Raw genomic sequence first — 103,639 nt, 5'->3', positions numbered from 1 at the left:
CTCTAACCATATCTGTTTTCGCCTTTAGTGTGGGGGTTTTTTTTTTCCCTCCCCCCACACCCCGGTCGGCTCTACCGGTTACACCGCCGACGATGACCGGTTATACCGCCGACGATGACCGGTTATACCGCCGACGATGATCGGTTACACCGCCGACGTTAGCCGGTTACACCGCGGCCGATCACCGGTGATACCACGGCCAACGAGACCCGGTGCCATGAAGAAGCGCCGCCCCTGGGGGCGGCGCTTCAAACCGGCTTATTCGCCGATGTGCTGCTTCAACCAGCCGTTGACAGTGTCGTGCCACTGCACGCTGTTCTGCGGCTTGAGCACCCAGTGGTTCTCATCCGGGAAGTACAGGAACTTGGATTCGATACCCTGGCGCTGCGCAGCGGTGAACGCGGCCAGGCCCTGCTCCACCGGAATGCGGTAGTCGAGCTGGCCGTGCACGATCAGGATCGGCTTCTTCCAGTCGGCCACATGGTTGACCGGGTTGAACTTCTCATAGTTGGCCGCCTTCTCGTATGGCGTGCCACCCTGCTCCCACTCGGTGAACCACAGCTCTTCGGTGGCGTAGCCCATCATGCGCTGGTCGAACACGCCGTCATGATTGACCAGGCACTTCCACGGCTCGTTCCAGTTGCCGGCGATCCAGTTGACCATGAAGCCGCCGTAGCTGGCGCCCAGGGCACACGCCTTGTCACCGTTGAGGAACGGGTACTGCTTCTGTGCCGCGGCCCAGCCCTTCTGCAGGTCTTCCAGCGGGCGGTCGCCCCAGTGCTGGCTGATCGCATCGGTGAAGGCCTGGCCGTAGCCGGTGGAGCCGTGGAAGTCGATCATGACTACCGCGTAGCCCTGGCCGGCGTAGGTCTGCGGATTCCAGCGGTAGCTCCAGCCGTTGCCGAAGCTGCCCTGCGGGCCACCGTGGATCAGGAACGCGACCGGGTAACTCTTGCCTTCCTGGTAGTTGTACGGCTTGACCACGTAACCGTGCACGGTCTCGTTGTTCCAGCCCTTGAACTGGAACTGCTCGTAATCGCCGAAGGCGACGTCGGGCAGCATCTCACCGGCGCTCGGGGTGATCTCGCGCGGGTTGGCACCATCGAAGGCGGCCACGATGATCTGATCACCGCTCTTCAGACTGTTCTTCGTATACGCCAGCGTGGTGCCGGCGATCACCGGCGAGCCGATGCTGCCGCCGTCGGCCACCACTTCAGCGGTGCCGGTGGCGATATCGACGCCGAACAGGCGGTGCTCGCCCATGTCGTCGGCGCTGGTGTAGATCAGCGTGCCGTCACCGGACAGCACGATCTCGCCGGCCGAACGATCCCACTTGGGTGCGATCTCGCGGGTCTTGCCGGTGGCCACGTCCATGGCCATCAGGCCGAAGCGGTCCGCTTCGAAGCCCGGGCGCTTCATGGCGCGGTAGTACAGGGTCTTGCCGTCGGCGCTGAACACCGGGCCGGCATCCCAGGCCGGGTTAGCCGCGGTCAGGTTGACCGGGGCCTGCTTGCCCTCGGCATCCAGACGGTACAGATCGAAATTGGTCGACCACGGCTCCTGCTTGCCGGCCACGCGGATCGCGGCGACCACGCTCTTGCCATCCGGCGACCAGGTGAAGTCGTCATTGCCGCCGAACGGCTTGGACGGCGCATCGCCGGCCAGCGTCGCGCTGATCGCCGAAGCACCCTTCACCGCGGCGGCCTTGCCTGCCGGCAGCGGCGCCACGAACAGCGTATTGCGGCGGCCATCGGCCCAGGTATCCCAATGGCGCACGAACAGGTTATCGAACACCTCACCGGTGTTCTTGCGCGCCTTGTGCGCGTCCAGCTTCTTGCTGGTGCACGCCAGGTCCGAACCGCAGTCCTGGAACACGCCGCTGCTGAAGGCCACGCGGTCGCCCTGCGGGGAGACGTGGAAGCTGTCCACATCGACGGGGAAGTCGGTCAGCTGGCGCGGCGTGCCGCCGGTGGTCGGCTGCGCGTAGAGCTGCTGGCTGCCGTTCCTGGCGCTCAGGAAGTACACCGTCTGGCCATCGGCCGACAGCGCTGCGGAATTGACGTTCCAACCGGCCGGAGTCAGCGGCTTGGGCGGGGCCAGGTCACGCGTGCGCAGGTTGCGGATGTACAGGCCGGTGCTGGCCTTGCTGTCGGTACCGACCACGCGCTTGGCGAAGATCACGTTGCCGCCATCGGCGGTGAGCAGCGGGCTGGAGACCCGATCCAGCGCGATCATGTCGCGCACATCCAGGCCACGCGTGGCCGCCAGCGAGGGCATCGCGGTCAGCAGGCACAACGGCAGCAGGGCGTAACGAAGTTTCATCGGGGTCTCCGCGGAACGGCAAAACGCCGATGGTAGGGCCGAGGGGTGGCCCATGCAAAGGCCATCGGTCATGCCGTGCCCTGGGCGCTCCAGAAACGACAAACCCCGCCGGAGCGGGGTTTGTCGTGACGCACACCGGGGTCGCTGGTTAGACCGAACCCACCGCGCGTTTGCCGGTGCGATAGATCAACCAGCCGACCAGGAACAGTACGGCCAGACCGATCCACTGCGCGCCCGGCAGGTGGAACGGCAGCGCCAGCACGTCGGCGCGGCTGCTGATGACGATCGGTACTGCGATCGCGATACCCATCAGGGCTTCACCGGTGATCAGGCCGGCGGCGAACAGCACGCCCGGCTTGTGCACGCGGTCGCGGCCTTCTTCATCGTCGCCGCGGATCTTGTGGAAACGCTCCACCAGGTAGGCGATCAGGCCGCCCAGGAAGATCGGCACCATCAGCTCCAGCGGCAGGTAGATACCGATCGCCGCGGCCAGCACTGGCACGCGGAAACGGGCGTTGCGCGACTTCAGCCAGCTGTCAAAGGCGATGATCGCCGCGCCGACCACGGCACCGATGCCGATGAAGGTCCACGGCAGCTCGCCGCCGAACAGGCCCTTGGCCACCGAGGCCATCAGGTTCGCCTGCGGTGCGGCCAGCGCGTTGGGATGCAGCTCGGACTTCACGCCGATGCCGTAGGCGGTGGCCAGCAGGTTCAGTACCGGCGCCATGATCAGCGCGCACGAGAACGCGCCGATGCCCAGCATCAGCTGCTGCTTCCACGGGGTGGCACCGATGATGTAACCGGCCTTGAGATCCTGCAGGTTGTCGCCACCGACCGCGGCCGCACAGCACACCACCGCACCGATCATGATCGCGGCCACCGCACCCAGCGGGGCGCCGCCCACGCCGACCGGGGTCAGGCCGTCCTTGCCGAGCAGCAGCACCAGCACCGCCGAGGCGAACAGGATGGTGGAGATGGTGATGCCCGAGACCGGGTTGTTGGAGGAGCCGATCAGGCCGGCCAGGTAGGCCGAGACCGAGACGAACAGGAAGCCGGCCACGATCATGATGAGCGTCATCGGGATCGAGACGTGCCACTGGCCCACGATGGCCTGGTACAGCGCCAACAGCGGCAGGGTGAACACCACCAGGGCCACCAGCATCCACTTCATCGGCAGGTCGCGCTCGGTGTGCGCCAGCGCCGGGCCACCGCTCTTGCGGGCCGCGGCAAAGCCACTCTTGACGCCATTGAGCAGCGACTTGCGCAGCGAGATCAGGGTCCACACGCCACCGATCAGCATCGCGCCCACGCCCAGGTAACGCATCTTCGCGCCCCAGATGGCGAACGCCGCCTCGGTGGAGCTGGCCGTGGCGATCGAGGCGGCCAGGGCCGGATCGGTGTTCATGAAGAACGACTGGTACAGCGGAATGGCGATATGCCAGGTCAGGATCGAGCCGGACACCACCACGATGCCGACATTCAGGCCGACGATGTAGCCCACACCCAGCAGCGCCGGGGACAGGTTGGTGCCGATGAAGGCGGTGATCTTCGAGCTGCCCACGTAGGCCGAGGTGGCCCAGGCATCCGGAATCAGGCGCAGGCCGCTTTCGGCGGCCAGCTTCACGAAGGCGCCGATCACCGCCGACACAGCCAGGATCTTCAGGCCCGGGCCGGGGTTTTCACCGGCCTTGAGCACTTCGGCGGCCGCCTTGCCTTCCGGGAACGGCAGCGGATCTTCGACGATCATCGAACGGCGCAGCGGCACCGAGAACAGCACGCCCAGCAGGCCACCCAGACCGGCGATGCCCAGCACCCACCAGTACTTGAAGTCCGGCCAGTAGCCCATGATCACCAGCGCGGGGATGGTGAAGATGACGCCGGCGGCGATCGACGAGCCGGCCGAAGCACCGGTCTGGACGATGTTGTTTTCAAGGATGGTGCCACCGCCGAGCAGGCGCAGCACGCCCATGGAGATGACGGCCGCGGGAATCGCGGTGGCGATGGTCAGGCCTGCGAACAGACCGAGGTAGGCGTTGGCGGCCGACAGAATCACCGCCAGCACGATGGCAAGCACCACCGCGCGGAAAGTGAGCTGGCGTGGCGCAGCGTCGTTGTTCATGGAAGCCCCTGCTGGCAAAAAATCCCTGCCACGCTAGCGTTCATGTACGGGCAAGTCCAGTAGTGCCGGCCGCCGGCCGGCAACCCCGCACCACCTGATCGAGGCCCCTGTTGACCTACGCGGGCCGCCGCCGCTGCGACACGCCGGACTCGGCAACGTCCAAGGCCGGGCCCACCCACTTTAGTTATGTTATATCCTATCGCACCGAGCAACCGGCGCTGCTGTGACGCATTCCCCCACCTCCCGCCTGACCTCCATCGACCAGCTGCGCGGCACCGTCATTGTGCTGATGCTGCTCGACCACGTGCGCGAAACCTTCTACATGCACCAGCAGGTCGGCGACCCCATGGTGGTGGACCAGGTCGAGCCGGCGCTGTTCGTCAGCCGGCTGCTGGCGCATCTGTGTGCCCCGGTGTTCGTGCTGCTGACCGGCCTGTCGGCCTGGTTGTACGCCAGTGGCAAGCCGGATGGGCGCCGGGCCGCGTCGGCTTTCCTGCTCAAGCGCGGCCTGTTCCTGGTGGTGCTGGAGCTGCTGGTGGTCAACTTCGCGTGGACGCTGCAGTTCCCGCCCAGCGTGATGTACCTGCAGGTGATCTGGGCGATCGGCATCAGCATGATCGCGCTGGCCGGGCTGTTGTGGCTGCCACGCGGCGCACTGGCGGTGCTGGCGCTGGCCGTGATCGCCGGGCACAACCTGCTCGATGGCGTCCGCGTGCAGGGCGACGGGGTGCTGGCCGTGCTGTGGAAGGTGCTGCACCAGCGCGACTGGATCACCGTGACCGACGGGCTGCGCCTGCGGACCTCGTATCCGGTGCTGCCGTGGATCGGCGTGATTGCACTGGGCTGGGTGATCGGCCCGTGGTTCGCACGCGGCGGCGATGCCCTCCTGCGCCAGCGTCGCCTGTGGCTGGCCGGTGCCGGTGCGCTGCTGGCGTTCGTCATCCTGCGGGCGGTGAACCGCTACGGCGACAGCCCGTGGCAGTCCTTCGCCACACTGGGCAGCACGCTGATGAGCGTCTTCAACGTCACCAAGTACCCGCCCTCGCTCCTGTTCCTGCTGCTGACCCTGGGCATCGGCCTGCTGTTGCTGCGCCTGTACGAGCAGCCGCGCGTGGCACGGGCGCTGGCGCCACTGGCCGACATCGGCGCAGCACCGATGTTCTTCTACCTGCTGCACCTGTACGTGCTGAAGCTGCTGTACGTGCTGGCCGAAGCACGCTGGGGGCACACCCACGGCGCGTATGTCGCCGTGGACCACGTGGCGAGCCTGTGGGTGATCACCGTGGTGCTGGCACTGGCGCTGTACTGGCCCACGCGGGCGTTCGCGCGGTTCAAGGCGCGGCGGCGGGATCTGGCCTGGCTTCGCTATCTGTAAGCGCGCGATGCCGGGATGGTGAGGCTGCCGGCCAGCGGCCGGCACTACTAGAGCGTAGCGGCCGGCACTACGACAGCGGCGCGGCCGATACCACGACGGCGGAGCGGCCAGACACGGCACGGCTGACCCTTCGCCCCGGGCCTATACTCGCCCCCTTGTCCGCCCTGCCCGATCCCTCGATGACCGCAGCCGCCCTGCCCGCCGCCGCAACCTCCACCCCCACCGACGACTTCCTCGGCCATCCCAAGGGCGTCTACATCTGCTTCTTCACCGAGATGTGGGAGCGGTTCTCGTTCTACGGGATGAAGGCGCTGCTGCTGCTGTATCTCACCAAGTACCACCTGTTCGGCGACAAGGCCGGCCTGGATCTGCTCGGCGCGTACGGTGGCCTGGTCTACTGCATCCCGGTCTTCGGCGGCCTGCTCGCCGACCGCTGGCTGGGCATGCGCAAGGCGGTGGTGTTCGGCGGCGTGCTGCTGGTGCTCGGGCATCTGGGCATGGCCTTCGAAGGTCATGCAGCGGTCCGCGTCGATGGCGCGATCGTGCGCGATGACGCGGCCCTGGGCATCACCTACCTGTCGCTGGCCCTGATCATCATGGGCGTGGGCTTCCTCAAGCCGAACATCTCCACCATCGTCGGCAAGCTGTACCCGGAAAACGATCCGCGCCGCGACTCGGGCTTTTCGCTGTTCTACGCCGGCATCAACCTGGGCGCGCTGTTCGCCTCGCTGGTGTGCGGCTTCCTCGGCGAAGCCTATGGCTGGAAGTACGGCTTCGGTGCGGCCGGCATCGGCATGGTGATCGGACTGGGCATGTTCCTGTGGGGCCAGAAGTATCTGCAGGGCCACGCCGAACCGTCCGATCTGCCCGCGCTGCGCCAACGCGTGCTCGGCATCCGCCGCGAATGGCTGATCTATGCCGTGGCCGTGCTGGGCGTGATTCCGGTGGCCGCGCTGATGTGGGCCGCCGCCAATGGTGCGTTCGCGCTCGGTGGTGAACTCAGCTTGGCGCTGATGTTGATGATCGTGGTGCTCGGTGGCGTGCTGGTCTGGTTCGCCTGGTTCACCGGCACCCGCTGCACGCCGGTGCAGCGCCAGCAGATGATCGCGCTGATGGCGCTGATCTTCATGGCGCTGGTGTTCTTCACCCTGTACGAGCAGACCTATGGCTCCTGGGTGACCTTCACCGACCGCCTGCTCACCAAGGACCTGGTACCGTCGCTGGTGATCCAGGGTGGCACCCCGCTGCCGTGGTCGATCGCCTCGCTGCTGCTGGCGCCGCTGGGCTTCGTGGTGGCCGCGCGTCTGTCCGAGCGCCGCCCGGGCTCGTCCGCGCCACGCACATTGTTCATCGTGATCGTCGCGGCGATGCTGGTCATGCTGATCCGCGACTGCCTGGTGATTCCGCAGACCGCCGGCTCGCTGACTTACCTGGGCGGCCTGTTCCTGGTGGTGCTCGCGCCGCTGTTCGCCATGCTGTGGGCGTGGCTGGACCGTCGCCGCATGGACCCGTCCAAGCCGGTCAAATCCTCGATCGGGCTGATCTTCGCCGCACTGTCGTTCGTGCCGCTGGCATTGGCGGCGCAGCAGGTGGGCGCGACCGGGCAGATGGCCAGCGTGTGGTGGCTGGTACTGGCCTACCTGATCCTGGAGATCGGCGAAATGTGCCTGTCACCGGTCGGTCTGTCCGCCGTTACTCAGCTGGCCGCGCCGCGGGTGGTCAGCCTGATGATGGGCACGTGGTTCCTGGCCACCGCGTTTTCGGAAACGCTGGCCGCGCTGTTCGGCAAGCTCGCCGCGATCGAGGTACCGGAAGGCGAAACCATGAACATCGCCAGCGCCGCCGCCAGCTACGAACACCTGTTCTGGCTGCTGATGTGGATCGGCCTGGGGTGCGCGGCGGTGGCCCTGGCCTGTTCGCCGCTGCTGAAGAAGATGATGCACGGGGTGAAGTAGCCGAACCGCGGCAATCAGCGCTCGGGCAGCGTCACCTCATTCCGCGTGTTGGCCGCGCGCAGTTCCTGCAGGAAGCGGCGCACAAGCACGCGTCCAAACTCGTCCAGATTGCGCCCGTCAAGATGCTCGAAACGCATATCCGGATGGAGCGCATCTGCGTTCAGGGCCAGGCCGCCGAGTTCTTTCACCAACGGTGCGGGCAGGATGCCCTCCAGCAGTAGCTTGGGCAAAGCACCTGACTCGGCGTGCCATGCGTCGCCATTCGGTCCGGACACCTGCTGAAAATCCACTGCGGTTGCGGCCGCATGAGCAGGTGACGTGGCGATCGTTTCCGTCGCGCGCTGAAGGAACTGGCGATAGCGTGCCGCCAAGGCGGTCGCATCACGATCATGGGCGTCGAGAGGTGCAAGCGTCCACTCGAGCGCGGGCAACGTGCATTCCAAGTCAGCCTGCGCCAGGCGAACGGTGTGCGCTTCATACTGGTCTTCCCCCTGCTGCACCTCCTGCACCCGGCATTCCGCCGTCGCTGCGCGGCGGGCAGCTGCGCGCGCGAACGAGGTGACGTCCTCGCGCACGGCACCCCACAACACTTCCGGAAAGCGCAGCAGGAGGTGCGCGGCGATCGCATCCTGCAGGTCTGCCGACGCTTCTCCGGCAACCTGCATGCGCTGCATCAGTTCCTGCACCGCCACGCGCACCGATTCAGCCTGCGACACCGGCGCCGGCATCCACACAGTGGGCGGCACCTCTGTTTCCGCCAGCAGTTGTTCGCCCACAATGGCACCGCTGCTCGTCCAGTTACGGCCGTGTGCATCGCTGGACAAGTGGAGGCTGCCGCCCATCGACCAGGGCCGAGCCTCGTCGCGGCGCTCGCCGGCCAACATCGACTGCTCCAGTGCATCTACCGACGGTGCGGCCTGTCCCTGCACGGCAGCCGTCATCAGCTGTGCCAGCGCACGACTCTTGTGCATATGTGGTGCGATGCAAACGTACTGGACGCGATAGCCCACCCTATCGGTGGATGCGGGGTCGAGAAGTGCGCCATCAACAGGCTCGCGCCGGACGTCCTGTGCCAGGCAACGAGCGCCGTCGCCGGCAAATCCCCATGCTGGCGATGCCGCCAGTAGACGACCCGCCGCTGTGCCCTCAAGCCGGTTGCCGTACGCCAATGCGACAACATTTTCGGTCACCAGCTTGCCCATTGTCAGCAACTGGACGGTGTCATGAAGTACCGCAGTGTCGGGCTTGCTCAATGGCGCCGCGGGCTCGCCCCCGCGCATCAATTTGTGCAACCGGATCGTCCTCTCGTCCACCTCGCCGCTGAGCACTGCGATCTTGAGCGCCTGCTCCACCGTCAATTGCAGACCGTCATCGATGTCTGCCGCACGGGAGGGACTGGAGAACAGCACAAGCAGCAAAGGCGCTGAAAGGCACGGGAAAGACCGTAGGCGGGACGGCGAGGAGAGGTTGCGCCACATGCTGGAGAACACCGAAGGGGAGAGCTGCCCAGCATCCCGCGGGGTCGCGCCGGGGACCATGCAACAACTTGCATTCTGTCGTGCCCAGCACCCCCCTCACAAACAACGACGGCACCTCACGGTGCCGTCGTTGTTTTTCCGCCGAATGAAGCGATCAAGGCTGCGCGGACGCCGAAGCAGTCTCCCCGCCCAGGCTGTTGGACAGGAACGCCAGCAGCTTGGTGTAGTACTCGCGGCGGTGCGGATCGGTGTAGAAACCGTGGCCTTCGGTCGGGTAGTACAACGCCTCCACGGGCACGCCGGCCTTTCTCAGCGCCGCTTCCATCCGCCTGGTGTGCTGGATCGGGGCGCGCTCGTCTTCGCCACCGGCGGCAAGGAACACCGGCACCTTGATGCGGTCGGCCAGGTTCACCGGCGATACCGCCGCCAACTGGGCGCGCTCGCCGATCCATTCCTTGAGGTAGGTCTCGCCCGAGCCGCGGCGCTGGATATCGCCACTGGTGAACATGATCGGCAGGTCGTAGACACCTACATACCCGGCGGCGCACCGGTACAGCGCCGGCTCCTTCGCCGCCCCCATCATCGCCGCATAACCGCCATAGCTGGCGCCATAGATGCAGATCCGCGAGGCGTCGGCAATGCCCTCCCGGATTGCCCAGCGGGTTGCATCGGTCAGATCGTCCTGCATGGTGCCGCCCCACTGGCGGGCACCCGCGGACCGATGGGCGCGCCCGTAATTGCCCGAGCCGCGGAAGTTGACCTGCAGGACAGCGTACCCGGCATCGGCAAGCATCTGGCTTTCCGCGTCGTACCCGCCGGTATCGAACGGACCGTAAGGCCCGCCGTGCGGTATCACCACCATCGGAAGCGACTTGGCAGCGGCCTTGGCGGGCACGGTCAGGTAGCCGTGCAGCGGCAGCCCGTCACGTGCCTTCAGGGCCACCGGGCGTACCTCTGCGGTGGCGGCCGGGTCGATCCAGTTGCTGCGGCTGATGACGTGGTCCGCTTTCTTGGCCACGTTGTCGAAGATGTAGAAATCGCCCGGGTTGCGCCCGGACCACGCCTCCACCATCAGCTGCCGGCCGTCGCGGGTACTGGACGTGACGAAGACCGCATCGCCCCCGAACGCCGCTTCCAGGCTGCGATACAACCGCGCATCGGGGCCCTGTTCGTCGAAGAAGCGGGTGCGTGGCGTGTCACCCAGGTACAGCGCGCCCACCGGGATCGAGGTGCCGGGCCGGTAGATGTATTTGTGCACGTCCACCACGGGATCACGCAGCACGAGCCTGCGCTCTTCGGTCACCGGATCCCAGGACACGATGGCGTCGGGGCCCTGCGGCATCTCGGTGTTGAAATACGCCAGCCGACCGTCTTCGGAGAACCCGATCGCCGTTTCGATCCGCCCGTTCAGGGCTTCATCGTTGACGAGCTTCCAGGTCGTGCCCGACCCTTCCCGGTAGTACAGCTTGTTGACGTTGTCGGTTCCCGCGCCATGGGCGAAACGCACCTGGCCCTGGTTGTCGGTGACGAAATCGGCGCGGCGTACGGGCGAGCGCGCCACGGTCTGGCGACGGCCGGTGGTGACATCCATCCGGTCTGCACGGGTGAACGGGTCATCGTTGAATGGCCAGATCGTGACCAGCACGTTGCGCTCGTCCGCCGGCAGGTCATCGGCGAGGAACGCGGCCACGGCCTCCACTTTTTTCTGCTGGATGCGGGTACCCGGGCCGTTGTCCTGCGCGCGGTAGCCGACCAGCAGCTCGCCGCGCCCGCCGTTGGCGTTCATGGCATACAGCTCGCCAGTCATGCGCGGCTGGTCCAGCGAGCCCTGCTTCTCGGCCAGGCCGATCAGCACACGTTCTGCGCTGACCCAGTCGAAATGATTGGCGTGATTGTTCCTGGGCGGCACGAACGAGCCCACCACCTCGCCCCCGTTCCTGCGCAGAATCGCCAGGGCGGTACGATCTTCCATCGGCACGGTGGCCGCGTAATAGTCGCCGTTCGGCGAAATCTTGATATCGGTGAAGGCATCCCGGCGCAGGTAGCGCTCCAGATCCACCGCGCCGGCCTGGCCCGTAATGGCCAGCAATACCAGCAATCCCAACCTTTGTACGTGCTTCATCCTTTCCCCCTGCTGCATCGGACCTCATGTCCGGGATCGCGATTCTAGGCGGAAGATCGAGCTGCCAACCAGAGGGATGTTCCTGTTGGTGCAAAAAAAAATGGCACCGCGAACTGTGCCATTTCCAGGACCTGCATCGAGGAGAGAGTTCAATGCATGCCGCGGAACGCGAGGCTGAGCGCCAGGATCGACAGAACCACCGCGATGGTGCCGTCGAGGATGCGCCAGGTCTTGGGCTTGGTGAACAGTGGCGCCAGCAGGCGTGCCCCCAGGCCCTGGGCGGTCAGCCACAGGCAGCTGGCGGTGAACACGCCGGCGGCGAAGGCCATGCGCGCATTGCCGAAGTTCTCGGCGATACCGCCGATCACCATCATGTCCAGCCAGAAATGCGGATTGATCAGCGAGAAACCGACCGCCGAGATCAGCACCGCGCGGCGCGAGGTGCTGTCGCCCTCGTCCACGTGCATGCCGCCACCGCCGGCCAGCGCGCGCCGCGCCGACTGCCAGGCGTACCAGGCCAGGAAGGCGACGCCGCCCCACAGCACCACGGTGGTGAGCCACGGCAGCGCCTGGGTCAGCGTGCGCAGGCCGGCCACGCTGGCGAAGATGAAGATGCCATCGATGGCGGCACACGTCGCCACCACCGGAATGATGTGCTTGCGCAGGATGCCCTGGCGCAGGATGAACGCGCTCTGCGCGCCGACCACCGCAAACAGGCCGATGCCGGTTGCGGCACCACTGAGCCACGCGCTCAGCCCGGCGCCGCCGGAAATGATCGAAAACATGGGATACCACCTGTGTCGTGCTGGGGGGCGGTGCCTCGCCAAGGCGTACAGCACCGGATGGCGCGTATTGTCGCGCCGCAACATGAAAAAGTAGAGCTAAACTTACTTAACCATCTTTAGCGGAACTTAAGATCATGCGCATCGACCATGCCCAGCTCCGTGCCCTGGCGGCGGTGATCCGGGAAGGCAGCTTCGAACGGGCCGCGCAGTCGCTCAATGTCACCGCCTCGGCCGTCTCCCAGCGGGTCAAGGCGCTGGAGGACCGGGTCGGCCGCCTGCTGGTCAAACGCTCCTCCCCGGCGGTCGCCACCACCGAGGGCCAGGTGCTGGTGCAGCTGGCCGAACAGACCGCCCTGCTCGAGCACGATGCGCTGCACCGCATGGGCATCGCCGATGAGGACCTGCCGCACGCCAGCATCCCCGTGGCAGTGAACCATGACAGCCTGGAGACCTGGTTCCCCGAGGCCGCCCTGCAGTTCGCGCGGCAGACCGGCACCACCCTGGACCTGCGCTCGGAAGACCAGGACCACACCGTGGCCCTGCTGCGCCAGGGGGCCGTGCTGGGCGCGGTGACCACCCTGGACGAGCCGGTGCAGGGCTGCCAGATCCACGCGCTGGGCAGCATCCGCTACGCCGCCACCTGCACCCCGGCCTTCCATGAGCAGTACTTCGCCAAGGGGGTCAATGCGCAGTCGCTGGCCCAGGCGCCGGTGCTGGTGTTCAACCGCAAGGACGACATGCAGGCCCGCTTCGCCCGGCGCCTGGCGGGCAACGACCTGCCGCTGACCGCACCGACCTGGTGGATTCCTTCCACCCGCGCGTTCGTGCAGGCGAACCTGGGCGGGCTGGGCTGGACCATGAACCCGCTGCCGCTGGTCAAACGCCACCTGGATGCCGGGCGCCTGGTGCACATGAAGCAGCGCGCGTGGGAAGACGTGCCGCTGTACTGGCAGCACTGGAAGGGCGATGTGCAGACGATGGCGCTGCTGACCCGGGCGGTGCTGGCCGCCTCGGCGACGCTGGTGCGCAAGAAGCGATAGCCCCGGACCGGTAGCGCCGACCGGTGGTCGGCTGTCGTACCGGGGGCGCATGCAGCCCTACACGACCTGACGACCCGCCCCGTTGCAGCATCGGCGCATTCCCGCCGCGGGCACGTCGATGGACACCGATCCGGTCTACCTGCACATCCGCGTGGTGCTCAGCATCATCCTCGGCCTGAGCATCACCACCCTGCTGCGGGGTCTGGCGGGGATCATCGAGCACCCCCAGCGCCGCGGCTGGTCGTGGATCCACCTGTGCTGGGTGGTCTGGGCGCTGATCTCGGTGGTGACCTTCTGGTGGTGGGAGTTCCGCCTGGGCGAGGTCCGGCAGTGGACGTTCGAGCTGTATCTGTTCGTGATCGCCTACTGCGCCGCGTGGTACCTGCTCTGCGTCCTGCTGTTTCCGGACGATGTGCGCGAGTTCGGCAGCTATGAAAACTACCTGCTGCAGCGGCGCGGTGGCTTCTTCGGGATGCTGGCGCTGGTCACGCTGCTGGATCTGGTCGATACCGCCATCAAGGGGCACAGCCGCTGGCAGATGCTCGGCGATGCCTACTGGGTCCACACGGTGGTGATGCTGGCCATTGCCGGGCTGGGCATGGCCCTGCGCCAGCGTCGCGCCCATCTGGCCCTGGCCCTGATAGCACTGGTCTATCAAGCCAGCTATTTCCTCGTTGAATACTTCACCTTGGCCAGCGACTGACCCGGTCTGGCACACCCACCGGATGCTGCGTTGCACCAAATCCGTACCGGAAAGGGCTAAAATTGCCTCCAAGGTACCGCTGTGACGCCCGTCTTCACGGGCGTTCCCGGCAGCGGCGGCATCCTTCCCATGTCTCCCTACCTGAGATCCCCATGAAAAAACTAGCGAAGGTCGTCCTCGGCCTGTTCGTGGTGTTGCTGTTGGCAGCGGCACTGTTCCTGTACTGGCCGCTGCATCAGCGTTCGGTCCCGGCTGCCGGCAACGACAAGCCGGTCGACGTCGTCCTGGTCGGCGGCGGCATCATGAGCATCACGCTCGCCACCTTCCTGCAGGAGCTGCAGCCCGACTGGAACATCCAGGTCTATGAACGCCTGGACGGGGTTGCGCTGGAAAGCTCGGACGGTTGGAACAATGCCGGCACCGGCCATTCCGCGTTCGCCGAGTTGAACTACACCCCCGAGCTGCCGGACGGCAGCATCGAGACCAAGCGTGCGGTCGGCATCGCCGAGCAGTTCGAGATCTCGCGCCAGTTCTGGTCGCACCAGATCCGCGAAGGCCGCCTGAGCCAGCCCAGCGATTTCATCAACCCGACCCCGCACATGAGCTTCGTCTGGGGGGATGAGAACATCGCTTACCTGCACAAGCGTCAGCAGGCGCTGGTCAAGAACCCGCTGTTCTACGGGATGAAGTACTCCGAGGATCCCGCACAGATCACGCAGTGGGCGCCGCTGTTGATGGAAGGCCGCGATCCGAAGCAGAAAGTCGCCGCCACCTGGATGCCGCTGGGCACCGACGTGAACTTCGGCGTGATCACCCGCCAGCTGACCGCGGGCCTGGAACGCAGCCCGAACTTCAAGCTGCACCTCAACCATGAAGTGCGCGCCCTGCGCCAGAACGATGACAAGAGCTGGAACGTGACCGTCAAGGACCTGAAGTCCGACAACGAGACCACGGTCAAGTCGCGCTTCGTGTTCATCGGGGCCGGCGGCGCCGCGCTCAAGCTGCTGCAGCTGTCGGGCATTCCGGAATCGAAGAACTACGCCGGCTTCCCGGTCGGTGGCCAGTTCCTGGCCTTCCAGGACCCGGTGATCGCCAACCGGCATTCGGTGAAGGCCTACGGCATGGCCGAAACCGGCTCGCCGCCGATGTCGGTGCCGCACCTGGATGCGCGCAAGCTGGATGGCAAGCCGGTGGTGCTGTTCGGGCCGTTCGCGCTGTACAGCACCAAGTTCCTCAAGCATGGCTCGTGGTTCGACCTGTACTCCTCGGTCAACCACAACAACGTGGCCGGCATGATGGGCGTGGGCCTGGAGAATCTGGACCTGGTGAAGTACCTGATGGGCCAGGCACGTCTGAACGATGACGACCGCCAGGCCGAACTGGTCAAGTATTTTCCCCACGCCAAGCGCGAGGACTGGAAACTGGTGACCGCCGGCCAGCGCGTGCAGATCATCAAGAAGGACCCGGAAAAGGGCTCGATCCTGCAGTTCGGTACCGAGATCGTGACCGACCAGGACCACACCCTGGCCGCCCTGCTCGGCGCCTCGCCGGGTGCCTCGACCTCCCCGCCGATCATGCTGGACCTGCTCAAGAAAGCCTTCCCGGAGCAGATGGCGGCGGGCTGGGAAGCGCGCCTGAAGCAGATCGTCCCGTCGTATGGCCGCAAGCTCAACGACAGCCCGGCGCTGACCAATGAGATCCGCCGCCTGACCAGCGAGACCCTGAAGCTGCCGTACCTGGAGGTGCCGGTCGAGACCAGCCCCGCGGTGATGCTGACCCCGCCGCCGGCCGCCAAGCCGGCCGAAGCCAAGCGCAACGCCAACGAAGAACTGCAGGCGCTGTAAGCCTGCACCGGCAAGGGCCTGAGAGCCCCCGCCACGGTTTCCCTCCGGCCACCCTCGCGGTGGCCGGTTGCGTTTTGGGGCCAGCGCCGCCGCGCGACCGCTCTACGCCGACGCGGCCGATTGTTCAAGAATTGTAAAGCGACTGAGAACGATTTACATTTGCGCATCGCAGGGGTGTCGCTACGGAAACGGGACGGTCTCAACGGACTGCCGTCTCCCCGCAGCTGCCCGACAGCCTGCTTTCCCAGGATGGACCTACCGTGCCTGGCGCCTGCGCGCCGGCGTTGCCTGCCTGTTGCCTTCCTTCCCTACTGCCGTCCAGAGACCCCCATGTCGCTCCGCGCCCACCCGCTCCGCTCCCGCCGTGCCCCGCTGGCCCTGGCCCTGCTCTCCGCCCTCTCGCTGACCGCCCCGCAGGCCTTCGCCGATGCGCTGGCAGACGCCAGCAGCGCTGCCGATGCCAAGACGTTGGACAAGGTCAGCGTGGTGGGTGCACGGGCCGCGCCCTCGAGCACCACCCGCCTGCCGATCAGCCTGCAGGAAACCCCGCAGTCGGCGACGTCGATCGGCCTTCAGCGCCTGCAGGACGAATCGCTGTTCAGCATCAACGACGTCATGCGCAACGTCACCGGCGTGAGCGTCTCGTTCTACGACACCCAGCGCCCGCTGTATTACGCACGCGGTTTTCCCATCACCGATTTCCAGGTCGATGGCATCCCCACCTACAGCGGCTCGACCAACCAGGAATATGACACCGCGTTCTACGATCGGGTCGAAGTGATCCGCGGCGCCAACGGCCTGCTGAGCGGCGCAGGCGTGCCATCGGCGACGGTCAACCTGCTGCGCAAGCGCCCGGGCAAGGAGTTCGATGCCTCCTTCTCGGTCAGCGCCGGCAGCTGGGACTACCAGCGCATGGAAGCCGACGTGACCGCGCCGTTGACCGCTGACGGCCGTTTCCGCAGCCGAGTGGTTGCCGCCTACACCGACCGCGATCTGTATTACGACCGCTACCACGAGAACAAGATGGCCGGCATGGCCGTGCTGGAAGGTGACCTGACCGACAGCACCACGCTGACCGTCGGCTACCAGACCCAGGACAACAATCCGGTTGGCTCGACCTGGGGCACGGTGCCGTTCTTCAACAGCCAGGGCGACTTCGCCCATCTGCCGCGTTCGACCAACGTCGCGCCGAAGTGGAGCTACTGGCAGCGCGAGACCAGCACCGCCTTCGCCAACCTGGAGCAGCGCTTCGGCGAGAACTGGCTGCTGAAGATCAACACCGCCTACACCCAGGGCAACGTGCAGAACGTGCGCGTGTACGGCAGCGGCTACCCGGATCCGGCCACCGGTGCGGGCATCTTCCTACGCACCGCCGCCGGCGATTCCGAAGACACCCGCCGCAACGTGGATGCCTACCTGAGCGGCACGTTCTCCTTGTTCGGCCGCGAGCACGACCTGACCGTGGGGGGGCAGTGGGCGGATCTGGACGGCACCACCAACACCATCGCGCTGCGCTATCCCACCGATTGGGCACGTTGCGGGACCGAGCGCTGCTACTACATCCCGGATATCCGCACGTGGGATGGCGACATCTCCGAGGTGACCTACGCGCGTACCGGCGCACGCCGCGTCGCCAAGACCACGCAGAGTGGCGTCTACGTGGCCACCCGCCTGCGCCTGGCCGATCCGCTGGCCTTGATTGCCGGTGCGCGCCTGAGCCGTTGGGAAACGCTTTCCCGTTCCTACAACGCGGCCGGCGCGTACACCGGCACCAGCGGCGCTTACAAAGTGACGGATGAAGTCACGCCTTATGTGGGACTGGTGTACGACATCACCCCGCAGGTGGCGGCGTATGCCAGCTACACCGAAATCTTCAACCCGCAGAATTTCAAGGACCGCAACGAAAACCTGCTGGCACCGGTGGAAGGCTCCAATCTGGAAGCGGGCATCAAGTCGCAGTGGTTCGATGGTCGCCTGACCGCCAACGCCGCGGTGTTCGAGGCCAAGCAGGACAACTACGCGGTGCTCGACACGAGCGTGCCGGAGCGCTCGCTCAGCGATGGCAGTTCTGCCTATATCGGCATCAACGGGACCAAGGCACGCGGCTGGGAAGTGGACGTCAACGGCGAGATCCTGCCGGGCTGGACGGTCAATGCCGGCTTCACCCACGTCAAGGTCACCCGTGCCGCCACCGATCTGCTGTACGCCAACCCGGCCGAAGATCTGCTGCAGCTCAACACCCAGGTGCGGCTGCGCGGTGCCCTGGAGCGCCTGAGCGTGGGTGCCGGCGTGCAGTGGCAGAGCAAGGTGCAGGGCTACAACGTCCCCTATCCGCTCGGCGGCACGGTCACGGTGAACCAGCCGGCGTACGCGCTGGTGCAGTTCAACGCCAACTACCGCCTCAGCGACAGCTGGACGGCGACGTTGAGCGTGCGCAATGCGCTGGACAAGACCTACTGGGCCAACCTGGATTACAACAACTACGGCGAGCCGCGTTTTGTCGCGTTGAGCCTGCGCTGGAAATACTGAGGCCTGACGACATCGCTGTGTTGAACGAACGGGTCGCCTTCGGGCGGCCCGTTTTTTTGTGGCGACCCACCGTACACAGGTAGTGCCGGCCGCTGGCCGGCTCCTCGAAGACCCGACATTGCGTGGAGCCGGCCAGCGGCCGGCCCTACCGGGGCCGCGTCTCGCGCAGCGTCCACATCACCGGCAGTACCAGTATCGCGACCACCGCGATCATCGCCCCGGGGGCCGACGACCAGCCGGTATGCCGCACCAGCAGTTCGGCCAGCAAGGGCGTAGCACCGCCAAAGAACGCCGTGGCCATGGTGACGCCCAGGGCCAGCCCGCTGAGCCGCCCTTCGCCGGGGAACTGCTCGGCCGTGGCAGGGGCCGCCACCGCACTCACCCCACCGGCCAGACACGCCAGCACCACCGCCGCCAGACCGATCGCCACGGTGCTGCCGCCGGCCATCACCGAGAACATCGTCAACGGCAGCAGCGCCGACAGCGCAGCCAGCGCGATCAACACGGGGCGGCGCCCGACCCGGTCGGACAACGCGCCTGCCAGCGGCGTCACCACGATCACCGCCACCGCCGCGACCGTGGACAGCCACAACGCCTCCGATTCACTCACCTGCCCCACGGAACCGAGGAATGCGGGCACATAGGTGATGCCGACGTAATAGGTGATCGAGCCCAGTGCGGAGATCGCAAACGTGCGCGCAATCGCGGGCTTGTGGTGCCGCCAGCTATCGCGGATCGGCGACGTCGGCACGGTGCCGTCGGCCTGTTGCCGCTCGAACTCCGGCGATTCGTGCATGGTCGAGCGCGCCAGCAGGATCGCCCCCGCCAGCGCCGCGCCGACGAAGAACGGAATCCGCCAGCCCCAGCCATCCAGCTGCGCGGTGCTCAGCAGCGCGACGGTCAGCGCCGACAACGCCACCGCCAGCAGGGCCCCCACTTCGCTCGCGGCCGAGGCCAGTGAGGTGACCAGCCCGCGCCTGCGCACGGGTGCGGTTTCCAGCAGATACGCCACCACGCCGGTGTATTCGCCACCGACCGAAAAGGCCATCAGGCAGCGCAGCAGCAACAGCAGCACACCGGCGGTCGCGCCAATGCTCTCGAAGGTGGGCAGCAGCGCGGTGGCCAGCATCGCAACCGTCATCAGCAACATCGAGGCCAGCAGCATGTAGCGCCGCCCGAAACGGTCGCCGAGATGGCCGAAGACCAGTGCCCCCAAGGGACGCATCAGATACGACACGGCAAACCCGGCCAAGGTGGCCAGCAACGCATTCTCGCCGCCACCGAAAAACACGCGCGACAACACCGTGGCCAGATACAGGTAAAGGGTGAAGTCGTACCACTCCACCACGGTGGAGAGGCCGGCGATGACCATCGAGCGCGTCTGCGGGCGCGCCGTGGGCGCGGTAGCGGCCGTGCTCAAGCCTGCATCCTGGAAACACGCAGGCCTTCGCGGCGCGGCAGTGGGCGAGATTGCATCGAGGGACTCCCGGCCGCCTGGGCCGCATCTGGACGGCGACAGCCTACGCCAGTCGATCTGCAGGCCGCGTCACAGGAGAGCGGTCGTGTCGCAACACGCCCTGCCTGTGCTCAGGCCACGGCCGCCGGCCGCACCGCACCCCGCCGATAGCTCAGCAGGCGGCCGTTGCCTGGCGCATTGCCTTCATCTTCGAACAGCCCCAGTTCCTCGGTCACATCGAAGCCCTGCAGGGCCATGCCACGCGAGAACGAGCCCACGTTGCCGCGGCCGGGATCGGTGATCAGCAGCTCGGCATCGGGCTTGGCGTGCCGTAGCATCATCGCCGCGATCTGATGGGCATGCCCTCGTTCGTAGAGGATGTCGCTGCCGATGATCAGGTCGAAGCGCCCCAGCGAACCGTCAGGGACCTCCCAGGGCAGGTCACGGTAGGTCACCGCCGGCAGGTCGTTGAGGCCGGCGTTGTAGGCCAGGAAGGATTCGGCCAGTGGATGGTGGTCGGTCGCCACGACATCCGCGCCGCGATGGGCCAGCACCAGGCTGGACAGGCCCAGCCCGCAGCCCAGCTCCAGGATCCGCTTACCGGTCACGTCGAAGTGGCTCATGGTATCGGCCAGCGCGCGGCCGGCCGGCCAGATCTGACCGAACAGGCTCCACAACGAAGAGTGGATGCCGGCCCGCTGGGCACGTCCGGTGGGATCGGAAAACTGCTGCAGATCGCTGAGCGCGCGGATACGGAAGTCGTGCCCGCCGACCGGGATGGTGAGAATGCGGGTGGTATAGCCCGGCATGTGCGCTCCGTGGGACACGGGAGTCTTCATTCCGCGGGCGGCATGAACGACTCTGAGAAAGGAGCGAAGGCGATCAGGTGTCGATCGCGCAGGACGCGCGTACGTGCGTGTTGCCCCCATCCTACGCCATGGGCGAGGACCTGGCTGAACGCCTCGGGGCGGCCTTGCGTGCGTTCGGCGCGGCGTTGCGCCCGGCAGGCGCGGCGCCGTAGCGCACCTGGCACACCGGGCAGAAGAACGCCCGCCGCCGGGTCGTGCCCGGGTAGGTCTTGCTGATCGGCCCGCCGCAGTGGGGACAGGTGCGCTTGGTATGCACGAGCCAATGCTGGCGCAATACGAACTGCCGCTTCCAGTCCAGGAAATCGAAACTGTACTGCCGCGCCTGTTTGATGATCTCGCCCAACTTGCGTGGCGGAAGCGCACCCACCGTGGATTCGGGATGCACACGCGTGCGGAACAGCACTTCGTTCTTGATGATGTTGCCGACGCCGGCAAAGATCTCCTGGTCCAGCAGCGCGTCGCAGATCAACGTTTCCGGCTGCTGCTTGAGCTTCCTGCGCGCCAGCCTGGGATCCCAGGCCAGGTCCATCACATCCCCGCGCCAGTCGTAGGTGTCCTCCAGCGCGCCGTCGATGTACTTCACCGACGAGGCATAGATGTTGAGCTCGCCGTTGTCGAACTGCAGCGACACCCGCGGTGGCGATGGCTTGCGCTCATCGATGCGATAGCTGCCGAACATCAGCATGTGCACGCGCAGGCTGAAGCCGCGGAACTCGATCAGGAAGTGTTTGCCCCAGCTGCGCAGGGCCACCACCCGCCGCCCCTCCATGCGGGTCAGGTCCAACGTACTGTTGCCGGTGGCCAGGCGCACGGTCTTGCCGCGGAACTTGGCGGCGGCCTCACGCAGGATGACGATGGAGGGACCTTCAGGCATGGGCGGGGTCCTGGAGGGTGGCGGCGCCGAGCAGGTCCTGCAGCCGCGCCGCATTGGCGATGGCGAACCCATGGGCAGTGTTGTCGAAGATTACCCAGCGCGCACCTGCTGTCCGCGCAGCAACCGTCGTGGCCAAATCCCGCAGTGCTGCGTCGTCATAGTCGCTGTAATACATGCGTGGCGCCCCATGCCATCGCCAGTAGCGCCATCTGGCGTCACCGCCCGGCTGGGCAGCCTCGGGAACCCGCGCAGGGTCCGCGCCGACACGCCCGATCGCATGCCGCTGCAGCAGCGCGTCGGCCTGCGGCGTGAACCAGCTGGCATGGCGCGGCTCGCAGACCACGCGCACAGCGGTGCGACGGCGCAGCATGCCGAAGAAGCCGGCCGCCACCCGCGCATCGAAGGCATGACTCGGCGGCAGCTGCAGCAGCAGCCCGCCGAGCGTGCGGCCCAGGCCGGCGGTTTCCTCAAGGAAGCGGTCCAGCGCCGGACCGCAACCGCGCAGGGCCGCCTCATGCGAGATGGCCTTGGGCAGCTTCACCGAGAACCGGAACGTGGCCGGCACGCTCGCCGCCCAGCGTTCATACGTGCGCTGCTGGTGCGTCCGATAAAAAGAGGAGTTGATCTCCACCACCGGGAACCGCGTTGCGTAGCGCGCGAGCGTGCTCTCGCCCGCGCCGGTCAATGCGGCGTAACGGCTGGGAATCGACCAGCCTGCGCATCCGATCTTGATCGACGGGGCAGGCATCGCTTACAGGCGGATCTCGCCGTCGTCCTCGCCCGACCAGTAGTGGATGCGGGTCGCCTTGACCTGGATCAGCACGATGCCAGGCGTATCCACGCCCTGCTTGAACCACCGCTCCAGGTCCGGGACCCAATGCGCCTGCAGGGTCGCACGGTCGCGGCTGAGCGTGGCATGGCCTTCCACGGCCACGAACAGCGGCGGCTTGCCCAGCAGCGACTTGCTGCCGGTGAAGGACAGCGCCACTTTCGGGTCGCGCTCGATCTCGGCCACCATGTCGGCGCTGTCGAAGGCGAAAAAGTAGCTGTCGCCATCGTAGTCGACGTCGCCGTTGTTGCTCATCGGCCGGCCGGCGATCTCGCCGCTGGCGGTGTGGGTCTGCAGCATCGCGAAATCGATGCCGGCCATCTTCTTGGCCAGTTCGGGCAGGGTCAGGGTGGTCATGGCATCTCCGCAGGTCAGGGCTCGTGCGCCCAGCCTCCGCGCAGCCCGGTGACCGAGGCGTGCACACCCACTGGCGGAAATTTCACACGGTCCGGAACGTGCTCCCATTGGGGAACAACGCCAACAGAGCACGGGTGAGCATCGCCGGATATACCGTCAGGTGATCCTCATCCGGCACCACGCGTGTCTCCAGCTGCAGGCCGGGATACCCGCGCCCGCGCAGGCGGTCGGCAAAGGCCTGGGTATGCGCGACCATGTCGTTGCGGGCGGCGAACGGCGCATCGGAGGCCGGGGTTTCGTGCGCGCCGATCGACAGCAGCACGCGGGCGTCAAGATCCGCATGCGCACTGGCGTAGTCCGCCTCGATCCGCTCGATCACATGCTGATCGAACCACAGCGAAGGACTGGACAGGATGTAGCGCTGGAACATCGCCGGACGCGTCAGCAACACGAAGGCGCCGAACAGACCGCCGTAGGAATGGCCGGCGAACGCCCGCTGCGCTGGATCGGTCCGGTAGCGCGCCTCGACCTGCGGCAGCACGTGCTGCGCCAGGAAATCCCGGTAGTGCGCGGCGCCGCCGTAGGTGATGCCATCGGTGTACTCGTCCCCGGGACTGCGGGTGGGCCGGGTCGGGGTGTAATCACGCGAGCGGCTCTGCTGCGAGCTCAACCCGTCCTGCGGTGGCAGGCCAATCAGGATGAAGGGCGCCAGATGCGCACCACCCTGCCCGACCATGTTGCGCACGCTGCGCGCGAGCGGAAAGCTGTACAGCGCATCGGTGACATACAGCACCGGGTAGCGCAGGTGTGTCTCCCGCGCGTAGCCGGCCGGCAGCGACACCCAGATCGGATAATCGCGGCCTACTGGATCGTGCACTGTCCAGGCCTCGGTGTCCGGCAGCACTACCCCGGGCATGGCGCATCCACACACCATCAGCGCGGCCGCAGCGTGATCAGCGTGATCTCGGATGGCACGCCGATACGTGCCGCGAAGCCCGGCCACAGCCCGGCACCGTTGCTGACATACAACGCCATGCCATCCACCTCGTAGCGCCCGGACACAAAGCCGCCATTGGCGCGCTTGACCAGCTGGTCCATGCCGACGATGTGGCCGCCGTGGGTGTGGCCGGAGAGCTGCAGCGCCACGCCCTTCGCGGCATTCGCGCGTGCTTCCACCGGACGATGGTCGAGCAGGATCACCGGCGCCTGCGGGTCCGCCCCGGCCAGTGCGGCCGTCAGGTCCGGCATGGGCAGACCGTAGCGCGCGGCCACTGGATCGGTGACACCGGCGATGGTCAACGTCGCACCGTCACGCTGGACCTGCGTGTGGGTGTTCTCCAGCACCTGCATGCCCTGCCCGCGGAAGGCCTGCATCCACTCGGCGTACTGCGCGTAGTACTCATGATTGCCGGTGATCGCGATGACGCCATCGGGCGCGTGCAGCCTGGCCAGCGGCGCAAAGTCGTTGGCGCGGGCGCTGACGCTGCCGTCGATCAGATCCCCGGTGATCACCACCAGATCCGGATGCAGGGCATTGCTCTCGGTGACTACCTTCTCCACCCAGGCACCGGTGAGCATGCGGCTGGCGTGGATGTCGGTGAGCTGCAGCACGCGGTAGCCGTCGAATGCGGCCGGCAGCCCCTCGATGGCGACCTCGATCTGCCGCGGCTTGGGGACCGCCATGCCCTGCCAGATGCCATAGGCGGAGAGCAGCAACGCCAATGTGCCCGCTGCAGGGCGCAGCCACGCCGCGCGCAGCATCGGCAGCACGCGCCGCGCCCGGACCAGGCGCGCGATCAGCAGCAGCGCATCCAGCACCAGCACGAACACCGCACTGATCAGCAGCGTGGTGAACCCGGTCGCAAGCACCGCGATCACCGCTTTGGGAATCTCGGGCGAGGCCATGGTCCCGGCGAACTGGGCCACGATCCGGTGGTGCAGCGCCAGTGCGACCACCAGCAGGCCCAGTACGATCCGCACCGGACGCGACAACCGCAGCGGCCAGATCACGCGCCACACCAGATACAACGCAAGCAAACAGCCGATCACACTCAGCACAGGCACATCCTGGAAACGTGGGGGAATGGGCCGGCCGCATCGCTGCCGCCTCGCCCAGCCCTTTATCGTTGCCGAATCGCGCGGCGTGTTCCAGTGCAGGAGGTCGTGATGATTCAGGCAGAGCGCTGGCTTGCTTTCGCACGCGCTGCAGCGGCAGGGGGCTTCGCTGCACGCTTGCGCGCGATCGCGGCGCGGATCAAGGCCTTGAACGCGGTCGCGTGGATCGTTTCGCCGTCGTGCAGATCGATGGCGCGGCGGGTGTTGCCCTCCAGGCTCGCATTGAACAGCCCCTTGGGATCGGGCAGCGCCGCGCCCTTGGCGAAGGTCAGCGTCACGGCCGCCTTGTCGGTCTCGCCGGTACACAGGATGCCGCTGTGCTCCCACACGGGCACGCCTCGCCACTTCCATGTGTCCACCACCGCCGGATCGACCTCGTGGCTCAGGCGGCGGATGCGACTGGCTGCGCGCATCGATCTGCTGCGATGCGGACGGCTCGCTGGCTGCCGCAGCGCGCGGGGGCGCACGGGCGTTGGGCTGGCTGCCGGAGGTCAAAGGGAAGCGGACATTAATGCAATGTTATATTATTTCTTTTTAGTTCCCCCTTCCCCTCAGCGAGCGACCGCTGTCCGCTTGCCCTACCCCTGTTCTCACGGCTACTGAAAGGCACAAAGAGATGAAAACCAAGGCAATGGTGTCCGCCGTGCTGGCGACCCTGTGCGCCGGCGGAGCGCGCGCGCAGTCCAGCGATGCGGCGATCACGCTGGGCAGCGTGCATGTGCGCGAAGGCTCCCGCCGTCCCCTCGCTGCGAACCGCGTGCTGACCTCGGTGGATGTGATGGGCGGCGACCAGGTGCATGAGAAGAACGTCTCCAACAGCTGGGAGCTGCTCGGCCAGATGCCGGGTATGCAGCTGACCGAAACCCGCCAGGGCGCGGAGTCCGGCAAGGCCACCTTCCGCGCGTTCAACGGCGAGGGCTACCTCAACGGCATCAAGATCCTGATCGACGGCATCCCCAGCAACGTCAACAGCGGCAACCAGCGCTTCATCGACATGGTGTTCCCGCTGGACATCGACTACATCGAAGTCGTGCGCGGCACCAACGATCCCCGCTACGGACTGCACAACATTGGCGGCAACATCAATCTCGGCACCCGCCAAGGCGGCAACTACACCGATGCGCGGCTCACCTACGGCAGCTACAACACCCGCGAAGCGCAGGTCGCGATCGGTCGCGAAGCGAACGGTGTCGCCCAGAACTACTTACTGGCCTCACAGGCCTCCGATGGCTACCGCGATCATGACCGTTCGAAAAAATACTCGCTCGGCGGCAAGTGGTTCTACAGCGGCGACGAGGACCTGTTCACCATCGGCCTGATCGCACGGGTGTACCACCACGAGGCGGACGAGCCCGGCTTCATGACGGCTGAAGAGTTGGCCACCGACCGTCGCGGATCGGCGCTCAAGAATGCCAACGATCTCGACGACCGCGACATGCGCCATCTCAGCACCCATCTGGACCTGCAGCTGAGCGACACCGTGCATGTCAGCAACACGCTGTACTACAACCGCTACGAGGACGATCGGCAGGTGACCTTCACCCGTTACGTGCCCGGCAACGCGCCGCGCCAGCGCCGCCAGTGGGACGAGAAACAGACGGGCCTGCTCAGCACGCTGACCTGGGCGGCCATGCCTGCGCTGACAGTCGAGGGCGGTCTCAACGCCGAGCACCAGGACAACACGTACCGCCGCCTGCGCTACAACCACGCCGTCCCGACCGACTTCTCGACCCCGGCGCGGGTCCAGAACGATGACCGTTACACCTTGGACAACCTCGGTGCTTACGTGCAGGCCGTGTATCAGCCCACCCCTGCCCTGAAGATCGTGCCGGCCTACCGCGTCGACCGCTTCTCCGGCACCACCCGCCTGCCCGGTGGCATCACCGCCCCGCTGCAGCACTACGGCACGATCGAGCAGCCCAAGCTGAGCGTGGTCTATGCGATCACCCCGGCCTTGAACGTCTATGCCAACTGGGGCAGGACGTTCCAGGTACTGACCGGCTCCACCGCGCCGGCCTACCTCACCGCCGGCCAGGACACGTTCCGGCCCTCGATCAATACCGGCAAGGAGGTGGGCATCAAGTTCACCCCGGCCGTCGGCACCGACGCGCGCATCGCGGTGTGGCGCCAGGATGCAACCGACGAGGTCGCCAACATGCCGGCCACCGGCACCTCGGTCGGCCTGGGCCAGACCCGTCGCGAAGGCATCGACCTGCAGGTCACCGCGCGCCTGGGCGACCGGTGGACGCTGTGGGGCTCGCACGCCATCCAACAGGCCAAGGTGGTCAGCGCCTTCACCACCGACGGTACCTCCCTGGCCGGCAACGAGGTCATCGCCACGCCGCGCTACATCAGCAACATCGGCCTGGACTACCGCGCCAACGATCGTTGGACCTTCGGCCTGCAGGGCCGGATGCAGGGTGACTATTACATTGAAGAGCGCAACACGCAGGGCACGTTCGGCGCCTTCGCGGTGCTTGATGCCAGTGCGTCGTATCAGCTGTCCGAGCGGCTGAGCGTGGATGTACAGGTGAAGAACCTGACCGGCCGCGACTACGCCTATGCGTGGTACGACAACTTCTTCTGGGGCGGCGATGACCAGCCGATGTTCTCGCCCGCACCGGGGCGCTCGGCTTACGTGTCGTTGAACCTGAAGCTGTAGGGCAGCCCTGCCCTCACATCCGCTCGCCGGGCAGGCGGCTGGCCTGCTCCAGCCAGGTACGGAACTGCGCTTCGTCCAGCGGCACGCCTTCCTCGATATGCAGGTAGCGCGTGTCCTGGCTTTTCGAGGCGACTGGCGGAACCGGCTGCAGTAACCGCCCGCGGAAAAAGGCCACCTTGATGTAGCGGGTGAAGCAATGCAGGCTCAGAAACCAGCCATCGCCTTCGATGCCGTACAACGGCGAGTTCCATTTGACCGCTTTGTGCACGCCCGGGACGGTTGCCACGATCAGCGCATCCAGGCGTTCGCCCACCGCCCGCTTCCAGCCGGGCATCGCGGCGATGTAGGCCTGTACCGGCCCGTCGCCGTCGCCTTTGGGAATCTGCGGGTTGCCGCCGGACAGCAGCTGCGGGGCGCTGTCAGGGAGCGGGGGCGCGCCCTGACTGCCTGACGCGCGTGGACCGTTCGTCGCCATGGTGCCGTTCCCGTGGAAGACCCACCCGCGTTATAGACCGCGGCGGCGCTGGGAGCAACGGAGCGCGCGCGGCGGCCGGTGATTCAGATCCAGCGCTGGTCCAGCAGCTCGCGCTTGATATAGGCATAGAACACGGGCGCCGCGACCAGCCCTGGCAGCCCGAACGCGGCTTCCATCACCAGCATGGCGAGCAGCAGTTCCCACGCACGTGCCTGGATCTCGCCGCCGACGATGCGCGCGTTGAGGAAATACTCCAGCTTGTGGATGACCACCAGGTACAGCAGCGCGACCACGGCCACGTAGAACGACACCGACAGCGCGACGATGGTGATGACCGTGTTGGAGATGATGTTGCCCACCACCGGCAGCAGGCCGGCGAGGAAGGTGATCAGCACCAGCGTCTTGGACAGCGGCAGATGCACGCCGAACAGCGGCAGCACCCCGAGCAGGAAGATGGCGGTGAACAGCGTATTGAGCAGCGAGATCTTCACCTGTGCGAACACGACCTGCCGGAACGCCGTGGCCATGCGGCTGGTGCGGCCGATCAGCTCCTGCGCCAGCGGCCCCATCTTGGGCAAGGGCAACTCGTCGTAGAGCGCGATCATCGCCCCCAGCACCATGCCGATCAGGATCCGCACGCTGATCTGCACGGCCGAGGTGCCGGCGATGCCGAGCTGCTGGCGGTGCGTCGCCGCCCAGTCGTTCATCGCCGTGCGCAGCGCCTGCAGGTCTTCCGGGATATAGGGCTGCAGCAGGTCCGGCACCTGGTGGCGGGAGGTGTTGAGGATGTCCATCAGGCGCATCAACAGCGCATCCGGGCCACCGGTCTCGTTGCGGAAGAACGAAGCGATGCCGATCGCCGCCAGGGTCAGCGCGCCGATGATCAACGCCGACAGGACGATCACCGAATAGGCCCGTGCGCGCCCGGGCGGCAGCTTGCCTTCGACGGTGGAGGCCAGCAGGTGGGTCAGGTGGAACACCAGCAGGCCCGACAGCAGGGTCACCACCAGCCCGAGTTTCAGGGTCAGCCACATGCCCAGCAGCATCAGCACCCAGGCCGCGATGCGGGCGGTGGGCGGCTTGGGCAACGCGGGGATCACTATGGACATGCGGGCGCATCCTGACGGGTGGCCCATGGTAGTGGATGCGGCGCGGGCGCTGCAGTCGAGCCCCGCACCATCAAACTGAAATCCAGCGTCTGCTGAAGCGGTACATCGACACGTTCGATGATGGCAAGCAGCAGATGGACCGCGCGGGCACCGATCTCCCGCATCGGTTGTCGAATGGTCGTCAACGGGGGCGTGAGGTAACGCGACGATGCCAGGTCGTCGAAGCCGACGACAGACAGACCATCGGGCACGCCGATGCCAAGATCCCGACAGGCCGCCAGCACGCCCAGCGCCATCTGGTCGCTGAAGCAGAAGACCGCGGTCGGCACCGACGCGCGGGCCAGCAGTTTCATCCCGGCGGCATGGCCGGATTCCACCGAGAAGTCACCCGGCACAACGCTCAGGTGACGCAGGCGACCGCGCGCCTTGCCGGCGGCCCGAACCCCTTCCAGTCGCTGCTGGTGCAGGGGATTGTCCGGCGGCCCACCGACCACGGCGATCCGCTCGTGCCCCAGCCCGTACAGGTGTTCCATCACCGCGCGCGCGGCGGCCGCGTTGTCGATGTGGACGCTGGGGATGCCCAGCGCGGGATCGACCTCGCAGCCGTTGACCACCGGCGCGGCACTGCCCTGCTGCTGGACGATGTCACGTGCCGTGGGCGGGAGGCGATGGCCCAGCACGATCAGGCCATCGGCCTCGTTGCGCCGGAGCATCTGTGCGTAGCGCTCCTCGCGCTCGGGCAGGTTCTGGGTATCGCCCAGCAGCACGGCGTAGCCAACGGCCTGCGCCGCGTCCTCCGCGCCCTGCAGGATCTGGGCGAAGAACGGGTTGGCGATGTCCGGCACGGTGACCAGGATCTTGCCGCTGCGCTGGGTCTTGAGGGTTCTGGCCACCGTGTTGGGGACATAGCCCAGCGCGGCGGCCGCCTGCTCGATGCGCGCCCGCGTGGCCGGCAGCACTTTCTCCGGTCGGGACAGCGCCCGCGACACCGTGCCGGCCGAGACGCCGACGTGCTTTGCAATGTCGTAGATGGTGGCCATGGGGTTACCTCTTCCTTCCGCTGTGCAGTGCACAACGGGTCTTTCGAATGCCCCTGCTAGGATAATGCAATCGATTGCATCGAGGGCGAATCCTCTTGAAAACGCTCAAGGGTCCAGCGCTGTTCCTGGCGCAGTTCATCGGCGACACACCTCCTTTTGATCGGCTGGACACGCTGGCCGGCTGGGCCGCGGGGCTGGGCTATTCTGGCGTACAAGTGCCGACCAGCGCGCCCCACCTGTTCGATCTGGCCGAGGCGGCGCGCAGCCAGGCCTACTGCGACGACGTCGCCGGCATGCTGGCCGGGCATGGCCTGCAGATCACCGAGCTGTCCACCCACCTGCAGGGGCAGCTGGTTGCCGTCCATCCGGCCTATGACAGCCTGTTCGACGGCTTCGCACCACCGGACAAGCGCGGTGATCCCGCGGCCCGCCAGGCCTGGGCGGTGGAGCAGCTGCTGCTGGCCGCCAAGGCCAGCGAGCGCCTGGGGCTGACCGCGCACGCCACGTTCTCCGGCGCGCTGGCCTGGCCCTACTTCTATCCCTGGCCGCAACGCCCGCCCGGACTGGTGGAAGAAGCCTTCGCCGAACTCGGCCGCCGCTGGCGCCCCATCCTCGATGCCTTCGACGCCTGCGGCGTGGACCTGTGCTTCGAGATCCATCCGGGCGAGGACCTGCACGACGGCGCGACCTTCGAGCGCTTCCTCGACATGGTGGACCACCACCCCCGCGCAAAGATCCTGTACGACCCCAGCCATCTGCTGCTGCAGCAGATGGACTACCTCGCCTTCATCGACCGCTACCACGCGCGCATCGGCATCTTCCACGTCAAGGACGCGGAGTACCACGCCAGTGCGCGCAGTGGCGTGTATGGCGGTTACCAGGACTGGATCGATCGTCCGGGCCGGTTCCGCTCGCTCGGTGATGGGCAGATCGACTTCAAGGCGATCTTCTCGAAATTCGCGCAGTACGACTTCCCCGGCTGGGCAGTGCTGGAGTGGGAGTGCTGCCTGAAACACCCGGAAGACGGCGCGCGCGAAGGGGCCGTCTTCATCCGCGACCACATCATCCGCGTGACCGAGCGCGCCTTCGACGACTTTGCCGACAGCGGCACCGATCCTGGATCACTGCGCCGCATGCTGGGGATCTGAGCCATCACTGCCTGGGAGGGCAAGCCATGACGCACACCATGTCGCGCTTGGGCGCGATGATGTTTCTGCAGTTTTTCATCTGGGGCGCGTGGTTCGTGACCCTGGGAACGTACCTGGTGCAGGGGCCGTTGCAGGCCACTGCGAGCCAGGTCGCGACGGCGTTCCTCAGCCAATCCATCGGCGCCATCGTCGCGCCGTTCCTGGTTGGCCTGATTGCGGATCGCTACTTCGCAGCGCAGCGCATTCTCGCGGTGCTGCATCTGGCCGGCGCGGCGATGATGTGGCTGGCCTCCACGGCGACGGACTTCAGCACCTTCTCCGTTTATGTCATGGGATACATGCTGCTGTTCATGCCAACGCTGGCGCTGGCCAACAGTGTGGCGATGCGGCACATGCAGTCGCCGGAAAAGCAGTTTCCGCTGGTGCGGGTGGCCGGCAGCATCGGCTGGATCGTGGCCGGCGTGCTGATCGGCTGGCTGGGCTGGGAACAGGCGCATCGGCTCGAGCTGACCTTCCAGATGGCGGCGATGGCGTCGCTGGCCCTGGGCCTGTATGCATTCACCCTGCCGCACACGCCGCCGCTGGCGCAACAGCGCGACGCCGGCCTGGGACAGATCCTGGGGCTGGACTCGCTGCGGCTGCTGAAGTCGCGCGCCTACCTGGTGTTCTTCCTGGCCTCCATCGCCATCTGCATCCCGCTGGCGTTCTACTACAACTTCACCAACCCGTACCTCAACGATCTGGGCGTGCGCGGCGCGGCCGGCCTGCAATCGCTGGGCCAAGTCTCCGAAGTGCTGCTGATGCTTGCCATGCCGTTCCTGTTCGTGCGGCTGGGAGTGAAGACGATGCTGGCGGTGGGCATGGCGGCGTGGGTAGTGCGCTATGCGATGTTCGCCTTCGGCGATGCAGGCAGCGGCTTCTCCCTGCTGGTGATCGGCATCGTGCTGCACGGCATCTGCTACGACTTCTTCTTCGTCACCGGCCAGATCTACACCGATGCGCATGCCGGCCCGGCCGCGCGCAGCAGCGCGCAGGGCTTCATCACCCTGGCCACGTATGGCGTGGGCATGCTGATTGGCACGTTCCTGTCCGGCGCGGTGGTGGAGCACTACACCACGGCGGCGGGCCCGGACTGGCAGAAGATCTGGCTGTTCCCGGCAGGCGTGGCGCTGGTCGTGCTGATCGCCTTCCTGTTGTTGTTCCGCGACCGGCCGGTGGTTGCGGCCGCACCGTCCACCCCCTGAGGACCGCACCCGATGCCCAAGCTTGGAATTGCCATCGTCGGCACCGGCATGATCGGCGCCGTACACCATCGCGCGGCGCTGCTGGCCGGTGCGGAGATCCGGGGCGTGGCCGCCTCGTCACCGCAGCGCGCACGCGACGTGGCGCAGGCGTGGGGCGTGCCGCGTGCCTATCGGGACATCGAGGACGTGGTCGCCGATCCACAGGTGCAGGTGGTGCACGTCTGCACGCCCAACCATCTGCACCGCGGCATGGCGCAGGCGGCGCTGAACGCGGGCAAGCACGTGATCTGCGAGAAACCGCTGGCCACCACGCTGGAGGACGCCCAGGCGCTGGCCGCATTGGCCGCCTCGACCGGGCTGGTCGCCACGGTGCCGTTCGTCTACCGCTACCACCCGGTGGTGCGCGAGGCGCGCGCCCGCATCGCGCAGGGCGAACTGGGGCCGCTGCACCTGATCCACGGCAGCTACCTGCAGGACTGGCTGCTGGACCCGGCCAGCAACAACTGGCGCGTGGACCCGGCGCTGGGCGGCGCGTCGCGCGTGTTCGCCGACATCGGCTCGCACTGGTGCGACCTGGTGGAATGGGTCAGTGGCGAGCGCTTCGTCGACGTCAGTGCGGCATTCGCCACCGTGCTCGCCGAGCGCGGCGCCCTCACCGGCCAGAGCTTCACCACGCCGGCGGCGGGCGGCGCGATGCAGGCCGTATCCAGCGAAGATGTGGCCGCGGCGATGTTCAAGACCGGCGCAGGCACGCTGGCGTCATTGACGGTCAGCCAGGTCTCGGCCGGACGCCACAATCGCCTCTGGTTCGAGATCGACGGCGCCCAGGCCAGCGTGGCGTTCAACCAGGAGGACGCCGAACGGCTGTGGATCGGCCGACCCGACCAGCGCGAGGAAACCTTCGTGCGTGGACCGGGTGCCGGCAGTGCCGAACAACGCCGGCTGTCGGTGTTGCCGCCCGGCCATGCGCAGGGCTACGGCCACTGCTTCGAGGCGTTCGTCGCGGACACCTATCACGCCATCGACGGTGAGCGGCCACAGGGCCTGCCCACCTTCGAGGACGGCCTGCGTTCGGCGTTGATCGTCGACCGCGTGATTGCATCGGCCAGGTCACGTGCCTGGACCACCATCGGTTGAATCCCGGGAGGATGTGTTGATGAAAATCGCTACGCGCAGGACCACCACCCTTGCACTGCTGCTGCTCGTTGCCCTGCCTGCCTTCGCAGGCGACCCCGCCGGTCCGCAGCAGCCCATCGCAGTGCAGATGTACACGCTGCGCGACGCCGGCACGCTCGACCAGCAGTTGAAGATCGTGCATGACGCGGGCGTCGGCGCGGTGGAGACAGTGGGTACCCAGAACGTCAGCGCCACCGAACTCAAGCACCTGCTGGACCGCTATTCGATCAAGGCCATTTCCTCCCACGTGCAACTGGCCGATCTGCGCAGCGACCTGGCCGGGGTGGTGGCCTTCAACCGCTCGATCGGAAACACCACCCTGGTGGTGCCGTACCTGGACAAGAAGGATCGGCCGACCGATGCCGCAGGCTGGACCACACTGGGCCAGGAACTGGGCCGGATCGCGGCGCTGGCAAAGGCCCAGGGGATGCGCTTGGCTTACCACAACCATGACTTCGAGCTGGTCGATTTCAACGGCAAAACCGGCCTGGAACTGCTGTTCGCTGCGGCCGGCCCCGACCTGCAGACCGAGCTGGACCTGGCCTGGGTAGCCCGTGCGGGCCATGACCCGGTGGTGATGCTGGGCAAATTCCGTGGCCACGTGTTCGCGGTACACGCCAAGGACAACGCCCCCAAAGGCCAGGCCGAAGACGAGGGCGGCTTCGCCGCCGTTGGCCAGGGCGTGCTGGACTGGAACGCGATCCTGCCTGCCGCCGCGGCGGCGGGCGTGCAGTGGTACATCGTCGAGCACGACCAACCGCGTGATCCGGCCAAGGTCATCAAGACGGGCGCGGACTACCTGCGTCAACACCTCACCGCCACGCCGCCCGCCAGCGCACCGCGCTAGCCCGCCAAGGAGCCCCACGTGAACAAGATCCTGACGCTGGTCCTGACGCTGTTCGGCACGGTGCTGGCCCCCACCACAGCGTGGTCCAAGGACGACCCGGCCGCTGGCGCACAACTCTATACCGTGCACTGCACGGCCTGCCACGGCGCGAATCGGGCCGGCATTCCGCCGACGTTCCCCGCACTCACCGATGTCGCCAAGCGGCTGCAGCCGGCGCAGATCAAGGAAAAGATCAGCAAGGGCGGCGGCTTGATGCCGCCCTTTTCCCAGCTGTCGGCACAGGAAATCGACAATCTCGCCAGTTACCTGGCGAAATAGGAGTCCACTACAGCGCCCGCACCCAGATGTTGCGGTAGCTGACGTTGGAATCGTGTTCCTGCAGGTAGATCGGCGCACACCCATGGGGCGCGTACGAGGGCGCGCCGATGTACTCGGTCTTGCCCGCCAGCACGGTGTCGTCCTGCACCAGCACGCCGTTGTGCAGGACCGTGATGCGCGCGGGCGACACAAGCCCGCCGCCGGGTGAGAACCGAGGTGCCTTCCAGAGGATGTCGTAGGCCTGCCACTGCCCCGGTGCGCGCGAGGCGTTCACCAAGGGCATGGCCTGCTTGTAGATGGCGCCGGCCTGGCCATTGGCATAGGTCGGGTTGTTGTAACTGTCGAGCACCTGCAGCTCGTATCGTTCCTGCAGGAAGATGCCGCTGTTGCCGCGGTCCTGGCCCTCAAAGCCCTCGATTTCGACAGGCGTGCGCCACTCGACATGCAGTTGGACGTCGCAGAAGTGCTGCCTGGTGCGGATGCCCTTGCTGCCCGGAACCACCGTCAGTACGCCATCAGCGACGCGCCAAGGCACGCGCCCGCCCTGCTCCGACTCCCAGGCGGACACATCGTTGCCATCGAACAGCACGATTGCGTCGGAGGGTGCCTTTCCTGGGGGCGTGGCCACGCTCGTTGGCACCGGCGTCCAGACCTCGGTCTTCTTCGGATCGCGTGCAGGGTCGGCACCGGCCTGCCCGAGCGCAGGTGCGGCAACCAGCACGGCGGCGGCGATCAGCACAGGCGTGATCATTCCGTTGCGCTCCATCAGCTGGTCCCCCACGCCGGCGTACCGGGGATATAGGCGAGGTCGCCGTCGTAGCGCCCCGGCACCGCGACGTAGCGCAGCACTTCAGTTGCGCCGGCCTTGGAGGTGAAGAAACCGAATATGGTCAGCTGCTTGAGCATCGTGAAGTAATGCGGCATCGGCTCTCCTGCTTCGGCGGTGCCGGTCTCGGTCACCTCGACCGCGTGCTTCCTGGCCTCTGCATCCAGCGCGCGCAGCAGCTCGGTGCGGGCCTGCGGCGCAAGTAAAACGAAGCGGCCGCCCGCGCGTTTGTCGATATCGGCCAGGCCGGCGCGGAACGTCGCCTGCTGCCGGGCGGTGTAGCAGTCGCTGACGAACGTCGCCATGAACGCACCGGCGCCTGCGTCTTTCGCCCCCGGCGTCTTCGTCCGCGGCAGGATGGTCTCGGCGATCTCATCCAGCGTGCCGACATCCGCGTCGGAAAAGCGCGACTTCGCCCCTGCGGCAGGAGCCTGTGCCTGACCGAGTGCGGGCAGACCGATCATGGCCGCACCGGTGGCGGCGACGATCATCTTCAGCAGTTCGCGGCGGTCCATCAGAGATTCCCCGCTTTCAGTTCGCGCACGGCATGGTCGGCAGCGCGTGCCGTCAGCGCCATGTAGGTCAATGAAGGATTCACGCACGCGCTGGAGGTCATGCACGCCCCGTCGGTCACATAGACGTTGGGCGCATCCCAGACCTGGTTGTGCTGGTTCAGCACGGAGGTGCTGCGGTCACGGCCCATGCGCGCAGTCCCCATTTCGTGGATGCCCTTGCCCGGGGCGTAGTCATTGTCATGCATCTCCACGTCCTTGACGCCGGCGGCCTCGAGCATCTCGGCGGCATCGGCGGCCATGTCCTTGCGCATGGCCAGTTCGTTGGCGCGCATGGAGACATCCATCGCCAGCACCGGCAGTCCCCACTTGTCCTTGCGGTCGCTGTCCAGGCGGATCGTGTTGTCGTGGTGCGGCAGCATCTCGCCGAAGCCGGTCATGCCGATGCGCCAGTCACCGGGCACGGTCAGCGCCTCTTTCAGGTCGGCACCGATATTCAGCTCGGCGATCTCGCGCGACCATCCCATGCGGCTGGCACCGCCCTGGTAGCCGAAGCCACGCAGGTAGCGGCGCTTGTCCGCAGCCACGTTGCGGAAGCGGGGAATGTAGAAGCCGCAGGGACGACGGCCGAAGTAGTACTTGTCTTCATACCCTTCGACCCGGCCGGAGGCACCCGCGCCGAAATGATGGTCCATCACGTTGTGGCCCAGTTCGCCGGACGAGGAGCCCAGCCCACCGTCCCAGACATCGGTGGCCGAGTTCATCAGCAGCCAGGTCGAGTTGAAGGACGACGCATTGAGGAAGATGACCTTCGCCGTGTACTCATAGGTCTGCCCTGTCTCGGCATCGATGACCTCTACGCCGCGCGCACGCTTGCGGTCCTTGTCGTAGAGCACTTCCTTGACGATTGAGAATGGCCGCAAGGTCAGGTTGCCCGTCTTCATCGCCGCCGGCAGCGTCGCTGCCTGGGTGGAAAAATAGGCCCCGAAGGGACAGCCGAGGATGCACTTGTTGCGGTACTGGCAGTTGACGCGGCCCTGCTCGGGCATCGGCTGGGTGATGTTGGCGGTGCGCGAGTGGATCATGTGCCGGGTGCCGCCGAAGGCCTTCCTGATCCGCGCGGCCACATCCTTCTCGACGATATTGAGTGGGATCGGCGGCAGGAACTCGCCATCCGGCAGCACGTCCAGCCCTTCGCGGGTGCCGGCGATGCCGGCGAACTTCTCCACATGGTCGTACCAGGGGGCGATGTCGGCGTAGCGGATCGGCCAGTCGGTGGCGATGCCGTCCTTGAGGTTCGCCTCAAAGTCCAGGTCGGAGAAGCGATAGCTCTGCCGGCCCCACATCAGCGAACGCCCGCCGACGTGATAGCCGCGGAACCAGTCGAAGCGCTTGGTCTCGATGTAGGGCGATTCCTGTTCGTCGGCCCACATGCCCTGGAGGTTCTCGGCCAGCGCGTAGTCGCGCATCAGCACCGGGAAGGCCGCCTTCATCGCCTGGGTTGGCCGGTTGCGGTGCGGGAAGTCCCACGGCTCCTTCATCGCGTTGACGTAGTCCTTCACGTGCTCGATGTTGCGGCCGCGTTCCAGCATCAGCACCTTGAGGCCCTTCTCGGTCAGCTCCTTCGCCGCCCAACCGCCACTGATTCCCGAGCCAACAACGATGGCGTCGTAATGATTGTCTGCCATGGATCTCTCACCTGGTGGATATCGTTTCAGACGTCGCAGAGGCGGATCGCCTCGCGCAGCGAGCCGACGGGATCCGGTGCCGCAGGCATGAATTCCTGCGCCAGATAGCCGTCGAAACCGGTGTCGCGGATCGCGCGACAGATGGCGGGGTAGTTGAGTTCCTGGTGGTCCCCGATCTCGTGCCGGCCCGGCACGCCCGCCGTGTGGTAATGCTTGAAACAGGCGTGATCCCTGCCGATGGTGGCGATGATGTCGCCCTCCATGATCTGCATGTGATAGATGTCGTAGAGCAGGCCGAAGTGGTCCGAGCCGAGACGCTGGCACAACGCCACGCCCCATGTGGAGGTGTCGCACAGGTAGTCGGGATGATCGACCCTGGAGTTCAGCAGCTCCATCACCAGCACCACGCCGCGTTTCTCGGCATGCCCGAGGATGCGCTTGAGGCCCGCCTCGGCGTGGGCCATGCCCTGCTGGGGATCCATGCCATTGCGGTTGCCGGAAAAACAGATGAGGTTGCGGTACCCCGCATCGGCCACCAGATCGATGTGCCGCGTGTAGCGCTCCACCAGGGCGTCGTGGAACCGGGGGTCGGCAAAGCCCTTGGTGAGGCCCAGCTCCGCGCCGTTGCACATCGAGCTGTCCACGCCGTGGGCCTTCAGTGTGGGCCAATCCTCTGGGCCGACCAGATCAATGGCGGCAAAACCAATGTCCTTCACCGTCGTGCAGAGCTGGGCGACCGACAGCTGCGGGAAGGTCCAGCGGGCGACGGCGTGCTTCAGGTTGCCCTTGAGCGGGGCGGCAGCGGCAAACGCCGGCAACACGGCCGCAGCACCCAGCCCAAGGCTGCCGGCGACCGCCATGCGAAGCGCATCGCGCCGCGTGAGCCCCGGCGCCGAGGGCGGTCTGATGGAATGGATGGACATCCGCCTTCCGGCCTCCTGGTATCAAACGCTGTCGAACTGCTGCAATGCAATCGATTGCACCATAGAGGAGGAACGGTTTTTTTTGCAAGACGCGGTGCACGAAAACGCATGCTGCGGGGCACAACGCCGCCCAAACGAGAAAACCCCAGTAAGCACACCGGCTTACTGGGGTTTATTCAAACGCGAACTGACGGCTGGAAATCAGAACGGAATATCGTCATCCGCAAAGTCGTCCATCGGCGGCGCGGACTGCTGCGGGGCCTGCTGCTGCGGGCGCTGCTGGCCGTAGCCACCACCACCGCCGCCGCGCTGACCACCGCCACCGCCACCGCCACCACCGCCGTACTCCTGGCGCGGGGCCTGCTGGCGCTGCGGACGTTCGCCACCGGCACCACCGCCACCGCCGCCCTCACGGCCGCCGAGCATCTGCATTTCATCGGCGATGATGTCGGTGGAGTACTTCTCCACGCCATCCTGGCCGGTGTACTTGTCGTAACGCAGGCTGCCTTCGACGTAGACCGAGCTGCCCTTGCGCAGGTATTCACCGGCGATCTCGCCGAGCTTGCCGAAGAACACCACGCGGTGCCATTCGGTACGCTCCTGCTGGTTGCCATCCTTGTCCTTGCGGACGCTGGTGGTGGCCAGGCTGATGCGGGTGATCGCCATACCGCCCTGGGTGTACTTCACGTCCGGGTCGTTGCCGAGGTTGCCGACCAGGATGACTTTATTGATGCCGCGCGCCATAGGGTTGCTCTTCCGTTGTCCGAGGGCAGGCCGCAGTCATATCACAGCCCCGGGCGGGGTGCAGATCTGCCGGGCCGCCCTTGGGAAAATTGGGGGGATCCAGATTGCACCATCTTATCATTGCCGCCGTCCCCGACCCTGTCGGAATTCCGCCCGGCAGCGACCGGAAACCTGCTCGAGCCATACGCGGCAAGGGTGACGACCGTTACGCCGACTGCCGCCAGGCCCCGGCCAGCCTGACCGTCCCGGCGACAGGCCCAGCCCTGGCAGCGCATGGCATGATGTCCCTTCACTGCCTCACCCCCTGCTGAAATGACCATCCGCGGCAAAGCCACCTCCCTCGATATCGCCCACCTGGCCGGCGTCTCCCAGCCCACGGTGTCGCGGGCGCTGCGCGGCAGCCCGATGGTCAACGCCGAGACCCGGCAGCGGATCCTGGCCATTGCCCGGGAGCTGAATTACAAGGTCGACAAGAATGCCTCCAGCCTGCGCCTGCGCAATGCCGGCACGCTGGCGCTGCTGTTCTTCGAAGACCCCACCAACGACGACTCGCTGATCAACCCGTTCTTCCACGCCATGCTCGGCTCGATCACCCGGGCCTGCGCGCTGCGCGGCTACGACCTGCTGGTCTCCTTCCAGCAGCTGTCCACCGACTGGCAGGCCGATTACGAGGACAGCAACAAGGCCGACGGCATCATCCTGCTCGGCTACGGCGACTACCACGAGTCGCGCGAGCGCCTGCAGCGGCTGGTCGAGCAAGGCACCCACTTCGTGCGCTGGGGTGCTTCCCTGCCCGATCAGCCCGGTGTCTCGATCGGCAGCGACAATTTCCAGGGCGGCTTCGACATCACCGCGCACCTGCTCGACCAGGGCTGCCGCCGGATCGCCTTCGTCGGCCATGCTTCCAGCCACTATCCCGAGTTCGAGCAGCGCTACCGCGGCCACGTCGAGGCGATGCAGGCACGCGGCCTCACCGCCGAGCCGTCCCTGCAGCACGATGCGATCACCACCGAGCAGTCCGGCTTCGATGCCTGCCAGGCGCTATTGGCGCGCGGCGAACGTATCGATGGGCTGTGCGCGGCCAGCGACCTGATCGCGATCGGTGCGATGCGCGCCCTGCGCGAGCACGGCCTGCGCGTGCCCGAGGACGTGGCGGTCACCGGTTTCGATGACATCCCGCTGGCCGCCTCGGTCTCCCCACCGCTGTCCACCGTGCAGCAGGACACCAAGCAGGCCGGGCACCTGCTGGTGGAGAAGCTGCTGGCGCTGATCGAGGGCAAGCCGGTGGAGGGCGAGAGCATCGCGGTCAAGCAGGTGCTGCGGGACTCCTCGCTGCGCGGCTGAGCCTGGCTCAGGGCACGCGCTGGAAGGTCAGGGTCTCGAACGTAAGCGACCGTACCTGGCCCTCTCCCACCTGGAAGGTCAGCCAGCTCCCCGAACCGGGGACGAGTTCAACGCGCCCCTGATCCCTCTGTTCGCCTGCACTGGCGACGGCGTCCAGCCGCCCCCAGCGCAGCCGCAGCGCCTGGTCACCTGCCGCGTCGACCCTTACCTCGCCGAGCAGCGGATGGACGAATCGGCCCACGAAATGGTCGCGCGGCAAGGACCGCCGCCAGGGGCGTGACTGGATCGCCTCGCGCTGGCGCGCCACGTTCGCCTGCATCTGGGCCGCCTTTGCCTGCAGCGCCAGGAAGCGGGCGGCGGAGCTCGACGCGATCCCGGGCTCGTGCAACAGCAGGCCATACACGTGATCGGCGATGAGGTTGGTCAGCGGCGCGCCCAGCACGTCCTCGTTGTTGAGCACGACCAGCGCGATGTTCTGGTCCGGCATGAACGACAGATGCGCGTGGAAGCCGGCGAATCCACCGAAGTGGTGCAGCAGTGGGTGGCCCTTGTACGGACCGGTGTACCAGCCCCACGCGTAGCCGTCGCGCGCGAAATCCAGATAGCTCGCGTCCAGCGCGACCTGACGCTGCTGCGAGCGGGTGATTACCTGCCGGGCTAGGGCGGTGTTGCCCTCCCCCGGTAACTGCGCGATCAGGAACCGCGCCAGGTCCGGCGCGGTGGCGACCATGCCGCCGGCCGCCTGCATCGTGTCGTCCGCTTTGCGCAGATACAGCGGCGTGGTCGGCTGCGCACTGGCCAGCGAGTAAGGCGTGGCCATGGGCCAGCCGGCCGCCTCGGCAGTGCTGATCCGGGTACTCGTGTGCCGCATGCCCAACGGATCGAACAGCGTGTGCTGCAGCTGGTCCTGCCACGGCAGGCCGTCGTGCTGGTCCATCCAGATGCTGAGCAGGTTGTAGCCCAGGTTGGTATAGCGGAAGGTGCCGTGCGCCGCGTCCGGATCGCGCCGCGTCGCACCCACCAGCGCCCGCCGCGAGGCGCTGTCGTGCACGCCGCTGAAGGCGGTGGCCCAGACCAGGGCAGTGTTGTCCACGCCGGCCGTGTGCGTGAGCAGATCGCCGACGGTGATCGCCTCGGCCTCCAGACCATCGAAGCGTGTTTGCGGAAACATCTGCTGGAGTGACATCGCCATGTCGAGCTCGCCGGCGGCCTGCTTGTGCAGGGCGTTCAGCGCGAAGAACGGCTTGGTCGCCGAGGCGATGTAGAAGACAGTGTCAGCCGTGACCGGCGTGCCGGCCCCGATATCCGCCAGGCCGTAGTAGCCTTCATGGATCACCTTGCCGTCCTTCACCACCACGACCGCGGTACCCGAAGGCAGGCCCGTGGCCGCCTTGGTCTGTTCGATGAGGGAGGACAGCGGGGCAAAATCGACAGGCGTGGCAGCGCGCACCGGAGACATCACGGCCACGGCAACGCCGGCACAGAGTGCCAGGATGCGTTTCATTCGAGGTCCTGTTGCAGGGGAGCCGCCGGCGACGCGGGCGGCAGGATGGCGGGCTTACTTCAGGCGGCGATCGAGCACGAAGTACACCACGTTGCCCAGCCCGGTCGCACCGAGCAGCAGGGCGATCGCGCCAGGGGTGACCCGGTCGATACCGAGCAGATCGACCAGGCCGAATGCCAGCGCCAGGGTCAGCAACACGCAGCCCCAATGCAGCGCGGCCAGCCGCCGCTTGGTGGTGTCGCCGGCCAGCAGCGAGCGCACCAGCTCTTCCGAACCGCGGGCTTCAACGATCCGGCGGCGGGTGTGGCCATCGACCACGCTCTTGATGGCATACACGATGCCCAGGATCAGGACGACGGGAAGAATCAGGTTGTAATCCATGGTGCGTTCGTTCCGTTGAGGAGGGGCTTGTCCACTGAGATACGGCCAGGGCGGAATGGGTTGCACGGAGCACGGTTGCAACCGATGGCGCACTCGACGTATCCCTATGGGGATGCGCACCCCGCCGCCCACCCCTGCCGACTGTCTCGACGCCGACCGGGCACTGGTCGCCGCCATTCTGTCGCGGCAGCCCGGGGCGTTCGAGCAGCTGGTGCGGGAGTATCAAGGGCTGTGCTGGCGCGTGGTCGACCGCATGGTCCGCCACCCCGACGACACCCGCGAGCTGTGCCAGGAAACCTTCCTGCGCATCCATCAGACGCTGTATCAGTACCGCGGCGAGAGCGCGTTGAAATCCTGGGTGGCGCAGGTCGCCTATTCGATCGCCAAGCGCCACCTGGAACGGCGCCGCATTCCGCTGGTGGAGAACACCATGGGCGAGGACGGCACCGCATTGATCGAACAGATCGGCGATGGCATCGATCTGGAAGCCTTGACCAGCGAGCAGGACATCAACGCCCACCTGTACGCTGCGATCGACGGCTTGCCGCCCCTGCAGCGCACCCTGCTCACGCTTTATCACCTGGAGGAGATCTCCATCGCCGAGATCGCCACCCTGACCGAGCTGGCCGAAGGCACCATCAAGAGCCACCTGTTCCGCAGCCGCAAGCGGTTGCGCGAACTGCTCGAATCCCGCATTGGAGTGCCCGCATGAGCAGCGCAGACGATCCCCGCATCGATCCCGAGGAATGGCAGGCCCAGGAGGATGCGCTGCGCGCCGCCCTCAGCGGCCAGCGCGCTGCGCCGGACGCCACCGACTACCTGCGCATCGCCCAGGCGATCGCTTCGGCCCCGCAGAGTGGACCGCCGATGCGCTTCGCCCGTGATGTCACGCTGCGCATTGCCCGGCATGACGCCGGTATCGAACGTTGGGTGTCGCGGGTATTGCTTGCCTTGTTGGCCCTCGCCGTCCTGGCCATCGGGGCGATGTTCGGCCCGGCGTGGTGGGGCGCGATCAAGCAGAGCGCGGGGCCAACGGCATCCGGCTGGCTGCTGGTGGCCGCAGGCTGCGTGGCTGCGTCATGGCTGGCCGCTCGGTGGCGCACACGTGTCCAGAAGCACCCATGACTTACGGCGGATGCGGCCTACCTGAATAGGGCGGATAACCGCGCTATCTCCCAGGGGAAGTGGCCACATGCTTGAGATCCGCGCGCTGTCCAAGACGTACGCCAATGGTGTCCATGCCCTCGCCGGTGTGACGCTCGATGTGCCCCGCGGCATGTTCGGTCTGCTCGGGCCCAACGGCGCCGGCAAGTCCTCGCTGATGCGCACCTTGTCCACGCTGCAGGAGGCCGACAGCGGCTCGGCGACGCTGTCGATTCCCGGTGAGGCGGCCATCGACGTGCTGCGCGACAAGGATGCGGTACGGCGCCGGCTGGGCTACCTCCCGCAGGACTTCGGCGTGTATCCCAAGGTCAGCGCGCTGGACCTGCTCAACCATTTCGCGGTACTCAAGGGCATCACCCAGAAGGGCCAGCGCCGTGAGGTGGTCGAGGCGCTGCTGCAGCAGGTCAACCTGTGGGATGCGCGCAAGCGCAAGCTCGGCACTTACTCCGGCGGCATGCGCCAGCGCTTCGGCATCGCGCAGGCGCTGCTCGGCGATCCGCGCCTGGTGATCGTCGATGAGCCCACCGCTGGCCTGGACCCGGAAGAGCGCAACCGCTTCCTCAACCTGCTCGCGGCGATCGGCGAGAACGTGGCGGTGATCCTGTCCACGCACATCGTCGAAGATGTCACCGACCTCTGCCCGAACATGGCCATCATGAACAAGGGACAGGTGCTGCTGACCGGCAAACCCAGCGATGCGATCGATGCGCTGCAGCACCAGGTCTGGCGCAAGCAGGTCGACGTTGCCGAACTGCCCACGTATGAGACCAACCATGTGGTGCTGTCCACGCGCCTGGTCGGTGGGCGGCCGGTGATCCACGTACACAGCGCGAACGACCCCGGCGACGGCTTCGCAGCCGTGGCTCCCGATCTGGAAGACGTCTATTTCCAGCGACTGCGCCTGCAGTCGCGGGCCGCCTGACCGGAGCCGGCCCATGATCGCTGCCTTCTTCCGTTTCGAGCTGCGCGAGCAGCTCCGTTCCCCGCTGCTGTGGCTGCTGGCGGGCCTGTTCGCCTTGATGGCCTTCGGTGCCGCGTCGTCCGACGCGATACAGATCGGCGGTGGCACCGGCAACGTGCACAGCAATGCACCGACCGTCATCGCTTCGATGCTGGGCATCTTCACTCTGCTCGGCATGCTGGTCTCCACGCTGTTCGTCAGCAATGCACTGCTGCGCGACTTCGATCTCGGCACCGCCGAATTGATCTTCGCCAGCCCGATCAAACGCCGCGATTACCTGGCCGGACGCATCGGCGCCGCGCTGGTCAGCGGGCTGCTGGTGTACGTGATCATTGCCGCCGGCATGGCGCTGGGGCCGTTCATGCCCTGGGTCGATCCGGCCCGTATGGGCCCGGTCTCGCTGTACAGCTATGTCTGGGCATTCGGTGTCATCGTGATTCCGAACCTGATCTTCACCACGGCCCTGCTGGCCTTGCTGGCGGCCACCACCCGCTCGATCCTGTGGGTCTACATCGGCGTGATCGCCTACTTCGTGCTGTACGGCGTCAGCGCGGCCCTGCTCCGGGACATCGACAACACCTGGATTGCGGTGCTGAGCGAGCCGCTCGGCCTGCGCGCGTTGTCGCGGACCATCCGTTACTGGTCGGTGGCCGAACGCAACTCCGGCTTGCCTGCCGTCGCCGGGCAACTACTGGCCAACCGTGCGCTGTGGCTGGGTGTGGCGGCAGCGCTGTTCGCCGCGACGTTTGCCTTGTTCCGCACCGAGCGCAGCGGCAGTGCCGGTCGTCGCTGGGGCCGTAAAGCCGCCGCGGCAACGAGCACCCCGTCGCTGCGCCCGGCCCAGGTCACGGTGCCACGCGTGGTGCCCGGCAGCGGTGTCGGCACCGCCTGGCGCCAGTTCCTGCATCAGGTTCGCTTCGATACGGCTGGCGTGGTGCGCAGCGTGCCCTTCCTGGTACTGCTGGTGCTGGGGCTGTGCAACTTCCTGCCCGGCGCCCTGTTCCGCCAGACGATGTATGGCACGCCCATCTGGCCGGTCACCTCCGAAATGCTGACCGCGCTGCAAGGCACCTACAGCTGGCTGCTGATCATCATCGTGCTGTTCTTCGCCGGCGAGCTGGTCTGGAAGGAACGCACCGCCCGCATCAGTGACGTCACCGATGCGATGCCGGTGCCCAACTGGGTGCCGTTGCTGGCCAAGTTCGCCACGCTGGTGGCGGTGATCGCCTGCTTCCAGGCCATCGGCGCGCTGGCCGCGATCGGCGTGCAGCTGGCCAAGGGCTACACCCACATCGAGCCGCTGGTGTATCTCAAGATGCTCGCGCTGGATTCGGTGGTCTATCTGCTGATGGGTGGGCTGGCGCTGGTGCTGCAGGTGCTGACCAACAACAAGTTCGTCGGCTACGCACTGCTGATCGTGGTGATGATCGGGCAGGCGGTGCTGGGCATGCTCGACTACACGCAGAACCTGTACAACTTCGGCAGCTGGCCGATCGCGCCGTACTCGGACATGAACGGCTACGGTCACTTCCTGCCGGGGCAACTGGCGTTCCAAGGGTATTGGGCGCTGTTCCTGCTGGCCCTGTTGTGCGTCGCCTCGGCCTTCTGGGTACGCGGCGTCGGCAATGGTGTGCGGCAGCGGCTGGTGCTGGCCGGGCGCCGCCTGCGCGGCCCGACTGGACTCGGTGCAGTGGTGGCCACGTTGGCCTTCATCGGGGTGGGTGGCTGGCTGTACTGGAGCACCAACATCCGCAACGAGTTCCGCTCGCCCGATCAGCAGCTGGACCTGCAGGCCCGCTACGAACGCGATCTGTCGCGCTACCGTGATGTGCCGCAGCCACGCATCGTGGCGGTGGACAACCGGATCGACCTGTCGCCGGAAACCCAGTCGATGGTCGTCGATGCTTACTGGACGGTGCGCAATACCCATGCCGCGCCCATCGATCAGATCCATGTGTCGATGGACGATGACAGGCAGTTGACCCTGGTCGACCTGGGGGGCGAAACGTTGTCCATGCACGACGCTGATCTGGGCTATCGCATCTACCGGCTGGCCAAGCCGCTGCAGCCCGGTGAGGAACGCCGTATCCACTTCCGCATCAACCAGCATCCGGACGGCATCACCGCGCATCAGGCACCGACCAACCTGGTCGACAACGGCACCTTCTTCAACAGCAGCGATCTGCCGTCGTTCGGCTACAACCAGCGCGTACAGATCACCGACCGCAACGAGCGTCGCAAGCGCGGCCTTGGCGAGCCGACCCGCATGCCCAAGTTGGAGGACCAGGCCGCACGCGCCAACAACTACGTCAGCGACGATGCCGACTGGCTGGACTTCCGCAGCACCATCTGCACCGCGCCGGACCAGGTTGCGCTGGCACCGGGATACCTGGTGCGGGAGACGACCGTGAACGGCCGCCGCTGCTTCAGCTATGCCATGGACCGGCCGATGCTGAACTTCTACGCCTACCTGTCTGCCCGCTGGGAAGTGAAACGCGCGGCCTACAAGGGCATTCCGGTCGAGATCTACTACGACCCCCAGCACGGCTACAACGTGGACCGCATGATCGATGCGGTGCAGAAGTCGCTGGCGTATTACGAAGCCAACTTCACGCCCTACCAGCACCGTCAGGTGCGCATCATCGAATTCCCGGGCTACCAGAGCTTCGCGCAGTCCTTCGCCAACACGATCCCCTACTCCGAATCGATCGGTTTCATCGCCGACCTGCGCGATCCGGACAAGGTGGACTACGTGTTCTATGTCACCGCACATGAGATCGCACACCAGTGGTGGGCGCACCAGGTGATCGGTGCCAACGTACAGGGCGCCACGATGCTGTCCGAGTCGCTGTCGCAGTACTCGGCGCTGATGGTGATGGAGAAGGAGTACGGCCGACAGCACATGCGCCAGTTCCTCAAGAACGAGCTGGACGGGTACCTGTCCGGGCGTGGTGGCGAAGGCGTGGAAGAACTGCCGCTGGCACGGGTGGAGAACCAGCAGTACATCCACTACCGCAAGGGCTCGCTGGCGTTCTACCGGCTGCGTGAGGAGATCGGCGAAGCCGCCCTCAATCGCGCCCTCAAGCGCTATCTGCAGGACAAGGGCTTCCAGCCGCCGCCCTACACCACCTCCACCGAACTGCTCGCCTACCTCCGCGCCGAGACCCCGGCCGACCGTCAGCAGCTGGTGACGGACCTGTTCGAGAAGATCAGCTTCTACGACAACCGTGTCCTCACCGCGAGCGTGCAGAAGCGTGCCGATGGAAAGTACGACGTCACCTTGAAGCTGCACGCCGAGAAGCGCTATGCCGACGGTGGCGGCAAGGAGACCGCCGGTACGATGGACGACTGGATCGAGGTGGGCGTGTTCGCCAATGCGCCGTCGGGCAAGGAGCGCGATCAGAAGGTGCTGTACCTGCAGCGCCACCACGTCACCGAGGCCAATCCCTCCATCACGGTGACGGTGGAGGGCAAGCCGGATGAGGCGGGCTTTGATCCGTACAACAAACTGATCGATCGGGTGTCGTCGGATAACCGGCGGAAGGTGACGCTGCAGTAAAACGCAGCGTCAGCGCGGGGCGTCAGCGAAGTCCTTGAGGATTTCGCCGACGCCGGACGGCGAGATTTCAAAGCCCAGCGAGGTGCCCGGATTGATCACCACGCCGTAGCCGCCGGGGACGCGCTTGAGCACCTCCAGCATCAGCATGCGGATGGTATGCGGGGCCTGCTGACTGTGGACACCGACGCGGCTCATATCGGTGAACACGGACACGTGCAGCACGCCCTGCTTGTCGAACAGCAGCGGATCGAAACCGCTGCCATCCGGCGTCACCAGGCTGCCGGTGAGCAACACCACCTCGGAGGCGACGAAGGCCTTCATGAACAGGCCGATCGGCAGCTGACCGTCCATCGCGGTCTTGAGCAGCGTTTCGATCGGGGTCTGGGGGGCAGCGTCGTTCATGGAATGCGGGGGTGTGGGTGGGGGCCGCTAGTGTACCGCCGGGCGTGTCGGGAGCCGGCCAGCGGCCGGCACTACAGGCTGGGTGGACCGCCGATCAGGTAGAGATGGAACCGCGGGTCATCGTCGGCCAGCGCGACGTGGGGCAGACCAAGACGCGGCAGGGTCCGCAGCCAGTGGGCATGCGCAGCCACGTCGCCGCGGAACACTGCGAGCAGCCATTGCCCCTCGCCGGGACGCACCAGTGCGTTGACCACATACGCGGCCAACCCTTGCCGCCGGTACTTGGGCAGCACGAAGAGGTCGGCCAGTTCAGGATAGTGGTGGCCGTCCCGTTCCACCCGGTCCACCAGCACGAAGCCGGCGAGCGCCTCGTCGACGAACAACAACCGCGCCCACTGCGGGGCGTTGCGCAGGGAGGCCTCGACATCGCTCCGATCACAGTCGAACAGGCCGTCGGAGCGTACTTCTTCTCCGCTCCAGGCCGACGCCTCGAAGTAGTAGAACTGCATCAGATGGAACAGGCGTTCGGCGTCGTCGGGCGTTGCGGGGCGCAGGGACAGGCGTGACATGGAAAGCGTACTCGGAAGGACCGCAGTGCGCGATCGCGAGCCCGATTGTAGTGCCCGGCCCACCGCGAACGGCAGACCGGGCATTCCCCGGCTACTTCGCCAGGCGTTTCGTGCGGGCCTGCTGGTCCTCCATCGCCGCCTTCAACTGTTGCTGTAGCGCTGTCTGGTCGACCTGCGCATCCAGCACGAACACGCGCACGCCATGCGCAGGCACCTCGGCCTTCAGTGCGCCGGTGACCGTCTGGCTGGCGCCACCCAGCACGTCGCGCCAGGTCCCGACCTGCAGATAGCGGCGCACCTCGACGGTGCGGGCGGTGTCGCCCTTGTTGAGCAGGACCAGGGCGGTCTGTGCGGTATCGCCCTGCTGCAGCACGCGGAAGAACACCGCTTCATCGCCCTGCAGCCGCTCGTTGACCTGCAGACCACGCTGCAGTGCGGGTGTGGCCTCACGCAGCTTGGCGATGCGCTGCAGCGGCGCATAGATCGGGCTGTTCGGCGCGTTGTTGACGCGCTGCTGGCCGAAGTAGGCGCGGTTGCCGGCATGCTCGGCACGGCTGCGCATGAAGCCGGTTTCCGAGCCGTAATAGATCACCGGAATGCCGCGCGCGGTGAAAAGCCAGTTGTGGGCGTCGATGAACCCTGCATCGCTGGCATCCAGCCGGGCCATGTCGTGGTTGTCGTAGAAACTCATCAGCTCATACGGATTGGCGTACGGCCCATCCAGCAGGTGAAGCGGCTCGGCCAGGGTCTCAAAGCCTTTCTGCTCCCTGCCGAACACGGACGACAGGGCGCCGCGCAGCGGGAAGTCGAGCACGCTGACGTTCGCGTTGGCCGGCCAGGTGTGCTCGGCGATCTTGCTGGCGTCGTAGTCGAACGCTTCGCCGAACATGAACATGCCGGGATGCTCGGCCCGGATGCGGTTGACGAAGGCATGCCACCACGGGTGTGGCAGCCAGCCGATGGTGTCGATGCGCAGCGCATCCACGCCCTGCGCGGTCCATTGCAGGTAGGCGCCGACCAGATAGTCCATCACCGCCGGGTTGTGCTCGTTGAAGTCGGACAGCTCGGCCAGGTTGCCGTCGAAGATCGAGCCGTCCTTGCCGTCGACCGGGCCAATGTTGTTGTAGAACGCATGCAGCGGGTTATGGAGCGGGTCCAGCTGCTGCGGCGGGAGGTTCTGATGGTCGGCGATCAAGCGCCCATCCTTGTCGAAGATCTGCCCGAACTGCGGCTGCGCCACCGGCATCGTCCACGCGGGCGAGCCATGGTTGCCGACGATATCCAGCACTACCTTCAGGTCGGCGGCATGCAGGCCGCGGGTGAACGCGGCAAAGTCCAGGTCCTTGCTCGGCAGATGCTCGTCGAGCGTGTAGAAGTTGACGCCCCAGTAGCCGTGGTAGCCGGTCTTGCCACGGTCGGTCAGCGTGCTGGTGCAGCTGATCGGCTTGCTGCCGGTGAAGGCCTGGTCCGGGTTGTCGATGATCGGGGTGATCCACACTGCGCCGAAGCCCAGGTTGCGGATGTACGCGGCATTGTCGAGCACGCCCTTGAAGTCGCCGCCGAGGTAGCCGATATTGCCATCGACCTTGTCCGGGCAGGGCACCGGGATATCGAAGGTGGGATGCGCCCCGCCCTGGTCGCGGTGGTCGTTGGACGGATCGCCGTTGACGAAGCGGTCGGTGACCACGAAGTAGACCGCCTGGCTGGCGAACGGCTCGCGCGTGCCGACATAGTCCGGGCGTTCGATGGCCAGGGCGGGGCTGGCGGACAGCGCGAATGACAGGGCCAGCGACAACGACGAATACCGGGGCATCAGACAACCTCCTGTTGGGATGGCACATACAGCACGCACAGGCCGGCCAGCAGCAGGCTGCCACCCCCGAGTGCGAGCACGTGCATCGGATCGCCGCCCAGCCAGGTGCGCAGCAGGAAGCCAAGCGCACTGGCCGCGACCAGCTGCGGGATCACGATGAAGAAATTGAACAGGCCCATGTAGATGCCCATCTTGGCCGCCGGCACGCTGTCGGACAGCAGTGCATACGGCAACGAGAGGATCGACGCCCAGGCGAAACCGACGCCGACCATCGACAGCAGCAGCCAGTGCGGATCACGGATGAACAACATCGAGATCAACCCCAGCCCGCCCAGCCACAGGTTGACCAGGTGGCTCCAGCGCAGGCCAAGTGAGCGCACCATCAGCGGAATCAGCAGCGCGGCCAACGCCGCGAAGCCGTTGTAGGCACCGAACAGTACGCCGACCCAGTTGGCGCCCTCGTTGTAGGCGGCAGAGCCGGTATCGGTGGAACCAAAATGGGTGCCGGCGACGGCGGCGGTGGTGTAGATCCACATCGCGAACAGCGCGAACCACGAGAAGAACTGCACCCAGGCCAGGCGACGCATGGTGCGCGGCATCGCACGCAGGTCGTCGACGATGGTGGCCAGCATGTTCGCCCCCGGCACACAGCGCGCCACACCCAGCAGCACGCCGTAGGCGATGCACAGGCCAGCCAACACATACAGCATGCGGTCACCCTGCCGCGCCGCGATGGCGGCGGCCAGCACGATGCCCACCGCCACCCAGCCGGCGATCTGCGCCCACGGCGGCGGTCCTGCCACGCGCGCACTCTGGTGCACGGCGGACGGCTCGGCATCATCGAAGCTGGCCAGCTCGGCCGGCGAGTATTCCCGGGTGCTGACCACCGTCCAGGTGATCGCCGCGAGCAGCACCGCGGCCCCGAAGTAGAACGCGTAACGCACGGTATCGGGCACCTGCCCCGCGGCCGCCGTGTTGGCCACGCCGAAGTGGGCCAGGATGAAAGGCAGGAAGCTGGCGACGATCGCACCTATGCCGATGAAGAAGCTCTGCATCGCAAAGCCGGTCGGCCGTTGCCGTGGGGCCAGCTGATCCCCGACGAACGCGCGGAACGGCTCCATCGATACGTTGATCGAGGCATCCAGTACCCACAGCGTACCCGCGGCGATCCACAGCGTCGGCGAGTTCGGCATCACCAGCAGGGCCAACGTGGTCAGCACCGCACCGATCATGAAGAACGGGCGGCGGCGGCCCCAGCGCGTCCAGGTGCGGTCGGACAGGTAGCCGATCACCGGCTGCACCAGCAGGCCGGTCAATGGCGCGGCGATCCACAGCCCAGGCACCGCATCCATCGGCGCGCCGAGCGTCTCGAAGATGCGGCTGGCATTGGCGTTCTGCAGCGCGAAGCCGAACTGGATGCCGAGGAAGCCGAAGCACATGTTCCAGATCTGCCAGAACGACAGCGTTGGTTTGGGCGACCGGCTCATCGGCGCGGCTCCGTCGAGGCCGCGACCGGCATCAGGCTCAGCGCGGACACGCGGGCCTGATTGAGCACGCCCTCACTGCCGCCCTTACCGCCGTTGTACTGCGCGAAGTGGGTCAACGCGCTCATGTTGAAGCCATCGTCCAACGTGATGCGGCAGGCGCGTGCCGGCAGCTCGAATTCAACCGCCGTGGAGTCCTGTTCGCCCACGCTGTGCGGCATCACGATGGGGCGGCGCTGCTCCGGTTGACCCTCGCATTGCAGCACCAGCGTCTTCGCCGCCGCGGTCACGCCGGTGTTGATCGGGCCGTTCGGGTTGTCGTAGCGCAGGCGTGCACGCCAGCGGCCGGCGGTCGGTGCGGTCCACCGCCAGTGCGTGTCGCCGGCCAGCACCTGCTGCGGGCCGATGCAGGTCATCGGGCTGTGCAGCGATTCCAGCGCGCCCTCCCGGCGGGTCAGGCTCAGGCAGTGACTGGCACCGTCCCGGGCAATCGTGGCGACACCCCGTGTGGGCGCCAGCGTCTGGCCGTCGCGCCACAGCACGTGCCCGGCAGGCACCGTGATCTGCCAGCCCGCCGTCGTTTCGCGCGGCACCGGGGTGGCTGGGGTGGCCGGGGCGAACACCGCCGAGGGACGCAGGATGGCCGGTGATGGTGTCGCGCCCGTCGCATGCAACGGCACCAGCTGCACCGTGGTGGTGCTGCCCTCGCGCTGGATATCACCCGCCACCACCAGCTCGCCAGCAAGCTGCTTCGGTCGCACCAGCACATACCGCTGTTTGCCATCGTCCAGGCGGATGCGGTCATGCGCACCGAACAGCGTCGGCACCAGCGACACCGGCAGCTTCGGCGCGATGCGGCCATCGTCTTCCACGCCGAACACCCCTTCCAGCACCATCGAGAGGTACCCGGCCACCGACCACAGCTGCCGCGGCGAATTGACTACCGGGCCGCTGAGGGCGCCTTCATCGACATGCACGGCCAGCGTGCGCATCTCGTAGTTCTCCATGTTGGAACCGGCCAGCGCGGTGCCGCGCATCAGCGATTCGATCTCCATGGCAATGCGCGGGGCATCGTCCAACCGGCGCGCTGCCCGCAGCGAGTACGCGCTGACGAAGGGCCAGATGCCGCGGTTGTGGTAGATCGGCTGCTGCGCTTCCTGCGGCCAGACCACCGGGCTGCCACCGGCCGCGGCCGGGTAGTTCGCCAGCGCGCGGCGTGCGCGATCGGCCGGAAACACATCGGCCAGCACGCCCAGCGAGAGCGCGAGCAGGTCGTACTTGGCGTACGGCACCGGGTGGGCCGCCTCGCCGATGTAGCTCATGTACTGGCCAGCCTCCTCGCGCCAGAAGCGTGCGTCGATCTGGCGGGCCAGCGCATCGGCCCATTCGCCATACGTGGTGGCGCGCGCGTCGCCGCGCTGGCGTGCCAGCTGCTCGGCCAGTCGCAGCGCCTGGTAATGCAGCACGTTGGTGGAGAGCGCGAAGGACTCGCCGATGAAGCGCACATCCTCGCGGGTCCAGTCCGGATAGGTCTGCTCGCGCCAATCCAGGAACGAAGTCTCGCCGCGATACAGGCCGATCCGCGCCTCGAACACCGCCTCGCGATCCTGTGCCAGGGTGGCCTGCAGTGCCTGCCAGACCTGCTCGGCAAAGGCCGCGTCATCCAGCAGCCCACGTGCGGCCAGGAACCACACCACGCGGTCGCTGCTGATCGGCCAGCTGCCACCGGAGCCGGTGTCCTGCGCCACGAACAGACCGGGCGTATGCCCATCGCGTGCGGTGGACAGCTTGAACTGCAGCGACTGGCGCGTGCGTACGGGATCCAGACGCGACAGCGCCAGATCGGCGGCGAAGCTCACATCGCGGGTCCACACATAGGGCCAGCGCTCGCCGGTCTGGAAGCACTCGCAGTCCACGGGCTTACCGTGATTGAAGGCCGGGTCGCGGATCGCATCCACGCGGTCGGCATCCATCTCCTGCTGGGCCAGCCCGAACAGCGCATCGAACAGCACACTGCCGGTCTCGCTGCGCATCGGCTGCGCGTTGACGCGCACCTCGCCCTGCGGTGCGTGCAGACGGTAGCCACCTTCAGCGGCGGTCTCGGCACGCGCATGGCGGCCATCGAAGTCCAGGTCGGCCGCACGTGCGGTGGACCCCATCGCTGCCCCGAGGGCAACGGTCAGGCAGATCATCTTCAGCATCGAAGTGGCGAACCGGCTCGCGCCTGTTGCCTCCCTCCCCTTTGCTCGCGTTGTAGGTCCGCACCGCCTCGCGGCAATGCGCTCGCGGCCCCCTCCCAGGGTGCCTTGGGCCCATGGTAGACGGCACGCCGCAGCCTGCATCGAGCTGCATACGTATTCATGGCCAGAGCGGTCGGCAATCGTGACCGCATCGCTATAGTCCGGGGGTGTTTTCGGCCGCCTTGGGAGGGGAAATGCCGTCACTGTCGCATCCAACAAACGGGCCTTTCGCACGTTGTCGCCTGCCCCTGCTCGGCTGGATCCTCTGCGCATTCAGCGCCACCGTCTCGGCGGAACCGGTCACTGTCGCCAACGTCGAGTCGCCCGGCAAGGTACTGCGCGTGTCGCTGCAACTGGACGGCGGCAACCCCAGCTATCGGGTTGAACGTTTCGGCGAGGCCGTGGTGGACAGCTCCAAGCTCGGCTTCCAGCTGCGCGATGGCCGCCTGGACCGGGATCTCGCCGTGGTGGGCCAGCAGTCGCGCAGCGTCGATGAAACCTGGGAACAGCCCTGGGGCGAGCGCCGGCTGACCCGCAATCACTTCAACGAAGTCGTCGTGCAGCTGGCCGAACGCAGCGGCGCCAAGCGCCGCATCGATGTGGTGTTCCGGGTCTATGACGACGGCCTCGGCTTTCGCTACCACTTCCCCGAGCAGCCGGGCATGCGCGAGGCGATCATCGACGATGAGCTGACCGAGTTCGCGATCGCGCCGACCTCCACCGCCTGGTGGATTCCGGCCGGTGAGCCGATTCACTACGAATATCTCTACCAGCGCACGCCGCTGGATCAGGTGCCGCTGGCACATACGCCGATGACGCTGCGCAGCCGCGATGGCCTGCATGTCGCCATCCACGAAGCCGCGCTGGTGGACTACGCCGGCATGTGGCTGCGCCGCACCGACGGCCAACGCCTGCGCGCGCAGCTGTCGCCCTCGGCCGAGGGCTGGAAAGTGCGGCGAAACCTGCCCTTCGACACCCCCTGGCGCACGCTGCAGATCAGCGACACCGCCGGCGGGCTGGTCGAATCCAGCCTGATCCTCAACCTCAACGAACCCAATGTGCTGGGCGACGTCAGCTGGGTAAAGCCTTCCAAGTACCTGGGCGTGTGGTGGTCGATGCATCTGGATGAGGAGAGCTGGGCCACCGGCCCGCGGCACGCCGCGACCACCGCCGAGACCCGACGCGTGATCGACTTCGCCGCCCGGCATGGCTTCCGTGGCGTACTGGTGGAAGGCTGGAATCCCGGCTGGAACGGTGACTGGGTCGGCAATGGTTATGCCTTCGATTTCACCCGGCCCACCGCGGACTTCGATATCGAGGCACTGTCGGCTTACGGCGCGAAGAAGGGCGTACACCTGATCGGCCACCATGAAACCGGCTGCGCGATCGAACACTACGAAGATCAGCTGGGCGCGGCGTTGGATCTGTATGCGCGGCTGGGCGTGGATGCATTCAAGAGCGGCTATGTCTGCGATGACGGCCAGGTCGACCGTCGCAACCCGGCCGGTGGGCCGCTGTGGCGCGAGTGGCACGACGGCCAGTTCATGGCCCGCCATCACCTCAAGGTGGTGCAGGAAGCAGCCAAGCGGCATATCGCGGTGAATCCGCACGAGCCGATCAAGGACACCGGCCTGCGCCGCACCTACCCGAACTGGATCACCCGCGAAGGCGCGCGTGGCATGGAGTACAACGCCTGGGGCCAACCGCCGAACCCGCCCGAGCACGAGGTCAACCTGGTGTTCACCCGAATGCTGTCCGGACCGATGGATTACACCCCCGGCATCCTGAGTCTGAAGGGCCGCGGCGGTCAGGCGATCCCCAGCACGCTGGCCCGGCAGCTCGCGCTGTACGTGACGATCTACAGCCCAATCCAGATGGCGGCCGACCTGCCCGAGCACTACGAGCAGCACCGCGAAGCCTTCCGCTTCATCGAGGACGTCGCGGTGGACTGGGACGATACCCGCGTGCTCAACGGCGAGGTGGGCGACTACGTCACCATCGTGCGCAAGGACCGCCACAGCCGCGACTGGTTCCTGGGCAGCATCACCGATGAACACGGCCGCGTGCTCCCGGTCTCGCTGGGCTTCCTGGCGCCGGGTGTGCGCTACCGCGCGGAGATCTACCGCGATGGCGACGGCGCGGATTTCCGCCGCAATCCCTTCGCCTTCGTACGCGAAACGCGCGAGGTCACCAGCGCCGACGCGCTGACGCTGGTGCTTGCACCGGGCGGCGGCCAGGCGATCCGCTTTACCCCGTTGTAAGTCGCTCAGCCAGCGCCGCGTGCGTGGATGCGGCGTGCCGACCAACGGTCGGCACCTACCGGGCGCGTGTACGCCGGTGCGGCTGCAATAACGCACCTGTAATCGCTTCCAACGCTGCAAACGTCATTGAATACGTATGCAGGGTGATTCCCACAGCCGATGCGCTGCCTACCATAGCCACGCAGTCAACGGCCACCGCGCCATGACGCTCCCGGGTCCTCCGGGCAACCAAAAAATCGATTGGCAACATTGCCTGGGAGGGGAAAATGTTGAACCGCAAGCGCAGCGCGCTGAGTCTCGCGCTGGCCGTCGCCCTGACGCCGTTGATGGCGTCGGCGCAGACCGCCGAACCCAGTACCACCACTGCACGGATCGGCACCGCGGCGACCAATCTGGACACCGTCCAGGTCACCGGCATCCGCCGCGGCATCGAGAACGCGATCGCGATCAAGCAGGACGCGACCTCGGTGGTCGAAGCGATTTCGGCCGAGGACATCGGCAAGCTGCCCGACGTGAGCATCGCCGAATCGCTGGGCCGCCTGCCCGGTCTGGCCGCCCAGCGGGTGGCCGGGCGTGCCCAGGTGATCAGCGTGCGCGGCCTGTCGCCCGACTTTGCCACCACGCTGCTCAATGGACGCGAAGTGGTCAGCACCGGTGACAACCGCAGCGTCGAGTTCGATCAGTACCCTTCGGAGCTGGTCAACGGCGTGACCGTGTACAAGACCCCGGACGCCGCCCTGGTCGGCCAGGGCCTGTCGGGCACCATCGACATGCAGACCGTGCGCCCGCTGAGCTTCGCCGAGCGCGTGATCGCGATCAGCGGCCGCTACCAGAAGAGCTCGCTGGGCAAGGCCGCCAATGTCGATCCGTACGGCAACCGCTTCAGCGCCAGCTACATCGACCAGTTCCTAGACAACACCTTGGGCATCTCGATCGGCTACGCGCACAGCGACATGCCCATCCAGGAGAACCAGGTCGGGCTGTACGAACCGTGGACCACCGAGCAGACCGACCAGGGCAATCGCCCCGGCCTGGCCCCGGGCACGGTGTTCTCCGACGGCATCAAGGCGCTGCGCCGCACCGGTAACAACGAGCGCGACGGCGTGATGGCCACCGTCCAGTTCCGCCCGTCGAACGTGTGGACCAGCACCCTGGATGCGTTCCACACCGAAGCCGAGCAGATCGATACCGCCAACCAGTTCGAGGTCAACCTCAGCAACTACAACGGCGGCTATACCCCGGGCCTGCTGATCACCAACCCGCAGATCAACGCCGATGGCACCTTCGCCGGCGGCGTGGCGACCGGCGTGTATCCGCTGGTGCGCGGCATGTACAACAAGCGCAAGGACAAGATCGACGCGTTCGGCTGGAACAACGAGTTCAACTTCGAGCGGGTCAAGGTTGTCGCCGATGTGAACTACTCCAAGGCCACGCGCAACGAACTGAACCTGGAAAACAACCTGCAGCTCACGCCGATGCCGCAGCTGGATTCGGTCGGGGTGGTGGTCAAGCCGGACGGGTTCTCGCAGATCAGCCCGGGGCTGGACTATTCCAACCCGGACGCGCTGTTCCTGACCAACACCATCTACGGCTCCGGCTACGGCAAGGTGCCGATGGTCGAAGACCGCCTGAAGGGCGCCCGCCTGCAGGCCACCTTTGCGATGCCCGATTCGCTGCCGTGGTTCTCCGATGTGGACGTGGGCGTGAACTACGCCGACCGCCGCAAGGACAAGACCCAGGCCGAGGGCAACATCCTGCTCGGCGACCAGGGCGATGCCAACATCGCCGGTGACCTGCAGTACGCACCGGTCAACCTGGGCTTCGCCGGCATCGGCTACATCCCGGCCTGGAACGTCCCGGCCGCGGTGGACCGCTACATGGTCTTCAACCCGGTCACCAACCTGGACTACCTGATTCCCAAGGCCTGGACGGTGCAGGAAAAGACCAGCACCGCCTGGATCCGCGCCAACATCAACACCGACCTGGGCGAGGTGGGCCTGCGCGGCAACATCGGCGTGCAGATGGTGCGCACCGACCAGAGCTCGCAGTCCAACTACTTCGACCGCTCGCGTCCGGACGGCCAGAACATCCTGCCGATCGATGACGGCAAGACCTACACCGATTGGCTGCCGAGCTTGAACCTGGCCTTCATGTTCCCGCACCAGCAGACGCTGCGTTTCGCCGTGGCCAAGCAGGTGGCACGCCCGCGCGTGGACCAGATGCGCGCCGGCCTGGAGTTCGGCGTGGACACCGCCACCGGCAAGCCCGGCGGCAGCGGCGGCAACCCGCTGCTGGATCCGTGGCGCGCCAATGCGATCGATCTGTCCTACGAAAAGTACTTCGGTGAAAAGGCGTATGTGGCGGCTGCGGTGTTCTTCAAGGACCTGAAGTCCTACGTCTACACGCAGTCGCGCGATGACTACGACTTCAGCGATCTGCTGGCCAGCTACGTACCACCGCCGGGCATGATCGTGCCGGTGCTGCCGACCGGCACCTTCTCGGCCCCGCAGAACGGCCAGGGTGGCAAGCTCAAGGGCCTGGAGCTGACCGCCTCGTTCCCGCTGGAGATGCTGACCGAGACCTTGCGTGGCTTCGGCGTGCAGGCCAGTGCGACGTTCAACGACAGCGACATCAAGATCCTGGATCCGGAAAGCGCGTCCAGCGTGGGCAGCGATCCGATCAGCCTGCCCGGCCTGTCCGAGCGCGTGTACAACTTCACGGCGTACTACGAGCGCAGTGGGTTCGAGGCCCGCGTGAGCCAGCGCCGCCGTTCGGATTTCATCGGTGAGATCGGCAACTTCAACGGCAACCGGACGCTGCGGTATGTGGTCGGTGAGAACGTGACGGATGCGCAGGTCAGCTACACCTTCGCGGACAGCAGCAGTCTGCATGGGCTGACGCTGTTGCTGCAGGGAAGCAATCTGACCAACGAGCCGTATCGCACCTACGCTGGCACGAAGGATCGACCGCTGGAGTACGTGGAGTGGGGCCGCACGTACATGCTGGGTGTGAACTACAAGTTCTGATTGAGCTTGCTTCAGCGACGTAATGGCAACATCGAAGAACCCGCTGCTTGTGCAGCGGGTTTTTTTGTTGGCTTTTCTCTGCCCCTGAAGAGCGTCAGCGCCGGCTGTCATTGGCCTGGTCGGGGGTGTGTGGGTTCGCGGGACGCGCCGTAAACCCATCCATGGGGGCTCGTGAGCCGCATCCATGCGGCACAACGGTCCCGCCAACCCACACACCCCCGCCCTTCGACAGGTGGTTGGTTGCCATGGCAGTGCAGTGCAGTGCGAAGCGACGCGACGCGACGCGGCGGAGGATCGAACGCGGTATCTGCGGTTAGGGCCAGCTCGAGCAGTTCCGCCGTCTCGACACTTTTGACCGTGCCGACCACGTCGAACGCCCCGATTGCCCTGACCGCCCGGACTGTTCCGCTCCCCCCGACCAGACCGATCAACCCGATCATCTCGACCGCGCTGGCCGATCCGACCATTGCGCATGCTTCAGCTGCTAGCGTCGCTTTTCCCTTGCGCACCAGCCCATTGTCAAAGGGCGGGCATGGGTGGGTTGGCGGGACCATGAGCGCCATGGATGGCGCGACATGAGCCTACACGGACGTACTTGCGGCGGGTCCCGCCAACCCACCCGTGCCCGCCCAAACCAGCACAAGCGCAGCCCAACGCGCCGTTGCCGTTGCCGTGGCCGTGGCTGTTGCTATTGATGTGGCCCAACGCACGAACGCAAGACAAAAAAAAGGGCGAGGCACCCGGCCCCGCCCTCTCAATACCACCGGAAACCCACTCAGCTGCGTCGCGCGCAAAACATCGACTGCGCCGGCAACACCAACTCACCACCGACCACCTCGCCGACATCCGGACCCGGCACATGCATCGCCTGCCAATCACCCATCGGCAGCGCAACCCGAGCCGTCCCGGCCGACAGATTGAACGCCAACAGCAACGTCTCCTCCCCGTGCACCCGCTCGAACATCAACACCGGCTCGGCGCACTCGAGGAAACGAATATCCCCCACCAACAGCGTCGGCATCGTCCGCCGCCATGCCAGGAACTGACGGAACGCGTTCAACACCGAATGCGGATCCTGTTCCTGCGTCGCCACCGACGCGGCCTGATGCTCCGCCGGAATCGGCAGCCACGGCTCGCCCGTCGTGAAGCCCGCCTTCGGCGCATCCAGCCACGGCATCGGCGTACGGCAACCGTCGCGGCCCTTGAAGTTCGGCCAGAACGTAATGCCGTACGGGTCCTGCAGCGCCTCGAACGGCACGTCCGCCTCGCCCAACCCCAGTTCCTCGCCCTGGTACAGGCAGATCGAACCGCGCAGCGAGCACAGCATGGCCACCAGCATCCGCGCCAGGCGCGGTTGGGCCGGATGGCCACCCCAGCGCGTCACCGCACGCTCCACATCGTGGTTGGAGATCGCCCAGCACGGCCAGCCTTCGGTCATGGTGGCTTCCAGCCGTGACACGGTGTCGCGGATGTAACCGGCGCTGAAATCCTTCACCAGCAGCTCGAAGCTGTAGCCCATGTGCAGGCGGCCCGGGGCGGTGTACTCGGCCGTGGTCGCCAGCGAATCTTCCGCGGAGATCTCGCCCAGGCTGACCGAGCCCGGGTACGCGTCCAGCAGCACGCGCAGCCGCTCGATGAAGCCGATGTTCTCCGGCTGGGTGTTGTTGTAGTAGTGGTACTGATAGGCGTACGGATTGTCCGCGCTGAAGCCACGGCCGAGGCGCTTTTCCAGCGGCTTGGCCGGGTTGTCACGCAGTTGTGCGTCGTGGAAACAGAAGTTGATCGAATCCAGGCGGAAGCCATCCACGCCACGGTCGAGCCAGAACCGCACGTAATCCAACGTGGCCTGCTGCACCGCCGGATTGTGGAAGTTCAGGTCGGGCTGGTCGGCCAGGAAGTTGTGCAGGAAATACTGCTCGCGGCGCGGCTCCCACTGCCAGGCCACGCCGCCGAAGATCGACATCCAGTTGTTGGGCGGGGTGCCGTCCTCGCGTGGATCGGCCCACACGTACCAGTCCGCCTTGGGATTGGTGCGGTCCTGCCGGCTCTCCTGGAACCAGGCATGGTCGATCGAGGTATGGCTGAACACCTGGTCGATCATCACCTTCAGGCCCAGCGCGTGCGCTTTGGCGAGCAACTGGTCAAAATCGGCGAGCGTGCCGAACAACGGATCGACGTCGCGGTGGTCGGCGATGTCATAGCCGAAGTCGGCCATCGGCGATTTGAAGAACGGCGACACCCAGATCGCGTCGACGCCGAGCGCGGCGACATAGTCCAGGCGCTCGATGATGCCGGGCAGGTCGCCCACGCCATCGCCGTTGGCGTCCAGGAAACTGCGCGGGTAGATCTGATAGATGACGGCACCGCGCCACCATGGAGACTGCGACATTGGGGCCCCCCTTCGGGCTTCCACGGCACCCGCGAGGGGGCCAGAAACGAACCCGACAAGCTTAGCGGGGTGCCTCCAGCGGTGGGGTCGCATGCATACGTATTCACGCCGGATCGCGGTGCGCGGGGCGTTCCGGGCCTCCGGTCAGGCGGCGGCTCGCCCGGCATATGGCCGGGGGCCGGCGGCCAAGGTCGGCACGATCCGGCGCCCTGCCCCGCGCCTTGATCGGGCCGCCGGCGCGTCTTCGCAGGCGGAATACGAGCGCACCGCCTATAATTCCGCCCAAGCCTGAAAGTCAGACCGCATGACCATCACCGAAGACACCCGCCCCGCGCTGGGCCTGCCCCAGATCCAGACGCTCGCCGCGCCCGACATGGACGCCGTCGATGCGCTGATTCGTCGCCGACTGTCCTCGGATGTCGTGCTGATCAACCAGATCGCCGACCACATCATCTCGGCCGGCGGCAAGCGCCTGCGCCCGATGCTGGTGATGCTGGCTGGCCACGCGGTCGGCCAGGCCGGCCCGGAACACCACCAGCTGGCGGCCATCATCGAGTTCATCCACACCTCGACCCTGCTGCATGACGACGTGGTGGACGAATCCAGCCTGCGGCGTGGCCGCAGCACCGCCAATGCGCTGTGGGGCAATGCCCCGAGCGTGCTGGTAGGCGATTTCCTGTACTCGCGCAGCTTCCAGCTGATGGTCGAACTGGACCGCATGCCGGTCATGCGCATCCTGGCCGACACCACCAACCGGATCGCCGAGGGTGAGGTACTGCAGCTGCTGCATGTCCACAACCCGGATACGGACGAAGCCGCTTACCTGCGCGTGATCGAGCGCAAGACCGCGGTGCTGTTCGCTGCCGGCACCCGTCTGGGCGCGCTGGCCAGCGGCGTGGACGAAGCCACCCAGCAGGCGCTGTACGTCTACGGCATGAACCTGGGCTACGCCTTCCAGATCGCCGATGACGTGCTGGACTACTCGGCCAATGCCGATGAGCTGGGCAAGAACCTGGGCGACGATCTTGCCGAGGGCAAGGCCACCCTGCCGCTGATCCACGCGATGGCGCATTCCGATGCGACCACCCGTGACCGCCTGCGCGAGATCGTGCAGAACGGTGACGCCGAGGCGATGACGGAGGTGCTGGCGGCCATCCATGCCACCGGCGGGCTGGAGTACAGCCGCGCCCGTGCCGAGGAATACGCCGATGCCGCCGAGCGTGCGCTCGACGGCCTGGCCGACAACGATGCCGTGGCCGCGCTTCGCGGGCTGGCCCGTTACGCGGTGCAGCGCTCGCATTGATCGGAAAGCGTGCCGACCAACGGTCGGCACCTACCGGCGTGTCGTCTCGAACCGCTCCTCGAAGAACTCATCCAGCGCCTTCCACGCGCGCTTGGCCGCGCGCTCGTTGTACTGGCACCCCGGCGGACTGTTCGCATCCGACTCGGCAAAGCAGTGCACCGCCCCGCTGTAGTTGGTGAACGCCCAGTCGACCTGGGCGGCGTTCATTTCCTGCTCGAAGCTGGCGATGTCGTCCTTGCTCACGCTCTTGTCGTCGGCGCCATTGAGCACCAGCACGGAGGGATGGGTGCCACCGGCCTTGGCCGGCAGCGGCGAGCCCAGCCCACCGTGCAGGCTGACCACACCGGCCAGCGGTGCGCCAGCGCGCGCCATCTCCAGCACCGTGGTGCCGCCGAAGCAGAACCCGACCGCGCCGATCCGGCTGGCATCCAGCGGTGCCTTGCCGGCCTGCGCCTTCAACACCTCGATCGCCTTGAGCGCACGCGCCCGCAGCACCGGACGGTCATTGCGCAGCTTGGTCGCCACCGGACCGGCCTCGGCATCGGTCTTCGGACGCACACCCTTGCCGTACACATCGGCCACCAGCACCACATAGTCATCGCCGGCCAGCTGCTTGGCCTTGGCGATGGCCGAATCGTTGACCCCCTTCCAGTTGGGCACCATCACCAGGCCAGGGCGTTTGTCGTTGTCGCTGTCGTCGTAGACCAGCACTCCGCTGAAGGTGGTGCCGTCCTGTGTCCACTCCACCGGCTTGGCCTGCATCGCCGCCAGCGCGGGCAGCGCCGTCATGCCCAACAGCACCGCCGCACCCCACCGCCATTGCCTGTTCATGCGTCTGCTCCCGACAGAAAGAGCCCCGAGTGTATGACGGCCGGTTGACGAGACCGTGTAGAAGCGCCGCCGCGACGTGCAACCCCGTGAATTGACTACCTGCGTCCCTGTTATGGCAGGCTGGCCGCCCCCTTTGCATGGAACCCCGCATGAGCCTTGTCGATCGTTTCCTTTCCGGCCTGGTGCCGCGCCTGCCCGACGACGATGCGCGGATGTGGGCCTGGGTCGAGGGCGCCAGCACGGCCGATCTGCAGCGCCTGCGCGAGCGCTGGCCGCAGGTGCCCGAGAGCCTGGTGGCGCTGCTGGGGCGGGTCGATGGCACGCATTTCCGCCCCTACCCGGGTGGCGAGGCGGTGGTGCTGATGCTGGGCTCGGATGTCGAGGAGGGGCATTACCCCTACTACCTGCGTTCGGTGGACCAGATATTCGAGGACAGCGCGCAGTGGGATGACAGCATCCGCTCGATCTACGAGGAATGGCTGGAGGAAGACCCCGAGATCCTCGGCGAGGGCATCGATGCGGATCTGCCGATGGGCAAGCGCCTGTGCTTCTCGCACTGCATGAACAACGGCGGCACGTCGATGCTGTACCTGGATTTCGACCCCGCGCCGGGCGGCACGGTCGGCCAGGTGGTGCGCTACCTGCACGACCCGGACAGCTATGCCGTGATCGCACCGGGTTTCGATGCGTACCTGCAGCAGCTCATCGACGGGGATTACGCGTTCATCGATGAGGAAGAAGCCTGATCGCAGGATCCCACGCAGCCGACCAACGGTCGGCTCTACCGTGGCACGTTATGCGATCCCGATGCCCGGGATCGCCGTGATCGCATCGGGATCAAACCCCGCCAGTTCGGCGAAGTGCCGGCCACGCGCGACGTAGTCGCGGTACACGCCGTAGCTCGGCGCACCCGGCGACAGCAGCACCACCCCGCCCTGCCCGCCGAGCGCGGCCTGCGCCAGCCGCATGGCCTCGGGCAGATCGGTAGCGGCATGCAGACCGAAACGGCCGGCATCGGCCAGCGGCTGCAGCAGCGCGTGGATACGCGGGCCGTTGGCGCCCATGGTGACGATCTCCACCGGTGGCACGTCGTGGGCCATGTGCGCGACGAAGTCGTGCCAGTCCAGGCCACGATCATGGCCGCCCACCAGCAGCGCGATGCGGCGACCGGCGAAGCATTCCAGCGCCGCCAGGCTTGCGTGCGGCGTGGTGCTGATCGAATCGTTGACGAAGGTGATCCCCTCGCGCGCACCGATGGTCTGCAGGCGGTTGGGCAGCGGGCGGAAGGCCTGCACCGCCGGGGCCAGGGCCACCGCGTCCAGGCCCAGCGCCTCGATCGCCGCCAGCACCGCGCACAGGTTGCCGCGGTTGTGTCGGCCGGGCAGCGGCGTGTGTGAGGTGTCGAACACGGCCTGCTCGCCGCGATGCACGACATCGCCGCGCATATGCCAGCCCAGCGGCTGGTTGAACCAGATGACCTCGCTCTCCGGCAGCGACAACGCTGCCAGGTGCGGGTCGGCCGCATTGAGCACCGCGATCCACGGCGCGGCCCCGGTGACCAGCTGCAGCTTGTCGTCGATGTAGCGTGCTTCGCTGCCGTGCCAATCCAGGTGCTCGGGGAACAGGTTCAGCACGATGGCGACCTGCGGGTGCGCGCCACTGCGCGCAACCTCGCCGGTCTGGTAGCTGGAGAGCTCCACCGCCCAGTACTGCGGCACCGGCTGCGGGTCGAGCACTTCCAGCAGCGGCAGGCCGATGTTGCCGATCAGCCCGGTGCGCGCGCCCGAGGCGCGCAGCAGATGCGCCAGCAGCGCGGTGGTGGTGCTCTTGCCCTTGGTGCCGGTCACGCACACGGTATCGTGCACGATGCCGTCGGCGGCGGCCTGTTCGGCGAACCACAGCGAGGTACCGCCGATGAACTGCGTGCCCTGCGCCGTGGCGTGCAACGCAGCGTCGCCATACGGGCTGATGCCCGGCGACTTGATCACCACCTCGAACGCGGCCAGCGCCTCGCCGGTGACATCCGAACGGACCGTCAGCGCGCCGTGGGTTTCCTCGCGCGCACCGGTGGCCTCGGCCTCCGGGCAGAACAGGGTCAGCGGCAGCGACGGCAGCCGCTGCTGCAGGACGCGAAACGCGGCGCGTCCCTCACGTCCCCATCCCCACAATGCAACGCGTTTGCCATCAAGCTGCGAAATTCGCACGCAGACGCTCCCAGATCGCCGGCGGAATGCGGTGCTCGCCTTCCAGTGCCAGCAGCGGTTCGATCTGCAGTTCAGTTGCGTCCAGCTGCGGGCGAATCTCGTGGACGAAGCGCTTCACCAATGCGTCTTCATTCCACTCCGGGCGCGCGGCCAGGGTCGCCATCGCGGCGCGCGATTCGCGGCCTTCGCCCACGCACTCGAACGGCTTGTGGTCCTGGAATTCCAGCAGCGCATCAAAGCCCGGGGCCTGCTCGATATCGTCGAGCAGGTTGCGGCCGAAGATGCCGACCAGGCGCATCTTGGGCATGAACGGGGCCAGCGCCAGGAACACGAAGTGGCACTTCGGGCAGACGCCGCACCAGCGGTTCACCGGGCGCTCGCCCAGGATGTGGAAATTGCGGTTGCAGCTGGAGAAATGCGCGTCGTAGACATCGCGCTTGGCGAACTGACGCGCCACCGCCAGCTCCGAGAGCGGGCGCAGCAGCGAGTAGTAATGCAGGTCCGCGGCGACATGCTGCTCCAGGTGCTCACCGAAGGCCTGCTCGAACGCCCAGCCCTTCGACCACTGGTGATTGACCTCGCCGGTGCCCGGAATCTGGCTGCCATAGCTGGCCGAGCGCTCGTTGGAGAACACCACCTGGTCCACGCCCTGCAGCAGCGCGGCCAGCACCAGGATCGCCGAGTTCACCGCGGTGACCGGGATATGGCCGTTCCAGGCACCCTGGCGGTTCAGCTCGAACAGCTCCGGGGCCAGCGTGCGGCCGATGTTGAGGATCGGCAGGCCGGTGCGCTCGGCGCAGGCACGGATCAGCTGCGAGCCGCCGATCCACGTGACCGTTTCGGCGATGCCCAGGCTGCGCAGCGCTTCGATGCTGACCAGCGAATCCTTGCCGCCGCCGATGGCGACCAGCGCGTGTTCGCGCAGGCCCAGCACCGGTGCGGTGAAGGCCTCGCCCTCCACCGGCAGGCGGAAGCGGCCACGCAGGTTCAGGCCATTGCGGTAGGCGAATTCGCCCAAGCCGTTGAGGTACACCGTTTCAACCAACGCTGCGGTGGCCGCATCAATGGTGTAGCTGTCGATGCGCACCTGCTCGGGCACGCCGGCCTTGTAGTAGCTCACGCCGGCCATCAGGTGCAGCAGGCGCAGGGCGCGCTGCACTGCCTCGGCGCGGTCACCCTCAAGCACGAACGGCGCGCCCGGAATGGTCACCGTCTCGATCAGCTCCGGGCCGTCATCGAAGGCGTAGACCAGCTGCGCCACGCCGGTGTCCGCGGCGAAGTCGCAGCGGACGAAGCGGAAAACGGCAACCTGGTGTTTATCAAAAGCAGTCATGGTGTATCCGGTTTGGAAGGCGGCAGGCAGCGGTCAAGGACCATCATCGATGACGTCCTCGCGCGGCAGCTCGCGCTGGTTGTAAGTGTTGGCCATGACGTAGCCATACGCGCCGGCGTCGGCGATCAGCATCACATCGTCCGGCGCGGTCGAGGCCGGCAGGCGGCGGCGCTTGCCGAACACATCGCTGGATTCGCAGATCGGGCCGACCACATCGAACATCGCTTCGGAGTAACCGCTCAGGCGGCTGAGGTTCTCGATGTCATGCCAGGCGTCGTACAGCGCCGGACGCATCAGCGTGTTCATGCCCGCATCCAGGCCGACGCGGCGGATGCCATCCTTCTCCACCACCTGGGTGGCCCGCGCCAGCAGCACGCCGGACTCGGCCACCAGGTAGCGACCCGGTTCGATCGCCAAACGGAACGCCGGGTGCACGGCCTTCACTTCGGCCAGGCCGATCGCCCAGGCCTCCAGATCGAACGGCTCGTCGTCGGCGCTGTACGGGATCGGCAGGCCACCGCCGATATCGATGGTCTCGATGCTGCCGATGCGGCGGGCGAACCCAGCCAGTTCATCGCACATCAGGCGCCAGTGCTGCGCGGTTTCCACGCCGCTGCCCAGGTGCGCATGCAGGCCGACCACGCGGGTGCCCAGCTCGCCGGCAATGCGCACGAACTCATCCACACGGGCGATCGGCAGGCCGAACTTGGAGTCCTTGCCGCCGGTGCGGACCTTGGCATGGTGGCCTTCGCCACGGCCCAGGTCCACGCGCAGCCACAGCTCGCGGTTGCTGAACAGTTCCGGCCAGCGCTGCAGGGCTTCCACGTTGTCCAGGGTAACGGTCACGCCCAGCGCGAACGCGGCATCGTACTCGGCATGCGGCGCGAAGCTGGGGGTGAACAGCACGCGCTTGGGCGACAGCGTCGGCAGCGTGTTGAACACGTGCTTGAGCTCGCCGTGCGACACGCACTCCAGGCCGAAGCCTTCCTGCTCCAGCACCTCCAGGATGGCCGGGTGCGAGTTGGCCTTGATCGCGTAGTAGCGCTGGTCAATCGCCTTGATCGCGTTCAGCGCGCGCGCACGCGCCCGTACCGTCGGCAGGTTGTAGACGTAGCGCGGCGTACCGGCCTGGGCAAGCGTCAGCAGGTGCTCGCGCTGGCCCCGCCACCAGGCGGTTTCGCGCGGGCGGATGGTGCCGGCGATTTCGCGCCAGCGCGGGCCGAACACTTCGCCCTCTTCCACCGGCATCGCGCCGCTGTCGATCAGCTCGGCGTGCAGGATCGGCAGCAGGCCGTCCGCGTCCGCTTCGTCGATGACGAAGGTCAGGTTCAAGTCATTGGAAGACTGCGAAATCATGTGCACACGTTCGCGGCCGAAGGTGGCCCACACGTCCGAGAGCTTGTGCAGCATCGAGCGCATGCCGCGGCCGACCAGGGTGATCGCCGCGCACGGCACGATGATCTTGACCTTGCAGATCTGCGACAGATCGGCCGACAGCGCGGCCAGCACATCGGTGCTGACCAGGTTTTCGGACGGGTCCAGCGAGACGGTCACGTTGGTTTCGGCCGAACCGATCAGGTCCACGGAGAGGCCATGCTTCTTGAACAGCCCGAACACGTCGGCCAGGAAGCCGACCTGCTGCCACATGCCGATGCCTTCCATCGAGACCAGCACGATGCCGTTGCGGCGGCTGATCGCCTTTACGCCCGGCACCGCCGCGGCATTGCCGTCGATGCTGGTGCCCGGCAGCTCGGGGCGCTCGGTATCCAGGATCGCCATCGGCACGCCGGCATCGCGGCACGGCTTGATCGAACGCGGGTGCAGCACCTTGGCGCCGGTCGTCGCGATTTCCTGTGCTTCGTAATAGTCCAATCGGGTCAGCAGGCGCGCGTCAGGCACGTCCTTCGGGTTGGCGCTGAACATGCCCGGCACATCCGTCCAGATCTCCACGCGGCTGGCACCGAGCAGCGCGCCGAAGTACGCCGCCGAGGTATCCGAACCACCGCGACCGAGGATGGCGGTGCCGCCATCGGCATGGCGGGAGATGAAGCCCTGGGTGATCAGCATGCGGGTCGGCTGGGCGCGGAAACGCGTGGCCCAATCGGCCTCGGCACGCCACTGACAGTTCACCGACAGGCGCTGCGACCACTCGCTCTGGCTGGGCTGCGGCGGCAGCGCATCGAGCCACTCGCGCGCGTCCATCCAGCCGAAATCCAGGCCACTGGCGCGCAGGTAGGCCGCACCGACGGTGGAGGACAGCAGTTCGCCCTGGCCCAGCACCTCGGCCTGCCACTCCAGCGGCCGACCGGCGGCACGCGGATCGTCCAGCAGCCCGGCCAGCGCGTCCAGACGCACGTCCAGCGCGGTGGCGTCCAGCTCCAGCTCGGTCAGGAATTCGCGGTGGCGCGCGACCAGCGCGGCGATACGGTCGCGGCTGTCGGCGGCGCCATCGGCGATCGCGGTGAGTTCATTGGTCACCCCGGACAGCGCCGATACCACCACCAGCACGCGCGAGCCCGTTTCTTCCGCCCGTTTTTTCGCCAGTTTGCCGATGGTGTCCCAGCGGTGACGACGCGACACGGAGGTGCCGCCGAACTTCAGTACGATCCAGCGATCGACAAGGGGGGAAGCTGACATGGAGGTGGAGGTTTGGGTAGTGAGGGGGATCGCCCGGCACGCCGGGCCGAACCCCCGATTCTATGCCAAGCCTGCCCGTTGCAGGGCCAGGGCGGCCCAGGTCGGGTGGATTTGTCCCCGGACCGGTGCGCAGGCCGCCACACAGGGCCCGGAACACGGCCCCGGTTGGTAAGCTGCCCGCCCGTTTTTCGTTGAGCGCCCCGCCATGACCTCCCGTCGTTTCCTGCAGCTGGATGTGTTCTCGCCCTACCCCGGCGCCGGCAACCCGCTGGCCGTCGTGCTCGATGCACAGGGCCTGGACGAGACGGCCATGCAGGCCATCGCCCGCTGGACCCGGCTGCCGGAGACCACCTTCGTGTTCCCGCCTGCAGCCCCGGGCGCGAGCTACGGCATCCGCATGTTCAGCCCGCAGAAGGAAGTCCCGTTCGCCGGCCACCCCAGCGTGGGCACCGCGCATGCCGTGCTGGAGCTGGGCGTGGCCGCACCGGTCGAGGGCATGCTGGTCCAGGACGGCATCGCCGGGGCCCTGCCGCTACGCGTGGACGGCAGCGGTGAGGCCCGCACCATCGCGATCCGTACCCCGCGCGCCGCGGTGGCCGAAGTGACCACGGCCGCCGACCCGCGCCTGCAGGCCGCGCTGGCGGGCTGGCCGCTGGGCCATCTGCCGCCGGCGCGCATGGCCGGTGGCCGCAGCTGGTGGGTGGTCGAACTCGCTGACGAGGCCGCCCTGCGCGCGCTCACCCCGGATTGGCATGCCGTGGCGACCTTGGCCGAGGCCACCGACAGCATGGGGGTCTTCGCCTATGCACGCAGCCAGGGCCAGGCGTGGGATCTTGCGGTGCGTGCGTTCGTCGGCAACGGTCGCCGCTTTGAAGATGCCGCCTCCGGTGCGGCCAATGCGGTGCTGGCTGCGTGGCTGGACAGCCGCGACGCGCTGCCTGGCACCGCGCACGGCTATGTGGTCAGCCAGGGTCGCGAAGTGGGCCACGATGCGCGCCTGACCCTGCGCATCGATGACCATGGCGATGTCTGGTCCGGTGGCCAGGTGCAGACCGTCATCCGCGGCACACTGGACTGGTGATCCCGGCGGCGGCGCGTCAACGCGCCGCGTCGTACACCGGTGCGCCATCGACCCAGGTCGAGCGCACCTGCAGGTCCGCCAGTTCGGTAGGCGCGATGCTGAGCGGATCGCGATCGAGCACGACGAAATCCGCGCGCAGGCCGGGCTGCAACCGGCCGACCTGGGCCTCGTCATGGCCTGCCCACGCGGCGTCGGCAGTGAACCCCCGCAGCGCTTCGGCCGCGGTCAGGCGCTGATCGGGCTGCCAGCCCGCCGGCGGTTGGCCGGCACGGTCCTGGCGGGTGACCGCGGCATACAGGCCCAGGCGGGGATCCACCTGTTCCACCGGGAAATCCGAACCAAGCGCAAGACGGGCACCGGAGCCCAGCATCCGCCGCCACGCATAGGCCCCGAGGATGCGCTCGGGACCGACCCGATCCTGCGCCCAGCCCATGTCCGAGGTGGCGTGGGCAGGTTGCATCGAGGCGATCACGCCGAGGTGGGCAAAGCGCGGAATGTCCTCCAGCGCCACCACCTGCGCATGCTCGATCCGCCAGCGATGGTCGCTGCCAGGGCGCTCGCCCAGCACCCTGGCATAGGTATCCAGTGCGATCCGGTTGCCACGATCCCCGATCGCATGGGTGGCGACCTGGACATGACAGCTATCGGCTTTGCGCACCGCCGTTTCGAAATCGGCCGGCGAGGTCACCAGCAGCCCACGGTTGTGCGGATCGTCGCTGTAATCGGCCAGCAGCGCGGCACCGCGGCTGCCCAGCGCGCCGTCCATGAAGAGCTTGACCCCGCGCATTTCCAGGCGGCCACCGGCATGCTGGTACGCGCCCTGCGCACACAGATCCGCGAGGGCATCGCCATTGCCATCGGCATACGCATCGATGCGCAGCGGCAGCGCGCCGGCATCGGCGAAGCGGCGCATCAGGGCCAGATCGGCGCGCGATACGCCCATGTCGTGCACACCGGTCAGGCCTTGGCTGACCGCTTTATCCAGTGCGCGGGTCAGCATCTGCTCGCGGGCGGCGTCGCTGGGCGTTGGGATCGCCGCCTGCACCAGGCTCATCGCTTCATCGATGAACACCCCGCTCGGCTGCCCCTTGGCATCGCGCACGATGCGCCCACCGGCCGGCTGCCAGTTGCCCTTCAACGCGCGTTGGCCCGGCTGCCGTGCGACCGCGCGCAGTGCCGCACTGTTGCCCCAGCCCGCGTGACCATCGATGCGACCCAGCCAGACCGGCCGGTCCGGGAACGCCGCGTCGAGATCGGCCACCGTCGGGAACCGTTTGTCCGGCCACCGGTTCTGGTCCCAGCCGCTGCCCAGCAGCCAGCCCTCGGGATTGTCGGCCGCAAAGCGCTGCAGGCGCGCCACGATGTCCTGGGTGCCGGCCGCGCCGGTCAGGTCGGCCTGCATCAGGGTGCCGCCCAGGAACATCAGGTGTGCATGCGCATCGATCAGCCCCGGGATCACGGTGGCGTGGCCGACGTCGGTCAGCGCTGCCAGCGGATACAGCGTCAACAGTGCTTGGCGATCACCGACGGCGAGCACGCGCCCGGTGCCGGTATCCCACGCCAGCGCTGTGGCGGCGGGCGCGTCGGGATCCCCGGTATGGATGGTCGCGGCGGTCAGCAGGCGCACATCGGCCTGCGCGGTGCCGGCCAGCAGGCAGGCCATCAGGGCGGCAAGAGCGGTCGGACGCATGCAGATACCCCACAACAGGAAAGCGGCGACTATGCGGCCGCCGCTTTCCCATCACAATCTGCTGTGCACCAATCGCGGGCGCGGATCAGCCGGCCAACTCGGCCTCAAGGCTGATCGGTACCGCACTCAGCGCCTTGGACACCGGACAGTTCTGCTTGGCGTCATCGGCGATGGCACGGAACTGGGTGGCCTCGATGTTCGGCACTACGGCCTTCACCTTCAACGTGATCTGCGACAGCTGGGGCCCCCCCTCCATCGAGAGGTCCACCTTGGCTTCGGTATCCAGCGAGGTCGGCACGAAACCGGCCTCGGTGAGCTTGGCCGACAGCGCCATCGTGAAGCAGCCGGCGTGTGCGGCGGCGATCAGTTCTTCCGGGTTGGTGCCCTTCTCATCACCGAAGCGGCTGCTGAAGGCATAGCGGGTTTTGTCCATCAAGCCGCTCTGGGGCGTGCTCAATTGTCCCTTGCCTGTCTTGAGGTCACCTTCCCAATGCGCGGTGGCATGACGCGAAATACCCATCGTTGATCTCCTGCGGGATGAATGGCCAAGCCAGCCTAGACCGCCCCGCGTTAGCACCGTGTCTGGCCGCCGTCAGCGCCACGGCAGGCGGCGCTCCCAGCTGAATCGGCCATCAAGATCGATGCTGTTTTCAAGTGGTTTTCGTGCGACAGTCGGGGTGCGACGGTCCATGACCGATGGCCTCCGCCGCGAGGGCGGACCCTGTTTTTTGGCTATGACCTGATGCACTGCGGTAACGAAGGGCGTGGAAATCACGAATTTTTATGCGTTTGCCTATTGGCGGCGCCCCATAGTTGCCCTACATTTCGCTTGCCGACGGGGTTCGGCGCGACCAAACAACCAACCGTTCACGGAACAGGAAACCATGGCAAAGACCGCTAAGAAGGCTGCCCCGAAGAAGGCAGTAAAGAAAGTCGCTACGAAGGCAGCCGCGAAGCCGGCCGCTCCCAAGCCGATCAAGGAAGTGCTGAGCAAGTCTGGTCTGGTTGCACACATCGTTGAAGCGTCCGGCGTTGTCGCCAAGGACGTGCGCGCCGTGCTCGCCTCGCTGGAAGGCGCCGTCGCCGCTTCGGTGCACAAGAAGGGCGCGGGCAGCTTCACCCTGCCGGGCCTGCTGAAGATCTCCACCGTCAGCGTGCCGGCCAAGCCGAAGCGCAAGGGCATCAACCCGTTCACCAAGGAAGAGCAGTGGTTCGCCGCCAAGCCGGCGTCCACCAAGCTGAAGGTGCGTCCGCTCAAGAAGCTCAAGGATGCCGCGCTCTAATCTGCGCGCTTCCTGCAGCACCCGGACGGGACGGCATATGCCGTCCCGTTTTTTTTGGTGACGCGCGCGCAGCGAAACACAGCGTTGCCAGAGACGTGTGCGGCGCCCACGTGGCGCGAAGATGCCTGTCCTGCCGCGATCCACGGCATCGCAGAACCGAGCGGAACGCACAGGGTGGAACACTGCGTGCGACCGCGCCTGTCGCCGCCGCACACATCGCAGCCTATGGTGGCCTTGTCCCCCACCGCGCAGGCAGCCATGGCCAGCTCTTCTTCCCAGCGTTACCGCATCACCGTCACCCCGATCGAAAAGGACGGCCTGCAGTGCAGCGGGCGCTGCACCATCGAGCTGGAGCATCGTGCGCAGCAGGATTGGATGCGCCTGCTGGAAATCGCGCGGCGCAACACCGGGCTCAGCGGTGACGAACGTGCCGCGGCCATCGTGGCCACCCAGCTGCTGCGCGATCTCGCCCAGCGCCACGCCGAGGAACCCAGCCACCCGCTCACCGTGCTGCAGCCGCAGCTGGATGAGGTGCTCGCCGCGCTCGAGTCGATCCAGGGCGCGCCCTGAGCCAAGCGCCGGGCGTGGCGCTACACTCGGCGCTCTCCGGGGAGAGTCCTGCATGCGCCGCGCCGTCCTGTTGCTTCCGTTGCTGTTCCTGCACGGCTGCTCCTGCCAGCAGCAGCCGCCCCTGACCGAGTCAGCTGCGGCACGCGAAGGCGCAGCGCACGCCGATGACGTGCCACCTCAGCACAGTGCACCGACGCCCCCACCCACCGCCGCGCCACCGACCGCACTCAGTGCAGTGGCCGCGGACGCACTGGATGAGCCCTCGCTGGTGCATCGCTATCTGAGTGCATTGGCGCAGGGCGACGTCGCCACCGCCGACGCACAGTGGACCGGCGGCGGCCCGGGCGGCCACCCGGACGATGCCGCCCTTCGCGCACTGCCCGACTTCCGCGGGCTGCGCATCAAGACCAGCGCGCCCATCGCACGGGACACCGCCCAGCCCTCGCGCCTGCGCGAAGTGCCGGTCCAGATCCGGGTCAGCACCGGCACAAGCACCCTGCGTTTCGAAGGCTGGTATCGGCTGCAACCACGCGCGGATGGGAGCGGGTGGGAGATCCACGGCGCCTCGATCCAGCCGGTACTGAACTGACTGCATCGGCAGGGCGCGCCATCGCCACCTGACCACGTACGTCAAAGCTGGATTCAGCCGCGCGCGCTATTGTTGGCATCTCATTCCCCACGGCCTGCCGCCATGAACGTTCGTCCGCTGTTGTCCCGCCTCGCCGCCTGCACCGTGCTGCTGGCCGCCGCCATTGGCGCGCAGGCCGCGCCCAGCGTGTCCGGCCGCCAGTTGTCGGTCGGCGCCACCGATGTGCAGCAGTACCTCGACGGCAGCTTCCCGCGCACGCAGAACGCGCTGGGGGGCCTGATCGCAATGACGATGAGCCATCCGCAGCTGACCCTTCCGCAGGGCAGCCGGCTGGACCTGGGTTTCGATGTCGCCATGGCGACCGCCGGCGGCAACCCGGCGCCGCTGGGTAAAGTGAAGCTGAGCAGCGGCCTGCGCTATGACGCGCAGACCCAGGGCTTCCACCTGCAGGAGCCGACGGTCGATGATTTCACCCCGGCCAACAACGGCGGCAAGCTGGATTCGCGTACGCGCGGCCTGCTCAATGCCTGGCTCACCGATTACGCCCAGCGCGAGCCGATCTACAAGATCGACCCGAGCGTGGCCGCGGTGCTCGGCACGCTGCAGGTGCAGTCGGCGCAGGTGGAGAACGGCAAGCTGGTGGTCACCTTCAACCAGGATCTCGGCGCGCTGGTGCCGGCCGGGCTGCTCAGCAAATAACGCGATGGTGGGCACCGACCTGGGTCGGTGCCCACACGATCAACCGGCCAACGCCTTCGCCACCGCATCGGCGAAGGCCGGAATATCCCCCGGCTTGCGGCTGGTGATCAGGCCACCATCCACCACCACTTCGGCATCGGTCCACTCGGCACCGGCATTGCCCAGATCGGTTTTCAGCGACGGCCACGAGGTGACCTTGCGGCCCTTGGCCAGGCCGGACTCGACCAGCAGCCACGGGCCGTGGCAGATCGCGGCAACCGGCTTGCCCGCTCCACCGAAGGCCTTGATCAGCGCGATCGCATCGGCGTCGATGCGCAACTTGTCAGGATTGATCACGCCGCCGGGCAGCACCAGCGCGTCGTAATCGTCGGCCTTGGCGCCTTTCAGCGGTGCATCGACCGTGACGTTCTCGCCCCAGTCCTTGTCTTTCCAGCCGCGGATCGTGCGGGCGTCACCGGGGGCGATCACCTTGACCGAGGCGCCCCAGGATTCCAGCAGGCGCTTGGGTTCCTGCAGCTCGGACTGTTCGAAGCCATCGGTGGCGAGGATCGCGATGTGCTTGCCGTTGAGTGCGTGTGCCATGGAGCGGCTCCAGTAAGTAGGAGCGCTCAGTGTGGCCACGGGTGCATTGGGCGGCGGTGACCACGATGTGCACAGCGTGTCGGGACAGCCACCGATCGGGAGTCGGTGGCGACCGGTGGGATCAGCGCTTGGGCTGCAACATCGTGCCGGTGCACTTCTTCGACCCGCAGCGGCATTCCCAGATCTTCTTCAGGCGCGCGGTGTGACGCTCGGCCAGGGTGATGCCATAGTTGTAGGTCAACTCATCGCCCGGCTTGATGTCCTTGATCGCCTCGATGAAGACCTTGTCCTCGCGGCGGTTGTCACCCTCGGCTTCCTCGATCACCGCTTCGCAGTTCGGATCGCAGCTGTGGTTGAGCCAGCGCGCGTCGTTGCCCTTGTAGTTCGCATCGATAACGTAGTCGTCATTGAGGGTGAACAGGAAGGTATGACCGCTTTCCACATCCCCGGTGTCGTCGGCGTCCACGTCGGCGTGGCTGCGCAGCAGACCCTTGTACTGGATGACCCGCTCGCCCTTCTTGATCGGCGCCAGCGCGAACACGCCATTGCCATGGATGGTGGACTTGCGGGCCTGGATCTTCTTGGGCATCTGGCTGACCGTTGCGGTGGGAAGCCCCGATTCTCGCTTAATCTTTGTGATTGCCAAAGCGATACGCTTCAATATGGGCTCAGGGCCGCCCTGCGGGCGCCTGAACGGGCGGGTTGGATGCCGCCGGAGAAAAGCGTACAATTTCAGTCCGCTTTATGGTTCTGCACCCCACATGCTCCGCGTCACCAAGCTCACCGATTACGCCACCGTCGTGTTGACCGTGCTCGCTGCCCGCCCGGGCGAGGTGCTCAGTGCGACTGAACTGGCCGAGTTCGCCCGTCTGGAACCGCCCACCGTCAGCAAGCTGCTCAAGCCGCTGGCCCAGGCCGGTCTGGTCGAAGGCCTGCGCGGCGTCCGCGGCGGCTACCGGCTGACCCGCGCGGCAGACCAGATCACGCTGTTCGAGATCGTGGAAGCCATGGAAGGGCCACTGGGCCTGACCGAGTGCGCCCACGACCACAGCCAGTGCGGCCGCGAGCTGCAGTGTGGCGCGCGCAGCAGCTGGCGGATGATCAACGACGTGGTGTCCGAAGCGCTGCGCGCGGTCACCCTGGCGCAGATCCTGCCCCCTCTTCCCCTTGTTGACGCCCACCGCCGCGCGATCGCGGCGGATGTCGTCTCCTGATCAGGCAGCCCCCATGGCCACCGATACCCTCGATACCGTCGCCACCGGCGATACCCCCAACCGCGAGATCCATGAGCAGCTCGGCCGCAAGTATTCGGCGGGCTTCATCACCGACATCGAATCGGACTCGTTGCCGCCCGGCCTGGACGAGGACACCATCCGTGCCCTGTCGGCCAAGAAGGACGAGCCGGAATGGATGACGCAGTGGCGCCTGGACGCCTACCGCCACTTCCTGACCATGCCGATGCCGGACTGGGCCAAGCTGCAGATCGCGCAGATCGACCTGCAGGCGCTGAGCTATTACTCCGCGCCCAAGGGCCCGAAGTACGCCTCGCTGGACGACGTGCCCAAGGAACTGCTGGACACCTACGACAAGCTCGGCGTGCCGCTGCATGAGCGCGCCAAGCTGGCCGGCGTCGCCGTGGATGCGGTGTTCGATTCGGTTTCGGTCGGCACCACCTTCCGCAAGGAACTGGCCGAGAAGGGCGTGATCTTCTGCTCCATGTCCGAAGCGATCAAGGAACACCCGGAGCTGGTCAAACAGTACCTGGGGACCGTGGTGCCGGTCGGCGACAACTACTTCGCCGCGCTCAACTCGGCGGTGTTCTCCGATGGCAGCTTCGTGTTCATCCCCAAGGGCGTGCGTTGCCCGATGGAGCTGAGCACCTACTTCCGCATCAACGCCGGCCACACCGGCCAGTTCGAGCGCACGCTGATCATCTGCGAAGACAAGGCGTACGTGTCCTACCTGGAAGGCTGCACCGCGCCGATGCGCGATGAGAACCAGCTGCATGCCGCGGTGGTCGAGCTGGTCGCGCTGGACGATGCCGAGATCAAGTACTCCACGGTGCAGAACTGGTACCCGGGCGATGAGAACGGCGTGGGCGGCATCTACAACTTCGTCACCAAGCGTGCCGAGTGCCGTGGTGCGCGCAGCAAGGTCACCTGGACCCAGGTCGAGACCGGCTCGGCGATCACCTGGAAGTACCCGTCGTGCGTGCTGCTTGGCGATGATTCGGTCGGCGAGTTCCACTCGGTCGCGCTGACCCACCATCGTCAGCAGGCCGACACCGGCACCAAGATGATCCACATCGGCAAGCGCACCAAGAGCAAGATCGTCAGCAAGGGCATCAGCGCCGGCCATGGCCAGAACACCTATCGTGGCCTGGTGAAGATCGATCGCGGCGCCGAGGGCGCGCGCAACTACACCCAGTGCGATTCGCTGCTGATCGGCAAGAAGTCCGGCGCGCATACCTTCCCCTACATCGAGGTGAAGAACCCCAGCGCGACGGTCGAGCACGAAGCGACCACCTCCAAGATCTCCGACGACCAGCTGTTCTATTGCCGCGCCCGCGGCATCGACCAGGAAAACGCGGTCTCGATGATCGTCGACGGCTTCTGCAAGCAGGTCTTCCGCGAGCTGCCGATGGAGTTCGCGGTGGAAGCCAAGAAGCTGCTGGAAGTCAGCCTGGAAGGCTCGGTCGGATGATCCGCGTCCTGATCAGCCTGGGTCTGCTGCTGGGCGCGGTGGCGCCGGTGGCCGCGCAGGACGTGAAATGCGATCCGGGTGGCAATCAGCTCGAGCTCAATGCCTGCGCTGACGGCGAGTTCAAGCAGGCCGATGCCGAACTGAACGCGGTGTACCGTCAGATCGTGGCCAAGCTGGCCGGCGAGCCGGTCGCACTGGCAAAGATGAAAGCCGCGCAGCGCCTGTGGGTCCAGCTGCGCGACGCCGATCTGGACGCGCGCTACCCGGTGGGCGAGAACGAGAACCCTCGCCTGCTGTACGGCTCGATGTACCCGATGCTGTATTCCGGCGCCAAGGCGGCCTTGACCACCGCGCGGGTCACTTACCTGCGCAACGAATTCCTCGAGCGCAGCGAATACGACCTCTGAGTCGCGCTGCCTCCAGTTCCCCTATCTGACAAGACGATTATCGACATGTTGAAGATCGACAACCTCCACGCACGCATTGGCGACAAAGAAATCCTCAAGGGCCTCTCGCTCGACGTGAAGCCCGGCCAGGTGCACGCCATCATGGGTCCCAACGGCGCCGGCAAGTCCACCTTGGGCAACGTCCTGGCCGGCCGCGATGGCTATGACGTGAGCGAAGGCAGCGTGCAGTTCGAAGGCCGTGATCTGCTCGAATTGGCACCGGAAGAACGCGCCGCCGCCGGCCTGTTCCTGGCCTTCCAGTACCCGGTGGAAATCCCCGGTGTGAACAACACCTACTTCCTGCGCGCGGCGCTCAACGCCCAGCGCAAGGCGCGTGGTGAGGAAGAACTGGATTCGATGCAGTTCCTCAAGCTGGTCCGCCAGAAGCTGGCCGTGCTGCACCTGAAGGACGAGCTGCTGCACCGCGGCGTCAACGAAGGCTTCTCCGGTGGCGAGAAGAAGCGCAACGAGATCTTCCAGCTGGCCGTGCTCGAGCCGAAGCTGGCGATCCTGGATGAAACCGACTCCGGCCTGGATATCGACGCGCTCAAGAGCGTGGCCGACGGCGTCAACGCGCTGCGTTCGCCGGACCGTTCCTTCATCGTGATCACCCATTACCAGCGCCTGCTCGATTACATCAAGCCGGACGTGGTGCATGTGCTGGCCGATGGCAAGATCGTGCAGAGCGGCGGCCCGGAACTGGCCCTGGAACTGGAAGCCCATGGCTACCACTTCCTGAAGGACCGTGTGGTGCCGGAGGCAGCGGTCTGATGAGCGCCCTGCTCGATTCCCTCGCCAGCGGCTTCTGCGGCAGCGATGCACGTCGCGCCGAGCTGGATGCCGCCCTGCAGGCCGGCCTGCCCGGCCCGCGTACCGAAGCCTGGAAATACACCTCCCTGCGCCAGCTGGAGCGTCGCAGCTTCCAGCCGGCGCCGCTCGCCCCGGCCGTGGTCGATGCCGCCCTGCTGGCCGACATTCCGTCGCCGCGGCTGGTGTTCGTCAATGGTCGACCGTCCGGCGCGCTGAGCGATGTCGCTGCGGTGCCGGCCGGTGTGCAGCTGGCCACCCTGTCCTCGGCACTGGCCGCGGGCGATGAAGCCGCTCGCTTCCTCGGCCGCCGCTTCGAGCGCAGCGAGGAAGTGTTCGCCCGCCTCAACGCCGCGCTCGCCGATGAAGGCGTGCTGCTGCGCGTGGACGCAGGCGTGCAGGTCGAGACGCCGCTGCAGCTGGTCTTCATCAGCGTCGCCGGCGATACCGATCTGTCCTGGCACCACCGTCACCTGATCGAACTTCGTGCTTGCGCTGCGCTGGGCGTGGTCGAGCACCACCTGCATGTCGGCGATGCCGCGCACCTGGACAACACCCTGGTGCACGTCCACCTGGCGCAGGATGCCGTGCTCTCGCACGCGCGCGTGCAGGCCGACGCCACCCGCGCCACCTCGCTGCTGCGCACCGACGCCGTGCTGGCCCGCAACGCGCAGTACCGCCGTGTCGATCTGGAACTGGGCGCCGCGCTGAGCCGCCATGAGCTCAACGTCCGCCTGGAAGGCGACAACGCCCAGCTGACCGCCAACGGCGTGCTGCTTGGCAACGGCCGCCGCCATGTCGACACCCGCCTGGGCATCGAGCACATCGCACGCGATACCGCCTCGGAAATGGTCTGGCGTGGTGTGGCGGCCAACCGCAGCCGCGTGGTCTTCCACGGTGGCATCCACATCCGCGAAGGCGCCGATGGCACCGACGCCAACCTGTCCAACAAGAACCTGCTGCTCTCCGCCGATGCCGAGATCGACACCCAGCCCACGCTGGTGATCGATGCTGACGAAGTGAAGGCTGCCCACGGCGCCACGGTCGGCCAGCTCGATGCGAATGCGCTGTTCTACCTGCGCTCGCGCGGCCTGCCGGCCGATCGCGCGCAGCAGCTGCTGAGCGCGGCGTTCTGCCATGAACCGCTGAACGCCCTCGACGCGCGCCTGACCGAGCAGCTCACCGCCCAGCTCGACCGTGCGCTGGCCCTGGCGGGCGTGGCATGAACCTGTCCACGCCGCGCCCGGTCGCCGATACCGGCGCCGCACCCGATTGGGACCGCGTGCGCCTGGACTTCCCGCTGTTGATGCGCGAAGTGCACGGCAAGCCGCTGGTGTATTTCGACAACGCCAACACCGGCCAGAAGCCGGTGCAGGTGATCGGCGCGGTGGACGAGTTCTACCGCCGCTACAACGCCAACGTCAGCCGTGCGGTGCATGCGCTCGGCACCGAGGCGACCGATGCCTACGAAGGCGCGCGCAACAAGCTGGCACGCTTCCTCAACGTGCGCGCCAGCGAGCTGGTGCTGTGCAGCGGCACGACGTTCGCGATCAACCTGGTCGCCTATTCGTGGGCACTGCCGCGGCTGAAGGCCGGCGATGTCATCCTGGTCTCACGCATGGAACACCACGCCAACATCGTGCCGTGGCAGCTGGTCGCCCAGCGCACCGGCGCGACGATCCGCGTGGCCGAGATCACCCCGGAGGGCGCCTTGGACCTGGACGCACTGCGTGCGGCGATGACCCCCGAGGTCAAGCTGCTCGCGGTTGCCCACGTCTCCAACGTGCTGGGCACGGTCAACCCGGTCCGCGAGATCTGCCGCGAAGCCCGCAAGCGCGGCATCGTCACCGTGGTGGATGGCTCGCAGGCCGTGCCGCACCGCAAGGTCGACATCCCCGCGATCGGCTGTGACTTCTATGCCATCACCGGCCACAAGATGTGCGGCCCGACCGGCACCGGCGCGCTGTGGGCCAAGCGCGAGCATCTGGACGCCATGCCGCCGTTCCTCGGCGGTGGCGAGATGATCAAGGAAGTCAGCTTCGAAGGCACCGTGTTCAACGACGCCCCGCACAAGTTCGAAGCCGGTACCCCGAACATCGCCGGCTTCATCGGCCTGGGCGTGGCGGTGGATTACCTCGAGTCGTTGGGCCTGGAGCACGTGGAAGCCCGCGAAGGCGAGCTGCTGGCGCACTTCACCGAAGAGCTGAACAAGATCGAGGGCCTGCGCATCTTCGGCACCACGCCGGACAAGGCGGCGGTGGTCTCCTTCCTGGTGGACGGCGCGCATTCGCACGATCTGGCCACCCTGCTCGACCTGGAAGGCGTCGCGGTCCGCTCGGGCCAGCACTGCGCGCACCCGCTGCTGCAGTACTACGGCGTCGCCGCGACCTGCCGCGCCTCGCTGGCGTTCTACAACACGCATGACGAGATCGAGCGCTTCATCGTGGCGCTGAACAAGGTGCGCAAGCTGCTGGGCTGAGCCTTCGCCCGTCTATGTCCAACCGGAACGCCGTGGCCTGCCACGGCGTTTTTTGTTGCCGGTCCCGGTCGTTTCCGTCCCGGCCCCGACCAGCCTAAAATGGCCGCATGAGCACCCTCACCTACCGCGCCGCCACGCTGGCCGACATCCCCGCCCTCGTCACCCTTGTCACCTCCGCCTACCGGGGCGAGGCCAGCCGCGCCGGCTGGACCACCGAGGCCGACATCCTCGATGGCGCCCGCATCGACCCGCAGGGCCTGCAGGCCGACATCGAGCGCCCGCGCAGCACCATCCTGCTCGCCGAGCGCGACGGCCAGCTGCTGGCCTGCGCGCACGTGGCCGATGACCAGGGCAAGGGCTACTTCGGCATGTTCTCGGTGGACCCAGCCCAGCAGGGCGGCGGCATCGGCAAGCAGGTGATGCTGGCCGCCGAAGCCCACGCCGCGCGCGAGTGGGGCGTGCCGGTCATGCAGATGACGGTGATCGACATCCGCGACGAGCTGATCGCCTTCTACGAGCGCCGCGGCTACCAGCGCACCGGCATCAAGAAGCCCTTCCCGTATGGCGATGAACGCTTCGGCATCCCCAAGCGCGACGACCTGCGCTTCGAGATCCTGGAAAAGCCGCTGGCGGTGCCGGCGTGAGCGACACCTGGACCTTCGTCTGCGCCAGCGCCGAGCTGCTGCCGGGCGAGATGAAGAGCACCTTTGATGAAGTGACCGGCACGCCGATCGTGGTGTTCAACCTGGACGGCGAGCTGTACGCGCTGGAAGACCAGTGCACGCACGACGAGTTCGAGCTGTCCTCGGGCACCTTTGATATCGGCGAGGCCAGCATCGAGTGCGTCCTGCACGGGGCCCGCTTCGATATCCGCGACGGCGCCGCGCTGTGCGCCCCCGCCTACTCGCCGGTCGCGAAGTTCCCGGTCAAGCGGGAACACGACGCGGTCTGGGCCCGCGACGACCGCGACTGAGCCGGGCTGAACGGCGGCGTTTTGAAAACGCGAATTGTTCCTATTACGATAGGCATTGCGGCCAGCCGGTCGCGCCCGTCCGGTAGCCCGTGTCCGCCCACCGCTCTCTTCTTGGCGCTCTTGCCCTGTGGGCCACGCTCTGCGTGGTGCTGCTGGCGTGCCGCGGGCTGAGCGGACCCCAGCGCGGCGCTGAGCCAGGCAAGGCGCCGGCACGGACCTCGCTGGCCTGGGACATCTCGCCGACGGCGACCGCTCCGGCCATGCCCGTGCCCGAGCTCCCGGCGGCAGAGCCCCCGTCGGCCGCCGAGTCCGGCCCCGATCCCGAACTCGGCCATGTCGGCGTGCCCCTGCGTCAGCGGCGCACCGCCTGGACGACCCTGGTCCCGCTGTGGCCGTCCGATGCGCTGCGGCGGCAGCGGCTGGAACCTTCGCTGCGGCTCAATCCCGGCCACGCGCCTCCCCACGCCTGATCCCTGCCCCACGCACCGCGTGGGGCGTGCCGTGCCTGCGCCTGTGCGCAGTGCGAACGGCTTCGCGTGCCCGCGTCTCCATTGCCGGCCGCTGTTCCCCGCGCGCGCCGCGCCGCCCGTCTTTCCCTTCCCGGATCGTCCACACCATGATCAAGAGCCGCAAGCATTCTTCCTTTCCGCGCACCGTTGCCGGTCGCGCCACTGCCGGCCTGGTCACCGGGCTGAGCCTGGCTGTCCTGCCGGTCATCGCGCACGCCCAGTCCAGTGGCAACACGCCGCAGACCCTGGATCAGATCGATGTGCGCGGCGTGCGCGGCTTCAAGGCCGACAAGGTCGCTTCCCCGAAGTTCACCCAGTCGCTGCAGGACACCCCACAGACGATCCAGGTGATCACCAGCGACCTGTTCAATCAGCAGGGCGCGACCACGCTGACCGATGCGCTGCGCAACAGCCCGGGGGTGGGTACGTTCTACGTGGGTGAGAACGGCAACACCAACACCGGCGACAGCATCTTCATGCGCGGCTTCGACACCTCCAGCAGCATCTTCGTCGATGGCGTGCGCGACCTCGGTTCGATCTCGCGGGATGTGTTCAATACCGAGCAGGTGGAGGTGGCCAAGGGCCCGGCCGGCACCGACAACGGACGCTCGGCACCCACGGGTGCGATCAACATGGTCAGCAAACAGGCCAACCTGCACAACGCCGTGTCGGGCACGGTCTCGGCCGGTACCGACAGCCAGCAGCGCGGCACCGCCGATTGGAACCAGGCGCTCGGCGCAACCAGTGCGTTGCGCGTGAATGCGATGTGGCAGGACAGCGACCAACCCGGCCGCGACCACGTCAACAACCGCCGCTGGGGCATCGCACCGTCGTTGGCGTTCGGCCTGGGCACCAGCACGCGTTATTTCCTCAACCTGCTCTACGTGGACCAGGACAACGTGCCCGACGGCGGCGTGCCGACCCTGGGCCTGCCGGGCTGGACGCCGCAGCCCAGCCTGGAGCAGCTGGCCGGCCAGCCGGTCGATCCGGAGAATTTCTACGGCACCCGCGCCGACCACGACGATGTCACCGCGAAGATGGCGACGTTCCGCATCGAGCACGACATCAACGACGCGGTGCGCGTGACCAACACCGCCCGCTGGGGCCGCACCGACCAGGATTACCTGCTGACCGCGTTCATGGGTACCGGCACGCGCGGTGCCAATGGCGCACCGACCGGCAACATCCGCTTCACCAACCCGGCCGATCCAGCCACCTACACCATCGCGCGCAGCCTGCCGACCTTCAAGGACCAGCAGAACACGATCCTGACCGACCAGCTCAACCTGCGGGCGGATATCACCACCGGGGCGATCGTGCACAACCTGAGCGCCGGCCTGGAATTCACCCGCGAGGAGCTCAAGAGCTTCGGCCAGGCCGCCACCGGTGGCACCACCTGGTCGCCGGCCAACCTGTATGCCCCGGACTGGAACGCGACCGGACTGACCTGGGCACACAACGGCGCCGACAGCCACGGCAAGACCACCACCTCCTCGATCTATCTCTTCGACACCCTCAACCTCGGCGAAAGCCTGCTGGTCACCGCAGGTCTGCGCGCGGACCACTACTCGACCGAGTACCAGAGTGCGTCGGTGTGCGGCGGCCGTGGTCCGGCCTGTGGCGCCAACCCGGTTGGCACCGTGATCGCCAATCCCTCGCTTGAACATTCGGACACCCTGCTCAACTGGAAGCTCGGCGCGGTCTACAAGGTCGATGACATCGTCAGCCTGTACGCCAACTACGCCCTCTCCCAGCAGCCGCCGGGCGGCAGCAACTTCCAGCTGAGCGCCTCTACCAGCAGCGCTGACAATCCGAGCCTGGAGCCGCAGAAAGCCAGGACCATCGAAGTGGGGACAAAGTGGGCCTTCCTCGATGACGCACTCGCTTTCAACGTGGCGCTGTTCAAGACCGAGGTCAGCAACGAGATCAACACGCAGGTCCTGGACGATGCGGGCAACCCGACCCAGACCGGCAAGAAGTCGGTGCAGGGCATCGAAGTCTCCACCGTGGGCCGCATCACCGACAACTGGTCGGTTTCGGCGGGTTACAGCCATCTGGATACCGAGGTGGAAGAAGGCGCCAACGTCGCCGCCGACGGCACCCGCAACCTGACCTACACCCCGGGCGACACCTTCACCAGTTGGACCAGCTATGCCTTCCCGTCCGGCCTGACGATCGGCGGCGGCGTGCGCTACGCCGGCCAGATGCATCGCGGCACCGACGGTGCGGTCGGTACCCCGGCCTTCACCAAGTCCTACACGGTTTACGATGCGGTGGCTTCGTATGCCATCAACGAGCACCTGGTGCTGCGCTTGAACGCCTACAACCTGTTCGACAAGCAGTACGTGGCTGCGATCAACAAGAGCGGCTACCGTTACACCCCGGGTGCCCCGCGCACCGTCCTGTTCAGTGCGGACTTCCGCTTCTGACCACCGGCCGACGCAGGGGAGCCCTCCCCTGCGTCGTACAAGGACCCTGTCATGTTGCTGCATGTTCCCGACGTACTGAGCGCGGATGAACTGGCCCACCTCCAGCGCGCGCTGGCCGAGGCGGCATGGGCCGATGGGCGCGAGACCGTCGGCGCGCAGGGCGCGCAGGTCAAGCGCAATGAACAATTGCCCGACGCCTCGCCCCTGAAGGCCGAGCTGGGCCGGATCGTGCTGGGCGCCCTGGACCGGCATCCGCTGTTCTTCGCGGCGGCATTGCCACTGCGGATTCTGCCGCCCCGTTTCAACCGCTACCAGGGCGGCGGCGAGTACGGCTTCCACGTGGATGGGGCGGTGATGATTACCCAGCTGGACGGACAGCGCAGTCATCTGCGCTCGGACGTATCGTGCACGCTGTTCCTCACCGCGCCGGACGACTATGACGGCGGCGAGCTGGTGATCAGCGATACCTACGGCGAGCACGAGGTGAAGCTCCCCGCCGGCGATCTGGTGCTGTATCCCTCGAGCAGCCTGCACCGCGTCAATCCGGTCACCCGTGGGTCGCGGCTGGCCTCATTCTTCTGGGTGCAGAGCATGGTGCGCGATGACAGCGCGCGGCGCACGCTGCTGGAGATGGACAGTGCGATCGAAACGCTGCGCACCACCGGTGCCGACAGCGCGGCCGTGCTGCAGTTGACCGGGGTGTATCACAATCTCCTGCGACGCTGGAGCGAGATCTGAGCCTGGCGCCATAGGCCCCCGCAATCGCAAATCATTCCCATTTGCGCTTGTGAACATTTCTCACTACAATCTCGGCGCGTTGCGAACCGGAGGTCCGGTCCGCCCTTTCGGGATCTTCCCTTGCGCCACCCTCACCGCCATCGCAGCTTTGCCACCGCCATGCGCGGGCAGCGCCCGGCGCTGCCTGTGGTGCTGGCGTGGTTGGCGGTGCTGGCGATGCTGTTTACCGGCCTGCCGGTACTCGAGCGCGTTGCCCCGGGCAGCACCGTGATGGTCCTGCAGATGCCAATGGACGAGCATCCTGTCGGCGGCGGTGAGACCGCGGTGCAGGAAGACACCCCGGCCAAGCCGCGCCGGGTCGCCAGCGCGCGCCCTGCTTCCACGCCACCGCCGCAGCCGTCGCTGCCACCGGTCGTGGAATCGCTGGATGCGCTGATGGCCACGCTGGTAGCACAGCCGCCACGGGTCGTACCCGCCATTGATTCGGCACCGGCCACGCCGCTGCCTGCTGCACCCGGCCTGCGCGTCCAGCGCGGCCAGGCCCCTCCGCAGGGCTGATCCCGACTGCCGGCGGCGCCATCGCGCCCCGCGCGGTCACGCACGCTCTGCCCGTTCCCGGCCTTCCTAATTCCTGCGCGTGTTGCCGCCCTGCGGCCTGCCGCGTTGCGTCCGCGTTCTTCTTTCCGAGGTTACCCCCATGGCCCAGCGCCATCGTCGTCGCACGTCCCTGTCCCGCTGCACCCTGTCCATCGCCCTGCTCGGTGCGCTGAGCGCCCCGGCCTTCGCCAACGGCGAGGCCGCCGCCCCGACCACGCTGGACAAGGTGGTCGTGACCGCCGCCGGCTTCGAGCAGAAGATCGCCGATGCCCCGGCCAGCATCAGCGTGATCAGCCGCGAGGAGCTGAGCAAGCGCCCGTACACCAGCCTGGTGGATGCGCTGCGCGACGTGGAAGGCATCGACGTGGGCATGGAGCCGACCGACAAGAACGGCCGCGCCACCATTTCCATGCGTGGCATGCCCTCGGACTACACCCTGGTGCTGATCGACGGTCGCCGCCAGAGCAACGCCGGCAACCTGTACCCGAACAACTTCGGTGGCGGCCAGTTCTCGTACATGCCACCGCTGGATGCGATCGAACGCATCGAAGTGGTCCGCGGCCCGATGTCCACGCTGTACGGCTCCGATGCGATGGGCGGGGTGATCAACATCATCACCCGCCGCAACCAGACCGAGTGGCATGGCGCGGTCACCCAGGGCTTCACGATGCAGCAGGACGACCAGTTCGGTGATGCCCGCAGCACCGATGTCTACCTGAGTGGTCCGCTGATCAAGGACCGCCTGGGACTGTCGGTGCGCGGCAGCTACTACGACGCCAAAGCCTCCAACCCGGAATGGGATGACCTGCCGCTGCCGGACGGCACGCTGTGGTCGCGCAGCATCGGCTTCGGTGGCGGCGGCAAGGCGGTGGCCAACACCAACTGGAACACCGGCCTGCGCCTGAACTTCATCGTCAATGACGACCACGAGCTGTGGCTGGACTACGACGTGTCGCGCCAGAAGTACGACAACAGCGAAGGCCAGACTGGCACCCTGGACAGCCTGGCCAGCCTGTGGCGCGTTGGCAATGCGACGATCCGCAACCCAAACGGTCCGGGCAACATCACCCGCCGCGTGGTGCAGCCGCGCGTGGGTTACACCGCCTACCAGCGCTATGAGCGCGACCAGCTGGCACTGACCCATCAGGGCCGCTATGAGTTCGGCACCTGGCAGACCACGCTGACCCACATCACCAGCAACAACCTCGGCCGCTCGCTGCCGCTGACCCTGGACGAGCGCGCTGATTTGCAGGGCCTGTGGAACGACGTCTGCCGCCGCACCGGTGCCGCAGCGAACTGCGCGGCCGGCGCGCGCAACGGGTTGAGCGCACTCAATCCGGCGGAGCTGGCGCGCCTGCAGGCCTTCCTGCCGCGCCCGCTGCGCACCATGGAGCTGGAGGGCAACGTGCTGGACACCATGCTCGATCTCACCTTCGGCGCGCACAAGCTCACCGTGGGCGGCCAGTACAACGACACCGACATGGTCGATGGCGTGTTCGGCATGGACGGCAACGGCTACAAGAACAACGTCAAGCAGCAGCACCGCATGTGGGCGCTGTTCGCCGAGGACAACTGGTCGCTGACCGATACCCTGACCGCCACGGTCGGCGTGCGCTATGACGACCACAACATCTTCGGCAGCCACGTCAGCCCGCGCGCCTACCTGGTGTGGAACGCCAGCGATGCCTGGACTGTCAAGGGCGGCGTCAGCACGGGCTACAAGACCCCGCGTCCGGATCAGCTGTTCCCGGGCATCGTCGGCTTCGGCGGCCAGGGCGTGACCCCGCTGGTCGGCTCGCCCAACCTGAAGCCGGAAACCAGCACCAACTACGAAATCGCCACTTACTACGAAGGCGATCGCTGGGGCTTCAACCTCACCGGCTTCCTCAACAAGTTCGATGACAAGATCGCCAGCGGCGGCACCTTCGCCAACTGCGAAGTCGCCCCGAACGATGGCAGCTACTGCGTGGACATCGGTCCGGGCTGGGCCGAGCTGGGCTACAGCACCTTCGGCCAGAGCGTGAACATCGACAAGGCCGAAACCCGCGGCGTCGAAGCCGCCGCCCAGGTCGATCTGCTGGACACCCTGCAGCTGCGCGGCAACTACACCTGGACCAAGAGCGAGCAGACCAGCGGCACCGGCAAGGGCCTGCCGATCACCGGCAACCCGGCCAAGCACATGGCCAATGCGAGCCTGAACTGGCAGATCAGCGAGGCGGTGAGCCTGTCGCTGATCGGCGAAGGCCGCTACGACCGCTACCGCGACACGCTGGTCAGCAACGTCGGCGGCGTGAGCAGCTCGCAGACCCGCTATTACGAGGACTACACGATCTTCCACCTCGGCGGCAGCTGGGATATCAATAAGTGGCTGACCGTCAACGCGCGGGTCAACAACCTGTTCGACAAGGACTTCGTCTCGCAGTCCTGCGTGCTGATCAGCGACAGCGAGTTCAGCTGCGTGGACGATTACGCCACCAAGGATCAGCGTCGCAGCTACTGGATCTCATTGAACGCCAAGTTCTGAGGCACACCGCGGCGGCGTCCTGAGTGACGTCGCCGCTGGCCTTGACCTCGGGCAGCGCGCCGGCGACGGAACGCTGCCTTCTTTTTTCACAAATTGCGAATCATTCTCATCAATGGTGTAATTCGCCCCTCAGTACTCTCTCTCCCGACCGTGGCCACCAGCGCTCCTTCTTCCAGCGTGCAACAACAACGCCGCGGCTTCTGGCTGCGCACGCTGCACCAGTGGCACTGGATCAGCTCGGCGGTGTGCCTGATCGGCATGCTGCTGTTCGCCGCGACCGGCATCACCTTGAACCACGCGGCCAGGATCGAAGCCACGCCGCAGGTGGTCAGCCGCCAGCTCGAGCTGCCTGCTGACCTGCTCGGCAAGTTGGGCGACCGCGCCGATGGCCACGCGCCCATTCCCCGGGTGGCCAGCCGCTGGCTGGATGCGCAGCTCGGCATCTCGATCGGGCGCCGCCCGGCCGAATGGTCCGATGGCGAAATCTATCTCTCCATGCCCAGCCCGGGGGCCGATGCCTGGCTGAGCATCGACCGCGAAACGGGCGACGTGGAATACGAATCCACCGCACGCGGCTGGGTGTCCTATTTCAACGATCTGCACAAAGGGCGCAATGCCGGGCCCGCCTGGGGCTGGTTCCTGGATATCTTCGCCGTGGCCTGCCTGGTGTTCTGCATCACCGGCCTGTTCCTGCTGCACCTGCATGCCCGCCAGCGCCGCATGACCTGGCCGCTGGTCGGCCTGGGCCTGCTGATCCCGCTGCTGATCGCCCTGATCCTCATCCACTGACCGTCCCTTCCGGAGCCGCACCATGCGCGTCACCCTGACCATCGCCCTGAGCGGCCTGCTGGCCACCTCGCCGGCCTATGCCACCACCCTGGACATCAACGTCGAGGTGCCCAAGCTCAACGTGGCCGAGTACCACCGCCCGTATGTGGCCGTGTGGCTGGAAGGAGCCGACCAGAAGGTCGCCGCCAACCTCTCCGTCTGGTACCAGCAGACCGGCAACGCCGAAGGCCATGGCACCAAGTGGCTGCCCGACCTGCGCCAGTGGTGGCGCAAGAGCGGCCGCACGCTGGAGGTGCCGGTGGACGGCGTGACCGGCCCGACCCGCCCGGTCGGCAAGCACGCGCTCTCCTTCAGCGACAAGCAGCCGGCGCTCAAGGCGCTGGCACCGGGCAACTACACCCTCGTGGTGGAAGCGGTGCGCGAAGTCGGCGGCCGCGAACTGCTCAAGATCCCCTTCACCTGGCCGGCCACGTCCGCCCAGTCCGGCAAGGCCCAGGGCGCGACCGAACTCGGTCTGGTCACCCTGACCGCCAAGCCCTGATCCCCCATCCACCTGGAGTTTTTCGATGAAGCGCACGCTCGTCCTCGCCGCCGCCATGGCCGCCGCACTTCCGTTCTCCGCCCTGGCCCACAAGGCCTGGCTGCAGCCCTCGCAGACCGTGATCGCGGGCACCAACCCGTGGATCACCGTCGATGCGGCGGTCTCCAACGACCTGTTCTATTTCAACCACGTGCCGCTGCGCCTGGACAACCTGGTCATCACCGCGCCGGACGGCAGCACCGTGCAGCCGCAGAACGCGGCGACCGGCAAGTTCCGCAGCGTGTTCGATGTCGAGCTGACCCAGCAGGGCACCTACCGCCTGGCCACGATCAACAACGGTCTGTCGGCCAGCTGGGAAGAGGACGGCAAGCCCAAGCGCTGGCGCGGTACGCCGGCCACCTTCGCCACCGAAGTGCCGAAGAACGCCAGGAACCTGCAGGTCTCGCAGTCGGTCGGTCGCGTGGAAACCTTCGTCACCAACGGCTCCCCGAACGACACCGCGCTCAAGCCGACCAACCAGGGCATCGAGATGATCGCGCTGGCTCACCCGAACGATCTGGTCGCCGGTGAAGCCGCGCGCTTCCGCGTGCTGGTCGACGGCAAGCCGACCGCCGGCCTGGCGTTCGAGATCACCCGCGGCGGCACCCGGTACCGCAACGCCCAGGACGAGATCAAGGTCAGCACCGATGCCAAGGGCGAGTTCGCCGTCACCTGGCCGGAAGCAGGCATGTACTGGCTGGAAACCGGCACCGAGGACAGCAAGACCTCGATCAAGGAAGCCAAGAAGCGTCGCCTGAGCTACGTGGCCACGCTGGAAGTGCTGCCCGAGTAACGGCCTTCGGCGCGGCCGCTGCACGCGCCGTCCACCTCACCCCGCCCCCGTCGACACGACGGGGGCTTTTCACCCGACGCAGTCCGGCCATCGGGCTTACTAGGCCCGACGTGCCCATCCCCATGAACAACCCGGATCTCGACATCGCCAGCCTCGGCGGCCACACCATGGGCACCACCTGGCAGGTAAAGCTGGCCGTGGCGCGCAGCCGCGACCTGCACCCGCTGCACGCCGGCATCCAGGCGCAGCTGGACGCCATCGTGGCGCAGATGAGCACGTGGGAAGCCGACAGCGATATCGCGCGCTTCAACCGTGCGCCCGCGGGTGAGTGGCAGGCGCTGCCGCCCTTGTTCGACACCGTGATGCAGTGCGCGCTGGACATCGCACAGCGCAGCGGCGGCGCCTTCGATCCGACCATCGGCCCGTTGGTGGCCTTGTGGGGATTCGGCGCACAGGCGCAGGCCCGGCGCATTCCCGATGCGGCCGCCCTCGCCGCCACCCGTGCGCGGTGTGGCTGGGAACGGCTGCAGTGGCAGCCCGGTCGCCTGCTGCAACCCGGTGGGCTGGCGCTGGATCTGTCGGCGATTGCCAAGGGATTTGGTGTCGATCAGGTCAGCAGGTGGCTGCGCGGGAACGGGGTGCACGCCGCACTGGTGGAGGTCGGCGGCGAGCTGCACGGCTTTGGCCGCAAGCCTGATGACCAGCCGTGGCGCGTGCTGGTGGAATCGGCCCCGGAAGACGATGCACAGGCAGACCATCCGCCACGCGTGCTCGCGCTGGGAGATCGGGCGGTGGCCACCTCCGGTGATCGCTGGCATCACTTCGAACAGGGCGGCGAGCAGTTCAGCCACACGCTGGATCCGCGCACCGGTGCACCGGTCACGCACGCTGCGGCCGCGGTCACCGTGGTCGCCGACAGTGCCATGCAGGCCGATGCCTGGGCCACCGCATTGACGGTGATGGGCCCCGACGAGGGCATCGCATTTGCGCGCACCCATGCACTGGCCGCCCGCGTTGTCAGCCGGGGCGCGCACGGGATCGAGGAACAGATGAGTCCCGCATTCGAGCACCTGCTCGCCGACGACCGCGTGGGCGCGGCATGAGTCTGCGTCCTTCCCGTGCGTGGCTGGGCAACCTGGCGGTCATGTTGTTGCTGGCGGTCATCGCCTGGGCGATGCTGCGCCTGCATCTGGGTGACGCGTGGTGGCAGAGCGCACCCCTGGCCTCGCAGTGGCGCTGGGCAGCGGGCAGCCTGGTGGGCTATGCCGCGTTCTGCACGCTGATCTGGTGGCGCGGGCGCGCGCGCGAAGACCACGTGGCCGACAACGGACCCGCACCGATCCTGCTTGTCTGGGCGAGCCAGACCGGCTTCGCGCAGCAGCTGTGCGAACGCAGTGCGCAGGCGTTGCGCGCTGCCGGCCTGCCGGTCCGCATCCGCGCGCTGCATGCGGTGACGGCCGAGCTTCTGCAGCGCAGCGGGCAGGTGTTGTTCGTGGTCAGCACCACCGGCGAAGGCGATGCGCCGGATCATGCCCTGCCCTTCCTGCGCAAGGTGATGCCACAGGCGCTCGCATTGCCGCAGCTGCAGTACGGCGTGCTGGCGCTGGGTGATCGCAGCTACGGGCATTTCTGCGCGTTTGGCCACCAGCTCGATGCGTGGCTGCGTCAGCACGGTGCGCATCCGCTGTTCGATACCGTCGAAGTGGACAATGCCGATCCCGGCGCACTGCGCCACTGGCAGCAACTGCTCGGCCAGCTCGGTGGTGAAGCGACCGAACTGCCGGACTGGGCCCCGGCCGATTATCTGCCCTGGCAACTGCAGGCGCGCCATCTGGAAAACCCGGGCAGCCCGGGCGCACCGACCTACCGCATCACCCTGGTACCTGCCGATGGCGTGCTGCCGGCGTGGCAGGCCGGCGACGTGGTCGAGATCGGGCCGCAGCATTCGCCGGCCGAGGTCGAGGCCTGGCTGCGCGATACCCCCTGGGAGGGCGATGCGGACATCGATGGACAGCCGCTGCGTGCGCATCTCGCGCGGGCGCATCTGCCCAGCAGCGACGAGACGGCCGCGTTTGCCGACACAGACGCGCTGGTCGCCGCGCTACGCCCGCTGCCGCACCGGGAGTACTCCATCGCCAGCCTGCCTGCCGAAGGCCAGGTGCAGTTGCTGCTGCGCCGTCAGCTGCGTCCTGATGGCACCCCGGGACTGGGCAGCGGCTGGTTGTGCGATCACGCTGCGTTGGATGGGCGCATCGATCTGCGCTTCCGCAGCAACCCGAACTTCCACGGTGCGGCAGCGGCAACGCCGCTGATCCTGATCGGCAACGGCACCGGCATCGCCGGCCTGCGCGCCCACCTGCGCGAGCGGATCAGTGCCGGCGCGCGCCGCAACTGGCTGCTGTTCGGCGAGCGTACGGCCGCGCACGATTTCTTCTTCGGCGACGACCTGCGCGCCTGGCAGCGCGGCGGCTGGATCGCGCGTCTGGATACGGTGTTCAGTCGCGACGCTGGTGAGCATCACTACGTGCAGGACCGGCTGCAGGCGCAGATCCACACGCTGCAGCAGTGGGTGCACGACGGTGCCACGATCCTGGTCTGCGGCAGCCTGCAGGGCATGGCCCCGGCGGTGGACGCGGTGATCGAGCAGGCGCTGGGCCGCGACGGGAAAGAGGCCTTGATCGTGGCCGGGCGCTACCGGCGCGACGTGTACTGAGGATTGTCGGCAGGCCCTCAGGCGTTGCGGCCCCCCGCAGTGACACGGATCGCCAGCAACTCGCCGCCGCCGTGCAAGGCAAACCGGTGGCGCTCACCGGCGGCCAACCAGGCGGTATCACCGGCGGCCAGCGGTGCCAGCGACGGCTCGCCTTCGAATTCGGCCTGGCCGGCAAGCAGATGAATCGCCCACGCCGCCCCGGGTTCGGTGAAGAAGAACATGCTGCCCACCAGCGGCCGGTGCAGCAGCTCGGCCTGCACGGCATCGCGCCGCCACATCAGATTGAAATCGTGGGTCACCCCGTCGATCAGTTCGCCGGTCACCTGCGCTTCGCCCGCAAACCGCAGGCGGTCGTGCGGCGGCATCAGGGTATGCAGTGCGCCATCGGCGAACCGCAGGTGCAGGCCTTCGCCACGCAGCAGCACCAGTTCGCGGTCGATCCCGGGAAAGGCCGAGAACGCGGCGTCCTGCTCGATCTCGGCGATCGACAGGCGCACCTGCCAATCGTCGTTGTCGGGCACGCGCAGGATCTCGCGGGTCCAGCCCAGGCCGTTGCGCCAGCGTTCGCGGCGGTATTCGAAGGAGGGGATGACGCGGCTGGCCGCGCTCAGGACGGTATCGGTCGACATGGCGCCAGTGTGCCTGAGCCGACGCAGCAGAGCTGCCTCAGGACACGCCGCCGCAATCGGGTTCCAGCAGGCGCGAACGCGCCAGCCAGTCCTTGTCGGGGTAATACGCAAACACCATCGTGCCGCCGCGCAGACTGTCGATCAGTGGCCGCGCCACGGACAGCCGCACAGCGGGGCACCCCAGGCTGCGGCCCAGCCGGCCCTGCAGGCGCGCGATCGCCGGATTCACGTACGGCGCGCCGTGGATGACGATCGCGCGGTCGCGGGCATGGTCATTGAAGCCCGGCTCCAGCCCTTCCAGGCGCAGCGAATAGCCGTTGCCGCCCATGTAGGTCTCCTTGGCGGTGAACGCGCCCAGGCTGGACATGAAACTGCCGTCCTTGTTGGAGAAGTGCTGGGTACGGTTGTCACCGCTGTTGCGCCCATGCGCGACCCACTCCTCGAACAGCAGCCGCTGGCGGGTCAGATCGAAAATCCACATGCGCGGTTCGGTCGACGGCCGCGAGTAATCGATCACGCTCAACTTGCCCGGGTCGACGCCGAGTTCCGGCCGGCGCAACGCACAGCGCATCGCGCGGGCCGCCAGCTGCAACACGTGTTTGTCCGCAGCCGGTGCGGCCTTGGAGAGCATCTCGGCCATCTGCACCGGAGTCGCCTCCGGGGCCGGCGCAGGGCTGACCGCGCCCGCCGTGGCGGACGCGATCAGGCCGCAGAACGCGGCAGGCAGCAATTTCACAACGGGCATGGGCAGCACACCAACCGGAGGCAACCCTTACAACGTGGACCCGCCGGCGTCGGATTCCAAGACGGGCTGCAGGTTCTGTTCATCGGCCACCGGGCGAACCGCGGGCAGGCTGGTCACCAGCAGCGTGGTGCCGGGCACCAGCACGCTGTAAAGCTGTTCGGCGAATTCCGGCGGCAGCGCCATCGGCAGGCTCGGCGTGGCGAGCAGGTCCGGGGTGGCATTGGCGGCGGTCTGGCCCAGCAGTGGGTAGGCGGTCCAGCGGTGCAGCGGGCGGTGCGGGTCCAGCGGGCTGGGGTTGTCCTGGTAGCCCTGGCCCATCACGAACAACGTGGTGCCCTCGAACGCCGGCAAGGCCTTGGCCTCCAACCGCGACTCGCCGATCAGCACGCCATCGCGCAGCACATACAGGCGTTGATCATGCAGGCTGACCAGAATGCCGACCTGGCCGGCCGGGGCCGCCGCATCGTTCCAGTAATGCGCCGGCGCGTCGGTGCTCTCGACCAGCGGTTTGCCGGTGCTGCTGACCGGCGCCAGCACGGCCGGATAGGCCAGCGTCATCGGCGCGCTCTTGGCATCGGCCACCACCACGGTATCGCCACGGTGGGTTTCGCCGAACAGCTTCTGCGCGAACGCCTGTGGCAGCCGCACGCAGCCGTGCGAGGCCGGGTGACCGGGCAGGCTGCCGCCGTGCAGCGCGATACCGTCCCAGGTCAGGCGCTGCATGTAGGGCATCGGCGCGCTGTTGTAGAGGTTGGACTTGTGGTCCTTGTCCTTCTGCAGGATCGTGAACACGCCGGTGGGGGTTTCATGCCCGGTCTTGCCCGAGCTGATCGTGCTCATGCCGATCGCGATGCCGTTGCGGTACACGTAGGCGCGCTGCTCATCGAGGCTGACCACCAGCACGATCGGGCCGGACGGGGAGATCTCCGGATGCCAGAGAAACTCGCCGGGCTTGAGATCGGTGGGACCGCGCGGGGCCTCGGTCGTCTTGCTGGCCGTCGGCGCACTGTTGGCGGCCGTGGCGGGAAGCATCCCGGTCGCCAGCAGCGTCCCGAGGGCCAGACTCAACAGCGTGCTGCGTACTGCCATGTCGTGCATCCATTCGAAGAGATGCCGCCACGCTACACGAAGTGCCTGCATGCGTTCGCGAAAACACGCGCAGCCCTGCTGCCGGTTTTCGTGCGCCTCAAAAAGTAATTGCCCGGCCACACATCCTGTGCGAACCGGGCAATCGATACATCCTTGTCGGCATCCCGCCTTCCCCCTGTGCATCCTGCCCAGTCTGGGTGCCGGCCATGCGTCCTGCACTCGGCCGTATATGCTTCCGCCATCTCAACCCTTCCCGGGGTCTGGATGCCACCGTCCTGGTGGGTCCGCGCCAATCCTTCCGCGCCGCCTCCCTGCGTGCTGCCTCCCTGCAGCTGTCGGTGCCGCCGCGGCATCCTGCCGTGGCGACCAGTGACCGGCGTCCTGCCTGTCCCGACCTGTCCTGTTGTTCAGCGCCTTGGTACGGAGGCCGGCGCTGCCCTCCTGGGCGGTGCCTCGGCCGGCGCCTGCCTGGCCCCGGTCGTCATCCGTTGTCGATTCCGTTCGACGGTAGCTGTCCCTATCCCCTTCACCCGCGCCAGATCCTCGACGTGTTCAAAGGGTCCGTGTTGTCGCCGGTACGCGACGATCGCTTCGGCCCTCATCGGCCCCACGTTCGCCAGTCCCTGCCGCAGCGTCGACGCGTCCGCCGTATTGATGTTGATCCGATCGGCCGCGAAGGCCATTCCGCTCAACAGCAGTCCCAGCACCAGCGCCCTGCACGAAAACCAAGGTCCCACCGTGTAACTCCTTGTGGCTCGGAACCGGCCCCTGCCGGCAATCCTGTCGAAGGTTCCAGCGTCCCTCGCCACATACACACAGCCTATCGTCCACGGCACCTTCACACAGCAGGCCTAACACCCGACGTGGTGTAGGGAAATACCTACCCCAGCGCAGGCGTAGAATGGCGGGACTTGTCAAAAGCACTCTGGAGTTCAGATGGACAGCGCCAAGCTCGGCCAATTCGTCAGTGAAAAGTGGGACAACGAGATCGTCCCGCAATTGGTCGATTACATCCGTATCCCCAACAAATCGCCGATGTTCGACGCCGATTGGGTCGCCAACGGCTACATGGAACAGGCCGTCACCCTGATGGAAACCTGGGCCCGCGCCCAGAACCTGCCGGGCCTGACCGTCGAGGTCGTGCGCCTGGAAGGCCGCACCCCGCTGCTGCTGCTGGAAATCCCGGCCTCCGGCGCCGAGACCGGCGACGATACCATCCTGCTGTACGGCCATCTGGACAAGCAGCCGGAAATGACCGGCTGGGACGACGACCTGGGTCCGTGGATCCCGGTGCTGCGCGGCGACAAGCTGTACGGCCGCGGCGGCGCCGATGACGGCTATGCGATGTTCGGTTCGCTGGCCGCCGTGCTGGCGCTGCAGGAACAAGGCCTGCCGCACGCGCGCTGCGTGATCCTGATCGAAGCCTGCGAAGAATCCGGCAGCTACGACCTGCCCGCCTATGTCGACCACCTGGCCGACCGCATCGGCAAGCCCTCGCTGGTGGTGTGCCTGGATTCGGGCTGCGCCAACTACGACCAGCTGTGGTGCACCACCTCGCTGCGCGGCCTGACCGGCGGCAACTTCTCGGTCAAGGTGCTCAACGAAGGCGTGCATTCCGGCGATGCCTCCGGCGTGATCCCGTCCAGCTTCCGCCTGCTGCGCCAGCTGATCTCGCGCATCGAGGACGAGAACACCGGCCGCATCCTGATCGACGGCATGAATGTCGAAATCCCGGCCGAGCGCCAGGAACAGGCCAAGCGTGCCGCTGAAGTGGTGGACACCGCGATCTTCGAGAAATTCCCGATGGTCGATGGCCTGCGCCCGATGAACGACGACCTGGCCGAACTGGTGCTCAACCGCACCTGGCGCCCGGCGCTGTCGGTCACCGGTGTGGACGGCCTGCCGCCGCTGGCCTCGGCCGGCAACGTGCTGCGCCCGCATACCGCGGTGAAGCTGTCACTGCGCCTGCCCCCGACCGCTGACGGCAAAGCCTGCGGCGAGCTGCTCAAAGAAGCCCTGCTGCGCGATCCGCCGAACGGTGCGGAAGTGAAGCTGGACCTGGAGAAGGCCTCCAGCGGCTGGAATGCCCCGGCGATGGCGCCGTGGCTGACCCAGGCGATCGACGACGCCAGCCAGACCTTCTTCGGCAAGCCGGCGATGTACATGGGCGAAGGCGGCTCGATCCCGTTCATGGGCATGCTCGGCGAGAAGTTCCCGGGTGCGCAGTTCATGATCACCGGCGTGCTCGGCCCGCACTCCAACGCACACGGCCCGAACGAGTTCCTGCACATCCCGATGGGCAAGCGCGTGACCTCCTGCGTGTCCAAGGTGATCAGCGAGCATTACGCGGCCAGCCTGCGTGGCGAGACCAGCGGTTCGCCGGTCGCCGCCGACAGCGGCACCCGTCACGGTGGCCACGGCTGCTGCTGACGTTGGCGGACGCAGCCTGGCCTTGCTAGGCTGCGTCCACCTCTACTGACGCATTTGGCATGAACGGACTGTTTGGCAGCACCAGCTGGCTCTACATCATCCTGGTCGGCTTCGTCGTCGGTCTGCTCGGGCGCTTCTTCATGCCCGGCAACAACCGCATGGGCTGCCTGCTGACCATCGTGCTCGGCATCGTCGGCGCCCTGCTGGCCGGCTGGTTCGGCCAGTACATGGGCTGGTATGCCCGCGGCGAGCCTGCCGGTTTCATCGGCGCGATCCTCGGTGCGGTCGCGGTCCTGGCCGTGCTCCGGCTGTTCAGCAGCAAGCGCTGAGCATCGCCCTCTTCTTTCTTCCCGCGCGCCTTCCGGCGCCGCTTCGACGTACCCGTCCATGAACGATCCCGCTTCCGATCCGCTGCGCGCCGAACACCGCCGGCAGTGGACCTGCGCCGCCCTCGGCGACCCGGCCACCGCGCTTGACCGTGCGTCGGTCGATGCCGGTTTCCGCAGCTACTGGCGCGCCACCAGCGCGCGCGGCAGCCACATCGTGATGGATTCCCCGCCCGGGCTGGAGGATGTGCGCCCGTGGCTGCGCATGCACGACCTGCTCGAGCCCAACGGCGTGCGCGTGCCGCAGGTACTGGCGCGCGATGAATACAACGGCTTCCTGCTGCTGGAAGACCTGGGCGGCCCGACGCTGGCCCGCCATATCGACACCGACAACGCCGATGCCTGGTTCGATGCCGCCTTCGCGCAACTGATCCGGCTGCAGTCCATCCCGGTGCCCGAGGGCATGGGCAGCTTCGGCGAGGCGCTGCTGCAGCGTGATGCCGGGCTGTTCGACGAATGGTTCCTGCAACGTCACCTCGGCCTGGAACTGGACTGCGGCGAGATCGAGCACCTGCAGCGCATGCACCGCCTGCTGATGGACAACGCCCTGCAGCAGCCGCAGGTGCTGACCCACCGCGATTTCATGCCGCGCAACCTGATGCCGATCGACGGCGGGCCGGCCGTGCTGGATTTCCAGGATCTGGTGCGCGGGCCGATCGCCTACGACCCGGTCAGCCTGTTCAAGGATGCGTTCCTGAGCTGGCCGATCGAACGCGTGGACGCGTGGTTGGCGCGCTATCACGCGCTCGCCCTGGCCGCCGGCCTGCCGGTGCGGCCGTGGCCGCAGTTCCTGCGCGACGCCGACTGGATGGGCGTGCAGCGCCACCTCAAGATTCTCGGCCTGTTCGTGCGCCTGCGCGACCGCGACGGCAAGGGTCACTACTTCGAGGATGCACCCCGTTTCATCCGCTATCTGGATGAAGTGCTGCCGCGCCATCCCGAGCTGGCCCCACTGCACGACCTGTTCGAGCTGCGCATCAAACCGGCCCTGGCCCGCATCGCCGAACCGGTGCAGGCGCGCCCATGAAGGCCATGATCTTCTCGGCCGGCAAGGGCGAGCGCATGCGCCCGCTGACCCTGCACACGCCCAAGCCACTGCTGGTGGCCGGTGGCAAGCCGCTGATCGTGTGGCACCTGGAACGGCTCGCTGCCGCCGGCATTGATGAGGTGGTGATCAACACCGCCTGGCTGGGTGACCAGTTCGCACCCGCGCTGGGCGACGGTGCGCGCTGGGGGCTGCGCTTGCACTTCATCGATGAGGGCGCCGTGCCGCTGGAAACCGGTGGCGGCATCCTCAATGCCCTGCCGATTCTCGGCGAGGCACCGTTCCTGGTGATCAACGGCGATGTGTGGACGGATATGGAGGTCGCCACGTTGCCGCGCACGCCTGCCGGCGATGCGCATCTGGTGCTGGTCGACAATCCCGCGCAGCACCCGCGCGGTGATTTCATCCTGCACGCCGATGGTCGCGTCAGCGATGACGGCGACAGCGCGCGGCTCACCTATGCCGGTATCGGCGTGTACCGCCCGGCGATCCTCGACGGCTGGCGGGCGGTGATCGGCGACACCACCGGGGCCGGCGCGACACCGCCGCAGTTCAGCCTCGTCCCCCTCCTGCGCCACGCGATGGCGCAGGGCCGTGTGACCGGCCAGCACCATCGCGGCCGATGGACCGACGTAGGCACGCCGGAGCGTCTGGCGCAGCTGGACGCCCAGTTGCAATCCCCGCACGGGTAAAACACCGCGCCCCCCTTTGGGCGACCCGGTGGTAGAGCCGACCGTTGGTCGGCTGCTCTCCGCCCGATGGTAGAGCCGACCGTTGGTCGGCTGCTCTCCGCCCGATGGTAGAGCCGACCGTTGGTCGGCTGCTCTCCGACCGAGCCCATCTGAGCAGCCG

89 protein-coding genes are annotated in these 103,639 nt (G+C 66.9%); 48 read left to right on the top strand and 41 right to left on the bottom strand.

The window, feature by feature from the left end; all coding sequences use genetic code 11:
• Positions 1–258: 258 nt before the first annotated feature.
• Together ABE472_RS12690 and ABE472_RS12685 are read right to left on the bottom strand one after the other, a co-directional pair.
• Positions 259–2,322: a S9 family peptidase gene (locus ABE472_RS12690; protein ID WP_346466338.1), complete on the bottom strand. Its 2,064-nt coding sequence runs from the start codon at positions 2,320–2,322 to the stop codon at positions 259–261.
• A gap of 148 nt (positions 2,323–2,470) precedes the next feature.
• The gene (locus tag ABE472_RS12685; protein WP_346466337.1) at positions 2,471–4,441 is read right to left on the bottom strand and encodes an oligopeptide transporter, OPT family; all 1,971 of its coding nucleotides are present in this window, start codon (positions 4,439–4,441) and stop codon (positions 2,471–2,473) included.
• Between the two features lie 223 nt (positions 4,442–4,664).
• Here ABE472_RS12685 and ABE472_RS12680 point away from each other — a divergent pair, with 223 nt between their 5' ends.
• Positions 4,665–5,816 carry a heparan-alpha-glucosaminide N-acetyltransferase domain-containing protein gene (locus ABE472_RS12680; protein WP_346463931.1) on the top strand — a complete coding sequence of 384 codons (1,152 nt, stop codon included), beginning with the start codon at positions 4,665–4,667 and terminating at the stop codon, positions 5,814–5,816.
• A gap of 179 nt (positions 5,817–5,995) precedes the next feature.
• Positions 5,996–7,771 carry an oligopeptide:H+ symporter gene (locus ABE472_RS12675; RefSeq protein WP_346466340.1) on the top strand — a complete coding sequence of 592 codons (1,776 nt, stop codon included), beginning with the start codon at positions 5,996–5,998 and terminating at the stop codon, positions 7,769–7,771.
• Between the two features lie 14 nt (positions 7,772–7,785).
• Here the strand turns inward: ABE472_RS12675 and ABE472_RS12670 are convergent, their stop codons facing one another.
• The 3 genes from ABE472_RS12670 to ABE472_RS12660 form a co-directional block, all read right to left on the bottom strand.
• The gene (locus ABE472_RS12670) at positions 7,786–9,189 is read right to left on the bottom strand and encodes a hypothetical protein (RefSeq protein ID WP_346466335.1); all 1,404 of its coding nucleotides are present in this window, start codon (positions 9,187–9,189) and stop codon (positions 7,786–7,788) included.
• A 214-nt stretch (positions 9,190–9,403) separates the two neighbouring features.
• A complete protein-coding gene (locus ABE472_RS12665) occupies positions 9,404–11,371 on the bottom strand; it encodes a S9 family peptidase (RefSeq protein ID WP_346466334.1) in 1,968 nt (655 codons plus the stop codon).
• A 149-nt stretch (positions 11,372–11,520) separates the two neighbouring features.
• Positions 11,521–12,156 carry a LysE family transporter gene (locus tag ABE472_RS12660; protein WP_346466333.1) on the bottom strand — a complete coding sequence of 212 codons (636 nt, stop codon included), beginning with the start codon at positions 12,154–12,156 and terminating at the stop codon, positions 11,521–11,523.
• Between the two features lie 134 nt (positions 12,157–12,290).
• On the opposite strand from ABE472_RS12660, the gene ABE472_RS12655 reads away from it, so the two are divergent.
• From ABE472_RS12655 to ABE472_RS12640, 4 genes are all read left to right on the top strand, one after another.
• The gene (locus ABE472_RS12655) at positions 12,291–13,196 is read left to right on the top strand and encodes a LysR family transcriptional regulator ArgP (protein WP_046272993.1); all 906 of its coding nucleotides are present in this window, start codon (positions 12,291–12,293) and stop codon (positions 13,194–13,196) included.
• Between the two features lie 118 nt (positions 13,197–13,314).
• Positions 13,315–13,899: a hypothetical protein gene (locus ABE472_RS12650; RefSeq protein WP_313212039.1), complete on the top strand. Its 585-nt coding sequence runs from the start codon at positions 13,315–13,317 to the stop codon at positions 13,897–13,899.
• Between the two features lie 152 nt (positions 13,900–14,051).
• A complete protein-coding gene (gene mqo / locus ABE472_RS12645) occupies positions 14,052–15,743 on the top strand; it encodes a malate dehydrogenase (quinone) (RefSeq protein WP_346466332.1) in 1,692 nt (563 codons plus the stop codon).
• A 330-nt stretch (positions 15,744–16,073) separates the two neighbouring features.
• Positions 16,074–18,272 carry a TonB-dependent siderophore receptor gene (locus ABE472_RS12640; RefSeq protein ID WP_346466331.1) on the top strand — a complete coding sequence of 733 codons (2,199 nt, stop codon included), beginning with the start codon at positions 16,074–16,076 and terminating at the stop codon, positions 18,270–18,272.
• A gap of 145 nt (positions 18,273–18,417) precedes the next feature.
• Here the strand turns inward: ABE472_RS12640 and ABE472_RS12635 are convergent, their stop codons facing one another.
• From ABE472_RS12635 to ABE472_RS12600, 8 genes are all read right to left on the bottom strand, one after another.
• On the bottom strand, positions 18,418–19,644 hold the full coding sequence (locus ABE472_RS12635) for an MFS transporter (protein WP_346466339.1): 1,227 nt from the start codon (positions 19,642–19,644) through the stop codon (positions 18,418–18,420).
• Between the two features lie 215 nt (positions 19,645–19,859).
• Positions 19,860–20,537, bottom strand: coding sequence for a methyltransferase domain-containing protein (locus ABE472_RS12630; RefSeq protein ID WP_121043308.1), 678 nt, complete (start codon positions 20,535–20,537; stop codon positions 19,860–19,862).
• Positions 20,538–20,658: 121 nt separating this feature from the next.
• On the bottom strand, positions 20,659–21,471 hold the full coding sequence (locus ABE472_RS12625) for a DNA-formamidopyrimidine glycosylase family protein (RefSeq protein WP_313217562.1): 813 nt from the start codon (positions 21,469–21,471) through the stop codon (positions 20,659–20,661).
• Entirely contained in the window at positions 21,464–22,219 is a 756-nt protein-coding gene (locus ABE472_RS12620) for a DUF72 domain-containing protein (protein ID WP_346466330.1), read from the bottom strand. Before ABE472_RS12620 ends, ABE472_RS12625 begins: the two co-directional genes overlap by 8 nt.
• A 3-nt stretch (positions 22,220–22,222) precedes the next feature.
• Complete coding sequence (locus ABE472_RS12615) at positions 22,223–22,657, bottom strand: pyridoxamine 5'-phosphate oxidase family protein (RefSeq protein ID WP_313212045.1); 435 nt, start codon at positions 22,655–22,657, stop codon at positions 22,223–22,225.
• Positions 22,658–22,739: 82 nt separating this feature from the next.
• Entirely contained in the window at positions 22,740–23,573 is an 834-nt protein-coding gene (locus ABE472_RS12610; RefSeq protein WP_346466329.1) for an alpha/beta hydrolase-fold protein, read from the bottom strand.
• A gap of 17 nt (positions 23,574–23,590) precedes the next feature.
• A complete protein-coding gene (locus ABE472_RS12605) occupies positions 23,591–24,715 on the bottom strand; it encodes a metallophosphoesterase (protein WP_346466328.1) in 1,125 nt (374 codons plus the stop codon).
• A 113-nt stretch (positions 24,716–24,828) separates the two neighbouring features.
• The gene (locus ABE472_RS12600) at positions 24,829–25,185 is read right to left on the bottom strand and encodes a DUF1801 domain-containing protein (RefSeq protein WP_346466327.1); all 357 of its coding nucleotides are present in this window, start codon (positions 25,183–25,185) and stop codon (positions 24,829–24,831) included.
• A gap of 203 nt (positions 25,186–25,388) precedes the next feature.
• Here ABE472_RS12600 and ABE472_RS12595 point away from each other — a divergent pair, with 203 nt between their 5' ends.
• Positions 25,389–27,434 (top strand): TonB-dependent receptor, encoded by a 2,046-nt coding sequence (locus ABE472_RS12595; protein WP_346466326.1) that lies wholly within the window; start codon positions 25,389–25,391, stop codon positions 27,432–27,434.
• A 13-nt stretch (positions 27,435–27,447) separates the two neighbouring features.
• Here ABE472_RS12595 and ABE472_RS12590 read toward each other — a convergent pair whose 3' ends face one another.
• The 3 genes from ABE472_RS12590 to ABE472_RS12580 form a co-directional block, all read right to left on the bottom strand.
• Complete coding sequence (locus tag ABE472_RS12590; protein WP_313217554.1) at positions 27,448–27,909, bottom strand: DUF1801 domain-containing protein; 462 nt, start codon at positions 27,907–27,909, stop codon at positions 27,448–27,450.
• An 83-nt stretch (positions 27,910–27,992) separates the two neighbouring features.
• Complete coding sequence (locus ABE472_RS12585) at positions 27,993–29,018, bottom strand: AI-2E family transporter (RefSeq protein ID WP_265309429.1); 1,026 nt, start codon at positions 29,016–29,018, stop codon at positions 27,993–27,995.
• Positions 29,009–30,058: a LacI family DNA-binding transcriptional regulator gene (locus tag ABE472_RS12580; RefSeq protein WP_346466325.1), complete on the bottom strand. Its 1,050-nt coding sequence runs from the start codon at positions 30,056–30,058 to the stop codon at positions 29,009–29,011. The genes ABE472_RS12585 and ABE472_RS12580 overlap by 10 nt, the downstream gene beginning before the upstream one ends.
• A 95-nt stretch (positions 30,059–30,153) precedes the next feature.
• Between ABE472_RS12580 and ABE472_RS12575 the strand changes: the two genes are divergently transcribed.
• From ABE472_RS12575 to ABE472_RS12555, 5 genes are read left to right on the top strand one after another with little or no spacing between them, the layout of a single operon-like run.
• Positions 30,154–31,206, top strand: coding sequence for a sugar phosphate isomerase/epimerase family protein (locus ABE472_RS12575; RefSeq protein WP_346466324.1), 1,053 nt, complete (start codon positions 30,154–30,156; stop codon positions 31,204–31,206).
• Positions 31,207–31,232: 26 nt separating this feature from the next.
• Positions 31,233–32,450 carry a nucleoside permease gene (locus ABE472_RS12570; RefSeq protein ID WP_313212053.1) on the top strand — a complete coding sequence of 406 codons (1,218 nt, stop codon included), beginning with the start codon at positions 31,233–31,235 and terminating at the stop codon, positions 32,448–32,450.
• A 12-nt stretch (positions 32,451–32,462) separates the two neighbouring features.
• Positions 32,463–33,587 carry a Gfo/Idh/MocA family oxidoreductase gene (locus ABE472_RS12565; RefSeq protein ID WP_313217547.1) on the top strand — a complete coding sequence of 375 codons (1,125 nt, stop codon included), beginning with the start codon at positions 32,463–32,465 and terminating at the stop codon, positions 33,585–33,587.
• 19 nt (positions 33,588–33,606) lie between these two features.
• The gene (locus ABE472_RS12560) at positions 33,607–34,473 is read left to right on the top strand and encodes a sugar phosphate isomerase/epimerase (protein WP_313217545.1); all 867 of its coding nucleotides are present in this window, start codon (positions 33,607–33,609) and stop codon (positions 34,471–34,473) included.
• 27 nt (positions 34,474–34,500) lie between these two features.
• Positions 34,501–34,791 (top strand): cytochrome c, encoded by a 291-nt coding sequence (locus tag ABE472_RS12555; RefSeq protein WP_313219149.1) that lies wholly within the window; start codon positions 34,501–34,503, stop codon positions 34,789–34,791.
• A gap of 7 nt (positions 34,792–34,798) precedes the next feature.
• On the opposite strand, the gene ABE472_RS12550 is transcribed toward ABE472_RS12555, so the two are convergent.
• The 5 genes from ABE472_RS12550 to ABE472_RS12530 form a co-directional block, all read right to left on the bottom strand.
• Positions 34,799–35,542, bottom strand: a complete 744-nt coding sequence (locus tag ABE472_RS12550) for a DUF1080 domain-containing protein (RefSeq protein ID WP_346466323.1) — start codon at positions 35,540–35,542, stop codon at positions 34,799–34,801.
• A gap of 14 nt (positions 35,543–35,556) precedes the next feature.
• Positions 35,557–36,132, bottom strand: coding sequence for a gluconate 2-dehydrogenase subunit 3 family protein (locus ABE472_RS12545; protein ID WP_346466322.1), 576 nt, complete (start codon positions 36,130–36,132; stop codon positions 35,557–35,559).
• Entirely contained in the window at positions 36,132–37,817 is a 1,686-nt protein-coding gene (locus ABE472_RS12540; RefSeq protein WP_346466321.1) for a GMC family oxidoreductase, read from the bottom strand. The genes ABE472_RS12545 and ABE472_RS12540 overlap by 1 nt, the downstream gene beginning before the upstream one ends.
• 26 nt (positions 37,818–37,843) lie before the next feature.
• Positions 37,844–38,740: a TIM barrel protein gene (locus ABE472_RS12535; protein ID WP_313217537.1), complete on the bottom strand. Its 897-nt coding sequence runs from the start codon at positions 38,738–38,740 to the stop codon at positions 37,844–37,846.
• 201 nt (positions 38,741–38,941) lie between these two features.
• Positions 38,942–39,484, bottom strand: coding sequence for a single-stranded DNA-binding protein (locus tag ABE472_RS12530; protein ID WP_088435225.1), 543 nt, complete (start codon positions 39,482–39,484; stop codon positions 38,942–38,944).
• Between the two features lie 312 nt (positions 39,485–39,796).
• On the opposite strand from ABE472_RS12530, the gene ABE472_RS12525 reads away from it, so the two are divergent.
• Positions 39,797–40,828: a LacI family DNA-binding transcriptional regulator gene (locus ABE472_RS12525; protein ID WP_313212067.1), complete on the top strand. Its 1,032-nt coding sequence runs from the start codon at positions 39,797–39,799 to the stop codon at positions 40,826–40,828.
• A 7-nt stretch (positions 40,829–40,835) separates the two neighbouring features.
• Here ABE472_RS12525 and ABE472_RS12520 read toward each other — a convergent pair whose 3' ends face one another.
• Complete coding sequence (locus ABE472_RS12520; protein ID WP_346466320.1) at positions 40,836–42,332, bottom strand: serine hydrolase domain-containing protein; 1,497 nt, start codon at positions 42,330–42,332, stop codon at positions 40,836–40,838.
• A 54-nt stretch (positions 42,333–42,386) separates the two neighbouring features.
• Positions 42,387–42,713, bottom strand: coding sequence for a hypothetical protein (locus ABE472_RS12515; RefSeq protein ID WP_313217531.1), 327 nt, complete (start codon positions 42,711–42,713; stop codon positions 42,387–42,389).
• 112 nt (positions 42,714–42,825) lie between these two features.
• Between ABE472_RS12515 and ABE472_RS12510 the strand changes: the two genes are divergently transcribed.
• The 4 genes from ABE472_RS12510 to ABE472_RS12495 all read left to right on the top strand — a co-directional run bounded on the left by ABE472_RS12510 (position 42,826) and on the right by ABE472_RS12495 (position 48,397).
• The gene (locus tag ABE472_RS12510; RefSeq protein WP_346466319.1) at positions 42,826–43,425 is read left to right on the top strand and encodes a sigma-70 family RNA polymerase sigma factor; all 600 of its coding nucleotides are present in this window, start codon (positions 42,826–42,828) and stop codon (positions 43,423–43,425) included.
• Positions 43,422–43,838 (top strand): hypothetical protein, encoded by a 417-nt coding sequence (locus ABE472_RS12505; RefSeq protein ID WP_346466318.1) that lies wholly within the window; start codon positions 43,422–43,424, stop codon positions 43,836–43,838. Before ABE472_RS12510 ends, ABE472_RS12505 begins: the two co-directional genes overlap by 4 nt.
• Before the next feature lie 67 nt (positions 43,839–43,905).
• Positions 43,906–44,799: an ABC transporter ATP-binding protein gene (locus tag ABE472_RS12500; protein WP_313217527.1), complete on the top strand. Its 894-nt coding sequence runs from the start codon at positions 43,906–43,908 to the stop codon at positions 44,797–44,799.
• A gap of 13 nt (positions 44,800–44,812) precedes the next feature.
• On the top strand, positions 44,813–48,397 hold the full coding sequence (locus ABE472_RS12495) for a M1 family aminopeptidase (protein WP_346466317.1): 3,585 nt from the start codon (positions 44,813–44,815) through the stop codon (positions 48,395–48,397).
• 9 nt (positions 48,398–48,406) lie between these two features.
• Here ABE472_RS12495 and ABE472_RS12490 read toward each other — a convergent pair whose 3' ends face one another.
• From ABE472_RS12490 to ABE472_RS12470, 5 genes are all read right to left on the bottom strand, one after another.
• Complete coding sequence (locus ABE472_RS12490) at positions 48,407–48,799, bottom strand: SseB family protein (protein ID WP_346466316.1); 393 nt, start codon at positions 48,797–48,799, stop codon at positions 48,407–48,409.
• A 71-nt stretch (positions 48,800–48,870) separates the two neighbouring features.
• Entirely contained in the window at positions 48,871–49,368 is a 498-nt protein-coding gene (locus ABE472_RS12485) for a GNAT family N-acetyltransferase (protein ID WP_313212077.1), read from the bottom strand.
• A 91-nt stretch (positions 49,369–49,459) separates the two neighbouring features.
• Positions 49,460–51,181, bottom strand: coding sequence for an alpha-amylase family glycosyl hydrolase (locus ABE472_RS12480; protein ID WP_346466315.1), 1,722 nt, complete (start codon positions 51,179–51,181; stop codon positions 49,460–49,462).
• A complete protein-coding gene (locus tag ABE472_RS12475; RefSeq protein ID WP_346466314.1) occupies positions 51,181–52,668 on the bottom strand; it encodes an MFS transporter in 1,488 nt (495 codons plus the stop codon). The genes ABE472_RS12480 and ABE472_RS12475 overlap by 1 nt, the downstream gene beginning before the upstream one ends.
• Entirely contained in the window at positions 52,665–54,866 is a 2,202-nt protein-coding gene (locus ABE472_RS12470) for a Six-hairpin glycosidase-like protein (protein ID WP_346466313.1), read from the bottom strand. Before ABE472_RS12470 ends, ABE472_RS12475 begins: the two co-directional genes overlap by 4 nt.
• A gap of 233 nt (positions 54,867–55,099) precedes the next feature.
• Between ABE472_RS12470 and ABE472_RS12465 the strand changes: the two genes are divergently transcribed.
• Together ABE472_RS12465 and ABE472_RS12460 are read left to right on the top strand one after the other, a co-directional pair.
• The gene (locus tag ABE472_RS12465; protein WP_346466312.1) at positions 55,100–57,166 is read left to right on the top strand and encodes a glycoside hydrolase family 97 protein; all 2,067 of its coding nucleotides are present in this window, start codon (positions 55,100–55,102) and stop codon (positions 57,164–57,166) included.
• A 266-nt stretch (positions 57,167–57,432) separates the two neighbouring features.
• Positions 57,433–60,192, top strand: a complete 2,760-nt coding sequence (locus ABE472_RS12460; protein ID WP_346466311.1) for a TonB-dependent receptor — start codon at positions 57,433–57,435, stop codon at positions 60,190–60,192.
• A 775-nt stretch (positions 60,193–60,967) separates the two neighbouring features.
• On the opposite strand, the gene ABE472_RS12455 is transcribed toward ABE472_RS12460, so the two are convergent.
• Positions 60,968–62,581, bottom strand: a complete 1,614-nt coding sequence (locus tag ABE472_RS12455) for an alpha-glucosidase (RefSeq protein ID WP_346466310.1) — start codon at positions 62,579–62,581, stop codon at positions 60,968–60,970.
• 304 nt (positions 62,582–62,885) lie between these two features.
• Between ABE472_RS12455 and ABE472_RS12450 the strand changes: the two genes are divergently transcribed.
• A complete protein-coding gene (locus ABE472_RS12450; protein ID WP_346466309.1) occupies positions 62,886–63,884 on the top strand; it encodes a polyprenyl synthetase family protein in 999 nt (332 codons plus the stop codon).
• A gap of 30 nt (positions 63,885–63,914) precedes the next feature.
• Here the strand turns inward: ABE472_RS12450 and ABE472_RS12445 are convergent, their stop codons facing one another.
• On the bottom strand, positions 63,915–64,715 hold the full coding sequence (locus tag ABE472_RS12445; protein ID WP_346463885.1) for a dienelactone hydrolase family protein: 801 nt from the start codon (positions 64,713–64,715) through the stop codon (positions 63,915–63,917).
• A 149-nt stretch (positions 64,716–64,864) separates the two neighbouring features.
• On the opposite strand from ABE472_RS12445, the gene ABE472_RS12440 reads away from it, so the two are divergent.
• Entirely contained in the window at positions 64,865–65,461 is a 597-nt protein-coding gene (locus tag ABE472_RS12440) for an SMI1/KNR4 family protein (protein ID WP_313217503.1), read from the top strand.
• A gap of 48 nt (positions 65,462–65,509) precedes the next feature.
• Here ABE472_RS12440 and murD read toward each other — a convergent pair whose 3' ends face one another.
• From murD to ABE472_RS12425, 3 genes are read right to left on the bottom strand one after another with little or no spacing between them, the layout of a single operon-like run.
• The gene (murD, locus tag ABE472_RS12435; RefSeq protein WP_346466308.1) at positions 65,510–66,919 is read right to left on the bottom strand and encodes a UDP-N-acetylmuramoyl-L-alanine--D-glutamate ligase; all 1,410 of its coding nucleotides are present in this window, start codon (positions 66,917–66,919) and stop codon (positions 65,510–65,512) included.
• Entirely contained in the window at positions 66,900–68,252 is a 1,353-nt protein-coding gene (murL, locus tag ABE472_RS12430; RefSeq protein ID WP_346463882.1) for a UDP-N-acetyl-alpha-D-muramoyl-L-alanyl-L-glutamate epimerase, read from the bottom strand. Before murL ends, murD begins: the two co-directional genes overlap by 20 nt.
• 33 nt (positions 68,253–68,285) lie before the next feature.
• Positions 68,286–70,889 (bottom strand): bifunctional aspartate kinase/diaminopimelate decarboxylase, encoded by a 2,604-nt coding sequence (locus ABE472_RS12425; protein WP_313217499.1) that lies wholly within the window; start codon positions 70,887–70,889, stop codon positions 68,286–68,288.
• 205 nt (positions 70,890–71,094) lie between these two features.
• Here ABE472_RS12425 and ABE472_RS12420 point away from each other — a divergent pair, with 205 nt between their 5' ends.
• A complete protein-coding gene (locus tag ABE472_RS12420; RefSeq protein WP_346463878.1) occupies positions 71,095–71,970 on the top strand; it encodes a PhzF family phenazine biosynthesis protein in 876 nt (291 codons plus the stop codon).
• 16 nt (positions 71,971–71,986) lie between these two features.
• Here ABE472_RS12420 and ABE472_RS12415 read toward each other — a convergent pair whose 3' ends face one another.
• Both ABE472_RS12415 and ABE472_RS12410 read right to left on the bottom strand, forming a co-directional pair.
• Positions 71,987–73,660, bottom strand: coding sequence for an amidohydrolase (locus tag ABE472_RS12415; protein WP_346466307.1), 1,674 nt, complete (start codon positions 73,658–73,660; stop codon positions 71,987–71,989).
• Between the two features lie 85 nt (positions 73,661–73,745).
• A complete protein-coding gene (locus tag ABE472_RS12410) occupies positions 73,746–74,180 on the bottom strand; it encodes an OsmC family protein (protein ID WP_123728599.1) in 435 nt (144 codons plus the stop codon).
• A 364-nt stretch (positions 74,181–74,544) separates the two neighbouring features.
• On the opposite strand from ABE472_RS12410, the gene ABE472_RS12405 reads away from it, so the two are divergent.
• From ABE472_RS12405 to ABE472_RS12390, 4 genes are all read left to right on the top strand, one after another.
• A complete protein-coding gene (locus tag ABE472_RS12405) occupies positions 74,545–74,943 on the top strand; it encodes an HU family DNA-binding protein (RefSeq protein ID WP_019185677.1) in 399 nt (132 codons plus the stop codon).
• A 225-nt stretch (positions 74,944–75,168) separates the two neighbouring features.
• The gene (locus tag ABE472_RS12400; RefSeq protein ID WP_313217492.1) at positions 75,169–75,513 is read left to right on the top strand and encodes a DUF3861 family protein; all 345 of its coding nucleotides are present in this window, start codon (positions 75,169–75,171) and stop codon (positions 75,511–75,513) included.
• Between the two features lie 52 nt (positions 75,514–75,565).
• Positions 75,566–76,102, top strand: coding sequence for a hypothetical protein (locus ABE472_RS12395; RefSeq protein WP_346466306.1), 537 nt, complete (start codon positions 75,566–75,568; stop codon positions 76,100–76,102).
• Positions 76,103–76,204: 102 nt separating this feature from the next.
• The gene (locus ABE472_RS12390) at positions 76,205–76,801 is read left to right on the top strand and encodes a DUF1439 domain-containing protein (RefSeq protein WP_088432783.1); all 597 of its coding nucleotides are present in this window, start codon (positions 76,205–76,207) and stop codon (positions 76,799–76,801) included.
• A 39-nt stretch (positions 76,802–76,840) separates the two neighbouring features.
• Here ABE472_RS12390 and ABE472_RS12385 read toward each other — a convergent pair whose 3' ends face one another.
• Both ABE472_RS12385 and ABE472_RS12380 read right to left on the bottom strand, forming a co-directional pair.
• Positions 76,841–77,383 carry a type 1 glutamine amidotransferase domain-containing protein gene (locus ABE472_RS12385; protein WP_346466305.1) on the bottom strand — a complete coding sequence of 181 codons (543 nt, stop codon included), beginning with the start codon at positions 77,381–77,383 and terminating at the stop codon, positions 76,841–76,843.
• 121 nt (positions 77,384–77,504) lie between these two features.
• Positions 77,505–77,972: an SET domain-containing protein-lysine N-methyltransferase gene (locus ABE472_RS12380; RefSeq protein ID WP_176990804.1), complete on the bottom strand. Its 468-nt coding sequence runs from the start codon at positions 77,970–77,972 to the stop codon at positions 77,505–77,507.
• 172 nt (positions 77,973–78,144) lie between these two features.
• On the opposite strand from ABE472_RS12380, the gene ABE472_RS12375 reads away from it, so the two are divergent.
• The 18 genes from ABE472_RS12375 to ABE472_RS12290 all read left to right on the top strand — a co-directional run bounded on the left by ABE472_RS12375 (position 78,145) and on the right by ABE472_RS12290 (position 96,463).
• Positions 78,145–78,597 (top strand): SUF system Fe-S cluster assembly regulator, encoded by a 453-nt coding sequence (locus ABE472_RS12375; protein ID WP_026070170.1) that lies wholly within the window; start codon positions 78,145–78,147, stop codon positions 78,595–78,597.
• Between the two features lie 13 nt (positions 78,598–78,610).
• Positions 78,611–80,086, top strand: coding sequence for a Fe-S cluster assembly protein SufB (gene sufB, locus ABE472_RS12370; RefSeq protein ID WP_346466304.1), 1,476 nt, complete (start codon positions 78,611–78,613; stop codon positions 80,084–80,086).
• Positions 80,083–80,493 carry a lysozyme inhibitor LprI family protein gene (locus ABE472_RS12365; RefSeq protein ID WP_346466303.1) on the top strand — a complete coding sequence of 137 codons (411 nt, stop codon included), beginning with the start codon at positions 80,083–80,085 and terminating at the stop codon, positions 80,491–80,493. The genes sufB and ABE472_RS12365 overlap by 4 nt, the downstream gene beginning before the upstream one ends.
• Before the next feature lie 45 nt (positions 80,494–80,538).
• Positions 80,539–81,303, top strand: a complete 765-nt coding sequence (gene sufC, locus ABE472_RS12360; protein WP_123728594.1) for a Fe-S cluster assembly ATPase SufC — start codon at positions 80,539–80,541, stop codon at positions 81,301–81,303.
• Positions 81,303–82,565: a Fe-S cluster assembly protein SufD gene (gene sufD, locus ABE472_RS12355; RefSeq protein WP_346466302.1), complete on the top strand. Its 1,263-nt coding sequence runs from the start codon at positions 81,303–81,305 to the stop codon at positions 82,563–82,565. Before sufC ends, sufD begins: the two co-directional genes overlap by 1 nt.
• Positions 82,562–83,818 (top strand): cysteine desulfurase, encoded by a 1,257-nt coding sequence (locus ABE472_RS12350; RefSeq protein ID WP_346466301.1) that lies wholly within the window; start codon positions 82,562–82,564, stop codon positions 83,816–83,818. Before sufD ends, ABE472_RS12350 begins: the two co-directional genes overlap by 4 nt.
• 107 nt (positions 83,819–83,925) lie before the next feature.
• A complete protein-coding gene (locus ABE472_RS12345; RefSeq protein ID WP_346466300.1) occupies positions 83,926–84,462 on the top strand; it encodes a GNAT family N-acetyltransferase in 537 nt (178 codons plus the stop codon).
• Positions 84,459–84,791 carry a non-heme iron oxygenase ferredoxin subunit gene (locus ABE472_RS12340; RefSeq protein WP_346466299.1) on the top strand — a complete coding sequence of 111 codons (333 nt, stop codon included), beginning with the start codon at positions 84,459–84,461 and terminating at the stop codon, positions 84,789–84,791. The genes ABE472_RS12345 and ABE472_RS12340 overlap by 4 nt, the downstream gene beginning before the upstream one ends.
• Before the next feature lie 89 nt (positions 84,792–84,880).
• Complete coding sequence (locus ABE472_RS12335; protein WP_346466298.1) at positions 84,881–85,261, top strand: hypothetical protein; 381 nt, start codon at positions 84,881–84,883, stop codon at positions 85,259–85,261.
• A 146-nt stretch (positions 85,262–85,407) separates the two neighbouring features.
• Complete coding sequence (locus ABE472_RS12330) at positions 85,408–87,729, top strand: catecholate siderophore receptor Fiu (RefSeq protein ID WP_346466297.1); 2,322 nt, start codon at positions 85,408–85,410, stop codon at positions 87,727–87,729.
• 51 nt (positions 87,730–87,780) lie between these two features.
• Positions 87,781–88,467 (top strand): Fe2+-dependent dioxygenase, encoded by a 687-nt coding sequence (locus ABE472_RS12325; protein ID WP_313217472.1) that lies wholly within the window; start codon positions 87,781–87,783, stop codon positions 88,465–88,467.
• A gap of 120 nt (positions 88,468–88,587) precedes the next feature.
• Entirely contained in the window at positions 88,588–89,025 is a 438-nt protein-coding gene (locus ABE472_RS12320; protein ID WP_346466296.1) for a hypothetical protein, read from the top strand.
• Positions 89,026–89,164: 139 nt separating this feature from the next.
• Positions 89,165–91,588 (top strand): TonB-dependent receptor, encoded by a 2,424-nt coding sequence (locus ABE472_RS12315; RefSeq protein ID WP_346466295.1) that lies wholly within the window; start codon positions 89,165–89,167, stop codon positions 91,586–91,588.
• 150 nt (positions 91,589–91,738) lie between these two features.
• A complete protein-coding gene (locus tag ABE472_RS12310) occupies positions 91,739–92,377 on the top strand; it encodes a PepSY-associated TM helix domain-containing protein (RefSeq protein WP_345784554.1) in 639 nt (212 codons plus the stop codon).
• A gap of 22 nt (positions 92,378–92,399) precedes the next feature.
• Positions 92,400–92,918 (top strand): DUF2271 domain-containing protein, encoded by a 519-nt coding sequence (locus tag ABE472_RS12305; protein ID WP_313217466.1) that lies wholly within the window; start codon positions 92,400–92,402, stop codon positions 92,916–92,918.
• Positions 92,919–92,943: 25 nt separating this feature from the next.
• Positions 92,944–93,750 (top strand): DUF4198 domain-containing protein, encoded by an 807-nt coding sequence (locus ABE472_RS12300; RefSeq protein WP_313217464.1) that lies wholly within the window; start codon positions 92,944–92,946, stop codon positions 93,748–93,750.
• Between the two features lie 122 nt (positions 93,751–93,872).
• The gene (locus tag ABE472_RS12295; RefSeq protein WP_346466294.1) at positions 93,873–94,853 is read left to right on the top strand and encodes an FAD:protein FMN transferase; all 981 of its coding nucleotides are present in this window, start codon (positions 93,873–93,875) and stop codon (positions 94,851–94,853) included.
• The gene (locus tag ABE472_RS12290; protein ID WP_346466293.1) at positions 94,850–96,463 is read left to right on the top strand and encodes a flavodoxin domain-containing protein; all 1,614 of its coding nucleotides are present in this window, start codon (positions 94,850–94,852) and stop codon (positions 96,461–96,463) included. Before ABE472_RS12295 ends, ABE472_RS12290 begins: the two co-directional genes overlap by 4 nt.
• A gap of 17 nt (positions 96,464–96,480) precedes the next feature.
• On the opposite strand, the gene ABE472_RS12285 is transcribed toward ABE472_RS12290, so the two are convergent.
• The 4 genes from ABE472_RS12285 to ABE472_RS12270 all read right to left on the bottom strand — a co-directional run bounded on the left by ABE472_RS12285 (position 96,481) and on the right by ABE472_RS12270 (position 99,609).
• Positions 96,481–97,092 (bottom strand): HutD family protein, encoded by a 612-nt coding sequence (locus ABE472_RS12285; RefSeq protein WP_346466292.1) that lies wholly within the window; start codon positions 97,090–97,092, stop codon positions 96,481–96,483.
• Between the two features lie 37 nt (positions 97,093–97,129).
• Complete coding sequence (locus ABE472_RS12280) at positions 97,130–97,837, bottom strand: murein L,D-transpeptidase catalytic domain family protein (RefSeq protein WP_346466291.1); 708 nt, start codon at positions 97,835–97,837, stop codon at positions 97,130–97,132.
• Between the two features lie 27 nt (positions 97,838–97,864).
• Positions 97,865–98,869, bottom strand: a complete 1,005-nt coding sequence (locus tag ABE472_RS12275; RefSeq protein ID WP_313212613.1) for a L,D-transpeptidase — start codon at positions 98,867–98,869, stop codon at positions 97,865–97,867.
• A 464-nt stretch (positions 98,870–99,333) separates the two neighbouring features.
• Positions 99,334–99,609, bottom strand: coding sequence for a ComEA family DNA-binding protein (locus ABE472_RS12270; protein ID WP_313212612.1), 276 nt, complete (start codon positions 99,607–99,609; stop codon positions 99,334–99,336).
• 253 nt (positions 99,610–99,862) lie between these two features.
• Between ABE472_RS12270 and ABE472_RS12265 the strand changes: the two genes are divergently transcribed.
• The 4 genes from ABE472_RS12265 to murU are packed head-to-tail and all read left to right on the top strand — an operon-like array spanning position 99,863 to position 103,479.
• Positions 99,863–101,356 carry a M20 family metallopeptidase gene (locus ABE472_RS12265; RefSeq protein ID WP_313212597.1) on the top strand — a complete coding sequence of 498 codons (1,494 nt, stop codon included), beginning with the start codon at positions 99,863–99,865 and terminating at the stop codon, positions 101,354–101,356.
• A 59-nt stretch (positions 101,357–101,415) separates the two neighbouring features.
• A complete protein-coding gene (locus ABE472_RS12260; protein WP_019185648.1) occupies positions 101,416–101,685 on the top strand; it encodes a GlsB/YeaQ/YmgE family stress response membrane protein in 270 nt (89 codons plus the stop codon).
• A gap of 58 nt (positions 101,686–101,743) precedes the next feature.
• Complete coding sequence (locus ABE472_RS12255; RefSeq protein ID WP_313212596.1) at positions 101,744–102,769, top strand: phosphotransferase; 1,026 nt, start codon at positions 101,744–101,746, stop codon at positions 102,767–102,769.
• Positions 102,766–103,479: an N-acetylmuramate alpha-1-phosphate uridylyltransferase MurU gene (gene murU, locus ABE472_RS12250; protein WP_070426783.1), complete on the top strand. Its 714-nt coding sequence runs from the start codon at positions 102,766–102,768 to the stop codon at positions 103,477–103,479. Before ABE472_RS12255 ends, murU begins: the two co-directional genes overlap by 4 nt.
• Positions 103,480–103,639 lie beyond the last annotated feature (160 nt).

Source organism: Stenotrophomonas sp. TWI809, assembly GCF_039673205.1.
GTDB lineage: Bacteria > Pseudomonadota > Gammaproteobacteria > Xanthomonadales > Xanthomonadaceae > Stenotrophomonas.
The sequence above is the reverse complement of the archived record's forward strand: the minus strand, read 5'-3'. Positions and strand labels throughout refer to the sequence as shown.

Excerpts from the sequence above, each read along its gene's own strand:
- ABE472_RS12690 (WP_346466338.1), bottom strand. The coding sequence starts at position 2,322 with ATGAAACTTCGTTACGCCCTGCTGCCGTTGTGCCTGCTGACCGCGATG.
- ABE472_RS12685 (WP_346466337.1), bottom strand. The coding sequence starts at position 4,441 with ATGAACAACGACGCTGCGCCACGCCAGCTCACTTTCCGCGCGGTGGTG.
- ABE472_RS12675 (WP_346466340.1), top strand. The coding sequence starts at position 5,996 with ATGACCGCAGCCGCCCTGCCCGCCGCCGCAACCTCCACCCCCACCGAC.
- ABE472_RS12665 (WP_346466334.1), bottom strand. The coding sequence starts at position 11,371 with ATGAAGCACGTACAAAGGTTGGGATTGCTGGTATTGCTGGCCATTACG.
- ABE472_RS12660 (WP_346466333.1), bottom strand. The coding sequence starts at position 12,156 with ATGTTTTCGATCATTTCCGGCGGCGCCGGGCTGAGCGCGTGGCTCAGT.
- ABE472_RS12655 (WP_046272993.1), top strand. The coding sequence starts at position 12,291 with ATGCGCATCGACCATGCCCAGCTCCGTGCCCTGGCGGCGGTGATCCGG.
- ABE472_RS12650 (WP_313212039.1), top strand. The coding sequence starts at position 13,315 with ATGGACACCGATCCGGTCTACCTGCACATCCGCGTGGTGCTCAGCATC.
- mqo (WP_346466332.1), top strand. The coding sequence starts at position 14,052 with ATGAAAAAACTAGCGAAGGTCGTCCTCGGCCTGTTCGTGGTGTTGCTG.
- ABE472_RS12640 (WP_346466331.1), top strand. The coding sequence starts at position 16,074 with ATGTCGCTCCGCGCCCACCCGCTCCGCTCCCGCCGTGCCCCGCTGGCC.
- ABE472_RS12635 (WP_346466339.1), bottom strand. The coding sequence starts at position 19,644 with ATGGTCATCGCCGGCCTCTCCACCGTGGTGGAGTGGTACGACTTCACC.
- ABE472_RS12630 (WP_121043308.1), bottom strand. The coding sequence starts at position 20,537 with ATGCCGGGCTATACCACCCGCATTCTCACCATCCCGGTCGGCGGGCAC.
- ABE472_RS12625 (WP_313217562.1), bottom strand. The coding sequence starts at position 21,471 with ATGCCTGAAGGTCCCTCCATCGTCATCCTGCGTGAGGCCGCCGCCAAG.
- ABE472_RS12620 (WP_346466330.1), bottom strand. The coding sequence starts at position 22,219 with ATGCCTGCCCCGTCGATCAAGATCGGATGCGCAGGCTGGTCGATTCCC.
- ABE472_RS12615 (WP_313212045.1), bottom strand. The coding sequence starts at position 22,657 with ATGACCACCCTGACCCTGCCCGAACTGGCCAAGAAGATGGCCGGCATC.
- ABE472_RS12610 (WP_346466329.1), bottom strand. The coding sequence starts at position 23,573 with ATGCCCGGGGTAGTGCTGCCGGACACCGAGGCCTGGACAGTGCACGAT.
- ABE472_RS12600 (WP_346466327.1), bottom strand. The coding sequence starts at position 25,185 with ATGCGCGCAGCCAGTCGCATCCGCCGCCTGAGCCACGAGGTCGATCCG.
- ABE472_RS12595 (WP_346466326.1), top strand. The coding sequence starts at position 25,389 with ATGAAAACCAAGGCAATGGTGTCCGCCGTGCTGGCGACCCTGTGCGCC.
- ABE472_RS12590 (WP_313217554.1), bottom strand. The coding sequence starts at position 27,909 with ATGGCGACGAACGGTCCACGCGCGTCAGGCAGTCAGGGCGCGCCCCCG.
- ABE472_RS12585 (WP_265309429.1), bottom strand. The coding sequence starts at position 29,018 with ATGTCCATAGTGATCCCCGCGTTGCCCAAGCCGCCCACCGCCCGCATC.
- ABE472_RS12580 (WP_346466325.1), bottom strand. The coding sequence starts at position 30,058 with ATGGCCACCATCTACGACATTGCAAAGCACGTCGGCGTCTCGGCCGGC.
- ABE472_RS12570 (WP_313212053.1), top strand. The coding sequence starts at position 31,233 with ATGACGCACACCATGTCGCGCTTGGGCGCGATGATGTTTCTGCAGTTT.
- ABE472_RS12565 (WP_313217547.1), top strand. The coding sequence starts at position 32,463 with ATGCCCAAGCTTGGAATTGCCATCGTCGGCACCGGCATGATCGGCGCC.
- ABE472_RS12560 (WP_313217545.1), top strand. The coding sequence starts at position 33,607 with ATGAAAATCGCTACGCGCAGGACCACCACCCTTGCACTGCTGCTGCTC.
- ABE472_RS12550 (WP_346466323.1), bottom strand. The coding sequence starts at position 35,542 with ATGATCACGCCTGTGCTGATCGCCGCCGCCGTGCTGGTTGCCGCACCT.
- ABE472_RS12545 (WP_346466322.1), bottom strand. The coding sequence starts at position 36,132 with ATGGACCGCCGCGAACTGCTGAAGATGATCGTCGCCGCCACCGGTGCG.
- ABE472_RS12540 (WP_346466321.1), bottom strand. The coding sequence starts at position 37,817 with ATGGCAGACAATCATTACGACGCCATCGTTGTTGGCTCGGGAATCAGT.
- ABE472_RS12535 (WP_313217537.1), bottom strand. The coding sequence starts at position 38,740 with ATGTCCATCCATTCCATCAGACCGCCCTCGGCGCCGGGGCTCACGCGG.
- ABE472_RS12530 (WP_088435225.1), bottom strand. The coding sequence starts at position 39,484 with ATGGCGCGCGGCATCAATAAAGTCATCCTGGTCGGCAACCTCGGCAAC.
- ABE472_RS12525 (WP_313212067.1), top strand. The coding sequence starts at position 39,797 with ATGACCATCCGCGGCAAAGCCACCTCCCTCGATATCGCCCACCTGGCC.
- ABE472_RS12520 (WP_346466320.1), bottom strand. The coding sequence starts at position 42,332 with ATGAAACGCATCCTGGCACTCTGTGCCGGCGTTGCCGTGGCCGTGATG.
- ABE472_RS12515 (WP_313217531.1), bottom strand. The coding sequence starts at position 42,713 with ATGGATTACAACCTGATTCTTCCCGTCGTCCTGATCCTGGGCATCGTG.
- ABE472_RS12510 (WP_346466319.1), top strand. The coding sequence starts at position 42,826 with ATGCGCACCCCGCCGCCCACCCCTGCCGACTGTCTCGACGCCGACCGG.
- ABE472_RS12505 (WP_346466318.1), top strand. The coding sequence starts at position 43,422 with ATGAGCAGCGCAGACGATCCCCGCATCGATCCCGAGGAATGGCAGGCC.
- ABE472_RS12500 (WP_313217527.1), top strand. The coding sequence starts at position 43,906 with ATGCTTGAGATCCGCGCGCTGTCCAAGACGTACGCCAATGGTGTCCAT.
- ABE472_RS12495 (WP_346466317.1), top strand. The coding sequence starts at position 44,813 with ATGATCGCTGCCTTCTTCCGTTTCGAGCTGCGCGAGCAGCTCCGTTCC.
- ABE472_RS12490 (WP_346466316.1), bottom strand. The coding sequence starts at position 48,799 with ATGAACGACGCTGCCCCCCAGACCCCGATCGAAACGCTGCTCAAGACC.
- ABE472_RS12485 (WP_313212077.1), bottom strand. The coding sequence starts at position 49,368 with ATGTCACGCCTGTCCCTGCGCCCCGCAACGCCCGACGACGCCGAACGC.
- ABE472_RS12480 (WP_346466315.1), bottom strand. The coding sequence starts at position 51,181 with ATGCCCCGGTATTCGTCGTTGTCGCTGGCCCTGTCATTCGCGCTGTCC.
- ABE472_RS12475 (WP_346466314.1), bottom strand. The coding sequence starts at position 52,668 with ATGAGCCGGTCGCCCAAACCAACGCTGTCGTTCTGGCAGATCTGGAAC.
- ABE472_RS12470 (WP_346466313.1), bottom strand. The coding sequence starts at position 54,866 with ATGCTGAAGATGATCTGCCTGACCGTTGCCCTCGGGGCAGCGATGGGG.
- ABE472_RS12465 (WP_346466312.1), top strand. The coding sequence starts at position 55,100 with ATGCCGTCACTGTCGCATCCAACAAACGGGCCTTTCGCACGTTGTCGC.
- ABE472_RS12460 (WP_346466311.1), top strand. The coding sequence starts at position 57,433 with ATGTTGAACCGCAAGCGCAGCGCGCTGAGTCTCGCGCTGGCCGTCGCC.
- ABE472_RS12455 (WP_346466310.1), bottom strand. The coding sequence starts at position 62,581 with ATGTCGCAGTCTCCATGGTGGCGCGGTGCCGTCATCTATCAGATCTAC.
- ABE472_RS12450 (WP_346466309.1), top strand. The coding sequence starts at position 62,886 with ATGACCATCACCGAAGACACCCGCCCCGCGCTGGGCCTGCCCCAGATC.
- ABE472_RS12445 (WP_346463885.1), bottom strand. The coding sequence starts at position 64,715 with ATGAACAGGCAATGGCGGTGGGGTGCGGCGGTGCTGTTGGGCATGACG.
- ABE472_RS12440 (WP_313217503.1), top strand. The coding sequence starts at position 64,865 with ATGAGCCTTGTCGATCGTTTCCTTTCCGGCCTGGTGCCGCGCCTGCCC.
- murL (WP_346463882.1), bottom strand. The coding sequence starts at position 68,252 with ATGACTGCTTTTGATAAACACCAGGTTGCCGTTTTCCGCTTCGTCCGC.
- ABE472_RS12425 (WP_313217499.1), bottom strand. The coding sequence starts at position 70,889 with ATGTCAGCTTCCCCCCTTGTCGATCGCTGGATCGTACTGAAGTTCGGC.
- ABE472_RS12420 (WP_346463878.1), top strand. The coding sequence starts at position 71,095 with ATGACCTCCCGTCGTTTCCTGCAGCTGGATGTGTTCTCGCCCTACCCC.
- ABE472_RS12415 (WP_346466307.1), bottom strand. The coding sequence starts at position 73,660 with ATGCGTCCGACCGCTCTTGCCGCCCTGATGGCCTGCCTGCTGGCCGGC.
- ABE472_RS12410 (WP_123728599.1), bottom strand. The coding sequence starts at position 74,180 with ATGGGTATTTCGCGTCATGCCACCGCGCATTGGGAAGGTGACCTCAAG.
- ABE472_RS12405 (WP_019185677.1), top strand. The coding sequence starts at position 74,545 with ATGGCAAAGACCGCTAAGAAGGCTGCCCCGAAGAAGGCAGTAAAGAAA.
- ABE472_RS12400 (WP_313217492.1), top strand. The coding sequence starts at position 75,169 with ATGGTGGCCTTGTCCCCCACCGCGCAGGCAGCCATGGCCAGCTCTTCT.
- ABE472_RS12395 (WP_346466306.1), top strand. The coding sequence starts at position 75,566 with ATGCGCCGCGCCGTCCTGTTGCTTCCGTTGCTGTTCCTGCACGGCTGC.
- ABE472_RS12390 (WP_088432783.1), top strand. The coding sequence starts at position 76,205 with ATGAACGTTCGTCCGCTGTTGTCCCGCCTCGCCGCCTGCACCGTGCTG.
- ABE472_RS12385 (WP_346466305.1), bottom strand. The coding sequence starts at position 77,383 with ATGGCACACGCACTCAACGGCAAGCACATCGCGATCCTCGCCACCGAT.
- ABE472_RS12380 (WP_176990804.1), bottom strand. The coding sequence starts at position 77,972 with ATGCCCAAGAAGATCCAGGCCCGCAAGTCCACCATCCATGGCAATGGC.
- ABE472_RS12375 (WP_026070170.1), top strand. The coding sequence starts at position 78,145 with ATGCTCCGCGTCACCAAGCTCACCGATTACGCCACCGTCGTGTTGACC.
- sufB (WP_346466304.1), top strand. The coding sequence starts at position 78,611 with ATGGCCACCGATACCCTCGATACCGTCGCCACCGGCGATACCCCCAAC.
- ABE472_RS12365 (WP_346466303.1), top strand. The coding sequence starts at position 80,083 with ATGATCCGCGTCCTGATCAGCCTGGGTCTGCTGCTGGGCGCGGTGGCG.
- sufC (WP_123728594.1), top strand. The coding sequence starts at position 80,539 with ATGTTGAAGATCGACAACCTCCACGCACGCATTGGCGACAAAGAAATC.
- sufD (WP_346466302.1), top strand. The coding sequence starts at position 81,303 with ATGAGCGCCCTGCTCGATTCCCTCGCCAGCGGCTTCTGCGGCAGCGAT.
- ABE472_RS12350 (WP_346466301.1), top strand. The coding sequence starts at position 82,562 with ATGAACCTGTCCACGCCGCGCCCGGTCGCCGATACCGGCGCCGCACCC.
- ABE472_RS12345 (WP_346466300.1), top strand. The coding sequence starts at position 83,926 with ATGAGCACCCTCACCTACCGCGCCGCCACGCTGGCCGACATCCCCGCC.
- ABE472_RS12330 (WP_346466297.1), top strand. The coding sequence starts at position 85,408 with ATGATCAAGAGCCGCAAGCATTCTTCCTTTCCGCGCACCGTTGCCGGT.
- ABE472_RS12325 (WP_313217472.1), top strand. The coding sequence starts at position 87,781 with ATGTTGCTGCATGTTCCCGACGTACTGAGCGCGGATGAACTGGCCCAC.
- ABE472_RS12315 (WP_346466295.1), top strand. The coding sequence starts at position 89,165 with ATGGCCCAGCGCCATCGTCGTCGCACGTCCCTGTCCCGCTGCACCCTG.
- ABE472_RS12305 (WP_313217466.1), top strand. The coding sequence starts at position 92,400 with ATGCGCGTCACCCTGACCATCGCCCTGAGCGGCCTGCTGGCCACCTCG.
- ABE472_RS12300 (WP_313217464.1), top strand. The coding sequence starts at position 92,944 with ATGAAGCGCACGCTCGTCCTCGCCGCCGCCATGGCCGCCGCACTTCCG.
- ABE472_RS12295 (WP_346466294.1), top strand. The coding sequence starts at position 93,873 with ATGAACAACCCGGATCTCGACATCGCCAGCCTCGGCGGCCACACCATG.
- ABE472_RS12290 (WP_346466293.1), top strand. The coding sequence starts at position 94,850 with ATGAGTCTGCGTCCTTCCCGTGCGTGGCTGGGCAACCTGGCGGTCATG.
- ABE472_RS12285 (WP_346466292.1), bottom strand. The coding sequence starts at position 97,092 with ATGTCGACCGATACCGTCCTGAGCGCGGCCAGCCGCGTCATCCCCTCC.
- ABE472_RS12280 (WP_346466291.1), bottom strand. The coding sequence starts at position 97,837 with ATGCCCGTTGTGAAATTGCTGCCTGCCGCGTTCTGCGGCCTGATCGCG.
- ABE472_RS12275 (WP_313212613.1), bottom strand. The coding sequence starts at position 98,869 with ATGCTTCCCGCCACGGCCGCCAACAGTGCGCCGACGGCCAGCAAGACG.
- ABE472_RS12270 (WP_313212612.1), bottom strand. The coding sequence starts at position 99,609 with ATGGCCTTCGCGGCCGATCGGATCAACATCAATACGGCGGACGCGTCG.
- ABE472_RS12265 (WP_313212597.1), top strand. The coding sequence starts at position 99,863 with ATGGACAGCGCCAAGCTCGGCCAATTCGTCAGTGAAAAGTGGGACAAC.
- ABE472_RS12260 (WP_019185648.1), top strand. The coding sequence starts at position 101,416 with ATGAACGGACTGTTTGGCAGCACCAGCTGGCTCTACATCATCCTGGTC.
- ABE472_RS12255 (WP_313212596.1), top strand. The coding sequence starts at position 101,744 with ATGAACGATCCCGCTTCCGATCCGCTGCGCGCCGAACACCGCCGGCAG.
- murU (WP_070426783.1), top strand. The coding sequence starts at position 102,766 with ATGAAGGCCATGATCTTCTCGGCCGGCAAGGGCGAGCGCATGCGCCCG.